The sequence below is a fragment of the Mucilaginibacter lappiensis genome, assembly GCF_900155965.1.
GTDB lineage: Bacteria > Bacteroidota > Bacteroidia > Sphingobacteriales > Sphingobacteriaceae > Mucilaginibacter > Mucilaginibacter lappiensis.
Genome location: NZ_FTMG01000011.1, coordinates 115,343 through 228,870, shown reverse-complemented (window position 1 = coordinate 228,870; position 113,528 = coordinate 115,343). Strand labels below are relative to the sequence as shown.

The window sequence follows — 113,528 nt, the reverse complement described above, 5'->3', positions numbered from 1 at the left end:
CTCCCAAAAATAATTCTTCTAAACCAATAAATCCTTAAATCCAGCTGTCATTGCAACCTACAGAGGCCCCGGATTTTAATTCTCAGAATGACAAACGCTATATTTAATTACTTTCTGCAAAAATGATAAGTTTGAAATTAGTAGTTTTTCAACCTCTTGATTCTTGACTCTCACCTCTTGCTTCTCTTCCCCACCTATCCTGCTTTAGGGAACGTTACACCGGCGGCGCCCAGGTCTTTAATGATCTTTTCCTGCAGGGCCCATTTAGCCGTTAAAAAGTTGGCCGGTTGTACCCATACGTTTACCATGTACCTGATGGAGTCGATCTCCAGGCTATTGATGCCCACTTTGGAGGCTGGTGTCTTCAATAAGCCGGGGCTTGTACTTATTGCATTCTCAATAATTCCTCTTACTTTTTCAACATCATTGGCATAGCCTACCTTTACTTCAAAATCAAGGCGGCGTGTGCCTTCGCGGGTTACGTTAATAATAACCTCGTTAAACAGCTTACCGTTGGGTATAATAACCGTTTTATTATCGGCAGTGAGTAAAACAGTGTAAAACATTTGTATAGAAGTTACCTTGCCATCCTGCCCCTGAGCCAATATGCTGTCATTAAGGTCGAATGGTTTTAGCAGCAATATCAATACGCCACCGGCAAAGTTTTGAAATGTACCAGACAACGCCAAACCGGCGGCCACACTGAAGGCACCGATAATGGTGGTGAAGATGGTCATCTCCCAGCCAATAATATTCATTACCCCAATTACCAGCAACACATAAAGCGCGGTAATAGTAAGGCTCAGAAAAAAAGGTTGTAATGACGAATGAATACCTCTCCTGATCATCCGGTTGCGCATCCGTGTGCGGATAAACTTGATGACCCAAAGGCCGATAAAAAATATGATGATCCCGCCTACGTAAATTGGCCCGCGGCTAATTAGCCAGACATGAAATTGGTGATAAAATTCTTCTACTTTCATATTGAAAGCAAAGGTAAAAATTTATTATTTACCATAAATAGTAACAAACAACTCAGGGCCTTTGATCAGTACCCAATCAACTATGGTACTGCGCACTAATTTTGATGTTTGAACTATTTTTTTCATGATACTCTGCAATACACAAATCCTATGCCCCGAAGTACAAGTTTCAGATTTGTTACGCAAAAATACACAACGGTAATACAGAAGATACACAAAATTAATCAAATGATTAACTCGTGACCATCCCTTTACCTTTTCATGACCATAATCGGTACAAAAAACAAAACGCCTGTATGCAAAAGCATACAGGCGTTTTGTTTAAGTCTGAAGTCCTTAGTCTTAAGTTCTAAGTCAAAGCCACAATATTTATGACTTATCACTCAGAGCTTAAGACTTAGGGCTTATATTACATCATGCCGCCCATGCCGCCACCACCCATTGGTGGACCAGCTGGAGCATCTTCAGGATCATCAGCCAATACAACCTCTGTTGTTAACAACATAGCCGCGATGGAAGCTGCGTTCTCCAAAGCTACACGACCAACCTTAGTTGGGTCGATAACACCTGCAGCAATCAGGTTTTCATATTTGTCGGTACGTGCGTTGTAACCAAAATCGCCGGTGCCTTCTTTAACTTTTTGCACTACGATTGATCCTTCGATACCAGCGTTTTCGCAGATCTGACGTAAAGGCTCTTCGATAGCACGACGGATGATCTGGATACCAGTGTTCTCATCTTCGTTCTCACCTTTCAAATCAGCTAAAGCAGCTACCGCACGAATGAAGGCAACGCCACCACCTGCAACAATACCTTCTTCAACAGCCGCACGGGTTGCGTGTAAAGCATCGTCAACACGGTCTTTTTTCTCTTTCATTTCTACTTCTGTAGCCGCACCTACGTACAATACAGCAACACCACCAGATAATTTGGCTAAACGTTCCTGTAATTTTTCGCGGTCATAATCAGATGTAGTTGACTCGATCTGAGATTTGATCTGGCTTACACGACCTTTGATCTCATCGGCAGAACCAGCACCGTTGATGATCGTAGTATTATCTTTATCGATAACGATTTTCTCAGCAGTACCTAAGTAAGTAAGATCAGCGTTTTCTAATTTGTAACCTCTTTCTTCAGAAATCAAAGTACCACCAGTCAGGATAGCGATATCCTCTAACATAGCTTTACGACGATCGCCAAAGCCCGGAGCTTTAACAGCAGCCACTTTCAGTGAGCCACGGATTTTGTTAACTACTAAAGTAGCTAAAGCTTCGCCATCAAGATCTTCGGCGATGATCAACAATGGTTTGCCGGTTTGTACTTGTTTTTCCAAAATTGGAAGTAATTCTTTCATCGAAGAGATCTTTTTATCATAGATCAGGATGTAAGGATTTTCCAATTCAACTTCCATTTTGTCAGCATTGGTAACAAAGTAAGGAGACAGGTAACCACGGTCAAACTGCATACCTTCTACAGTTCTAACTTCGGTTTCAGTACCTTTTGCTTCTTCAACAGTAATTACACCATCTTTACCAACTTTAGCCATAGCTTCAGCGATCAATGAACCGATAACCTCGTCATTGTTAGCAGAAATAGAAGCTACTTGTTTGATTTTGTTATTGTCTTCGCCAACAGTTTGTGATTGAGCTTTTAAGTTCTCTACAACAACTATTACAGCTTTGTCGATACCACGTTTCAGATCCATTGGGTTAGCGCCGGCTGCAACGTTTTTAATACCTGCAGTAACGATAGCCTGAGCTAAAACGGTAGCAGTAGTAGTACCATCACCAGCGATGTCAGCAGTTTTTGAAGCTACCTCTTTCACCATCTGGGCACCCATGTTCTCTAAAGCATCTTTCAGTTCGATTTCTTTAGCTACAGTTACACCATCTTTAGTGATAGCTGGTGAACCGAATTTTTTATCAATAATTACGTTACGACCTTTAGGACCTAATGTTACTTTAACCGCATTGGCTAAAATATCAACACCGCGTTTCAGGGCGTCGCGTGCTTCAACATTGTATTTAACTTGTTTTGCCATTTTTGTTTTAAGATTTGAGATCTGAGATTTGAGATGTGAGATAACTCCATTTCAAATTTCAAATCGTTTTAATTTTTTAAGTTTGTGATATAAGCACTTGAGCATAATCTGTCTCAATTCTCATATCTAATATCTCACTTCTATTATAGAACAGCGTAAATATCAGATTCGCGCATGATCAGATATTCTTTACCTTCATAGGTAATTTCGGTACCTGCGTATTTTCCATATAAAACCTGGTCACCAACTTTTACGGTTAAAGGCTCATCTACTTTACCATCGCCAACTGCAACGATAGTTCCACGCTGAGGTTTTTCTTTAGCGGTATCCGGGATAATGATTCCCGAAGCGGTCTTCTCTTCGGCAGCTGCAGCTTCCACCACAACTCTGTCGCCGATTGGTTTAATGTTTAATGACATAGTTATCTCTGTTTATTTTATTTAAGTTTTCGAGTCCAATTCCTCATCAATTATGCCAAGCAAATACAATGGTCAATATTGACAGGTTAAACTGTTGTAATGTCAGCTAAAGGTTATTTTATTTGGGGCACTTAACAATCTTTTAATATCCCAGTGCCATCGTGTCAGTTACCTGTTTTTTTAAAGCGGCGGTATTTTTACAATCTTCTCTGATAGTTGTTTAAACACCTTTCAGGCCGCTCGCAGTGGTACATCTATAAACTGCTACTTAACTTTAATTGATTTCCTCTGTTTATTAATGTTATGCCATAAGCCGAGGTAGCAAACGCGCTCCAGGCACCTACAATACCAGTAACTTCATAAGCAGGAAATCCTTTACTTGTCAGTATAATTCCTAAAATAGCGCCCAAAGATATGAAGCCGCCCATAAAATAATAAGCCTTCCGTTCCATGATTTTCCCTAACGGAAAAAAATGCAGCCCTACAATAAGCGCGAAACAGGAAATAAAATAGTTACCATTCCCGGTATTATTCAGCACGTTTACCACCACAAATATTGCCACGCCCTCCACTATAAAAATAATGTTGAACCATTTGCTTTTTGCCTTGTCTTCAATAGAAGCCGGAACCGCTTCTACTTTGATCTTTTTAGACGTTGTATAAAATTTTATGTAGGAGACCAGCAAAAATCCGATCACGATGGCAAACAGAACACCTATACCCCAATAATCCCGCCCATGCAGCGCAACCTCACCAATTACTGCCCAAACTAATGTAAATGCTATCATCAGGAATAGCCCGCCGAGGACATCTTCAAATTCCTTTTTCAGGTTAGGTACAGTACTCATCATTATTATGCTGTCAAAAATTATTAGGGAAACTAAATTAATAATATCTTTTACTACCCGCAATAAAGCACCTTTTTTTTCTTGAGAACAACTTTGAGTTATCTGCACAAAAAAAGGCTTTGGACGTATCCAAAGCCTTTTTTATTCTTTTAACTTTTATGCTTATTTAGCCGGTTTTGTTTCTGGTTTAGCCGGAGCAGGTGTTGAAGGTAAGCTCAACGGTGCGCTTGCAGGTGCTGTTGGTTTTGAAGCTTTTTCAATTTGCTCTTTCAATGCCGGGTTGCTGCTACCAGCTGATGCGCCACCTTTAACAGCCACGTTAATAGCTAATGATAAAACCATTACACTAATGGCCAGCACCCAGGTACCTTTTTCTAAGAAATCGCCTGTTTTTTGTACACCCATCAATTGTGATGAGCTCGAGAAATTTGATGATAAACCACCACCTTTAGGGTTTTGGATCAGCACGATAAGGCCTAAAAGGATGCAAATGATAATGGTAATGATAATTAAAACTAAATACATTTCTTTATATTAATTGGTTTTCTTTTCTAACTGTTCAATTTGGGTGGCAAAGTAACGGCTTTTTTCCGGGAATTTCAACATCAATTTTTTATAAGTAGCTATTGCTTTGTGGTAAAGCATCTGGTCGGCATATATATGGGCAAGCGTTTCGCTCACCAGGTCGTTCCGGTCCTCCGAGCTCTTTTTGGCTTTGTTCTCATTGTCTAGTTTATCCATGGCTGGCGGCCGTATCTGCGGCTCTTCCTGTATAAAGCGTTCAATGATCACGTCTTCCTTCCGTTTTACTTCGGGCCCATCCGGCTGAGGTGTTTTTTCCAGCTCCTCTAATGACCGTACATGGAAAATATTTTCTACATACTGCTGCTGCAGTGCATCTGTGGCAGGTTCTTTTACGCTATTGGCCTGCTGTATCCGAGCTGGCTGTGCCGGGCTTGGCTCAGGGCTGGAGTAAGGCTGATAAGTTGCTGCGTACTCTTTACGGGTTTTATCCAACCACCACATAAAGGTATAAGGCATCTTTTCGTCATCGTATTTGGATACATTCTGGCTTTCATTATCCGCCGGGATGCTGCCATTTGTATGAGTTGCCGCTACAGATACCTGTGGTGCTGACTCCTCTTTTTTTACTTCTTCATGATGTCTTTGATCAGCGACAGATCTATCAAACATAAAGTAATCGCTGCCTGCTATGCTCCCTATTACCCAATCTTCCGACATCGGTTCTGGCTCGCTTGCCTTTGGTTTTTCATCGGCAACAACTGGCTCATGTGCCTTTTCATGCTCGTGACCGGCAATATGGATATGCTCAATACCTAATATTTCGTCATAAACATCATCTTCAATACCATCATGCGGGTGACTGGTGGCTTTAGCCGGTTCGTCAATACCTCTTATTTCGTCATATACCTCATCCTCAATTTCTCCATGAGAATGTGAAACGGAAGCTACTGATTCATGTGATATGGAAGCTACCGGTTCGGTTGTTGCCGGCTGCGCGTGCACCTGATCTTCATCGGTTTCGGCCGGAATTCTGTTTTTATTTACAAACTGGTCTTCGGCGTGAAGTTCTGCAGCAACGGGTTCATTTGTTACCGTATTTTCAGATACCTGTCCACTGTTAAAATAATTCTCACCAACATGAGTAAAGCTTTCCCTGCTTTGTTGACTGCCGCCATCTGCAGGGTGACCAACAATTTGTGATGGCGACACCACCGCCAGGCTGTCGGCCTCGTGTGTAAGTTTGTATAAAAGCTGTGGATTAAAATAAGCCGCAGCTTGCTTGATGTCGTTAGCATTGCCGGCACGGGCAAACATAGCGCGCAGTAAGCCGCTCTGCGGAAATTCATTAACCAGTTGCTGCAAATTATAGCTATGCTGCTGCCCCGTATTAGCCGGACTAGCCAACAATTCCAATAATATTCCGTTCTGCCTGTTATTCAAGTCTTGCTCCACGTGGTTGAAAGTACGAATTGCCTACCAATTAGAAAAGGCTTTGTTAAAAATATCTTCTGTTATTTTATCGGTTATCGTTTTTATCAGGTTTTGCTCTTGCGCCCCTATATCTCCTTTATAATCCTGATAATTGGTAAATGTTTGATCAAAGTTAAGCTTTTTATCGGCAGGAGTCTTGGCACTATTAAAAACAAATTTAACTCTTACAGTAATTGTTAACCTGTTTGCATCGGCAATAGGCGCTACGTTATTGGCTACCGCCTGGATAGAAACCGGAGCAATGGTATAGCCTATAATACTGCCCGACATGGTAGCGTCCGCTTCAGCATTGCGGGAAATACTTAGCCGGCTTTGGTTACGTATCCTGGTCTTTAATCCTTCTGTAAAGTTTTGGCTCAGGTTGGCCACCACAAGGGGCGAATTATTTTCAAAAAACTGTACATCAAGCGTTTTCATATCCGCTGGGATAGATGCATTCCGGAGTGTGTAGCAAGATGACAACAGTAAGCTTAACGAACAAATAATAACCCCAAAAATTCTTTTCATTTAGCCTTATAAGTTTAATTCTTTTATTTTCCTGTACAGGGTACGTTCTGATATACCCAGTTCATTAGCTGCAAGCTTACGTTTGCCCTTGTGTTTCTTTAACGCTTTACGTATCAGGTCCGATTCTTTTTCAATCAGCGATAACGATTCTTCCACCTCTTCGGCATCGTGCGTTATATTATAGGCATCAACGTTATTATTGTTGCTGTTGTTATTTACCGTATTAACGGGTTGTTGCAAAGTAAATTGCGCTTCGGGGTTTCCGGGTAGTTCAATATCGCGATATAGTTGGTTTATAGTTTGCGAATGATTGCTGTAGTTGGCCGCTACTCCCCCATGCTCAATAATATCCGCCACCAGTTTTTTCAATTCCACCATGTCGCGTTTCATATCAAACAGCACTTTATACAGGATATCCCTTTCAGAAAAATCCTCTTTGGGCTGATTATCCAAACGCATAGGCAAATTGCGGTTGCTGGTTTCATGCGGAATATAAGTAAGCAGCGTTTGCGCGGTGATAATCCGATCGCGCTCCAGTACGGCCAGTTGTTCGGCCATGTTTTTAAGCTGCCTTACGTTACCCGGCCACGAATAGTTAACCAATACCTGCTGTGCCTCATCATCCAGCTGAATGGGCGGCGTACGATATTTATCGGTAAAGTCTGACGTAAATTTCCTGAAAAGCAGGTAAATATCTTCCTTCCGGTCGCGCAGTGGTGGTATGCGCAGCGGAACGGTATTTAACCTGTAATAAAGATCTTCCCTGAACTTGCCATTCTTTACCGCCTCATATACATCAACATTGGTGGCAGCGATAACGCGCACATTCGTTTTTTCTACTTTTGACGAACCCACCTTAATATATTGTCCCGATTCCAGCACACGCAGCAAGCGGGCTTGTGTACCCAAGGGCATTTCGGCAATCTCATCCAAAAATATGGTACCGGTGTTCACGGTTTCAAAATACCCTTTACGCTCACCAACAGCGCCGGTATAAGCGCCTTTTTCGTGACCGAATAATTCCGAATCAATAGTACCTTCTGGTATAGCACCGCAGTTCACCGCAATAAACGGCCCATGCTTACGCGGACTCATCTGGTGTATGATGTGCGAAAACACTTCCTTACCACTCCCGCTTTCGCCGGTAATGAGTACCGAAATATCTGTAGGCGATACCTGGTTAGCAATATTTATAGCCCGGTTAAGCAATGGCGAATTGCCAATGATACCAAAGCGTTGTTTTATTTCTTGTACTTCCATAAAGAGATTCAAGAATCAGGATATCAAGAACCAAGACAAAAGTTCCAGCATTGAATCCTAATTCGGTTTTTAATCATTACTTTTCAAAATATATTCTCTGAAATTGAATATCATCTTTTGAATTTCAATAACTAATTCTAAGCATTCTTTTAATTTATCCTCAGAGCCGTAAGCTCTGCGTTCACATATCAATAATTGTGTTTCTACTTCAAACGCAGATGAAAGCGATGTAGTTAAAAACTCAGCAAAGTGAACCTTTGTTCTCTTTCCAGACCCTTCAGCTATATTTGAAGGGATCGAACATGAACATCTGTTAAGTTGATCAATCAGGTTGAAGCGTTCATCGATTGGTAATCCCTTACAAAATTCATAGGTTAAATCGGTTAGGTCCATTGACCTTTGCCAAATTTTCAAACTTTTAAAATTGTGCTTCACCAATCTTTAAGCTTCCTTTCTTGTCTCCTGATTCTTGACTTCCTGCCTCTATTCCACTACTTTTCCTATCAACGTAGCCGATGTTGTTTTTTCAATCAATACATTCACATATTCGCCGGGTTTGTAGTTTTCACCAACTGGGAAAATCACCATGGCGTTTTGATCACTGCGACCACAATAGTCTTTGTCTGATTTTTTGGAATAACCTTCTATCAGCACTTTTTCTACCTTGCCAATACGTGCCTGCATCCTGTAAAACGAGTATTCCTGTTGCTTGGCTACAATTTGAGCCAGGCGTTTTTGTTTTATTTCTTCCGGGATGTCATCTGCATAACGCTTCGCGGCCAAAGTGCCGGGACGTTCGCTGTATTTGAACATGTAGGCAAAATCATACTTTACGTAATCCATCATGGTTACGGTATCGTGATGCTCCTCGTCAGTTTCCGAACAAAAACCGGTAATCACATCGGTTGATACCGCGCAATCTGGTATAATACGACGGATTGCATCTATACGGTTGATATACCATTCCCTGTCGTAAGTGCGGTTCATCATGTCCAGTATGCGGCTATTGCCCGATTGTACCGGCAGGTGTATATAGTTGCAAATGTTTTCGTATTGATTGATAGTATGTAACACATCATCAGTGATGTCCTTAGGATGCGAGGTTGAAAAACGAACCCGCAGATCAGGGTTGATCAGGGCTACCAATTCCAAGAGATTGGCAAAATTAACCACAGCCCCCTCTAAATCTCCCCCGGCAGGGGAGACTTTGTTTGTATCCGGCTCATCAAAAGCCCTCCCTTCCGGGGAGGGTTGGGAGGGGCTGCTTGAGCTACTCCATTTATAAGAATCCACATTCTGCCCCAACAAAGTAACCTCGCGGTAGCCTTTGTTAAACAGGTCGGTACACTCGGCTATGATCGATTTTGGATCGCGGCTACGTTCGCGGCCACGGGTAAATGGAACTACGCAAAACGAGCACATATTATCGCATCCCCGCATGATAGATACAAAGGCGTTGATGCCGTTACTATTTAAACGCACCGGACTGATATCGGCATAAGTTTCCTCGCGCGACAGCAGTACGTTCACCGCTTTCTGGCCACTATCTACCTGGTCAATCAATTCGGGCAGGTTGCGGTACGCATCCGGACCAACCACTACGTCAACCAGTTTTTCTTCTTCTAAAAATTTCGATTTCAGGCGTTCGGCCATACAGCCCAGTACACCTACTACCAGGCCGGGGTTACGTACTTTGGCAACCGTAAACTCTTTTAGGCGGTTACGCACCCTTTGCTCTGCGTTTTCACGAATAGAACAGGTATTTATAAAAATAACATCGGCAAGGTTATGATCTGTTGTGGTTTCAAAACCCTGCTCGGCTAAAATTGATGCAACTATCTCACTGTCCGAAAAATTCATGGCACAGCCGTAGCTTTCAATATAAAGCTTACGACCATTGTTTTTACCGGCAACAGGTTCTAAAACCAAGGCTTCGCCCTGCCTGCTTTCGTCATGTGTTTTATCCGGAATTTCCAAATCCATCATGTATTGTAAAAATTAGTCTGCAAAAATACATAAAATTTAAATACCCAAATGACATATTGGCAGTATTTATAGGAAAATTGACTTTTTCTTGTTGTGTGCTTAATTTGAATGCGAACACCAGCTCACCCAACCATCGCTAAGCTTCCCCTTTTTCTGCTTTGCAAAAAAAGGGAGGATAAAAATCATGTCATTGCAGCGTGGCAATCTCGTCGCTATTCTTGCCGATGACAACGGGAGGAGATTGCCACGCTGCGCTCCTTGACATAGCTTTGCATGTTATGTAAAAAGAATGAAGATCGAACGAAGCGACGACCGGGCGAGTCGATTCATAGCCACCTCCTATAATAAGCCGAAAATAATAGCGTTTTTAGGCGGGGACAATCAACCTGCCGTTCGATCCTGAAAGCTTCATTTTTAACAATTTTTATATCCGGACCCCGCAATTGCGTTAAGCCGAAAGCCGATTTTATAAAAAAACACAATTAAACGTTAAAGCTGTTGCAAATTGGATAACTTATCAGATAAGTTTAATAAATTTAAGGCTGACTGTATGTGCAGAAGTTATTGATTAAAGCGGAAGTGAAACCAAAAGCAGTTCAACTAAAATAGTATACCCTAAGAGAAAGTAAAACCGGTAAATGGATTTTAAGTTTTTAAAGCACAAGTGGCAAAAAATAGTATTTAAATTTGTGCTGATACCGGTAATTATCATTTTTCTCCTGGCATTGGTGGTTAACCGGTATTGGTCGCCTATTTTGGCCAGTAAGGTTCATGACGTGGTACTAAGCAGCAGCGACAGCCTGTATAAAATTGATTTTACCGATGCCGAACTGCATGTATTGCAAGGTAAAATAACGCTTTACAATATCACCCTAAAACCCGACACCGCTGTTTACAATCAAAAAAAGAAACAGCACCTAGCCCCAAATAACCTGGTTGAGCTGCATGTAAAGCGCCTCATCCTGCTGCATGTGCACCCGCTTAGCCTGTATTTCAGACATAAGCTCAATATAGGCCAAATAATATTAAACGAGCCCGAAGTAAACATCAGCTACCAGCTTAACCATACCAAGGATACGGTTTTAAAAGATCACCGGACGGCCTGGCAAAAGATCTCTAAAAGTTTAAAGTCCATCCACATTGGGCAAATACTGCTCAATGATGTAAAATTTAAATACCACGACTACTCTGGCAATAAAGTAGCTATTTCCGAACTGAAAGAAATGAACCTGACAGCTAACGATCTGCTTATTGATTCGGCCACCCAAACAGATCGCTCACGCCTGCTTTATTGCAAGGATGTAATAACCGAGCTAAACAATTATACCGGCAAAACAGCCAGTGGCTTATATACCTATAAAATTAAATACCTTAAGCTTTCTACGCTCAAATCGCAGTTAAATGTAGAAGGGATGCAGCTTTCACCAGCCAAAACAGATGTATTTTTTAACAAAAGCAATAATGATCGTTTCGGTGTAAATATCGATAGCCTGCAACTCAACAATTTTGATTTTTTAAGCTATCACAAATACCGGCGGGTAACGGCATCAAACCTCGTGTTGAACCGGGGTAGTATCCGGGTGTTCAACAATCCTAATAAAACAAAAACCACCACAACGATTGATAAAGTAAGCACATTCCCCAATGTGATGATACACCAGATAGGTATCGATCTGAATATTGACACCGTGCGTATACATCACATTAATGTGGAGTACTCCGAGTTCAATCATAAATCAAATAAAACAGGTACGGTTACCTTTAATAATACCAGCGGTCATTTTTATAACATCACCAACAACAAGACCACGCCGGCCAAAAACAATATTACCTCTGTAGATCTTACAACCTATTTCATGAACCGTGGTAAACTGGATGTGCAATTTGCTTTCAATCTAACCGATAAAGACGCCGCCTTTACCTATAAAGGAACTCTCGGCCCCATGAATTTGCAGGCGCTAAACCCGGCGGTAATGCCGCTGGCTATGGTGAAGGCCACCGGGGGCACAATTAAAGAATTAAGTTTTGATATACAGGCCAATGCTAATGTATTTAAGGGTCATGTAGGTTTTTTATACAACAATTTGAAGGTAAATATATTCCAGGCAGACACGGCTAATGACCGGTTAAAAAAACGCTCGGTAATGTCGATGTTTGCCAATCTGTTCGTGATCAAACATGACAATCCGGACAAAGCAGGCGAAACACCCCGATCAGCCAATGTTATTTACCTGCGCCCCAAGGATTCGCCCTTTTTTAAAACCATCTGGAAAGCTCTACTCGAGGGTATAAAACCCTGCGTGGGAGTTGATGCCAAAAAGCAACAGGAAACAAAAGCCCGGATAGAGGAACATCAAAAGAACAAACGTGATCACAAGGCCAGAAAAGAAGCCCGAAAAAAGCGCAAAGCCGAAAAAAAGCGTCAGAAGGAATTGAATAAATAGGACGAGACAAGCATGTCATACTGAGCACCGTCGAAGTATGGTGGGCAGGCCTATACGCACAACTCTTCGACGGGCTCAGAGTGACAGACCTGATTTTTTACGCATTCTCTACGATTTTCCGTATCTTTATATAAAACACAGCCCGGTTATCTTTTTCCAGATAACCGGGCTGTTTGGTTAAGAGATAAAACGGCACAAAAATCGACCACTTTACATTCAAATATTTGATTATCAATAATTTAATACTTTTTAAAGTTTTCAAAACACATCAAAACCGTGTTAAAATTTGTTAAAAAGTGTTAAAATCGATGGTTATGAATCAATTTTAAAGCTTTTTCACCCCGTTTTTGAGCAGAAAAGTGTTAAAATTTAAGGTTTAAAAAGTTTTGGGGAAATTAGCCTGATCTATTGCAGCAACAATTTAAGGTTGATGCCAAAATTAGTATACGCAGTATTAAATGTTTGCGAGGTATATGGCTTGGTAATGTTTGAATCATAAAACAGGTTCAAATTAAACCGCTGGTTAATCACATAATCAATAGATGGCCGTACGGTAATATTTTGCGCACCTGATGATATTTCAGCTTCCTGCACATCGGCCCGGTATATCAGGGTTTTATTATCGCGCAGGGAGAAATCGAGCTTAAAGTTAACATCGTTATCCTTGCCAGGTCCGCTGAACCAGCCAAACGGGAAATGGAAATTTTTGGTATGATAACCAAAGCCAAATACAATGATACGCTCGTTTTGCTGAGCCAGCTGGCTATTAAGCAAGCTTAGGCTTAATGACCGGCTTTGCCTGTACTCTACATTGGTGGTCATGTTGTTCTTAAAGCGCATACTGGCGCCCAGTAAAGGCACAAACTGTTCAAAAATAGTTACCTGCGAAAACTGGTACTGGGGCAAAAAGTCGTTGTTAAGATCGCGTGAATTAACCGCACCGTTTGCTTCCTGGTATTGCAATAAGGAGGTAAAGCCGTTCACGTTGTAAGACGACCGGTAGCCATGGCTCAGATCAAACGAATCAAAAATATCCTGTAAAAACGGAATCTTACTCAAGCCATTATAAGTGATCTGCCAGTTAGGTATCGGGATAGACGGAAACTGTGAAAGATTGCTTTTAGCAGGATTTTTACCCGTATAGGCTGCCAGGAAAGCCGGCACCAATACATTCTGTGAATTTGGCCCGTAACCGTCGGCATAGCCATCGGTACTACCCGCGGAATTTGGATTTGTCGCCCCTAATTTTTTAGAGATAACGGCGCGGCTATCCAATAGCTTTTGATAAATAGGTGATGTATTATCAACCCCCGTTGTTTTTTTGAATGCGGTGGCAATAGTTAAAAACGATATACTGTAATTACCCGTAGTTACCGGGCTTAATGATTCAATACTGTTGGTTGTAGGGAGGTATTTAAAGTTGGCCTGGTAATTATGATCCTGTGTCTTAAAGGCTATAAGCTCAATGCGCAAATCCTTAATTGGTTCAATAATACCCCTGAAGTGCATATCCTCATTCATGGTGGTTACGTACAACTGGTTTTGCAAGGTATCCTTCGTGATCCAGCCATTGGCCACGGCTTTGGCCCGGATATCGGCCTGGCTACCCAGTAAAAATCCTAAACCAGGGGCCCCGGCATCTGAACCAAAAAAGCCCGACTGCGGCAAGTAGCCCGGTAAAAATATACCCTGCGTACGGGTATAAGTAGCGCTAAGGTTTTTAACGCTGGTCAACAACCCTATCAGGAAGCCATCAATACCCGTTTTGGTATTGTTAGGATTATTAGCCTTACGTATGAACGGGAATTTATTGTACAGGGCCACCATATTTAATGTTGGATTTAGCTGTATAGCCCTGGAGTTTTGTATACTGTTACCCACATCGTAAGTAGGATCATTAATAGCGAACAGGGGCTGAGTTTGCCAGTTAAAATGCGCGCTGTATCGGGCTACCGTAGTTATCCAGTCCATACCCGGTATTTTGGCGAACGGCACATTATAGTTAAAGTTGATGGTGTGATTATAGTTAGTGGTACGCCCCAGTTTTTTCAGATTGTCCCACAGGGTATCCCGTTTTAAACCATTGATACGTCCAGCAGGCTCATCAACCACCGACAAGTTAGTCGCATCGATATCCATTTGTAATGACTTGGAAAGATTCCAGCCGATACCGTAAACCCGGGTAATGTTAAAATATTTATTGAACGTGGTTGTTGGTACAGGGATAAAGTTATTAGGGTCATTATCCCGCAGGGTATTTTCAGAATAAAAACGGTCAAAATTGATACTCAGGTTTAATCTCGAAGGGAGAATGCTGAAATTGATATCGCGGAAAAGTGCCAGCAGGTTACTCTTAATGATCTTAGCAAACGGACTATAGTATTTGGGTTGATTGGTATAATTATAAGCCAGCGTCAAATTGTATGTTTTTTCCAGGTCATTTTGAGTTACAAAATCATGATGCGTGTACTCTGTATAGGCATAGGAGGCATTCAGATTTTCTACATCCCATAAATGGTTGGGAGCGTTCGGGTCTGTTCTTGCTTTGTGTACGTTGGTGAAGTTGATACTTCTTCGTAGAGTATAATCAACAGCGGCATTACGTATAGAATCGCGTTCCTGACTCGAGGTTGCTGCAGCTAATGATGCCTTGAGTTCCACATCGGGCGCGCCGGGGTCATACTGCGGCATACTCGTTTGCTTTGACACATTGACATAAGTTGGTATATGGATACCGCTTTTAGCTGGGAAGAATTTTCCCAACTCCATATTGGCGGATACATCATAAGTTTGGTCGTCGCTGCGGCTCCTGTCATTTAAGCGGGAATCAAGGGTACCAAAACCAACGGTAGTTTTGGTACCTGCTATAGTAATATCGGCAAAATCGGCAAGCTTAGCATCAAACCGTGCCGTTGCAGCCCAGCCACCACGCTGGTCAAAGTCGGTTAACCTTAGCTCGTCAAACCAAACAATACCTGTTTTATCCAGCCCATCGTCAATGTTTGACGGTTGCGCGCCTTTATAAGGGTTACGTACACCCAGCATAACCGTACGTAACTTGCTCAGATCTGGCTGACCTTTGATATAAACTGTTTGATTTCCTTCCACGTATTTAAACACCTGGTTGTAGGGTACATTGGAGTGATTCCGTTTAAGCTTGGCACGGGTTAACAGATCCAGCTCCAGATCTATCGAGTTAGCGGCAGGCCATATGGCATCCGGATCGCGGGTACCGGGTAACGTAACCTTTAAAGGTACCTGATATTCATAGTAGTTATCCTGGTAATCAACCCCTAAACGGATAAAGGCATTCAAATCATTATCCTTCAGCTGATCGCCTTCGGCGTGTACAAACATTTGCAGGCGCTTATAGGAGCGCAAATCATTAAAAAAGGTTTTGAAGGCAGCCCTTGAATAACCATCGCGCAGGTTTTTTATGTCTAACGAAAGCGATTGCTCGTTTAGTTTTGTATCTGTTTGCAGGTTATTATAGTTACGCTGACGATTAATGCCCGGTGGCACCACATAAGGTATAGGTGTGCGGTTACCGTTTTGCTCAATACTCACCGCCTGTACGTCAAGCGTAGAGTTGTCAATCGGTGGATTTGGAATAGCCGGGTCGGCAATTACATTCAGTGGGTTTCTTTCGACATTAAAAGTACGCCACTCGCCGCGAACCAGTTGCAGGGTAGCGAAACGTAGTATGGCGGTATCGGCAAAGTTGGTCATGAACATCCGCATAAAACGGATGGCTTTAAAATCCTGAATGTTACCTACCTGGGCCTGATAATCGGTTATGGGTATCCTGAACTGGTACCAGTTAACCATTTGCGTACTGCCGTTGGCCAGTTTTACAGAAGCGGTAACCTTATCACTGATATTATTTTGGCCAACTACCATATCCCCGGGACGTATGGATACTTTGTACTGGAAGTAAGAATCTTCCTGGCTCATGTTATTATCACGGTTGATATCTTCGCCGTCGGGCAGCGAGGTGGCTGCGGAGTTTTGTATTCCAAGTTCGGCTTGTGATTGTTCGGCTGTTTTGGAGTTGCCGTCGGTGCCGTTGTATTTACTATAACGATCTAAGATACCGGCCCTGGCCTGATCCAGATCACGCCCCTGATAATACTGATAATCATCAGAAGAAGGGTCGGCCGAGAAATTGTTGGCCGCCTGCGTGTTTAACCGGCTGGTTACCTGTTGTACGATAGGGGCAAATTTCGTTTTTTCGTCGGCGTCATTTAAGCCATCTAAACCCACATCTTGCAACCTGCGCGAATCCGGGTTATTATCAAAGGCATTTATTACCGGTTGCAATTTGGATACACGCCCCCAGTTGGTTTCGTCAACCTGCGACAGATCGCCATTAACGGGTAAGGCGTTCTCTAAACTTTTACGTCCGTCTTTTAGTATATCTTCGGATATGCTACCCAGGTTAAAATACAAATCGCCACCGGCGGAGTTTGGTTTGTAGATAAAAGGATCCATCACCCAAAACTCAATGTATGACACGTTTAATGATTCAAAATCATTGGTATCCATTTTCCTGAACATACCTCCCCAGCGTGTTTTTGGGTTTTGCAGTGTACCATCGTTATTGATACCATTGGTGGTATAGTTATAAGGCCCGCGCACCGTTGGATAAAAGGCCAGGTTAAGTGTGGCAATGCTTAATTGCTGCCCGGTAGCAGGCTGTTTGAAAGGAAATACTTCCTGCTCGATGATCTGTCTTACATAATGGTTCGAAAGCTCAGCCTTTGATATAGGGATACTGCCGGTATTGGTATAAAATATAGGGTCGATATTATAAAATGCAAGCCTGGCCCTATTGTAGCCATAGCTCAAATCATTAAATAATGCGGACTCGGGAAAGAGCTGTGGTGTACCTGATATTTGCCAGGTATTGGCACTTTTTACGTCAATTACCGACTGGCTGTTTTCAAAATCATCCAGATAGGAAGTACCATTTTTTGAGCCGGCAAAGTTCAGAGCGCTTGGGCTGCCGGGCAGCAATTGCGCAAACTCACCCGAGAAATTTATAGACGACGGAACTTTGGTATGAATAAACGGGATCTTATCAACCAGCCGCGTGAGCAATCGTGATTCTGAGCTATAATTAGCGTCAAAACCCCATATGGTATTGGATATGGACTCCTGCCCGGCAACTTCATTCTGGTTTAGAGGCTGTTCTGTAAGGTGCATAATGGTACCTCCCAGGGCTAGTTTATCATTTACGTGGTAATCAAGCCTCGATCCATATAATGATTTTTGCTGTACACCAAACAACTCGTTATTTTCCAGTTTAACCGTAATGGGTTGTCCTGATGATAACAGGGCCTGATTCAATATCCGGATACGGCCAGAGTTGTAATCAACGGTGTAATCATTACCTTCCTGCAGCTTTAAAGAGCCTGCAGTTACATTAACAGATCCCTGCGGAATGTTCACCGCGTTAAGCTGGTACTCCGACCCTCCCGTTGAGGTATAGGTACCCTTGATCACATAACGGTTTAAATTGGGAAAGTACTGTTGTGCAATGGTTTTGGTTGAATCATACAGGGGCTGGTATACATACCGTTTAGCAAGATCAGACTCACCAGGTAAAAACTTTTTATTCAGATCGGAACCAAAAGGCTCCAGAACCGGGAACATGATCCGGCCATTTTGTGAATCGATAGTGATCCCCTCTAAAAAGTCAAAATAGCCGTCGGGCTGGAGGTTATTCTGCTGGTTGAGATTATCGAGGTCTGTTATCTGTAGCCAGAGCTTTCCTTTGGTGTTTTGTCCCTCCTCCATCACCGTTTTCTCGATGCCCGATTTGTCATCAAGTCTGGTAACGGTAAGTTTAAAATCGGTAGGGCTCACCTGGAAAGCTCCCAATGAATAAATATTCTTCATCATCAGTTTCCAGGTTGGTAAATTGGTTTTCAGCAATTCACCTTTTAGTAATTTTACATATAACACTTTGGGTGTATTGGGATCAACCGCTACATCACTGCTAAACTCACCCACCTGGTATTGTTGTCCGTTAACCGTGTACTGGTAAGCTACCGCCAGTACCTCATCATTATTCAAAGGGTAATTGAGCGATATATATCCTAACTGCGGATGCAGGGTATATTCCTTATCAGTAAGCTTACGGGCATAAGTAAGCTTTGAGTAGTTATCGGTACCGGAGGTACTTCCGCTTTGAAAATAGTTGGCTATCGCGTTTGAATTGGTCTGGCGCGCATCTGCCGGTATAATGTTTAATAAATTATTTGACTGTTGTGCAAATCCAGGTCCTTTAAAACCTGCCGGATAAACGCTGCCACCGCCAGTTACCTTTGTATTAAACGGCTTATTTTCTCCAAGGTCGAGGAAAGCCAATATATCCCTTGAATCGGTAGTAACGTTGGTACGGTTGGTTGTCCAAACTTCAATTTTGGTAATATTGACATTGGAGCTGATAATAGGGATCTTCGATAGTGCCTTATCATAATTATCACGAAAATACTGCGATAAAAAGAAGTGTTTATTGGCTTCATAATCAGCCGGTGTTACCCGGAATTCTCCTTGCTGCGAACCATTGGTTATAGTAATGGTTTTGGATTGCGATCGCTGTTGCGATAAAATACTGGTTACATCCAGGCGGCCAAACTTTAGTTTAGTTTTAAGGCCAAACAAAGCCTGGCTGCCCGTGATAAGCGTGGTATTCAAGGGCATACTTACCGTACCAGCCTCTACCTTTTGAATGATCTCATCCGGCGATCCGGTGTAATCCAATTTTATCTGGTTATCAAACTGAAACTGCGCGTCGGTATTATAATTAGTGGTTATTTTTAACTTATCGCCTATGTTTCCGGTTACGTTTAACTGTATCTTTTGATCGAAATTAAAATTAAACTGGTTACGCTGCCTGGTATTAAACAGTGGGTTCTGGTTTTGATTGAGTTGACCGGCCAGTATCATTTCTGCCGATCCCTGTGGTCTTATATCAATAGTTTGGCCACCAAAAATCTGTTCAAAAGTGCGGCTGCGTACTTTGATAGATGGTATAAAACCCGGTTGCTGAGAAGCATAAGCATAATTATCGGCCAGTTGCTGATAATATATACGTTGATTTGATTTGCTTTTTAATTTTAAATATTGTGCAAATGTTAAATATTGCGGTGGGCGATATAATAAGTTACCAACTCTTTCATACAATATATACCTGTTTGTTGTAGGGTCGTATTCAACTGTCCGGATGAGATTGGGAGGATCAGGATCAAAAATACCTTCCCTGACCCTGAGGCTTTTAGGTTCAGTTAAGTTAACGGGAGTACCCACAGGTGTTGTATCTCTTTTAGCACCTGTAACGCGTTGTTGTGCATACACACTCCCCAGCCCACTAAATGCCAAAATAAACAACACACTTATAATAATATTATAAGTAAATATTTTTATCAAAGGTCAAGTTAGAATTTGTACGTAATTATAGAGTTTTTAACGCAAACTTTATAAGCTGTTCTACGGTTAAATCTCCATTATTTTTATTGATCTCCTGATCCAATACCTTCTCTGCAGCATTACGTGCAAAGCCAAGCATAACAAGTGCGGAGAGCGCCTCGTCCTTAACTGTTTTGCTTACAGGCACAACGGTTAAGGTATCAGGACCTTCTTTACGTAACTTATCTTGCAGCTCCAATATAATACGTTGTGCCGATTTTGGACCTATGCCTTTAATACGTTGTATTAAAGCAACATTGCCGCTAACAATAGCTGCTTGTATTTCGGCTGGGGTAATTGATGATAACATCATTCGCCCCGTATTAGGTCCTATGCCGGATATGGATACCAGGTGTAAGAACAAGCGACGCTCACCGTCATCTGCAAAACCATATAAAGTGAGCGCATCCTCTTTTACGTACTGCCAGATAAATAGTTTACAATTTTCTACTTCACCTAACCTTGAATATGTATTTAACGATATATTAATGTGATAGCCAATGCCCCCTGCGTCTATTACAACATGCGAAGGACTTTTGAATACCAGTTTGCCACTAATATAATCGTACATAATATTATTATTTTTTCAGATTTGTGGTTCGGGGCTCGAGGTTCGGGAAAAACTCGAACCTGAAACCAGGAACCGCGAACCTGAATTTATTTTCCTTTAAGTTTATCAAAAATACCTTTTGGCTTGCTGGCTTCGGCTTTTTCCTGGGCATCAACAACCGCTATAGTGATCATATTTACAATTTCGCGAACCGAGCTGCCCAGTTGCAATACGTGTACTGGCTTTTTCATGCCCAGCAATATAGGCCCTACAGCTTCGGCTCCGCCAATTTCCTGCAATAGCTTATACGCAATATTGCCCGATTCCAGGTTAGGAAATATCAGGGTATTAGCCGGTTTTCCGTTTAAAGTTGAAAATGGAAAATTATCAGCCAGCAAATCGGAATTCAGAGCAAAGTTGGCCTGCATATCACCGTCGACAACCATATCCGGGCATTGCTTATGTAGCAATTTCACCGTTTCCCTTGTTTTTTCGGGAATAGGGCCATCATTTGAACCAAAGTTAGAGTACGATAATACGGCTACCCGAGGGTTAATATTGAACTGTTTTACAGAGCGTTCTATCAGCACGGTGATGTCTACCAATTCCTGTACAGTTGGGTTTTCGTTCACGGTAGTATCGCCAAAAAATACGGGGCCTTTCTGGGTGATCATCATATACATACCAGCTACCCGGTTCACGCCATCTTCGGTACCAATAATTTGCAAAGCTGGTTTAATGGTAGGAACATAGTTTTTGGTTAGGCCCGATATCAAAGCATCGGCTCTGCCAAACTGTACCATGCAGGCTCCATAGTAGTTACGGTCGCTTAGCATTTTGCGGGCCTCAAATAAGGTCACCCCTCTGCGCTGACGTTTTTGATACAGGAATTCCGCATACTCCTCCATGTTTTCACATTTCACACGCGGGTCAATAATCTGCACATCGCCGAGGTCAAGATCATTCTCGCGCATGATACGCCTGATCTTGTCTTCGTTACCCAGTAATATCGGCGTAGCTATCCCCTCTTCTTTTACAATTTGGGCCGATCTTAATATTTTGTAATTATCAGCTTCGGCAAAAACCACACGTTTAGGGTTTTGCTTGGCTTTATTGGTGAGATTACGCAGCAATTTATCATTGGTGCCCAATCTTGATCGTAGTTCTTCATAATAAGCCTCCCAATCGGTTATCGCTTTACGGGCAACGCCCGACTCCATAGCCGCCTTAGCAACCGCGGACGATACCTCAACGATGAGCCTTTGATCCATCGGTTTTGGAATAATGTAATCCCTTCCGAATTTAAGGTTGGTGGTATTATAAGCCAGATTCACCGCTTCCGGAACCGGCTTTTTAGCCATTTCGGCAATAGCATGGGTAGCTGCTATTTTCATGGCTTCGTTAATGGCAGTTGCCCTTACATCAAGCGCTCCTCTGAAAATATAGGGGAAACCCAATACGTTATTCACCTGGTTAGGAAAATCAGAACGACCAGTAGCCATAATGATATCATCGCGGGTTTGAACCGCCAGGTCATAATCAACCTCAGGAACCGGGTTGGCCATCGCAAATACAATAGGCTTTTTAGCCATCGACTTTAACATATCGGCATCAACTACATTTGCTGCAGAAAGACCAACAAACACGTCGGCATTTTTCATCGCATCTGCCAGTGTTTTGATATCGGTACGGGTGGTAGCAAATTCCAGCCTGATATCGTCTAGGTCGGTACGCTCCGGTGTCAACAAACCGTTGATATCAAACATCACCAGGTTCTCTTTTTTTACACCTAGTGAAAGGTACATTTTGGTGCAGGATACAGCAGCAGCGCCGGCACCGTTAACCACCATCTTTATCTTATCCAACTTTTTACCTTGTATCTCGCAGGCATTCATTAAAGCTGCACCAGATATAATGGCTGTACCATGCTGATCATCGTGCATCACCGGAATGTTCATTTCGGCTTTAAGCCTGCGCTCAATCTCGAAACAGGTTGGGGCAGATATATCTTCCAGGTTAACGCCGCCAAAGGTTGGTTCAAGCGCTTTTACTATAGTTACAAACTCATCTACACTTTTAGCATTTACCTCCAGGTCAAACACATCAATATCAGCATAAATCTTGAACAACAGTCCTTTCCCTTCCATTACCGGCTTGCTGGCTTCAGGGCCTATATTACCCAAGCCCAATACCGCGGTACCGTTACTGATAACGGCCACCAGGTTCCCCTTAGCGGTATATTTATATACATCTTCTACATTTTCTGCTATACGAAGACAAGGCTCGGCAACACCCGGCGAATACGCCATAGTGAGGTCGCGTTGCGAATTGGTTGGTTTGGTAGGTACTACCTGTATTTTTCCCGGACGCCCCTGTGAGTGGTAGTTTAAGGCGTCCTGTTTACGGTTGTTCTTGTTCATTTTCTCAAAATTCAAGCGCTCAAAATTACAATTCTTTTTATGGTAACCCGAATAAAAAAGCCCGGCTTTGAAATGCATCAAAACCGGGCCCCTCATATTCAGGCATTTAATCTTTTTTCACTATCAATTTCATTTATCAGGACAGGCTAATACGCCTAAAGCTCCTGCACTTCAATTATAAAACCTTTTTGGCATGCGTGCTAACTGCCGCGCTTGTTGAAGTATCATCGCCATTATTTACTTTAATACTTACTCCAACCGGAGCCCGGTTACTTTTCAAATGGTTCCAAACTTTCAGGTCCTGTACTTCAACCCCATACTTATCGGCAATGGAAGTCAGCGTCTCCCCTTTTCTAACCCGGTGACGGCTAGGCATCTTGCCTTCAGGTTTATTATCAGCGTAGGAAGCGTAAGTTACTTTTGGTTCTGGGGCAACAGCATCACCACCATTTAGCACATTATATAAAACGGCATAATTCTCCTTGGGAACCTGCGGCAGGATCAACCTGCGCGGCAACGCCGGTGAACCGTTAACTATTAACCTTCTGTAAGCCGGATTGAGAATAGCCAACTCACTAATATTTACTTTAAGCGCCTGTGATATACTACTTAAGGCAACATATTTTTTCACCATAACTGTATCTGTTTTCAGTGAAAAATTACAAGCCTGCGGAACAATGTTATGCTTATTAAAATAATGCATTACATAATTCATGGCTATAAAAGCGGGTACATAACCACGGGTTTCAGAAGGCAGGTACTGACGGGCGCTCCAAAAATCATTCGCACCTGCCTTTTCAACAGCGCGTTCTACATTGCTTTTACCGCAATTGTACGATGCTATGGCTAAAAGCCAATCGCCAAATTCCTGGTAGGCATCTTTTAGATAAGCTGCAGCGGCGTAAGTGGCTTGTATAGGATCGCGGCGTTCGTCAACATAGCTATCCATATTTAAGCCATACAATTTAGCGGTTGTAAACATAAACTGCCACGGACCAGTTGCACCTACCCTTGATACCGCATTAGGATCAAGTTTTGACTCCACTATCGAAAGGAATTTTATCTCTTCGGGTATACCGGCATCGCGGAAAGCCTTTTCGTAAATAGGGAAATAATATTTAGAAAGACCTATCACCTGTCCCATCTCGTCGCGGTTTTGCATGTACAGGTCTATATAGCTTTGTACATACTCATTATACTCCAAGGGGATATCTTTGCTGATAGAATCTAACCGGCGCTCATAAATGCCTCTTAACGGCGCGGGGCCTACAGGCTGGACAACAGCTTTCCTCAGGATGGTATCCTGTGCAATATTGGGCCATTGAAATTTTGATTTAGAAGAAGCGTTTGCGTAAACAATTTGCAGTAATAAAAAGCAGATGGTAAGCGTAAATAGTTTCTTCATTCTTTAGGGATTTAAATTAACCAAAGCCTATAACCAACACCGGTTATTTTACTAAATTATTAATTTTTTTAAAGTTCAAGGAAATATTTTGAAAAATTCAACAGTTCCTGTTCGTTAAAATGCTTAGCAAGCAATTGTAAACCTAACGGCAAACCCTTGCTATTATTGCCAACAGGCAACGAAATAGCTGGCACACCCGCTAAGGATGCTTGTACAGTAAAAATATCAGAAAGATACGTTACTACCGGGTCTTTTTCTTCTTTACCTATAGCAAACGCGGGTTCCGGAGCTGTGGGTACCAGTATAAAATCGTATTCATTTAGTATCTGGTCGGTTTTTTCCCTGATCAACCGGCGCACCTTCTGAGCTTTGGCATAATAGGCATCATAATAACCGGCACTCAGTACAAATGTGCCCAACATGATACGGCGTTTTACTTCTTTGCCAAAACCTTCGGACCGGGAACGCTTATAGGTTGATTGCAGATCATCTGCCGAAGGGCTGCGGTAACCATAATGCACTCCATCATACCGGGCCAGGTTTGATGAAGCCTCGGCCATAGCCAAAATATAATAAGCAGGCACCAGGTAGTCTAATTGCTCAAAAGCGATTGGGGTTACTGTATGACCATCAGCACGGAGTTTATCAATATACTTTACCAGTACATCTTTTACCTCAGCATCAACACCGGGGCTGGAAATGGCTTCCTGTAAATAGGCTATCTTCTTTTTACCTGTTTTTTCGATATGAGCAGAAAATGCAGGTACTTCTTGTTGAGCCAGGGTACTGTCATAATCATCGGGACCTGCCATTACTTCCAGCAGCAAAGCAGCATCCTCTACCGACCTGGTGATAGGGCCAACCTGGTCAAATGACGAGGCGAAAGCGATAATACCATGCCTGGAAACACGACCATAGGTAGGTTTTAAACCGATAACCCCACAAAACGAAGCAGGTTGCCTTACCGACCCTCCGGTATCCGTACCGATAGCCGCATGGCACATGTTGGCCTGCACAGCAACCGCAGAGCCACCTGATGAGCCGCCTGAAACCTTAGTTTCATCGGCCATGTTTTTTACCGGGCCGAAATAGGATGTTTCGTTAGCACCGCCCATGGCAAACTCATCACAATTACAACGGCCTATAATAATTGCATCTTCGGCCAATAAGCGCTCAACAATAGTTGATGAATAAATGGAGGTGAAATCTTTTAATATTTTTGAGGAGGCACTTACCTGGTGCCCTTTATAGCAGATGTTATCTTTTATAGCGATAACCATTCCGGCCAGTTTGCCGGCTGTACCGTTTTTTATACGGTCGTCAACGTTTTTTGCGTTGATCAGTGATTCTTGCTCAAACACCTCGTTAAAGGCATTTAAATGAGCATTCTTTTTTATTTGATCCAGATAATTTTTTACCAGTCCTTCAACGGTAATTTCCGCACGTTGCAGCCCACTCCTTATTTCACTTAAAGAGGAATAAAATTTAGCCATGGGGCTAAAATAAAAAACTTATCTGTTGAAATAAGAAATAATTCAACAGATAAGTTTATATCCTAGTAAAAGCAGCAAAAAGAGCTAAACCAATTAATACCAAATAGTATTAAACTTTAGGTTTCTCTTCAGTTGAAGTTGTATTATTTTCGCCGTTTTGCGCGTCTTTAAATTCTTTAACGCCTTTTCCTAAACCCCTCATTAGTTCAGGTATTTTTTTACCGCCAAACAATAAAAGTATTGCAATGATGATCAGAATGATTTCTGGTGCGCCTAATCCACCCATGATTTTTAAGTTTTATGTTATGTAAATATTATTATGACTTGTGTTATTCGTGTTCTGTTTTAACAGGATCTGCGGTTGTTTTCTTAGTCAGATCAATGTGTGTTTCCGCTACCGGCTCACTTTCATGGGTACTTACGTAAGTATCCGAGATAGGGATTGTATTGGGCACCGTATTTTCTATACCATGAATAGGGTGCTTCACTTCATTATCCTCCGCAGTAGTGGTGGTTGCGTGTTCTGCAGTATTTTCTTCAGCAAGCGGGGTATCTTTTACCGTTGTTTCGGTTTTCTTTTCCTCGTAGTTGTTGATCTGGTTGTTGATTTCACGTTTTACATCCTCAGATGCATCTTTAAAATCACGGATGCCTTTGCCTAAACCGCGTGCCAGCTCAGGTAGTTTATCACCTCCAAAAAGCATTAATGCTGCAAAAAGTATCAGTACCATCTCGCTCGTACCAATATTTAAAAATAAAAAAACTGAACTTAGCATAGCATTTAAATTAAGGTTACAAATATATACAATTAAAATTTCATAAAGTTCATAACTAATTAGTTAGGTGCCAGCCACGTTTTAGGATTGGTTGGATCTTTCACTTTATAAATTTCAAAGTGAACTTCCGTTTCCCCGGTCGACGAATCTGTCGCCACCGTTCCTAATGTTTGCTTAGTACTAACTTTTTGGCCCCTGGCCACACTAACCGACCGTAAATTGGCATACACCGTAAAATACTCCCCGTGAACTATCATCACCAGGTAAGTTCCACTTACGTCAACCACCCGCACAACCGTGCCATCAAATACAGCTCTTACCGAACTTCCCGGATTAGTTTTTATATCTATACCGGTACTTTCACTTTTTATTCCCTCGGGCGTGGTATACATACCAAAACCCTGGGTTATTACTCCATTGGAAACCGGCCATGGCAAACGACCGCGGTTACCCAAAAAGTCATTTGACAACTTAGCCGCTTCAGGTGTCGCGTTCAACACACTCGACTCACTCCGTACCACTGGTTTGGCCGGAGCTACCGGAGCGGGCCTGTTTTCGGCCTTTGCTTTAGCTGCCGCTATCCTGGCGGCCTCTCTTGCTTCTGCCTCGGCCTTGCGCCGGGCTTCCTCAATTTCCCTGCGGATAGTTGAGGCAATTTCCCTGTTGGTTTTGGCAATTTTTGCCTGAACCTCCCGTTGCTGCTGTTTAAGCTGCCCTTCGTGCTGCGACAGGTCGCTTACTACTTTTACCTGGTTGTTTTTTTCTTTACCAAGCGTTTCTTTTTCCTTTTGCTGATCGGCCAGCAGGTTACTTTTTTCCTGCTTGTTTTTATCCAGCTCGTTTATTTTTACGTGCAGTTCTTTTTGGGTTCCCTGTATATAACCCGCCTGCCGCTCGCGATAGGTACCAAACTGCTGTAAATATTTTAATCGTTTATAGGCCTGGTTAAAATCTCTCGAAGCAAAAATGAACATCAGCTTATTGTAAGCACTTTGATTGCGATAAGCAAAAAGTATCATGGCTGCGTATTCCTTTTTTAGCTGGTCAAGCTGATTTTGTAAACTATGTACGGTATTATTGCTCTCTGAGATTTGGTTATCTAAATTTCTTACCTCCGAGTTGATGATATTTATTTTCTCTTCCCTCAGGTTTATCTGCGCTTTTAACAAACTCAGCTGTTTTAAAGTAGCTCTTTTATTTTGCGAGGTTTCCTGGTAATCTTTATTCAGTTGTTCCAGTTCTTCTGATAATTTATCACGTCTGCGTTTTAACTCCTGGCTGCTTTGAGCATGCACATCAACCGCTATAAATACCGCTATTATAAAAAATACTGCTTTTAAAAACTTCATCAAACAAACATAATTAATTATTTGGCCGGCTCGTAATTAGCAGGGATATTGAATGGATATTCCTGCTGCACGTCAAAGTCGGCCTTTGTATAATGCAAATTAACCTGTATTTTTTTATCTTTTACTACTGATGCGATATCTATTTGTGATGGCATAACGCGATTAGTGGCCTGGATAAAGCTATTGTTGGTCACCTGCAGCGATTGCCCTTCACTTTGATTGGACAAATTTGTTTGTGTAACTTTCAAATCGGCACCTAAAACCAGTTTATACAGCAAATCCTGTAGACTACCGCTCAGGGTGGTGTTACCATCGGCGTTAGTTAGCTCGGCCTTTTCATTCACTAATTCAGGTACGGCATTACCAATCAGCAATGACTCCAGCGTTTTATAGTTAACCTGGGTGCTGGCATATTTATATACATAGCTAAAAGGCTTACGTAGATACACACCCTGCAAACGGTTGATGAGCAAGATGCTGTCAGGTGTGATCAGTGCACGGGCGGCCTCAACCCCCAAAATGGCAGTAATGGAAACCCATATCCTCTTATCGCGCTCAATACGGATGTTGAGGGTAACATCATTACTGTTACCATTAATATTGAGCTTGGTTTTTGCTTTACCCGAAAAGGTGTTAAAGTTCACCTGCTTTGCCCTGATAGCATTTAGCTTACTGCTCATTTTATTATCAACAGGCTTTGCCGATGAATCGGCTTTACGGGCTACCAAAACCTGTTTACGGGCTTTACAGCTCACCATAACCAACAGGCAGCACACTATTAATAACTTACTCGCTATATTTTTTCTCATTTATTTTACGGTCTAATACCGGCGATTGACCGCCGTTACTTTTAGCTTTTTTCCAGTTTTCTACGGCCTCATCTATACTACCAAGGTAAAACAAAATATCACCATAGTGCTCATATTGAGCAGCGCTATTCGTTTTATCATGCGCCAGTGCCTTCAACATCCACACCTTTGCATCAGCATATTTCTTTTGCTTAAAAAGCACCCAGGCATACGTATCTTCAAACGACGCGGTGTTGGGCTGAAGCTCATTGGAACGAGCTGACATTTGCGCGGCTTTATCCAGTTGCTCACTTCTTAACGATAAATAATAGGCATAATTGTTTAATGTAAACGCATTATCCGGATTATAGCTTAACGCCTTATCATAAGCCTCGTCGGAACTTTTGTTATCTTTAACACTATGATAACAATCGCCCAATAACGAAAAGCTCAGCGAAAGTAAATCCTTATCCTGAATTTCTAATGAAGTTGCATTTGTAGCGTAATTAAGCGCTTTTTTATACTCTTTTTTCTGCGCCCAGGCTACCCCTACCATATAGTTCATCCAACCCTGGTTGGGGAATAACGAAAGCGCGTTTTCGCCATCCTTTATGGTAGCGTCTATATCATTTTCGCTCAGTTCAACCCGTACCAGTTGCTCGTGTACAATGTATACCTGTTCATTCAACTGAATTGATTTCTTGTAAGCAGCTTTGGCCTCTTTTAATTTGGTGTTTTGCAACAGCATATCGCCATAAATAGCATAAGCTTTGGCGTCGGCAGGGTGTGCTACCGTTAAAAGCCGGCTTAGTTCAAGTGCACTGGCTTTAGCATTAGGCTCAGGAAATTTGGGGAAGTACCCGCTAATGATATTTACTTTTTGGTCGATACTCACATCGGGGTTTGCAAACGCCAGCATCAATTCATTAAAGCAGGCATCGTTATTTTTTTTGTCGCGGTAAACATCGGCCAGGGCCAAATGTACCATACCGTTATTATTATCTTGTTTTTCGGCCTGTAGTAAAACTTTTAAGGCCTTATCATTCAATCCATTTGAATTATAAATTTCGGCCAGCAAGAGGTAATAACGCATCTGGCCCGGATTATCCACAATAGCCTTCTCCAGTTCAGCTGCTGCCTTGTCGATCTTGCCTTGTTTTAAATAGATCTTTTGCCGGCTTGCCAAAATATCATCGCTGGGCCCATTAATTTTTTCCAGCTGATCATACACTTTAAGGGCATCATCATATCTTTTTAAAATGAGATAGGCATTGGCTTTATCAAAATAATAATCAGGCTTATCCGGATTGATCCTGATGAGTTGATTAAATACATTTTCGAGCTTGTCAATGGCATTGGTTTTTTCATAATCATCTGCCAAAGCCACCCAATACCATTCATTATCCGGACTAAGAGCAACTGCTTTCTCCAATAAAGGCCGCGCCCCGGCATAATCATTCTGCTGCCGTTTCAGGTTAGCCAACTCAAACATCGAAGCGTCGTTTGTAGGATCGGCCTGCAATATACGCTCAAACATTTCACCTGCCCGTTTGGAGTTTTCGATGGTTTTTTCGCGTATGGCTGAGAAAAAAAGCTGCTTCACCATCATACTGTCGGCCTGACTCATCGGCTTGGCCGAGGTTACCTTTTGCGCGCTTGCTTTGAGAGGCAGGAAACAAGAGCCAAGAAACAAGATAGTCACTACATAATTGATGCCTGCCTTGATCATGTTTTTGTTATACCTTAATTCCAACTCATTCATGCTTTGTTGTTTTCTTGTCTTTATATCTTGATTCTAACTTCTTGCTTCTATTTCACTGCCGTATGGCCAAAACCGCCTTCGCCCCTGGTGGTTTCGTTTAATACTTCCACCTCATTCCAGCTTACTGTTTCATGCCGGGCAACTACCATTTGGGCAATACGATCGCCATTGTTGATCTCAAATACCTCTGTCGAAAAATTAATCAGCAGTACTTTGATCTCTCCGCGGTAATCGGCGTCAATAGTACCCGGCGAATTAACAATACCTATACCGTGCTTAAACGCTAACCCGCTGCGAGACCTTATCTGCGCCTCAAAACCTTCCGGTAGTTCTATAAACAAACCGGTAGGAATGAGTTTACGCTCCATGGGTTTTAACTGTACCTGCTCTTCAATATCCGCCCGTAAATCCATACCCGCGGCATGAGCGGTTTCATATGCCGGCAAACTATTTTTCGACTTATTAATTATTCTGATGGTCATCGTTTAAAGATCGTTTTTAATTGATTGCGTTCAAAATAAAAAGCTGTGGATGCAAATAAAACCAGGAGTACATTGCCAATTATTACATTACGCTTAAATACCGTAAATGATATAAATGCCAATATAGCTGATACACCAATATATGCTAGTCCTTTTTTAAGATTATAAGGTATCGGATAATTTTTCTGCCCCCAAATATATGACAGTACCATCATAACGGCGTAGGCCGCAAATGAGATCCATGCGGATGCCATGTAGCTGTACTTGGGAATAAAAAACCAATTTAAAGCAATGGTTAGTATTGCACCTATACCAGATATATACAATCCGTACTTGGTTTGGTCAGATAATTTATACCATACAGATAAATTCATGTAAATACCCAAACTTAGATAACCAAATAATAAAGGCGGTATAACTCCAAGCCCCGACCAGTATATATTAGGTACCAAATGCCCTGCATGCATGCGCATTTGCTTACCAACAATGATATAGGCCAATATATCTACGTTGGCAATGAGGCCTACGCATATAACAGAAACCGTAATTACAAAATAAGTCATGATACGGGCATAGGTATCGCCAGAGTTTTTATTTTTTGCATGACTAAAGAAGAAAGGCTCAGCCCCCAACCTAAACGCTTGTACAAAGATGCTCAGAAACAGGGCTATTTTGGCACATTGACCATAAATACCTACTTGCTGATCACTGATAGCTTGCGGCAGCATATGTTTCAACATCACTTTATCTAATGATTCATTAATGATGAAAGAAATATTAGCTACTAATACCGGCCAACTATACACAAACATATCTTTAAGCATAGTGCCATCAAACCTTAACCTTAGCTTTAGTATCTCAGGTAACAATAAAAGTATGGTAAATACACTTGCTATGGCGTTAGCCAAAAACACATAACCAACCCAATGTTCCCTATACCAACCAGCCATCCAAATCCCTCCGGGTAAATGATGTTTAATGATAAACGGCACACCAAAAAGAAAGAACAGATTAAGCGACATGACAAACAAAATATTGGCGCATTTAATTACGGCATATTTAATCGGCCGCCCATCCGCTCTGATTTTGGCGAATGGTATTACACAAAAAGCATCCAGCACTAAAATTACCAGAAAACTTTTTACATAAAAGGCATAATCGGCGTGGTCTTTAGCTACGCCGGCTTGCATATAGTTGATAATATTATCCAGGAAAAGCAAACAGAATGCTAAAAATACGACAGAGATGGCTATTACTACGCCAAAGGCATTGTTGTACACCTGTTGTTTATTATCACTTCTTTTTTGCAGGTACCTGAAATACGTTGTTTCCATGCCAAAAGCCAGTATGGCATTGATAATAGAAGCGTTGCCATACATTGCGGTAAAAATACCGTTAGCACCAACCGGTAGAGTACGCGTATAAATTGGAGTAAGAACAAAATATATCATACGGGATATAATGGTACTTAACCCGTATATAGCCGTTTGCCCGGCAAATTTTTTAGCGGTTGACAATGTTGATGTTTGGGATGGTAGTTAACAAATAAAACCCGGCAAACTACAGGGCTCTTTTTACAACCTCAAAATTACGATAGTTTTTTAATTCGCCCTCATGGCTTTCTACAGAAGTTACTTCGGCATCTTGGGGCCCTTCATTACACCATTCCATAAACATTTCGAGCATAGTATCGTCGGCTTCGGCAGCTATAAAAACATCACCATTGGGTTCATTTTTAACAAAGCCCCTTACCCCTAACTGATCGGCCACAGCCTTGGTTGCTTTGCGGTAAAAAACGCCCTGAACTTTTCCTTTAACAGTGATATCGAGATGCTTTGTCATTGATTTTAAGAGTTGATTGAGTTGGATTATGTTGATCAAGTTTTATATGATAATCTAGTGTCGTATCATTTTTGAATTGACGTTTAGCCAATAATACTTATACAAAAACATGGTTTACACTTTTTTCTGGAATAAATACACAAGTAATTGATTATAAATGATTTAAATACGCATTAACCATAAAAAGTGTAAACCATGTAAACCCATCTTTTTGTCAATTGAGTCAACCCAAGGCTATACATTAATTTGTGGTTACCCTACCATTAGGTACAAATTTAATCCATTCTAACCTGATCAACTTATTAAACTAATTTCCTGACCTTGCTTTCGGGAGTGATCTTTAAGCCGTCTAAACCGGTTATCAGGTTTAGTCCGGGTGTTTTGCCTGGCTCAAGCGTTCCCTTTTCATCATCGATACCTAAAAACGAAGCTCCGTTTATAGTAGCCCACTCCAGTAATTTAGCCGTGCTGATAGCCGGAAACTTTTTTTGGATGGTACGCATTTCGCTCAGTATACACAAACTATCGTTTGATGCCAGGCTATCGGTACCTAATGTAATGTTAAAACCCTGATCGATAAAGAGAGGTATTTTCGGAAGGCGATTTTCAATGTACAAATTGGCATTAGGGCAAAAACACCAATTTATTTTACGGTCAAAACGTTTTATAAAGTAGATGTCCTTTAAATTGGTACAGGTGTTATGAACCAGTAAAACCTGTTGTTTATTGGTTAATAAAGGAATAATAGATTGCAACGAGTTACGAGCCTGTGGTTTAAAATGACTGATATCGATACCAAAATGCTCATAAAGCTCAATAAAGCCACCCAGTTTATAACGATAGAATTTATTTTCGTCTTCGCACTCCTGGTTGTGGATGCTAATGAGGTTTGGTTCGGCATCACTATGCTTCCGGATTAGTTTAAAAAGCTCTTTGGATACCGAATATGGTGCATGAGGTGTAATAGAACACGACTGCGGCTTAAATTCCTGCATAAGCTCCATGGCTTTATCAAAAATAGCCTGGGCATTTTGCGGCAAAAAGCCAAAGGTTTCAATAAAAGTATGGTAGTACAGCTTGCTGGCAGTTTTAACAGGAATGCTGGCATTGCTATTGGAGACATCGCCTACCGCTACAATACCGTTGGTGTACATTTCCTCATCGGCTTTTTGAATGGCATCTGATATTTCTTTATCATCAGCTTTACGGGTTGCCTGTATATCTTTTATAAACTTCACCAATCCGCCTTTAGGAGTTATTTTATCTTTCAGATGCGAAAGCTCAACATGGCAGTGGGTATTTACAAACCCCGGGCAAATAATACCGCTTAGTTTTTCAACGGGGCCATCGGGAGGGGTATTGTGGTCTGTAACTGAAATGATTTTACCCTGATCATCAACAGTAACTATTCCATTCTTAATAGGATCGGCAAAAATTGGAAAAACGTAATCGGCTCTAAAACTTTTCATTAATTATATCACTTAGTATCTATCTCAAAACGTTTTTCTTTTAAAACAACCCTACAAAATTAATTACAATTAACTTTTAGTTATGTTTTTTTATCATTTAAAAGAATGACTTTAAAATAAGACAGATTTTTTTAAATTTAAGTACTTTTGCATTGTGAATAATGTAAAAGATAAAATAGACATCCGTAGCCTCGGTTTGGAAGCCTTGCAGGAGCATTTTATCCGTATGGGGGAAAAAAGTTTCAGGGCTAAACAAATTTATGAATGGCTTTGGAAAAAATCGTGCTTCTCTTTCAACGAAATGAGCAATATTTCAAAAGAACTGCGCTCCAAACTTGACGAAAATTTTGTTATTAACAACGTTAAAATAAATTCATCACAGGTTAGTGCTGATAAAACTATAAAAAATTCTTTTATTTTACATGATACTCATCTAATTGAGGGAGTTTTAATTCCAACTCCGGGCCGGATGACGGCCTGTGTATCATCGCAAGTGGGCTGCAGCCTTACCTGTAAGTTCTGCGCCACAGGGTACATGGAGCGCAAAAGAAACCTTAATCCTGATGAAATTTACGACCAGGTTGTTCTGATAGACAAGCAGGCACGTGAAAACTATGGCGTTCCATTATCCAACATCGTATACATGGGTATGGGCGAGCCTTTGCTTAATTATGCCAATATGATGAAATCTGTTGAACGCATTACTGCCGAGGACGGATTGAACATGTCGGCAAAAAGGATCACCGTTTCCACAGCAGGCATTGCCAAAATGATCAAAAAACTGGGCGACGACCAGGTAAAATTTAACCTTGCCTTGTCGTTACACGCCGCGAATGACGAAAAACGTAATGCCATAATGCCTATTAACGAGCAAAACTCATTAAAGGCATTGGCCGAGGCATTAAAATATTACTACGCCAAAACCAAGAACCCGGTAACATACGAATACATTATTTTTGATGGTGTTAATGACGGGATACAGGATGCTGTGGAGCTGGCTAAATTTTGCAAACACCTGCCCTGTAAGGTAAATATCATTGAATATAACCCTATTGCTTTTGCCAGCTATATCAATGCTGGTGAAGATAAGGTAGAAGCTTTTGCCGCTTATCTGCAAAAGCAAGGTATCAATACACACCTTCGCCGCAGCCGGGGTAAGGATATTGACGCCGCTTGTGGACAATTAGCCATTAAAGAAAAAGCAAAAGTTACCGAAGTTTAAAATTTCCGTCTTAAATTAACGGCATGAAATTGCTGCGTGGCTACCTGTCCGATTTTGTTTCACTGCTTTTTCCCGAACTATGTCCGGCCTGCCAAGTCAGCCTTGTAGCCAACGAGTATATTATTTGCTCTGATTGCCGGTATAATTTGCCCTATACCAACTTTCATTTACAGGCCGACAATATTGTTGCCCAACAATTTTATGGCAAACTAAAAGTTGAAGCGGCTTACGCCCTATATTATTTCACCAAAGGCGGCAAGATTCAAAACCTGATGCATCATTTTAAATATAAAGGCATGCAACGGATAGGTAACTTATTAGGCAACATGGCGGGAATTCAATTAGCTGAAAACCCCATTTTTAATACTGTAGATCTGATCATCCCTGTCCCACTGCACAAAAAACGGATGCGGGAACGTGGATACAATCAAAGTACCCGCTTTGCCGAAGGTCTTGCTGAAAAACTACCTGCTATTGTAGAAGATGATAATTTACAGCGTTCGGTAGCCACGGCAACACAAACCCATAAGTCGCGCTTTGCCCGTTTTGAGAATATGCAGGACGTATTTATGATCAAACATCCCGAAAGATTAATCGACAAACACATTCTGCTGGTTGATGATATTGTAACTACAGGATCGACTCTGGAAGCCTGTGGCATCGAACTGTTAAAAATACCCGGACTTAAGTTAAGCATTGCCACCATTGCCTATGCTCAATAAAACAAATTAAATCCAATATCTTTTTTATCAATACTTTTGTCGATTACAATTATCACAGTTACTTGCAATGACAAAAAGGTTTCTTTATTTAACCGGCTATCAATGGGTTTGGGTGTTATATCTAGCAGTTGCGGTTTACTGCTGGCAATTTAAATACTTCAGGCATATTGATAATAACTACCTCATATTCCGCCAGGCTTATTACCATGCCAGGGCAGGCTTAAACTTATATTTATTGTATCCGGCAGAATATTCTGATGTATTTTTGTACGGGCCTACGTTTACCATATTGGTAGCTCCATTCGCCATCCCATCAGAAGCGGTGGGTTTTTTGCTATGGCAAATACTTAACGCGCTTGCTTTTCTGCTGGCCGTACATCTGCTGCCATTTAACAAGCGGATAAAAACAGCCATCCTTTTGTTATGTGTTATTGAGTTTTCCAATACCTCGCATTACATGCAGATCAATGCCTTTATAGCGGCCATTATTATTATAAGCTTTATGCTGGTAAAAAAGAGCAAGGATGAATGGGCTACTCTATTAATTGTAGCAGGTACTTTAATAAAGTTTTACCCGGTAGTTGGTCTGGCGTTTTTTCTTTTCTCCCGTAATAAATTAAAGTTTATCGTTAGTACAGCGGTATGGGCTGGTGTTATGTTTGCCCTACCCATGCTCATCTCCAGTCCTCATTATATTATCCAATCCTATCAGGACTGGTTTCATGAGTTAAACCTTAAAAACTCCATGAACGTAAGTTTAACCGGCAGTATAGATTGGTGTATTATGGGTGTAGCGCGTCGTTTAACTCAAAATGCAGCCCTGCCTAATACCCCTTTCCTGATAGCCGGGGCCATTATTTTTGCTATCCCGCTGCTCCGGTTTAAACAATTTAGCTCTCTGAAATTTCAATTACAGGTATTATGTTCTGCCCTGTTGATGGTTGTTCTGTTTAGTACCGGGTCCGAACACCCTACTTACATTATAGCTACAGCAGGTGCCGTAATTTATACAATGATGCAGGATAAGCCTTTTACCACTTTCAATATGGTGATGTTGGTGTTGCTATTGGTTATTACCGGTTTAGGTCCCAGTGATGCTTTCCCAGGACCAGCCAGGGAATGGATGAGCAGCCTCGCTATGAAGGCATGGCCATGTATTATTATATGGATAAAAATCGCCTATGAATTGATCTTTAAGAATTTCCCTGCTGACGAGGAGTTTATGTTGAATAAGCAAGCGGTTTAAGTATCTTTTACTGATGCTGATACCGGCTCAGCTTATCATAAAGGGATTTAGGATCAAATGGTTTTAATACATAATCGTTCATCCCGGCGTTGTCTATCTCACCCATTTGGTTACTCAGCATAGATGCGGTTAAGGCAATGATGGGTAACTGCTGAAAATATGGATCGGGCATAGCCCGTATGATCTGGGTAGCCTCAAGGCCTCCCATCTGTGGCATGTGGATATCCATTAATACCACATTATAATTACGGTTGTTTTCTATTTTGTGGATAGCTTCAACACCATTTTCAGCAAAATCAGCATTAGCGCCCCATTTTTTCAGGATCTTGTTAATCAACAACCGGTTTATCTGGTTATCATCAACTACTAAAACATTTATTTTAAGCCCTGCTTCCAAATTGTTGTTGTTATTGTTCAAATGGATACTTGTTTTCTTCTTAAACGTTATAGTAAACCAAAAAGTAGAGCCCTTGTTTGGTATGCTATCAACGTTTATTCTTGAATCATGAAGTTCGATCAGTCTTTTGCTAATAGCTAAACCCAGGCCGGTGCCACCATATTTGCGTGTAGTATCAGGTTCGGCTTGTTTAAACTGTTCAAATATGGTATGCAGTTTATCAGTTGCAATACCTATGCCTGTATCTGATACGGAGAACCGTATCCGAACATCCTTATCACTTTCCTGAATCACTTTCAGGTCGATATTAATTCCGCCCTTGTCTGTAAACTTAACCGCATTACTCACCAGGTTCAACAGTATCTGGCACAAACGGATTCTGTCGCCTATCACAACCGCGGGTACAGCATCATCAATGCTTTGGCTAAGATAAATATTTTTTTCGTCAGCACGGTAACGCATGGAAGTGTTGATGCTCTGAATAAGCTCCCGCATATCTACATTTACTTTCTCCAGCTCAACATTACCAGTTTCTATTTTGGTAAAATCCAATACATCATTGATAAGTACCATTAAATTTTCGGCCGAAAATTTGAGGATGCTCAGGTTTTCTTTTTGCGACTCCATCGGGCTATCTTCGAGCAGCAGATGCGACATGCCGATCACTGCATTAAGCGGCGTTCGTATTTCATGGCTCATCACCGATATAAACATGTCCTTGGCCCTGCTTAATTGTAAGGCTTCTTCCTTGGCCATGATCAGTTCTATCTCTGCCTTCTTTTTAGCCGTTATATCGATAATTACTTCGATATATTTATCAACGTTACCATTATTTCCAATAATTACCGAGTTGATAACCGATATCCATAAAGGTTGCCCGTCTTTACGATAAATAAGCAGGTCAACCTCAAATGATTGCTTATTCCGGGATAGTTCGCGTGTTTTTTGAATAATTGATACATCTGTTAGCTCCCCTTTCAAAACATCACCTAAATGATTCCCGCTTACTTCATTGATAGTATACCCGGTAATATTTTCAAATGCCTTATTTACCCATTCAACCTTCCCATCGCTATTATTTATAACCACCCCACTTGTAGTATTACTGGCCACTAAAGAAAGCTTAGTAAGCTCCTCCTCACTCTTTTTACGTTCGGTAATATCAACCATTACACCAATCTGACGATCGACCTTGCCTGCTTCATTAAATAACGGACTATTGGATAAAAATACCCAGCGTGGAGTATGATCCTTTTTGTATACTTTAATCTCGATCTCGTAAGGTCTGTTTTCTTTTACGGCTATTACCGCGCTTTCAAATACAGCCAGGTCTGTATCTTCACCAACCAGAGTATTGCCCATGATCTTTCCTTCCAGTTCGGCAAACGAATAACCAATAATATTTTCAAGGGCTTCATTCATCCAGAGCATTTTGCCTTCGGCATCGCGTATAAAAATACCACTGGGCGATTTTCTGGCTGCAAAGGATAGAATCTCTAATTCCTGCTCAATTTTTTTCCGGGCAGTAATATCAATAATGATCCGGATGGATTTATCAATCTCTCCTTTTTGATTATGAATAACAGAATTGACAACCGTGATCCATATCGGGGTTCCATCTTTCCGGTCAATCAGGAGATCTACTTCGTATGATTCTTTCTTTTTTATTGATGCCTCTAATTTTTCAATAGCAGCGTTATCAACCGGCTTACCATTTAAAGTGGTGCCTAGGTATTTATTTTCAACATCAGCCAAATTATAACCGGTAATATGTTCAAACGCTTCATTCACCCACACTACTTCATCAGCAACATTACTGATCACTACACCGTTACCCACTTTACTGGCCACCAGCGATAATAATTTGAGTTCTTTTACAACCTGTTTCTGATAGCTTACATCCCTGCCACTGGCAAACCATTTATCATCTTTAAAAGTAGCGGCCCAGCTTAGCCATTTAACCGCATGATCGGGAGTAAAAATGGGCGTTTCAAATTCAAACCTATCCTGGCCATTTAATCCCTCCTGCAATTTATTCAGAAACAAATCCCTTTCCTTCTCTCTGAAGAAATCCCATATCGGCTTTCCCGTTACCTCATCTGCGTCATACCCTAAAACCGATTTGACAGATTGGTTGATCCGCTTAATTTTAAAATCGCGATCCAAAATACAATGAATATCGGGCGAGCTGTCAAAAAGGTCGTGAAACTCTTTATGTACTGCAAGGCTTTCTTGGAGATCCCGATTCCGTTTGCGCAATAGAAAGTGCGACATCACCTTATCCGCCAGTATCCGCAAAGCATCGCGCTGTTCGGCAGTGAGCTTGTGGGGTACAGTATCAACAACGCAAAGGGTCCCTAAATGATGTCCACTCGGGTCAATCAGTGGTGCACCGGCATAAAATCGAACATGCTGATTTATCACCTCAGCATTATTCTTAAAGGTTTCATCAAGCAGGGTATCGCTTACCTCCAATATCTCCTCCGTAAGGATGGTATAATTGCAAAAAGCGCCGGCACTGATGATTTCATCAGTACCGGCGCTAAATTTAGACTTAACCCATTGCCTGTCGGCATCAATCAGGGTGATAAGAACAACAGGGACATTACATACATAAGATGTAAGGCGGGTAATTGCATCATACTCCTTCTCAGGAGGCGTATCTAAAATATGGTACGACCGCAGGGCCTCTAAACGCTCTTTTTCTGCTGTTAAATTTCCCTGCTGCCTTTTGGTCATTAATTATTCCGCGCTGCTTTCTCTGTACAACGGATAGTCGTGCATCAGCTTATGAACCTTTTTACGTATTTTCTTTAAAGAAGGTTCATTTTCCGGGTCGGCAATTACGGCATCTATCAGTTCTACAATGAGTTCCATTTGTTTCTCCTTCATACCACGGGTGGTAATAGCTGAGGTACCCACGCGTATACCAGAAGTAACAAACGGTGACTTATCATCATAAGGCACCATGTTTTTATTCACCGTAATATCCGCAGTTACCAAAGCGTTTTCGGCCGCTTTACCGGTAATGTTTTTATTACGCAAATCAATCAGCATCAAATGGTTATCTGTTCCGCCTGATATGATCTCATAACCCCGTTTAACAAAGGCTTCGGCCATAGCCTCGGCATTCTTTTTAACCTGCAGGATGTACTTCATATAGCCTTCGCTTAGGGCTTCGCCAAAGGCAATTGCTTTAGCAGCTATAATATGCTCTAACGGGCCACCCTGTGTACCTGGGAAAACAGCCATATCCAGTAATGACGACATCATCCTTACTTCGCCTTTTGGTGTTTTGATACCGAATGGGTTTTCAAAATCCTTACCTAACAAGATCAAACCACCACGCGGGCCACGTAATGTTTTGTGTGTAGTAGTAGTAACAATATGGCAATGCGGCAGCGGATCGTTTAATAATCCCCTGGCAATAAGTCCGGCAGGGTGCGATATATCGGCCAGCACTAAAGCGCCTATCTTATCGGCCACTTTACGTATAAATTCATAATCCCAATCACGCGAGTAAGCCGAAGCACCGCAGATGATCAGTTTTGGCTTTTCTTTAAGGGCAACTTTTTCCAATTGCTTATAATCAACCAAGCCGGTTTCTCTAACCACACCGTAAAAGTGCGGCTCATATAATTTACCTGAAAAGTTAACCGGTGAGCCATGAGTTAAGTGGCCACCATGTGACAGATCAAATCCTAATATTTTGTCGCCTGGTTGAAGCACGGCCAGCATCACGGCGGCATTGGCCTGAGCGCCAGAATGCGGCTGAACGTTCGCCCATTCAGCATTGAACAGTTGCTTGGCTCTTTCAATAGCAATGGTTTCAATTTCATCAACTACCTGGCAGCCGCCATAATAACGTTTGCCTGGTAAACCTTCGGCATATTTATTAGTAGCAACAGAACCTGCAGCTTCCATAACCTGACGGCTCACAAAATTCTCAGATGCTATCAGCTCAATACCTTCTTCCTGGCGTTGCTGCTCTTCATCCAATAACTTAAAAATTAATTTGTCTCTTTTCATTATATATAATTAAAACGGCACTGTGTTTATAACGGGCGCTAAGTTAGCAAAAATTAGATTTGAGATGTTAGATATGAGATTTGAGATTAAAAAAATAGCTTTTGTAATTAATTATAAATGAACAACAAGCTCTATGCTTTTCTTGTCTCACATCTCATATCTAACATCTCAAATCTCCCTGGCTGATATCCAAAAATTATTATATCCTAAACCAATCTGTATATCAATCAGCTCCTGCTGCAGCATTTCTAAAACAGCCAGAAAATTGTAAACAAAATGCACCTTATTTTCCGAATGGTTGGCAATAGCTTTAAAATCAAGCATTTTATTGATCTTGAGTAGATCGCTTACTGCTTTCTTCTGCTTTTCGATAGTGTACGGATATTGAACAACGGTATGTTTTACCTCTTCACTACGATTAAGGTAATTTCGCATTAGCCGCTCATGTACCATCATCAGTTTGTATAAGCTTAGTTCCGATAATTCTTCGCCGGGATGGGTAACCTTTTCAACCTGTTCCAGATCATGTTTAATGTTACCCCGCTTTTCCTGTTTAAAACGCTCTTCTTCATAAGGGCGCAATTCGTCGCACAGTTCTTTAAACTTTTTATACTCTATCAGTTTCCTGATCAGGTTTTCTTTGGTATCGGCTTCGTCACCGGCATCATCAGCATCGTAACGGGGTAACAACATTTTTGCCTTAATACGCATCAGGGTGGCTGCCACAAAAATAAACTCACTGGCCAGCTCCATGTTAAGGCTGGTCATTTGGTGTATATAGTTTAAAAAATCGTCGGCTATACGGGCTATGGGTATATCATGTATATCCAGCTCATCCCTTTCGATAAAAAAAAGCAGCAGATCAAACGGACCTTCAAACTGGGGTAATTTTATAGCAAAGCTGTCGTCGGTCATATATCTATTGCAAAAATAAGACTTTTTCATAGAACCAAAGAGATAAGAATCAAGACACAAGAGATTGGAATCACAAAAAAATGAGTCTTGTTTCTTGATTCTTATTTCTTGGCTCTCTATTCCAGAAACAATAAATACATTTAGATAACCAGTTTTTATAAATATTTAACTTACTTTGTAAGTTAAATATTCTTACAAATGTCAATGCAGGTACCAGCCGGGGATTTATTAAAAACGATAAATTATCCATCTGATTTAAAGCGACTTAACGAAACCGAGCTTGAACAGGTTTGCCAGGAACTGCGCCAGTATATTATTGATGTGGTATCGGTAAATGGTGGCCATTTTGCTGCCAGTTTAGGTGTTGTAGAGTTAACCGTGGCTCTTCAATACGTACTGAACACGCCCTACGATCAATTAGTTTGGGATGTAGGCCATCAGGCTTACGGCCATAAAATACTGACCGGCCGCCGTGACGAGTTTCATACCAACCGTGTATATAAAGGACTAAGTGGCTTCCCTAAACGCTCTGAAAGCGAATACGATACTTTTGGTGTAGGACACTCCTCTACCTCTATTTCTGTAGCGTTAGGCATGGCAGTAGCTTCGCACTATAAAGGTGAAACCGACAGGCAGCACGTAGCCGTTATTGGCGATGGCGCCATGACCGCGGGTATGGCTTTTGAAGCGCTTAACCATGCCGGCATCGAAAATTCGAATTTACTGGTGATCCTGAACGACAATAATATGTCGATAGACCCCAATGTGGGCGCGTTAAAGGAATACCTTACAGATATCACCACTTCCAAGCCATATAATCGCTTCAGGGACGATATAGCTCATGTACTGGCCAAGTTATCGGCTATTGGCCCTGATGCCTTTAAAATAGCGCAGAAGATAGAAAAAAGCATCAAGGGTACGCTGTTAAAACGCAGCAACTTTTTTGAGGCCCTTAAGTTCAGATATTTTGGCCCTATTGATGGTCATGATGTAAACCACCTCGTAAAAGTGCTGAAAGATCTGCGTGATATACCCGGTCCGAAGTTATTACATTGCATTACCACCAAAGGTAAAGGCTATGCCCTGGCCGAAAAAGACCAAACCAAGTGGCATGCTCCCGGCTTGTTTGACAAGATAACCGGCGAGATCAAGAAAACCAAATACGACAAACCACAGCCTCCCAAATACCAGGATGTTTTTGGGCACAGTATTATTGAACTGGCCGAGCAAAATCCTAAAATCATGGGCATTACTCCGGCCATGCCTTCGGGATGCTCGCTTAACCTCATGATGAAAGCCATGCCAACGCGTGCTTTTGACGTAGGTATTGCCGAACAACATGCAGTAACCTTTTCGGCAGGATTGGCTACCCAGGGTTTGGTACCCTTTTGTAATATATATTCCAGTTTTATGCAAAGGGCATATGACCAGGTAATACATGACGTGGCCATTCAAAATCTCAATGTGATATTTTGCCTGGACAGAGCCGGCCTTGTAGGTGCCGATGGGCCAACACATCATGGCGCGTATGACCTGGCTTTTATGCGCTGTATACCCAACATGACGGTATCTGCCCCTATGAACGAAGAAGAGTTGCGTAACCTCATGTTTACCGCTCAACAGGAAAACATGGGGCCATTTGTGATCCGGTATCCTCGTGGTAACGGTGTTATGGTGGATTGGCGGCGCCCTTTCAAGGCTATACCTGTTGGTAAAGGCCGCAAAGTTTGTGATGGTGAAGAAGTAGCTATCTTATCGATAGGTGCCATTGGTAACGAAGTGGTAAAAGCCACTGCCGAACTAAATACTGAAGGCTATTATCCTGCGCATTATGACCTGCGCTTTGTAAAACCGCTTGACGAAGCTTTACTTCACGAAGTATTTAAAAAATTCAGCAAAGTAATTACGGTTGAGGACGGTTGTCTTGAAGGAGGAATGGGAAGCGCGATACTGGAATTTATGGCTGATAACGGCTATCAAAATACACAGGTAAAACGTCTTGGTATACCAGATAAGATCGTAGAGCACGGTGAACAACCCGAACTTTGGGCCGAATGTGGATATGATGCCCAACACATTATAGCACAGGTTAGAAGTTTAGGTGCCAAGCATAATGCACATACTATAGCTTCATAAAACGGTTGCTAAGTTGATTAAGTGATTGGGTTGATTAAGTTTTCAAACCATTCACTTAATCAACCCAATCAACTACTCCCCTCCTTTAGTGCGTTTTATAACTTGCTATATCATTGTAAATAGCGCGGAACGAGCTGCGTAAGCCTAAGGTGATCATGCCTGTTTTGTCATGAAACTGGCTGTTCTTTTCAGAACGATAAAGCCCACCCAATTCAAAACGCAGGTTATATTTAGGGTTTAGCAAATAAGCTACCTTACCCTCCAAGTAAACCATATTGGTTGTTAAGCCCTGGCCCGTATAGTTGCCAAATGCCCTTGCCGGGTCAACATATTGTTGGAAGATATCCTTACCAAAATTAAGATTATTCATATCCAAGCCATAGTGTCCATAATCAAGCTCACCGGAAAAATCAAATCTTTTATAGGAGTAATTCAACAAACCAACCACTTCACGAAAGTTTGCACCCCATGGATGCGCTAAAGGCTCGCCATTTTCAGAATAGTTAACTATGGAGCTACGTTCTGAGTAGGTATATGGCTTTACGTTATTGGTTTCCAGCAAATAATTTAATCCACTGACATTAAACAGGTTTGCACCTCTAAGTCCAAGCTGCCATCCATATTTATTACGGGAACTACCATTGCTGGAGAAAAAATTCTTTGACTCAAACTCGTCAAGCGCAAACTGACCATATACTGTAACGCCGTCGGTAAGTTTATATTTACCCGTTAACCCGATCAAAGCATTATCTGGCGAGCCGTTTGTTGCCTCAACAGGCCGTAAGAATATAACAGGATTGATGTAAGTAAAATCAAAACCACGTTCATGACCAAGGTCGTCCTTAGCAGGCCAGATAACCGCATCAAAAAAGCCAAATGAAAGCCGGTTACTTACATTCCAATCCAGGTAATGAAATACACCATACTTTTTACGATCGCCGCCATCCACTTTAACCGATAGCGGATCATTAAAATAGGCCCACATCGCCATATACCTTACGTTACCAAGAGTGGCGGTTAGCTTAATGAACGGATACGGTGAAGCATAATCAGATAACAGTTCAGAGCGGTAACCATCACCAATAAAAGTTTTATCGCGCCCTGCGGTTATATTCAAATATTTATTGGGTGTATATGATACCAATGCAGTAATGTACGACCAACGATATTCATTGCCATAGATACCGGCATAGGCCTGCCCGGGAGCTATACCTACCTGGTTGGTATAAGTAGCCAGGTAATCAGGCAGTACGGCCCTATTTTCATAAGCGCTAACGTTATAAGACAATTTGCTACCAACGGTACCCCCAACCTGCAACCCAAGCGAACCCGAGTTGGTATTCTTTTTATTGGAGAAATCCCTGCTCAGATTAAAATCGGGCAAAAGATCGGTATAAAAAGTATAGCCCTTCCCCTTCACATCAATCTGATGCTGGGTAAAAAACTTTCCTTTAAGCTCGTTCAAATTCATTAAGGAATCGTAATGATGCTTTACAAGTGAATCATCAACAAAAAATGGCTTTAACGAGCTATGCACCCGCGTTTGTGTAGAATAAACGTCAGCATCCAGTTTCTGATAAAACTGATATGAGTATGGTTGGTATACTGATTGCGCTTTTACAACCCCGCTTATTAAAAATAATAGTATAACACAGGTAAATATTTTCTTCATGCAGAATTGATAAGTTTTATTCAAAATAATTAAGCGTTTTAAAACCGCCTTTTTTCAGATAATCATCCTTTTTAACCAGGTGCAGATCTGATAATATCATATCGGTAACCAGGGCCTGAAGGTCATATTTAGGTTTCCACCCTAATTTTTCAAAAGCCTTTGTAGCATCTCCAATTAACAGTTCAACCTCTGTTGGTCTAAAATATTTAGCATCCACTTTTACTACGGTTTGCCCAAACTTAAGGGCATCTATATTTAAGCCAAGCTCTTTCGCCTTTTGTTCATCGATATCAATAATCACGCCACGCTCGTGCTCATCCTTACCGCTAAACTCCACCTCGATGCCTAATTCATTGAAAGTCATCTTTATAAAATCACGAACGGTGGTAGTAACACCGGTAGCTATTACAAAATCCTCGGCCTTTTCTTGCTGCAGCATTAGCCACATGGCTTCAATATAGTCTTTAGCATGGCCCCAGTCGCGTTGGGCCGAAAGATTACCAACATACAGGCAATCTTGCAAACCTAAGGCTATTTTTGCCGCGGCACGGGTAATTTTACGGGTAACAAAAGTTTCGCCGCGGATTGGGCTTTCATGATTAAACAAAATACCGTTACAGGCATACATATTATATGCTTCGCGATAATTTACAATGATCCAGTAGCCATATAGCTTAGCTACCGCATACGGTGACCGTGGATAAAATGGCGTAGTTTCACTTTGAGGAACAGCCTGTACCAAGCCATAAAGCTCGGATGTGGAGGCCTGGTATATCCGTGTTTTTTGGGTAAGACCTAACAACCGTACAGCTTCCAGGACGCGCAGGGTACCAATACCATCGGCGTTGGCTGTATATTCAGGTGTATCAAAGCTCACTTTTACGTGGCTTTGCGCGGCCAGGTTATATATTTCATCGGGCTGAACTTCCTGCACCAGCCTGATGAGGTTGGTAGAATCGGTTAAATCGCCGTAATGCAGCTTAAACTTTACATTGGGTTCATGCGGGTCATGATATAGGTGGTCAATTCGATCGGTATTAAATAATGACGAACGTCGTTTTACACCATGAACAGCATAGCCCTTTTTCAGTAAGAATTCGGCGAGATACGCCCCATCCTGACCTGTTATACCCGTTATTAAAGCTGTTTTCATAAGTGTTTATTGGATATGACTTATAAGTTACAATATTATCCAAAAACAATGAGAATTAAGATTTTTAAAGTAAGGATTTTTGGAGTATGGTATTTTTAGAACAAGGATCTGGGGAAAAAGGAACAATTATAGGACAAATATTTTTGGAATAAGGACAGTAGCCATCTGTTATCCTTATTCCAAAAATCCTTGTTCCTTGCTCCAAAAATCTTTGCTCTCTTATATACCTGATACTTCGTTCTCCAACTCCTGATACCAATCCTTTCCATATTTGCGTATCAGGGGATCTTTTAAAAATTCATGTACACGCACTTTAAGCTCGTTACCAAATGAACATGCAGGGCTGCAAATGCTCCAGCGATCGTAATTCAGTACATCAAACTCGGGATAGGTGGTTATGCGTATAGGGTATAAATGACAGGAGATCGGTTTTTTCCAACTGATAGCACCCTGCTCATAAGCTTTCTCGATACCACATTTAGTGATACCGTTTTCCCATATTACATAGGCGCATTCTTTATTTACATCAACACAAGGCGTAGTATAGTCGCCTTCAAAATCTTTTACATAAGTGCCCACCTTTTCAATGGTTCTGATCCCTTTTTCGGTAAGGTAGGGTTTCACTTTTGGATATATATCTTTTAAAATATCAAGCTCATCAGCATTTAAAGGCGCGCCCGAATCACCCTCTAAACAACAGGCACCTTTGCATTTGTTAAGGTTACAAACAAAATTCTCTTTCACCACATCCTCGTGCACCAATACATGACCAACCTCAATCATATTCTTTATTTAATTTTTTACAGGGTTCAATGGATACTTCAGGCCGCTTGCCGCCTGCAAATCCATGGTAACACTGCCTAATATAACTTCCACATGTGCTTTTACAGGTATCCTGTTGCCATCATTGGTTATCCAAAGGTACAACTTACTATCCTTTCTGAAAATACGACCAGGGATGATTGTTGGATTAAATTTAAGACAATTGAATTTCCCCATCGAACAACTAACCACTTCGGTACCTACATAGGTAATACCCATGGAGTGGAAACCATCTTCCAGGAAGTACTGCAGCTCAAACTTCTCCCCCACTTTCATTTTAGAAACATCAATAGTACGCGCAAAATAATAGGCCGATACAAAGTCAAATGTTTGTCCCTTGAACGCGAATACCCCTTTATCGGCCTTTACTTTACCATCTTTGTGATCAAAGGTCACATTATCGGTATGTTTCCATTTCCCTTCGCGCCTGTTTTCTGTATAAAAATAAGGCATCAGGGTATTTTGATCAACGTACGATTCATACTTATTACGCACCTTGTAAAAAAGATCAAAAGAGCCTGCTGTTTTACCCTCTGCTATTAAATGAAAAGCAGGGCCGTCGAGTTTTTTATCACTGGCCTCAACCCGGATATCGGCTTCGGCAGCAGTAAATACACCGTACTTCATTTTATAGCTTAGCTTTTCGCCTACTTTAAAAACAGGTTCGCTGATTTTTGTTAGTTCCTGCGAAAAAACTTTGCTACCCCATAAAATGAATAGCATGGTATAAAAAAGGGATTTTCTCATTAACAGCAATTGCTTCTTATATCATTACACCCATCGACAAATAACGGGCCGAAGATATGACAAAGCTTTACTATAAATGATTTAATCGCGCTTTTATTGTGCTAGGAGGAAGTATCAAGTAACTAGTATCAAGTATCAAGACTTAAAAAAAGGTATTTACAACCCGCAATAAATCTTGATACTAGCTACTTGATACTAAAAAAATTAATCTTTTCGCTTATAAATAGGCACGGTTGAGCAAGGCTCTCCGAACATCAAGCTTTTTACTATAGGGGTGAGTTTTTTAGTTAATTCCACATAGGCCGAAACAGGTACTTCCGTATCGCCGCAGCCTTTTAATACAATACGCTGATCGCGATATTGCTCAAAATCGGCCTTGGCTATTTCCTTTTCAAACAATACGGTTTCTAAAACAGCTTCGTCGCCAAAAACAATTTCCCGGGCGTAAGGAGCCATGCGGTTAGCCAAAAGCATATAGGCCCATGCAGGTACAATGGCATCGGCAGTGCAGGTGATACCTACATTTTTGTCGGTATACCGAGTCCAGTCATGTTCTTTGATAAACTCCCTGAAATCTTTTTCCCGCAGCATCAAACTGTGGAACAGGTTATCCTTGATATCATAAATAACACGCTCGCCGGCGGGATAAAAAGCAGCAGGATCCAAGGTGACAAGGCCACTTTGAGCTACTTTATTCACTATATTTTCCTGTATATCCATCGCATTAGTTTATAGGTTCATTAGTTTTAGCAAATGGTCTGCAAGATTACCAATCTTGTACCAATGAACCAGTGAGCAACTCAACAAAAATAAAAAATCCGGGAACAGTACTCAGACTGATCCCGGATACAAAATTACTTTAAAATTTTCTTATAACAGTTTAGCCCTGTTATCTTTTACAATTGCATTATCTTTCAAGGCATCCAGTACCTGGCCTGCTGCGCGTTGCATTAATGCCTGGGCTATTTGTTGTTTCTCTCTTACGTTATTTGAAAGTGCAGGAGGGTTGGTGAAACCATCTACAACATATACATAAACACCTTGCTGACCATTAACCGGTTTGGAAAGCTTATTAGGCTGTGAACCAAAAACAGAACCAATCACTTTGTATTCTAATGATGCACCCGGAATGATCGGGTTGGCAAATACTATGTTTTGAACCGGAATAACTTTAACACCTGCTTTTTGAGCAACCTGGTCAATTGACGATCCACCGCTTAATTTCTCATCCAGTTGTTTAGCTTTTACTTCATTGCGCACTGCCGGCTCTATTTGTTTCTTAACCGCATCTAAAGATAGTATGCCTTTAGGTTTAATTTCGGTTAGGCGGGTTACAATGTACTGATCACCTACGGTGAATACTTTATCGGTAATATCACCTTTTTCGGCTTTGTACGCCCATCTTACTATGTCGCGTGCATTATCCAGGCCTGGTAAGCTGGCGGCAACACCTGTAAAGTCTTCAGCTACGCTCTTTTTTAAGCCTTCTTTTTTTACCTCTGCCTCAAAGTTATCTTTGGTAAGGTTACCCAGGAACTGTTGTGCATGGCTGTATGCTACCGTTTGGGTTTTGCTGCTTGCGGCTATTGGCTTATCAACAACAGCAACCTTTACCACTTTTACAGATCCTTTTTGATCTTCAATCTGGATCAGGTGTACACCAAATTGTGAAGTAACCACAATCAGATCGCCTTTGCCTGCTTTGAAAGCAGCATTGGTATATTCTGGAGTAATTTGTCCCTGACCGCCACCCATGGCGCCATTAACATCAAATGCAGGTATCTCACCGCCTTTAGAGCCACTTCCCTTATCAACAGAGAAAGTTGCAGCCAGATCGGCAAATGATTTACCACCCTGAATCAGCTTTTTGATAGAATCTGCTTTAGCAATCGCTTTTTCCACACCACCTTCGGTAGCCGGGTTAATTAATATATGACGGGTTCTTACCGAATCAAAAGTTGTTTTTTCGTCGGTTAATTTAGCCAGTTTATAGCTGCCGTTTGATATGTAAGGACCATATACAAAACCTTTGGCCGCGTTAAACATCACGGTATCCAGTTTTGGCTCTAATCCACCTTTTTTCTGGAAGCTGATAGGCGTTTTTGTTTCAGAATTGATCTGTACAAAAAGCGAATCGTTTGTACTGGTTTTAAAGGCCTCAGCCAGTTTATCAATCTGCGCCTTTATTGCAACGCTATCTTCTTTCGAGGGTGCAGCGTTAAAGCTTACATACTCAAATGAACGTACATCCTGCGGGTTTTTAAATTCGCCTTTGTGCGCGTTATAGTAAGTGCTGTAGTCTTCATCGCTTAAAGTAACTTTAGCATCAGGGATAGAAGCATAATCCAATGTGGCATATTTGAAATTCACCAGTTTGTTTTTAGCTTCATAATCATCTTTTGCATCCAGCGAGTTTACATACAGCCCGTTGGTAACCAAAGCCATGTATTTTGTTGCTTTTTTTGCTTCAATCAATTGGGTCAGAAAATCGGTCCAGGCTTGTTTTTGATTCGGATCGGCCTTAGCTGATTGCAGGTAACTCAAAAACTGGTTTAACTTGTTACGGTCAAACTGGCCGGTCTGCGGATCAGAGAACTGACGTGCAATCTGCGGATCAGGGCTATTGCCATTAACCATTGATGTGCTTTCGTCGGAACCCACTACAATACCTAATTTTTCAATCTCCTTGTTCATCAGCAACTGGCTTACTACCTGGTTCCAGGTAGTTTCCTGTATGTAACTGGTGATTTGCGGAGAAATAGCCTGCCCCGACTGTTTAAACTGAGCACTATTTTGATCCAATTTTTTCTGAAACTCATCGTAAGGCACTTTTTCGCCGTTTACCACGGCCAATTCGTTATTATCGTCCCTCAAAAAAGAGCCGCCTGACTTTACAACCTCGCCTACAATAAAAGCAAGGAGCGCTAAACCAATAAGGATGGCAACAATTTTCCCCATCCGGTCGCGCAAATAACCCATTATACCCATATACTTTTTATAATTATTTTCTTATAATAATCTTCCCTTTAAAGGCCATGAAGCTATCACGTGCTAATCTATTCTTTTAAAGGACAGCTTACGATGGTTTCTATTGCTCAAAAGAGGGCGCAAGATACAATTTTTAGTAAAATTCTATAACACAAAATAATTCAAAATTCAAAAGTCAAAAAACCTAGCCCAAACACAGCTTTTCGGTTTTGAATTTTGAATTTTGAATTTTGACTTACTCCGTTACTGAGCCCCGTTTTCGTCCACATGAAACACTCCTGTACTTTTTCTAAGAGAGGGGTGCAAAAAGGTATCATCACTCTCAAAATCATCTCCATTCATCACATTCCCGCTTTTCATAAAAACTTCCACATTTTTATGAGAGTATACTTTTTTAGTTGCCGAATTCCAAAACAACTCGTCCGATTTATAAACATCGCCCTGGGCATTGGTAGCTACTACGTTTTTGCGGAACTCATACAGCTTTTCGCCCGCGTGCAGTATGCCGGTATCGGCAATAATGGTACCATCCTGCTTTTGGGTCAACTTGTCGTAATGAATTATTTTAATACCCTTAGGCGCTACTTTGTAGGTAGTTTTGGGATTCTGGGGGTTGTACTGTAATATTAAGGGTGCAGTCAAGTGTATCGTCACCCTGGCCGAGTCGCTCATAATGAGATCAACACCCGTGGTAGGTTCTACGATGGTACCTACCTCGTTTGATGCAATCTCTTTAACTTTATTCAGATCGTTTACACAGGATGATATAAAAAGCATCAGCACGGGCAACAACAGGCATAAGCCTTTCCAATGTTTCACCCGGTTATACATGCTGTTTTATTAATCAAATTTATATTTCTGGAACCACTTATCGTTCAGCGTAAAGCCTAAATGGATATTCACGTAGTTTTCACGCACCAAGCCATTTACCAAAGAGCCTCTTCTACCTACTTCGGCAGAGATATTGATCTTGTAAAAGCTACCGTTGTTAGGTCTTAAAGGCATACCTACACCAGCGGTAACGGCATAACGCTTAATCCTGGTATTATTAACCACCATATAAGTTTCATCATATAGAGCCCCTAAACGGTAATCAACAGAAGCCAGATAGTTACGTAAGGTAGCGATGTTTGGGGTATACTGACCACCAATGTTAAACGTACGGCTATCCTGCAATCCCTGATTTTCACCACCAATGGATAGTTGCGACCATTTACTCATGGTATAATCAGCGCCTACCAGGAACTTGCCATCATTTTGAAACGATATACCAAACCGGTTGGTTAGCGGAAGTTTTATTTTTGTTTTAGCGCTCTGTCTATTGACCACGCTATCCAGCGGAATATCTTCATTACCACTGTTATCGTTAAAATACTGGCTTACAATAAAACTGCTGGTGGAATTGAGTTTGGAATTTAACGAACCTGAATACCCAAAAGTAAGGTGTTTGGTATCAGAAAAATCGACAGAATATTGTACACCGTAATCGTAATTCAACCCTGCTATAGAATTGCTCGATTCAATTTTTGAGTTGGTTGTACCCGGTAACGGATATATTACCCCGTTAATATTAGTATTTATTTCTGTGGTACTAATATCTTTTAAGGTACCAAAAATGTAAGATACGTTAGCACCAATTAACAGGTGTTTACCTATACCAAAACCATAACCAAAATATGCTTTTGATAAACCACCATCGCCGCTGTAAGTATAATTGGTAAGGTTAGTATCGGCAGGTATAGCGCCGTTTCCTTTAACGGTGTTTTTATAGTTATAACCACGCTCGCTATAAGGTACCAAACCAAAGCTCAATGCCGAACGTTTGGTTACCGGTATAGCAAAAGCCACATGGCTCAGCCTGAAGTTACTGTTTTTTTGGCTGGCAGCACCCGCCTGGCTCAAGGTTAAAAAATTGCTGTAAATACCTATATCAATAGTAGTAAGGTTGATGGCACCATACGAAGCCGGGTTTACTATATTGATATTGTTAAACAAACTTATTCTGTTAGTGGCCACACCAATACCACCCATAGCTATATTTTGGGGCATTAACTGCGGATCAATATCGCCTATACCATATCTGGAATATGGAGAGCTGGTGGTTGCCGTTGATTGTGCAAATGCTGCAAATGAGCTAACAGCTAATAAAAGTGTTATAAGAAACCTGGTATATTTAATCATTATGCTTTTGTATAGCTGCGTTTAATCCTTTTAAAACCAAATAAGGTTCAATTTTAATATAGGGGGCAAAGATGCTATTTTTCAATAGAGTATCAAAAAAAATACTGTCGCCCCCACTTAACACAATATTTAATTGGGAATTGTTGGCTTTATAGCTTTCAATAAACCCCATGAGTTCATATTTTATTCCGTTTTGCACCCCCGAGCGTATAGCTGTTTCGGTGCTGCCGCCATATGTTGCATTAAAGGTGGCGTCTGTACTAATCAATGGCAGGCCGGCGGTATAATAATTTAAAGCCTTATAACGCATATTTAGTCCCGGTGATATACTGCCGCCAAAATAATTTCCGGCTGCATCTATGTAATCATATGTTATGGCGGTTCCGCCGGTAATTACCAGACTGTTTAAGGCTGGATAGGTATGGCTTGCTCCTATAACAGCTGCTAAACGATCGGTACCAAGTGTTCCAGGGGTTAAATAATGGTTATGTATACCGCTGTTTATTAACGCGTTGAAATAGGTTACCGACATTTTTGCTTCTAAACCGGTTTGCCATGGTTCCACATTTTTTTTTACAGATGATACTATTGCCCTGTCAATCTGATAATTATTCAAAAAATTATCAAGCGTGTCTGGGTCAACCGTTTCAAACTGCATTACTGCTAACAGTTCATTCAGTTTAAAAACCGCAATTTTTGTATATGTATTACCAATATCGATAACCAAATTGGTCATCAGGCCTTAATTAGTGATAATATAGATTCAAAAATAGCCAGTCCATCTTCATTGGCCAGCAAACTGTCGGCAGCGCGTTCAGGGTGAGGCATTAATCCAAACACGTTCCTGCTGATGTTGCAGATACCGGCAATATTTTCCAATGATCCGTTAGGATTGGCATCGGCAACAATGTTACCGGCCTCATCGCAATACCTGAACAATACCTGGTCATTATCATTCAGCGCCTTCACTACATCGGCACTGGCAAAATAGTTACCCTCGCCATGAGCGATAGGTATTTTATAAGCCTGATCCTGTACCAGCTGGGCAGTAAGCAATGATTGAGTGGTTTGCGGCTTTAAATAAATGTTGCGGCAAATAAACTTGCGGTTTTCATTGTGTAACAAAGCACCATCAAGCAGGCCGGCTTCGGTCAATATCTGGAACCCGTTGCAAATACCCATTACATAGCCACCTTTTGCTGCAAATTGTATAACCTCCTGCATGATGGGTGAAAAACGGGATATCGCGCCAGAGCGAAGATAATCGCCAAAAGAAAAACCGCCTGGTAAAACAACAAAGTCAACACCTTGCAAATCATGGTCTTTATGCCATAATCTAACTACCTGCTGACCCATTATTTTTTCTAATACATATATGATGTCTTCATCACAATTAGACCCGGGAAATATAACTACTCCAAACTTCATGCTACAAAACTAATATAACCGCTGAAATTTGAACGAATGTAAAAGTTAAAATTTGTTAAACTGAAAGCAGATAATGCTGATTAGCAGCAATAAGAACAGGCTTTCATAAAACCATTTCCGGGTTGAATACAAAAAATAGTAAGCAAAAAACACGGCAACCGGGGCTAAACACAATAAAAAGTGATTCAAATGGAAAGCCGCGTTTACATAAAATGAAAAAGCAGTGATCAGAAAAATGAGGAATAATAACTGGAACGACTTACGGGTTTGCACGTAACTTTTAAAGAAGTTTTGCTGCAATTTAAAAAAACAAAGCACCAGGATCATGATCACCGGGATAAGCAGCAGGTAATTATAGGAGTTGATACTGATATGATCAGGAAATTTGGTTCCCAACGGAAGCCAGATATTGCCAAAGTTTTTAATACGATCATTCAGATAATAGAAAACCGCCAGGAAGAAAAATACAGTGGCATAGCCTAATATTCCTGCCACCCACTCGCGCCAGTTAAATGGTTTAAAAAGCACCAGGGCTATCCAGATAGATAAAAACAAATAAATAAACGGGAAATAGATGAGCGACCCCAGGGCTACGATCATCCCCAGATCATACACGGTCGACTTGGCATCCTCTCCTTTGTACAGGCTAAATAGTTTAAACAGCATCCATATCAGCAGAAAATTGCAGATGAGCGGGGCGCTCAATATTAGGAACGGGGCAAATAAACCCGATAAGGTAACATACATTAATGCAGGCAAAAACGTAGGCTTGCCCAGCAAATTATGAAAATTGATGAGGTAATTTAATAACAGCGCCTGTATAAAAACCAGTACCGCCGCCAAAAAGATATTTAAAACCGGCGAAAGCGCGTATTCATAAGCTACCGGTACCAGCAAGCGGGCAAAGGGCTCCACAAAAATAAATTCCAGCTTATCCGGAACATGAAACAAATAACCCACCCGCGACAAAAACAATATGATAACCAGCCATAAAGCGTTGAATGGATTAAAAGTTCTGAAAAGATTGATCATATGAGCGCTGTTTGCGGCGTAAAATTAGCAGAAAAACTGATGTTTTGGACTATGCTACTTAGGGACTATGGGATTTTGGGGACCAAGGGGTAAGGATTTCTTATCCCTTCAAATATCTTTATTCCGTATTTCAAAAATCCTTACGCCTTTCTCCCAGTCTCATAGTCCAAAAACCCTACTTCCTCGCGTACCGCTTTACCAAATCGTCGACAATTTGGGCGGTTTCGTTGGGGAAATTGACGATCACTTTTTTATCGTCCTGTATCCAGTTATTCAGATGACCCGCAAACTTATCATTGATCTCGTTTACCACCGGCACACCCAATTTTGATGCCGCCAGGGCGTTGCATTGCTGCTCGTATTGCCCTTTCATGGGTATCATGAGCACCTTCTTTTTTAGGAACAATGCTTCGGCCGGGCCTTCAAAACCTCCGCCGGTAAGCAGACCTTCGCAATTGGCCAGGCTGGTATTAAATGCCTCGTTATTTACCGGGAAGATCTCCACATTACCCGAGCGATAGGGTGTTTTCTGCCGTTTTGAAAATATCTGCCATTGAGCCTCGGTTTGGCTCAAGTGCTTCAGCAGTGTTTTGTCGTCATAGGCTGGCAGATAAACAGTATAGTGCCCAAGGTTGGCGGTTTCCATTTCACGGATCTCGCTCCTGATCACCGGGGTATGTATAAAATCGTCGTATCGCTCAAAGTGGAAACCTACATGATGCGTGGTTGGCGAATAATATTTGAACAGCCATTCGGCATAGTTCCACTTTTTGGGCCGAGGTGTATTGGGCGAAACAAAGGAGCATTGATGACTTAATGATACCGACGGCACCTTTTGCAGGCGGCATGCCCAGGCACTTACCGGCTCAAAATCATTAATGATCAGGTCGTACTGGCTCAACGGCAGGCTGTGCATATCGCGCCAAAGCTGGGGCAGGTTCATAATTTTAAACGTTGCCCAGTTATCAACACCACCTTTTTTGCCAAACACAAAACTAAAGCCGTGAAAACGATATTTGAGGGGCTGCGATAAGGAAACCTCGGCTTCGGTGCCGCTTATTAACAGGTCAACCTCGCCATATTGCTGTAGTAAAGGCACAATTTCACGGGCCCTGCTTATATGCCCGTTACCGGTTCCCTGTATGCCAAAAAGTATTTTCATTTGTAGTAAGCGTGTTTTTACTTTAACTGAGATGGTAAATGCTCCATTTCTGTTACAGTTTCAAACATTATATTTTTATAACGGGGGGTAAGTTAGTAAAGAAAATGGATTTTAGGACTATGAGATTTTTAGACTATGGGACTTTTGGAATAGGGAATAATAACACTTACACTGCCCTCTTTGTTCACTTCTCTAAAAATCCTCGTTCTCCCAGTCTCATAGTCCCCAAAATCCTATAATCCCAAAGTCTATCCTCAGTGCGGTTCCTGTTTAAAGCGTTCGAGTAAGCTTTTTACATCCAGCTTGGCATCCAGGTCTTCGGCATCGGTTTTATCATCGTCGTCGGTATCGGTTTTAAAGTCGTCTGGATTATATTTAAATATATTCCATTCACCTTTATAATACTCCAGTGAGGTAAGGCTCTCCACCCAGTCGCCCGAGTTTAAGTATAATACCGAGCCGGTTTTTTCGGTATTCTCAATAGTCCTGATCTCGGCATGATGAATATGCCCGCAAATAACGTATTGGTAGTTTTTGTCGACAGCCAGGTCGGCCGCCGTTTGTTCAAACTGGTTAATAAATTTTACAGCCTCTTTAAAACTAGCTTTTACCTTTTGTGAAAAGCTCATTTTTTGACGACCCAAGGCCGTTAAAAACCAGTTCACAAAACTATTGATCAAAATAAGACTGTCGTACCCCACTGCGCCCAATTTGGCCAGCCATTTAGAGTGCTGCATGGTTACGTCGAATATATCGCCATGAAATATCCAGGCTTTTTTACCATCGATATTAAGTACAATTTTATTCAGCAACTGGAACGATCCCAGGTTAAAATCGGTGAATTTACGGAGCATTTCGTCGTGGTTACCGGTGAGGTAATGTACGGGGATGCCATCAGTAACAAATTTGAGTATGCGGCGAACCACTTTCATGTGGGCCTCGGGCCAGTACGATTTGCTAAACTGCCAGATATCAATAATATCACCGTTCAGGATAAGCATTTTAGGTTTAATACTTTTTAAATACTTTAGTAATTCTTTGGCATGACAACCGTAAGTACCCAGATGCACGTCAGATATTACTACGATATCAACTTCGCGTTTTGACATTAAAATAGAGGGGTTAATTTCTCATCCGGCAGGCGCTGCCGGTTAATATATCTAGTTGAAATGCTTAACAAACGATTACTCGTCGTCTTCGTCTTCATTAACATTCAATTCATAAGGGCTGATATAAAAGGCCCCAACCAGGAGCAGCAAACTTATAACAACCAAATACGCATACTCAAAATTCATCGTAAAATGATTTTAACAAATGTCGGTAAACTAAATTATCTTACTGTTAAGACTCTGTTAAATATAAAAGGTTTCACGCGGCGTGAAATTTATTTTTGATCTGTTCTAATTGTTTTAAATGGTGCAGTAAATGTATACGGGTAAACTTAAACCATTGTTTGGCATTAAGCATACCTAAACGCGGGTGCCCGTAACGCACACTTGGCGAGGCCTTTACAATAAGCGGTGCAATATCTTCTATCCGTTTGCGGCATTTGATAATCAGGTTGCGGGCATCCTCCTTACTGATCTTCTCTACATTCATAATATCCAGCATTTTGATCTTTACAGGCGGGAAACGACTAAAAAGCAACGTAAAGTACCCTTGTAAACTCGGGCCCTTTTTGGTAGGGGGGCAGTTACTATGGGCACAACGTTCAATAGCTATGGACGAGCGAAGGGTTGCCTGCATTACATGGCTGTAAACCTCGGCCGACGACCACCCGCCACCTGCTGGTGTTTCGGCAAACAGATCATCGGGGATGGTATCCAGCAGTTCGCGGTAACTATCCAGTGCGGTTTCAATGGCACTAAGCTCTTTTCCAATGCTCATAATAATAAAGTTAGCTCTTTTAAATGAGTAATTTGTACAGGCACATCATTGGGTTTGAGTGCGTTGAACGGATTAAAGAAGATTGCATCCATCCCATAATGAAGCGCTCCGTAAATATCCGCTTCTAAACTATCACCTATCATCACGCTTTCGGCTTTGGTAGTACCCGCCAGGTTAACAGCATATTCAAATATGGCCTTATCGGGCTTATTGACGCCCACATCTTCAGATACGATAATATGCTGAAAATACCGCCCAAGGTTGGTACCCGAGATCTTTAACTGCTGCGATTCTTTAAATCCATTGGAAATGAGGTGCAGGGTGTATTTACCTTGCAGGTACTGCAGCGTTTCGTGCGCGTGCGGAAACAGGTTGGTTTTGGTGGGGCAAAGCCGTACATACGCGTCTTCAAAATCGGCCGGAATCAGGTCGGGATGCAAGCCAAGCTGGGTAAACGTTTTTTTAAAACGGGCATTACGCAACTCCTCCTTCGTGATAACCCCTGTATGATATTGAGCCCAAAGCTCGTGGTTATTACGGGTATAAGTTTCGATGAACAGATCGGCCGATGGTAAGCCAATCTCCTGTAAACGGTGCAGTATAAAAAGCTCGTGCAGGGTTTCCTCCGCGTTTTTATCAAAATCCCAGATGGTATGGTCGAGATCAAAGAAGATGTGCTTGTATTTTATTTCGGATTTCGGATGTTCGATTTCGGATTTCATGGATTGACAGAATATTTTACCATCACGTCATTGCGAGTTACGAAGCAATGACGCGTGCTTCATTAATATTAGGGGCAAAATTAAACTATTCGCTTCCCAAATCCGAAACCGAACATCTCAAATCCGAAATTAGTTACCTTCCAACTCCTTCGGGAACCATGGCTTGTAAATTGAAACTTGTTTTTTCGCGGTTTCGGAAACCGGAATTTTCCATACATCAAAAAAACGGCCCAGATTGCTATTTGTTGCCTTGCTGATGGTGGTAAACCACAGATCGCGTTTATCCTGATCGTTTTTGGGGTATTGGTCACTGGGCAGATTCCGGTAGACTGTATTGGCGGATTTAATGGCGTCCCAGCCAAATTGGTTAATAAGCTCAATATACATGCTTAAAGCCAGGAAAGGATCATTACACCATTTTTCATAACTGGGGTTATTAGCCAGGTACACTTTTATATTTTTTATTACCTCGGGCTGGCTGGAAATATTTTCATGATTATAAATGCCTTTATGCAATACTTTATCATAGGTATACATAGAAAATAAGTTCTCGGTAACTTCTATTGTCCCCGGAAAATCCAATTTCCAAAACTGGTGCCGGTGGCCAAGTTCATGAAAAGCACCCCATGAGCCATGCGAGCGGATAAATGCCTCATTGAGCATCCATTCGCAGCTTTGATCGTCGGGCACCACTATTTTTTCGTAGGTGGTAAACATATACCCATAGGCCGCATCAATATCTACAATAATGCGTTCCTGGTGCGCACGCTTTGGCGAAATCGCCGCCAGATCGGCATCTGCATTCATCACCTCATCCCAAAATTGCATTAACTTAACCGGGTTATTTAGGTTACGGATACGGTACGATGGTACGGTGAGCACAATATTATCTGTAGCCAGTTCGGCCCAGGGCGCTGGGTTGTTGCGGATGGTGGTATTCCACTCCTGCTCGCTGGTTTTGCCCAGTTTAAAGTATGGCGCTTTTACGGCACCGCTAACATTTATCTTAATGGTTTTTAATTTGCTGGTATCTGCAATATTAATTAGCAGCAAACCACCATAAGGAGAATATATATCAATTTGTTTTTGATCGAGGCTAAATTTCGCCGTTAAATCAACGGGGGTACGTTTAAATTGATCCATATGGGTCAGGTCGTCATCATGCACACCTATCTGCGCTTTTAAATGCTGCTTTATATCATCGGTGCTGATGGTAATAGTAACCTTTTCGCCCGCAGGTACATACAAACCTGTACTGTGTGGCCGGTAATAAACAGGCTCAGGATCATTAAGTCCCTGCGTACCCACTTTTACCGGAATAACAACTGTTTGGTTTACACGTAGGGCGTTTGCGGGCACATCACCAGGAAATATTTGATAACCAGCAGCTTTTGCTTCGGGATGATGAATAAAATCCTGCTGTTTGGCATAAAACCAATACCCTGCTTTAGTGGCCACTTTAAGTGCGGGCGTACTGTTTAATACCGGAGCAGATGGCGATGGCACCGGCAACACGGCCGGGATATCAAAAGCCTGTTTCATTTCGTAAATAACAGGGGCACCAGGATCATTATATTTAAGTACCTGTTCGATGGTTAGCTTGGTAAAAAAATCAACACTTTCACTTAACGTTTTTTTACTTTGTATCAACGGCAATAGAGTTTTTAGCTGCACATAATCGGGCACGCTATCGATAACCAATGCTGTGTATTTTGGCGATTGCACGATCAACGCATTTGGATTAACCAAACCGGCTTTAGCTAATAGTTTGTTAATACCCAGATCAAGATATTGCAGATTTTTTATGGTGTCTTTACTGTTATACAGATCCGAATATGGCGATGCAAATAATAGGGTACCGCCGGCAGTAATAAAATCCTCTATCAGCTGCAATTCCTTAACATCGGTTATATCTTTATTTAAAACCAGCAGGCTGGTATTCTTTTTAAGCTTGAAATTTGGAGTGATGTAAACAGTGGCGTTTTGTTGCTGCAAAAAATCAGTGAAACCTTTTTCCATGCCCCCGGTTACCGCAATCCGGCGCGTTCTGTTGCCTGGGCTAGCCCAGTTTAAAGCATTTTTTAATAATTGTGATACATCCTTATTAGTCAGCATTTCGGCTTTTAAATATGCCGACGGACCAAACAATAATACCTTGCCCTTACCAAGGGTAGATGAAACAATGGCGTTTGCCTTAAAAGGCTGATCCTGAAAATCGGACATGGCCATAGCGATAATCTCCGGCTGCCTATTTATAGTAATAAAGAAGGAAGTCCCCTCCGGCAGCGGCGGCATAGGGAGGCTATCAATATGTTTAAGCAATAAAGTCTTTATATCCTGGGCTTGTAAAGTAAACACGTTAACAAGTAGTAAAGAAAAGCAAAGTAACAGGCGATAGGGTTTGCAGAACATGAGGTAAATGATTGGTTTACATAAAGGAACATATAAAACCTTAAAACAAATAATATTACCGCAAGCATTAACTTTTTTTAACAAAAACCACAAACAAAAGGTTTTAACACCACGTCATTGCAATGACGCGTTCTTTATGAATATTAGAGGCAAAATTAAACTATTCCCCTTCTAAATCCGAAATCCAAACTCAGGACTTGTCTCCGAAAGCCAGGTCACCGGCATCACCCAGGCCGGGCACTATATAAGCTTTGCTGGTCATTTCATCATCAACAGCACACAACCATAACTTGGCCTTGGGCAGGTTGGCCCTTACATGTGCCACGCCTTCGGTACTGGCTATTACGGCAGCTATATGCAGCTCTTTTATTTTATACTGGGCCATGAGTTCCTTACATACCACTACGATGCTTTGCCCGGTGGCCAGCATGGTATCGCACAGGATAAATATTTTACCATCGAGATTTGGGGTGGAGATATGATCAACCTGGATCACAAAATCGCCGGTACGCTTTACTTTACGATAGGCAGTAATAAAAGCCGAAGCCGATTGATCAAAATACTGCATAAAACCCTGGTGAAAAGGCAGGCCGGCACGCAAAATAGTCCCCAACACCGGTTGATCAACAGGTACGCTTACACTGGCTGTGCCTAATGAGGTCTGCACTTCCTTATCCTCATACTGAAGTGTTTTACTGAGCTCATAAGCCAGTATCTGTCCCAGTTTTTCCTGGTTAAGCCTAAAACGCGCTTTATCCTGCTGTATGTCGGTGTCTCGCAGTTCGGCCAAAAACTGGTTGGCAATGGTATTGGTTTTATTGAGAATAAAGATCATGCTTGTAGATTTAGAGTCAAGAATCAAGAGCCAGGAATCAGGAAAACAGCTAAATGTATGCCACAATTTAAGGAATATTTAAGTGTCACAGCAGTAAAAGGATATTTTTTCCATCTTTTTCTTGATTCCTGGCTCTTGATTCCTGATTCTAACAAGTTTTTTTACAATTCAATTATGAATATATGTAGTTAACTACGTAGTTTTGAATATAAATTTATAACCATGAACATACTTTCTGCTATTACCCCCTTAAATAATGATTACTGCGAACAGATCATTGACATTGTTTTGCCCATACAGCAAATTGAGTTTAACGTTCCCATTACGATCCAGGATCAACCCGACCTGTTAGATATCGAGAAAAACTATCATCAAACCGGAGGCAACTTCTGGGGAGCCAAACACAACGAACTCCTGGTGGGCACTATAGGCTTAATTGCTTTCGATAAGCATGCCGGCGCTATCCGTAAAATGTTTGTTCGGAAAGATTACCGTGGCAAAGAGTGGGGCACCGGTCAATTGCTGCTTGATACACTGATTGATTATTGCCGCCAAAACCAGATCGCCGATATTTATTTAGGAACGGTTGACGTACTCAAAGCGGCTCATCGTTTTTATGAACGCAATGGCTTCACCAGGCTGGCCAAAAATGAATTGCCGCAATCATTTCCGTTGATGAGCGCAGATACTATTTTTTATCACCTACATTTGACAAATTAAGCACGGGTTTATACATGAATGTGATAGATGAATCGGGCATTTTAGCCATTGCAACCAGATTGCAACGCCTTAGCGACCAGTTCCGTAAGGATGGCGTTCTGATATATAAGGCCAACGGTGTTGATTTTGAACCCAAATGGTTCCCGGTGATCTACACCCTGCACTTAAGATCGGTTTTGAGCGTGGTGGAAATTGCCAATGAAATTGGCTACACCCACCCGTCCACCATCAGTTTGCTGAAAGAGCTGGAAAAAGTAAAGCTGATCCGCTCCAAAAAGGATAAGGCTGATGAAAGAAAACGCCTGATCCAGCTAACCGCCAAAGGCCAGGAACTGATTGAGCAAATGAAACCAGTTTGGGAGGTGATGGTAGCAGCTTTAACGGAGCTCACCACCACACAAAATAATCTCCTGCAAGCCATAAGCGAGGTGGAAGAACAAATGAAACGCCTCAGTCTTTTTGAACGGGCTAAGCGGATTAGTTTAACGGGCTAGTTGGATTACGCAGACGACTCACCCCGTCTGCGCTTCGCCCGGGGCGGAAAGAGGGTGGGAATTTGTCATGCTGAACGACAGTGAAGCATCTATTGTGCGCCAGGCATGCCGAAGAAGATCCTTCGCTATCGCTCAGGATGACAAAAAACTAAGAGTAGTTCCGGTTCATCCCCTTGCACATCCCAACTATTTTTTGTATCTTTAAGTATACCACAGGCCAGCCCTGCTTACTTTGAAAATTGTAAGCAGGGCTGTTTGGTTAAAGGAACAAAACAAGCCAAAAACCAACCGTTTTGTATATAGTTATTTAACAATCAATTATTTAATACTTTTTAACTTTTTCAAAACCCATCAAAAATTTGTTAAAAAGTGTTAAAATGGCGTTAAAATTTAGTTAAACCGGGTAATAAGCACACCTTTTTATATCGTTTTTGAGCAGAAAAGTGTTAAAATAAAGGTTTAAAAAGTACCCCGAAGAGGATGCCCGGTTTGAATTTTGTAAGTTTCGTTTTTGTGGGGTAAAAAGTTGGTGAAAAATTAATCCGGATGAGTGTGAAGATTTTTCGACACACTCAAATCCTGCTGACATAAGGTTGTCATTATCCTGCACTTATTTTGAATTGCAAAACCTATTGCAGGAATATTTGTATTTTTACATAACAACATGGATTTTAATTTAACCTCCCAATACTTCCCCACCGGCGATCAGCCCGAAGCTATCCGTCAACTGGTGGAAGGTGTAAATAATGGCGATCCTTTTCAAACCTTGCTAGGTGTTACCGGATCGGGTAAAACATTTTCTATTGCCAATGTGATACAGCAAACGCAAAAGCCTACGCTGATACTGAGCCACAATAAAACACTGGCAGCACAGCTGTACGGCGAGTTTAAGCAGTTTTTCCCGGAAAACGCGGTAAACTACTTTGTGTCGTACTATGATTATTATCAGCCCGAAGCGTTTATACCCACCACCAACACCTATATTGAAAAAGACCTGCAAATAAACGAGGAGATAGAGAAATTACGTTTGCGCACTACTTCGGCCCTAATGTCGGGTCGCAGGGATGTTATCGTGGTATCATCTATATCCTGCATCTATGGTATGGGTAACCCGGATGACTTTGCCGACTCTGTTTTCAAGTTCGCAGTAGGTACGCGTATTAGTCGCAATGCTTTTTTACACCGCCTGGTAGAGATACTTTATGCCCGCACTACTGCCGATTTTAAGCGCGGTACTTTCCGGGTAAAGGGTGATACGGTTGATATTTTCCCGGCCTACCTGGATTATGCTTACCGCATATCCTTTTTCGGGGATGACATTGAAGAGCTCAGCACTTTTGATGTCACTACGGGAAAGACCGTTGAAAAAATGACCCATATGGTCGTGTATCCGGCAAACCTGTACGTTGCGCCACGGGAGCGTTTTACCCAATCTATCTGGGCTATACAGGAAGAGCTGGAAACCCGTAAAAAGCAGTTTATTGATGATGGCCGTTTCCTGGAGGCCAAGCGCCTGGAAGAGCGGGTTAACTATGATCTGGAAATGATACGCGAACTGGGCTATTGCTCGGGCATCGAGAACTATTCGCGCTTTTTTGACGGACGGCAGCCTGGGGCGCGCCCCTTCTGCCTGCTAGATTATTTCCCGGATGATTATCTGATGGTGATTGACGAAAGTCACGTAACCGTTCCGCAGATCAGGGCCATGTATGGTGGAGACCGGTCACGTAAAATATCATTGGTCGATTATGGTTTCCGGCTGCCGGCTGCTATGGATAACCGTCCGCTAAATTTTCAGGAGTTTGAGAAACTGGCTCCGCAAACCATTTATGTAAGTGCTACCCCCGGCGATTTTGAACTGGAGAAATCTGAAGGCGTGGTAGTGCAGCAGGTGATACGCCCTACCGGCTTACTTGACCCCGTTATTGAAGTTCGCCCGGTGATCAACCAGGTTGACGATCTGCTGGATGAGGTAGATAAGACCATCAAAATGGGTGACCGTATTCTCGTAACCACCCTCACCAAACGTATGGCCGAGGAATTGGCTAAGTATATGGACCGCCTGGGTATCAAATGCCGTTACATCCATTCCGAAGTAAAAACCCTGCAAAGGGTAGAGATATTAAGAGGCTTACGACTGGGTGAGTTTGATGTATTGATCGGTATCAACTTATTGCGCGAAGGGCTTGATCTGCCGGAAGTATCCCTGGTAGCCATTCTGGATGCCGATAAGGAAGGGTTCCTGCGTTCTGAGCGCTCGCTGATACAAACTATTGGTCGTGCCGCCCGTAACGATCGCGGCCGGGTGATCATGTATGCCGACAAGATCACCGATTCTATGCAGATTACAATGGATGAGACCAATCGCCGCCGCGATATACAGATAGCCTACAATACAACACACGGCATAACGCCAACCACGGTTGGTAAAACGCGCGAAGAGATCATGGAGCAAACCTCTGTGGTCGACTTTCAGGGTGGTGTACAAAAAGCTTATGTGGAAGCTGATTCCATATCACTGGCTGCCGATCCGATAGTGCAGTACATGACCAAGGCCGATCTGAAAAAATCAATTGACAATACTAAAAAAGACATGCTCGCAGCGGCCAAGGATATGGACTTTTTACAGGCCGCCAAACTGCGCGATGAGATGTTTGCCTTAGAAAAAATGATGGAAGAGAAGTTTTAGATGTGCAGATTACAGATAGCAAATGAGTATCATACAAAAGTAGATTTTTCATCCGCACATCCGTAATCCGCACATCTGTACATCTATCTTCAATCATATTAAAACAATTTTTACGTTATATAACTTATATTTGTAAGCTAAAAATTAATGTGATGCTTTTAATTCGTTTTCTACTCATATCAATTTGTATACTATATATCATACGCAGTTTAGTACGATATCTGCTACCTTTCCTTTTTGAAAGCGTGGTGAATAAGGCCCAGCAACAAGCTCAGCAGCAGCAACGTCAATCCACCAGACGTCCAGATGGTGCTATCAAGGTTGATTATATCCCACAGGGGAAAAGGGGTACCGTGCCTGATTCTGAAGGCGAGTTTGTTGATTATGAAGAAGTGAAATAAACCCTATGCTGCCAGAAGAAGTATACAAAAGACGCCCAAACCATAACAATACCTCCGAGTCTGTTATACTCATTGTGGCCAATTACATTGTATTTACAGTTGCGCTGCAGCTATTTGCTACCTGCGCCAAGATAGGCACATTCTTTTGGGTGGTTTTAGGTGCCCTTGCCTTATATAACTTTTTCAGCATACGCAAATACAGGGAAGATTATGGCAAACCCCAGGTGATAGCCTATGTCGTGAGCCTTGCAGGTATGATATTGTTGTTTATCCTGCTACGTAGTCGCGAGCTTACCTGCTAATTTTTAATTTCGGAATTCGGATGTTCGATTTCGGATTTAGTTTGAAGCTGTACCAAATCCTACTTTTTTAATTTTCAAAATCAGCAAATTTTCCCAAATCCGAAATCGAACATCCGAAATCCGAATTATGTAACTCAATTGTCATTCAAATTTCTATTTTTGAGGAATATATATTATCCATTTCAAAAAACTTAAATGAACAACTGGTTTAAACGTAATGGTACTCATCTGGCCGTTATTGCAATTTTTGTAGCTATATGCTTTTTTTTCCTTACACCCGCCTTCCAGGGTAAAACATTAGGCCAAAGCGATGTTCTTGGAGCCCAATCCACTCAAAAAGAAATAATGGATTACCGGGCAAAGGATACAACTATACTTTGGACAAACCAGATATTTGGTGGTATGCCTGCATTTCAAATATGGGCACCATATCCTGACAACATTACTACACATATTGTAACAGCACTAAAAGTCACATTTCCTAATCCTGTTGATACTGTATTATTGCTTTTATTAGGTACCTACTTTTTGTTTATTGTACTTAAATTAAACCCGTGGCTTGCTGCTGCTGGTGCAGTTGCATTTACATTTTCATCATACAATATCATCCTACTCGTTGCAGGGCACTCAAACCAGGCCTTTGCTATTGCATTTTTTGCCCCCATATTAGGTGGTATTATCCTAACACTAAGAGGAAAACACATATTAGGTGGTGCGCTAACGGCATTTTTCCTGGCTATGGAGATCAGAGCTAACCACGTACAAATGACTTATTATTTGTTGCTATCGCTGATCATATTAGTGGGAATTGAATTGTATCATGCAATTAAAACAAAAAACACGCAGCCCTTCTTAAAGTCATTGGCTTACATAGGGGGTGCAACCTTGCTTGCATTGGCTGTGAACGCATCCAGTTTATGGAGTACTTACGACTTTGGTAAAGAAACCATACGCGGAAAATCAAACCTTACCCAAACCTCCAAAGAGCCCAGCAATGGCCTTGCAAAAGATTATGCTTATCAATGGAGCCAGGGGGTGGGTGAATCTTTTACTTTCCTGATCCCGAATATATATGGCGGTGCCTCTCCAAGTACGGAGCCATTAGATCAAAACTCAGAAACTGCTAAAGTGTTGATGACAAATGGTATTCCCCAGGAGCAAGCAGTTAATTATACACAACAGATTACCTCATCGGTACCGGGCATGACAACCTATTGGGGTAACAAACCGGGTACGGCCGGCCCATATTATTTTGGTGCCGTAGTTTGCTTTTTATTCTTATTTGGCCTACTGACAGTTAAAAACCGTTTAAAATGGTGGTTGTTAGCTACTGTGGTATTAACCATGTTATTGTCCTTTGGTCGCAACATGCCATTTCTATCTGATATCTTTTTCAACTATTTCCCCTTATACAATAAGTTCCGTGCGGTGGAATCTATATTGGCTGTGGCCAGTATATGTTTCCCGATACTGGCATTCTTGGCAGTTCAGGAAATTATTGATACCAAAGACAGAAACCCTATACTTAAAAAATTGATGCTCTCTCTTTACATAGTTGGTGGGCTTACCCTGTTATTTGCTGTGTTACCCGATCTTATTCTAAGCTTTAGAGCCGAAGATCAAGCTGCTGGAATAAACTATCTTACGCAAGCGTTCAAGAGTAATGCTGCATTAGCTAATGATGTGGCTAATGCCATTATTAAAGACAGGGTATCTTTGGCACGTGCAGATGCTATACGCTCATTAATATTTGTGTTATTAACATTTGGTATTGTATGGGCATTTATCAAACAGAAAATAAATATAGTTACGCTTTCGGTTGCCTTACTTGCCTTAACATTGGTTGATATGTGGCAGGTAGACCGGCGTTATTTGAAGAATGAGAATTTTCAGGATAAAATTGAGGCCGATCAGGCGGTTAAACCTCGTGAGGTTGACCAATTTATAATGAAAGATAAAGATCCTGACTATCGCGTATTTGACGTAAGCGCCAGTATTAAATATGATTTATTTAATCCGTTTTTTCATAAATCAATAAGCGGATATTCTGCAGCTCGATTAAAAAGATTCGATGAGCTTATAGATAATCAATTCTCCAAAAGCATTAACCAGGATGTTTTGGATATGCTAAATACCAAATACATTATTACACAAGACCAAAAAACGCAAAACTTAGGTATGCAGGTAAATCCAACAGCTTGCGGACATGCCTGGTTTATAAAAAGCATCAAATACGCTGAAAATGCCGACCAGGAAATGCAGGCAATCAGCAGTTTTTCCCCTAAAGACGAAGCCATCGTTGATAAGCAGTACAAAAGCGATATTGACGAAAAAACATTAGGGACCGATCCTGCCGGCAAAATAGACCTGGTGAGTTACAATCCTGATCATATGATATACCAAAGTGGTTCAACCGCCTCACAAATCGCTGTTTTCTCTGAAGTGTATTATAATAAAGGATGGAAAATGCTGATCGACGGGGTTGAAAAACCATACTTCCGTGCTGATTACCTTTTACGTGCTGCGCAGATACCGGTTGGTAACCACAAGATCGAATTCATATTCCACCCAACATCCTATTATGCCGGTGAAAATATCTCTTTAGCTGGATCTATCCTGTTGGTGCTGGCCCTTGGTGGTGCAATTTACACCGAAACCAAAAAGAAACCTGCAGTTAAGCCTGCCGCCAAAAAAGCATAAGGCTCAACTATATTAATGAAGAGCGATGGGTTCAGATCCATCGCTTTTTTTATATCTCAAAAGGCCGCTAGTCGTTAGTACGTTTATTTTTGAGCCAATACCAGCCCAGGTTAAAGGCTATTACAAAATGATAGAATACAGTCGGGATCAATCCGTAGTATCGTTTCATAATATTAAAACGCTCCTGCAGGCTTTGGCGGTGCCTTTTTTTCGACATTCCTCCTACCAGGTATCTGGCTACGTACCTGTTCACATTCACTATTTTTTTAGTCTTTTTGGCGGCTCGGATGATCCAGTCGATATCGGCGCTGAGCTGATACATGTTATCGTAAGGTTCTGTTAAACTTCGCCTGATATATATAGCCTGGTGACTAATGCTCATACCATATTTAAAACTACGCCAGGTAAATGTAGCTGGAGCCCGATGGCGGCGTTGCCCCAAACTTTGGCTGTTATCATCTATCATCTCTGTTTCGCCATAATAGATGTCGGCCTCATCAGCCGAGGCAAAAACTGCTGCTACGGTATCTTTGTCATAAAATTCGTCGCCAGAGTTCATAAAGATCACATAATCACCTGTAGCTACAGCCAAACCTTTGTTCATGGCGTCATAGATGCCCTTATCCTTTTCGCTGATCAATTTACTGATGCGATCCTGGTATGTATTAATCACCTCCAGCGTACCATCAGTTGATAAGCCATCGACTATAATATATTCGATAGGAGAATACGTTTGCCCTAAAACCGAAAGCATAGTACGCTCAATATCACGTACATTATTATAGACAATGGTGATCACGCTTAACTTAGGCTCAAACATCAGCACCCTCCTTTTTTAGCAGGCTTTCATAAAGGCTGATATGCTTTTGAGCAATAACTTTTTCTGAAAAAGTATCCATGATCGTTTGCCTAGCCTGTTGTTGTATCAGCTCCTGATCAGGATGCTTAATGATCCATTCCATACCATCTGTAAAGCTCTCTGCCGACTTATAAGCGGCCAGGTAGCCGTTGTGTTCATGCCGTACCATATCTGGTATGCCACCTGTTGTAAAGGCTATTACAGGCGTTCCGCAGGACAGGCTCTCCATTACCGTATAAGGCAGATTATCCTCCAGTGATGGAATCAGGAAAGCATCGGCAGCAGCATAGTATTGGGCCAGTTGTTCATCATTATTGATAGTACCTAAAAAACTGGTTTTGAAAGGGAAATCGGGCACACCTTCTGTTCCGCGGTTTCCAAATATCACCAGCTCTACTTTGTTTGCATCTGCGCCTAAACGCTGTTTTAGCAGTTCCAGGCTATCCAGTAAGTATTGGGTTCCCTTATGCAAGTCTTTTCGGGACGGCATAAATCCACTCAGGAAAATAAACTTATCCGCAGGTAGTCCGGCTTTTTGTTTGGCCTGTTTTTTATCAGCGGGTTTAAAAATATCGGTTTCCAGAGTATTGGGGATATGGTTTACCGCCTTACCCTGCATCAAACTGCTGTTTTTTATCGATGCCTTCATCCAGGTACTTGGAGCGGCAATGGTAAAGTTGAGCATATCATATGCCTTATGCTTTTGCTGCCATATTTGGTGTGATATATCGTTATCCCCGGTATGAATCAGCAGCGGACAATTACCGCATTCCCGCATATAATGGTCACAAGCATAGCGTACATGGCAGCCGCCGGTAAAGGCATTACTGTCATGAAAGGTCCATATCACGGGTTTGTTCAGTTTGGCTATCTCGGCTATATGTTTCGGATCCAGGAAACCGTGATTTACCCAATGCAGGTGTATAATATCGGCATTTTTCACCTCGGGATGGCGGATAACCGACCGTCCGAACCAGGTAAATGAAAAAGGGGTGCGCGATAAAGGTGTCAGGTACCTTTTGGCCAGTATTCGTTCCAGAACAATGGTAGCGGCAGTATAGGCTTTCTGTAAAGGATTGGTGTTAAAAGTGCCTATCTGCGGGTTTTTCCCAAACTTATAGTGAACGATGACCTTTGAATCGACATTTTGACTGAGCAATGCCCGGTTAAGGCGCATACAGGCCCGACCCGCGCCGCCATTGCCATCATAGGTGTTCAAATGCACTACTTTTAACATGCTCCAAAAATACATTTATTCGGCCGAACCTAAATACCGGTCAGTCCTAAAAACCCGTTTTGTTTTTGCTGAATATTCGGCGACCCGCTTTTTAACAATTCAATTTCAATCAGTCTCGTAAAAACTTTTTAAACCTTAAATTTTAACACTTTTCTGTTCAAAAGCAGGGTAAAAACAGTCAAAAATTGATTCAAAATACCCCATTTTAACACTTTTTAACAAATTTTAACGCGGTTTTAGCGTGTTTTAAAAACTTTAAAAAGTATTAATTTATTGATTGTCAAATAAAACATACCAAACGGTTGGTTTTTGTTCCCTTTTTTCCTTTAATAAAACAGCCCGGTTATCCTTTTTGATCGGATAACCGGGCCGTGGTATATACAAATATACGGATTTTTTTGACGGGAAAAAAATTGGGGAGAGGCAATTCCTTTATGTCATTTCGAACGAGGTACGAGGAGAAATCTTATACGTGGTATAAGCCAATTGTAAAAGATCTCTCCTCGTACCTCGTTCGAGATGACAAATTTGCGGGGGCTTACCCTACCCTTTGCTTCACAAACCTAACCATCCGTTTAAACAGATTACCCTTGCGATGCGCCAGGAAATGTTTGATGGCCTGGTAGGCTTTTTCATTTTCTTCAATCACATTAGGGAATTTTTTGACAGGCTGCTGCGAGATATGCACATCGTACATGTTTTCGCGGTTGGAGTGTACGCCGGTACCGTCGTGCCCGATGTTGTTGATGAGTGAACGCGAAGGGTTAAGCGTAAGACCTCCTTTTAAAAAGATGGAGGCATACCAGCGGATGGCCCAGGAGTTGTTTTTCCCGGCTTTAAATTCCTGTATCTGACGCCAAAAATTCATCTTCCCTTCTATCGAAAAACGGATAATGCTGAGCGTATCAAACTGGGCTATCAGCTTGTCAATGTCCGGTTCAAAATGGTTCCAGGCACGTGCCCAGGTTGCCCAGCCCCAGCTGCTGGCCGCGCGGTAAAAGAAGGATTCGGGCAGGTCCTTATCCTTCAGGTTATACATGTAGGCGCCTATATGCATCACCTTTTCCTGGTTGGCATAATAGGTTAGCGCTTCGTTAAAATATTCAAGTGTATAGGGCGACGACAGCAGATCATCCTCAAAAACAATCACCTTGCCATACTCATATACCAGTTGGGTTACCCCGCTGATGATGGATTCGGCAAGGCCCAGGTTATGGTCGCGCTCAATAACTTTTACCGATTTAAAACCGGTAGTTTCACGGGCTATCTGCCTTACCTGCTCCACTTTGTCGCGGTCGGCATCGGTTTTGGCGGCATCACAAAAAATATATAACCTGGATTCATCTGCCAATACATTTTTTTGCAAATGGATCAATGTACGGCGCGTATGATCGGGCCGGTTATAAACAAATAAGGCTATAGGAGCAAGTTGCTGCATAGTTATTTTTTTGTTGGGTATTGATGGGCGGTATCAAGTAGCTAGTATCAAGACTTTTTAAAACTAAGAGCTCCGTCTTCTGTAGCTGTCGTGATACTTGATACTAACTACTTGATACTATTAGAATAGTTCGGGCTGCTGGTTGGTTTTCTTACACAAAACGGTATAAGCGTTGGCAAATTGTTCTGTTACTTTTTTTCCGAAAATTTTTCCCAGGCTTTGCTTCACAGTAAACTCCGCAGCTATCTTCAGATCCTTTACAAAGCTTTTGTTTTTTTTCTGATTTATATAAGCGTTAAAGCGGGTTACTTCGGGCTCAATCATGGATGTAAGGTCGTTTTCGATCTCAAAACCTTCGGTACGCAGCAGGTAGCGCAGCGATGTTGGCGTATAGACGTTGATGTGGCCGTAAGCCAAAAAATGTTTGATGCGGACATCCACCCCGGTTTTATAATCACGGGGTACTTCAATAACGCATTGTTTGCCTACACGCCTTAATTCGCGCAGCAGTAGTCGTTCATGCTCCACATGTTCCAGCACGTGCGACAGGATGATCAGATCGAAGCTGTTATCCTCAAAAGGCAACTTATAGCCATCAAACACCTGCGCCGATTTCAGATCTTTAATCCCGCGCGACTGAATATACTCCACCCCGCTGCCTGATATTTCCACGGCATGATATTCAGCCGCGAAGTTATTATCCGACAGTATTTTGAGGATACTGCCATCACCCGCACCTACTTCCAGCACTTTGGTAAAGGTTAATCCACGGCAAACCTCTATGATATGCTGCGCCTTGTATTTGGCGCTGAGCATACGCCAGGCTTCGTCGTGCTTTTGATAAAACTGATCGTACGCGGTTTTATAGTTTCCGCCAATAATTGATTCCTGCATGAGTTTACGAATGTAAAACTATCACTTTAATGTTTATGTTTTTAAGCAGGTAAAATTTTTGAGTTAATTAAAAATTTAGCCATGTTTTTATGCAATCGCTAAATCAGTATAAAAACACTGGCCCAGTGCGATTCCCTCCCCACGGGAGGTGCAGGGAGGGGTTTATTCGTAATATATGTCGCAGAAACCCCTCCCTGCCACAACACTAACCATCGCGCCCCTCCCGTGGTGAGAGAACTTGATCTGCCAAATAACTTATTTCTTACCCATTATATATTATCACCATTTTCCAGGCTGTGCCTTACCCATTTTACCTTTAAGTCCATCCTTCACGGCTGTTAAAAACTTACGATACTCTTTCCGTTTGGAACTCAATATGCTGATGACCCACAAATAGACCAAGTATAAGTTTTTGTTGATCCCGAAGATCAATCTGGAACTCATCGCGTTGCGGGAATAAAAATACATCCGGTTCCTGACGGCGTAATAGGTACGGAAGCTCCACTGATCGAGCAAATGCGAATGAAAGGCTTTGGGCTGATAAGTTAAGCCTTGTGATTGATCAATATCCACCACCTTGCATGCCGGTATCAGCCATATGGTGCCACCGTTTTTGGTGATGCGGTAAGTATATTCCGAATCATCTACATATAAATAAAACTTTTCGTCAGGGAACCCAATCAGTTCGATCATGGCCCGGTGCATGAGCAAGCCGCCGTAAGGCACATAAGGCATAGTTGCCCTAGCCAGATATGCCGAAGAACCCGAAAATTGATCACGTGCTTTGGATAAACGATTTTTAAAAATGTTGAATATGCTGAAACCCATAAAATTATTGGGCACCAGGTAATATCTGCCGGGATCCTGTCCCCGGGCTATTTTTACATGGGGAGGCCTGTCTTCGCGCAGGCAGTACAATGCTTTTTGATCATTGGCCCCTTCGATTTTCTCCCAGTTGTGCAGCAGGATATCCAGTGCGTTTACATCGGGCAAATTATCATCATCCAACAGCCAAACCATATCGGCATTCGTTTGCTGATAAGCATATTCGAGGGCCTGTTTATAGCCACCGGCCGAACCCAGGTTTTCGGTATTGTTTAAAACCTTTACACGGCTATCGTTCAATTGGCCGGCATATTCTTCTACATTATAAAGCGCGGCATTATTCACCACCACTACCTGTGTAACAGGGGCAAAAGAGAGCACGCGTTTTAACACCTGCTCCAGAAATTGCCACCTATTTGCATAAGTAAGCGTTAACACACACACTTTATATTTTATATTTGCCATGGAATGCTCCAAAATTATCATTTTACTTCATACAATACAGCGCTAAAAACTGAATGGGCATAATAAAGCAACAAACCATTAAAGGTTCCATTTATTCGTACCTGGGCGTTTTAATTGGTTTTTTAACAGTAAGTGTCCTTCAGCCCTATGCATTGAGAGATACTGCACAAATAGGTCTTATTACATTACTTGCATCTCTATCGGCCTTATTTGCACAGTTTGCTATACTTGGATTCAACGGTACGGCAAGATATTTCCCCTACTTCCGCAGTGAAGAAAAACAACATCACGGTTATTTATTTTTAGCGTGCATGGTAGCCTTGTTGGGTACTGTATTGCTTTTACTGTTCATGTATGTATTTAAAGATGTAATTGTAGGCAAGAATGCCAAAACTGTTTTATTTAAACAATATTATTGGTATTTGCTACCACTTACCTTTTTCACGTTGTTCTTCAACGTATTTGATCTGTATGCCCGCATGCTTTATAACATCACTACGGGCCTGATACTGCGGGAATTTACCAAGAGGATTTTTATACTGGTCCCCATTTTACTGGCGTATTTTAAACTGATCAATTTTGATCTCTTCATGATACTTTGGCTGGTGGCCAACGTGATAGGTACCTTCCAGATCATGGCCAGGCTTATCAAAGACAAGCAGTTTTCGCTTAAGCCCAATTTTGAATTCCTGGATAAAGACATGATCAATAAGCTGGTTGGCATTTGTTTTTTTACCATTTTAACCGGTTCATCGCCTTTAATTATTCAGAATATTGACACCTTGCTCATCTCCAAAAAGCTGGACCTTGCCCACACGGGTGTGTACGCACTGGCATTTAGCTTTGGCACCATCATTTCGTTGCCCTCGCGTTCATTGTATAGCATTTCTTACACCATCGTATCTGAATCATGGAAAACAAACGACCTGAAAAACATCAGCACAGTTTATAAGAAAAGCTGCGTAAACCAGATCATCAGCGCACTATTCCTTTTTGTGCTGATATGGGCCAGTATTGACAATGTGTTTGCGTTTTTACCACCTGATTTTAAAGCTGGTAAGTACGCCGTATTTTTTGTTGGTCTGGGTTATTTTATCGACTCCGCCACAGGCATTAACCTGGTGATATTGGCTACATCAAAATATTTCAGATACGAGGCACTATTTAATCTGTTGCTGGTGCCCGTTATTGTTATTTTAAATTTAGTCCTGATCCCCATTTATGGCATAACCGGATCGGCTATCGCATCGGCAGTAACCTATTTTATATTTAACCTGTTCAGGTTTATATTTATATGGATAAAATTTAAAATGCAACCATTTGACCTTAAATGCCTTCTGGCATTAGTTACAGGTGTGCTGGTTTATTATCTGTCGTTATGGATACTGCCGCACATCGGTAATTATTACGTTGATACCATTGTACGTACCGCCTTTATCACCGCGCTTTATTTACCGGCCGTTTACTTTTTGAAACTATCGGAGGATATCAACAGCATTATTGATGGTGTTATTGTGAAATTGAAGGGCAAATAAAAACACCCCGACCCTCTGTTAGTGCATGTACGCCAGCAACAAATTCGCGTTATAAACGCTCACCCATATTAAGCACTCGTTACAAACAAGCGCAAGTTATGGTAAAAAGTGGGTTTACATGGTTTACACATTTTATGGTTAACATGATTATATATAATTGATAATCAATAATTTAAATTAATTTTTAGTAGTAAATCATATAAAACATGTTAACCCACTTTTTGGCATTTTAGGCTTCCTCATATTAGTGGTTACAAACCAGCGCAAAATGAGGACACAAAAAAAGGCGGCACTGTAAAAGCGCCGCCCCCATAATTGATCAGTTAATTTATTCCTTATTGAGGCATGTTGAACCAGTTAACCCAGCCACCGGCCGAGGTCCAATAGATTTGCATCAGACTGGTATTGTTTAATGCGAATACGTTAATATCATTAGCATCTCTTGCATTAGCAGCCGGTGCAGAGGTGATACTGCCACCCAGGTCGATCCATGACGACCAGCCAGCACTTGCTGTCCAGTAAATTTGTTTCAGGGTGTTTGATGTGCCTTTGGCATAAACATTAAGGTCATTAACCGAGCGGGTTATCGCGGTAGGTGCCGATGAAATGGTACCGCCCAGATCTACCCATGATGACCAGCTTCCCGAAACTGAATAAATTTGTAATAAGTTGTTATTGCTGCCTTTAGCATAAACATTGATAGTTGATGAGCTTCTGGATACAGCAGCAGGAGCTGAAGTAATGGTACCTCCCAAACTTACCCATGAGCCCCATCCTGGTCCGGCATTCCAGGTAAGCACAACCAGGTCGTTATTTGCACCTTTTGCAAAAACAGAAAGGTCATTAGCTGTTTGAGACGTAGATGATGGCGCGGATGTGATATTACCACCCAGATCGATCCATGGCGACCAGCCCTGGCCATCTACATAATATATCTGCATCAGGTGGCCGGTTGGCCCTTGTGCAAATACATTGATAGCATTTGATTGTCTTGAAGAAGCAGTTGGAGCAGAAACGATGTTACCGCCCAGGTCTTCCCAGGCAGTCCATCCGCCGGCGCTTGTCCAAGTTTTGTGTAACAGGGTGTTGGTAGTGCTTCTGCCGAACAGATCAATGGTACCGCTGCCTTTTTTAGTAACAGCGCCAACTTCTACAGCGATAGAGGTGCCGGTAATACCATTTACACTTTTGTTTGAAGCCGATACTTTTTTTGAGGCCGGGTCAACAATTTTGTCGTTCCCTTTTTGGCATGAGGCGAGCGCGCCTGTTAACAGCACGCCTATTACAGCATGTGTAAGATTTTTTGTGAAGGTTGTCATTGTGTTGTTATAGGTTTTTATGAATGGCAATCTACAACTATTATGTTTAATTCATATATTTTTAATATTAAATATGTATTTATTTCATTCATGCATATTCTATCCAAAAACCACATTAAGCAAAAGGACCACCTTTTGGTGATCCTCACAATATTTACTTATATTATAATACGCATCAATACGTTAATTTAAACAAATTATTGATCTGCCCTGGAGATATTACACGATTATATATCCTGATATCATCAAGCTTACCTTTTATAAAGTATTCCGGGGTGCTGCCGCTAGGATCAGCATAGCTATTTTTGCCAATAAACAGATCAACAGCAGTGGCTGGATTTGGAGTAGGTATATTACTTATCACTGCATCCGCAACACCATTTATGTAAAAGGCTAATGCCTTAAACTGATTACTATATTGTACGGTGATCATTGTCCATTGACCAATGGAGATAACACTATGACCGACAGCAAAGGGATCGCCGCCACCAGACACATTATAAAACGCGAATCCTGGTCCTCCGCCCTCACCTCCTACAGAACCGTACCCAGTGATAGAGGTGTTCCATCCATTTTGATAAGGGCCGTTAGCCTTGGCCAGCACCGCGCTGCCCGAGTAAACTATATAATCGTCAAGATTAACCCAGTAATTGATCGTAAAATCGGTGCTGCTTAACCGTAATGCCGGGTTATCTTTTATCCTGATATAGCTGGAAGTTCCATTGAAATAATAAGCAGTATTAGCTTTGCCAAAACGGTTTGATGCCGATGTAATATTGTTAACGGCACCATCATTACCCTTTCCGGATGAATCAATAGCATTGTTATTAAAAGGATAATAAGCCAGCAAGCCTACTTTAAGACTATCAACCATTGGTTTAGGATTATTTTTTTTGCTACAGGAAGTAAAAGAAATGCTCATGGCACTCAAGCATAAGGCCACAATTAATAAAGTTATATATCTGTTCATGTAATAAAGTTTATATTCAAATATAATAAAAAAAGCCTCCAGGAAATCCTGAAGGCTTTTGTATAGATTAAAGGTTTATCAATTATTGATTAGTAAACCTTTTAGCGTTAATTCTTCTTTCGTTTTCGTTCAGGAATATTTTACGTAAACGGATGCTTTGTGGGGTTACCTCAATATATTCGTCGGCCTGGATATACTCCATTGATTCTTCTAACGAGAATTTGATAGCAGGGGCTATACGCACGTTGGTATCGCTACCAGATGCACGCATGTTGGTTAACTGCTTGCCTTTGGTTAAGTTAATTACCAAATCGTTATCGCGGATGTGCTCGCCTAAAACTTGTCCTTCGTAAACATCAACTCCCGGATCAATGTGGAAACGACCACGATCCTGCAATTTATCAATAGCGAAAGCAGTGGTTTTACCAGTATCCATAGATACCAATACACCATTTAAACGGCCCGGGATAGTACCTTTCCATGGTTCGTATGCTTTAAAGCGGTGAGCCATGATAGCCTCGCCACCGGTAGCGGTCAGTACGTTGTTACGTAAACCGATAATACCACGTGCAGGGATATCAAACTCCAAGTGTTGTAAGTCGCCTTTAGGCTCCATGATCAACAGGTCGCCTTTGCGTTGTGTTACCAACTCAATAACTTTACCTGCAACATCACCCGGTACATCAACAATTAATGTTTCAACCGGCTCACATTTAACACCGTCAATTTCTTTAATAATTACCTGCGGCTGACCTACCTGTAATTCGTAACCTTCGCGACGCATGGTTTCGATCAATACAGATAAATGGAGAATACCACGACCATACACCAGGTATGAATCAGGCGATTCGGTTTCAACAACCTTAAGCGCCAGGTTTTTTTCCATTTCTTTATATAAACGGTCACGTAAGTGACGGGAAGTAACGAATTTACCTTCTTTACCAAAGAAAGGTGAAGTATTGATGGTGAACAACATGTTCATAGTAGGCTCATCAATATGTATAACAGCCAGTTGTTCTGGTTTTTCAAAATCGGCAATGGTATCGCCAATATCAAAACCTTCAATACCAACTACAGCACAGATATCGCCAGAAGCTACTTCTGTAGCACGTACTTTACCCAAACCCTCAAAGGTATACAGTTCTTTTATTCTTGATTTTTGGATAGTACCATCACGTTTTACCAAAGATACCGGCATGTTTTCTTTGATAGTACCACGGGCAACACGACCAATAGCGATACGACCTACGAAAGATGAATAATCTAACGAGGTGATCTGCATTTGTAATGTACCTTCGGCAATAGGAGCCGGTGGAATGTTTTCCAGGATAGCATCCATTAACGGGAAAATATTATCGGTAGGTACTTTCCAGTCGGTGCTCATCCAACCTTGTTTTGATGAACCATAGATAACCGGGAAATCCAGTTGATCTTCAGTTGCCTCAAGGTTAAAGAATAATTCAAAGATTTGCTCGTAAACTTCTTCCGGGCGACAGTTTTCTTTATCAACCTTGTTTACAACCACAATTGGTTTTAAGCCTAAAGCCAAAGCCTTTTGGGTTACAAAGCGGGTTTGAGGCATAGCGCCTTCAAACGCATCACAAAGTAATAATACACCATCGGCCATTTTCAATACGCGTTCCACCTCGCCGCCAAAGTCGGCGTGACCAGGAGTATCAATAATATTGATCTTAACGTCTTTATACATTACCGAAACGTTTTTTGATACGATGGTAATACCACGTTCACGTTCCAGGTCGTTATTATCCAATATCAATTCACCAGTTTCTTGGCCTTCGCGAAAAATGGCGCAACTGTGTAAAATTTTGTCAACCAAAGTGGTTTTACCGTGGTCAACGTGTGCGATGATCGCAATGTTTCTTATTTTTTGCATGAAATATGCCCTATAAATTTGGCGCAAAGGTACGGTTAATATATGAGATTTTAAAGCTTTATCGGCTAAAGGAGAAAGATTTATACAATTTGATTACCATATTGGTGTTATGCAGATACAATTTAAAGTATTGATTAACTAAAATTTACATAACTTTAAATCAGCATCATGAAAAAACTCCTATCACTACTATTTACTACTGCATTTGTAGTAAATATAGCTTATGCCCAAAATGGCTGGGTAACACACAAGGCCGATAACCGCATTTCGGTTAGATTTCCAAGCGAACCCAGAGAAGTGGTCAGGGGTTCTTATATTTCGACCAATAAAGACACCTCCATAGCCTGTGTACTTACCGTAGTTGATTTTAAGGAAGTTGCCAATCTTGATTCGGCAACCCTGGCGCTGGTTAAAGATACACCTGAATTTGCAGCCAAACTTAAAGAGGGTATAAAGATTAGCCTTCCCACTGTAACCCTTGAAGATTTTAAAAGTGCTACATGGAAAGGTTTAACAAGTTATAGCAGCGCAGGCAGCGATCCTAAAAAGATAAAGTATTATATGTTTATGTTTATTGCCGGCAGTAAATTGTACAGCATGTCGACCATACTAAAAAATAGTGTTGACACAAAGACCAAAGACTATTTTTTTTCATCAATTATTGTAAGCAATTAAAGCCTGAACCTTCATAAAACTGTAGATTAAAGTATAACTCTTTAATTATATTTTCACTATATACCATGCCCAACCACACGCAGTTGCTTTATGATATGGAAATTCATTCCGTTGCCGGTATACGCCGCTATTTTGACGAAGGCGGTACCCCGAATGACGTTTATAATGAGGTTCCGGTTTTTATAACTCTGCTGGAAATGTATACCCGTACACCACGGCTTAAAGATTGCGTGCAGGCTTTTATTGACGCAGGCCTTGATTTTGAAGATAATGCCCTGTTGGCGGTTTTAGCTGATGACGTTGAAAAGTTAAAACGCAGCCTGGAAAATGACCCGGTATTAGTGGTCAACAAAACTTATAGCTTGGTCAATAATGCCTATACCCAGCTAACCGAGTCTACATTGTTGCATTTTTGTGCCGAATACAACAGTGTAGCGTGCGCCAGACTACTGGTTCAATATGGTGCAGATGTAAACGCAAAGGCTGGTCTGGATAAACATGGTTTTGGCGGGCACACCCCTATTTTTCATACTGTTAATCAAAACGGGAATAACTCGATAGAAATGCTGCATTTTTTATTGGGAAATAAGGCAGATTTAAGCCATACCGTGAAAGGCCTCATATGGGGTAAGGGATATGAATGGGAAACCTTTATCTCCGCGGTAAACCCCATCAGTTACGCCATGATGGGCCTGTTGCCACAAATGCACCGGAAAGAAAAAGTTGTTGCTGAGATAGTTTCGCTGTTGATGAAACAAGCGTATGGGATTGATTATATCCCTCCTAATGTTCCCTGTAAATATTTAACTCAGTAAATTACCGCCCAAAAGCCCAAGTCAAGAACTTAGGCAAAGCTTTGGCCCAGGTAGTTGTGTCATGGGTACCACCAACCATTTCTACATATTGAATATCAGTTGGGCGGGTATAGCCTTTGTTTTCTAGTTCTTTGATCAAATCAATGGTATCATCAATAGCATCGATAATTCCATTCTTATTACGATCGGTTGTTTCATCTTTGGTGCCGGTTTGTAGCCAGAACTCTAGATCGGGTTTGTCGGCACTGTTCCTGATAACGGAGTGTATGATACGATCAGCATCGGTATAGCCCTTAGCCAGATCCTTACTCCGCCACCAGAACGATCCGGAAAACACGCCCGTTTTATCAAATACATCGCTGTTGTTCCAGGCAATATCAAAAGCCGATAGCCCACCTAAGGAAAAGCCCGCAAAGGCCGTGGTTTCAAAATCACTAATGCCGGTTTGTTCTTTAAGCTGCGGCAGCAATTCGGTTTTTATAAATGCTGTATAAATATCGGCCTTCGAGCCCCGCTTTTTAAAATCGGGTTTGCCGGCTACACCATATTCCAGTATACGATCTTCGCCTGCATATATAGCTACTACCAGTACCGGTTTTATACGGTTGGTGTTATATAATTGCTCCAGGGTTGCCAGTAACTGCAGGTTTTCGAACTCCTGCCCGTCGTTCAACAATAATAAATTCAGCGGTTCGGTAATCTCCTGCTCATCGGGCATAACCAATGTGCAGGTAACCTCTCGGTTAAGCAATGCAGAATTTATAGTGATATTTTTTTTAGTGATCGTCATTTCCGTTTCAGCCCAGCCCCAATACATCTTTATCTAAATTTTAAGGGTGCAAAAGTAAAAATACTTTTCGTTTTTTGGGCTAACCTTTAATTTATCAGACTGTTGCCTTTTTCAATCAAACCACTTAACTTACCGTCTGAAACCAAAAATCTATTATTTTGACCGAAAAATATCACCGCTGGCATTCGCCAAATTTAAGTGCCGACCTGGAAATGCTGGTGTTTGGCGATCGCGGTTACCCCGTGATCCTGTTCCCCACAACCAAAGGTCGTTATTATCAGAATAAAGATTTTGGGCTGATAGAAAGTGTAAGATGGTTTATTGACCAGGGCCTCGTAAAAATATATTGTCCCGACACTATTGACGACCGCAGCTGGTACGACAAAGGCATCTCCCCTGCCGATCGTGCCCGTAACTATACCTGGTACGATAAAATGCTTATTGATGAGCTGGTGCCCTGGGCCATGCACGAAACCGGCGTGGGTAAAGTAGCCATGGCTGGCTGTAGTTTTGGCGGCTACCATGCCGCCAATTTCGCGTTTAAGCACCCCGAAAAAGTAAGCAACCTGTTTACCATGGGGGGCGCATTTGATATTAAAATGTTTACTGACGGCTTTTATGATGATGATATATTTTACAACAACCCTGTTGATTTTTTACCGGACGATAATGCCCCGGACCTATGGAACATGAACATCATTCTAGGAACATCCGAGTATGACATCTGTAAAGAATATAACCTGCAGTTATCAAGCATTTTAAAACAAAAAAACATTAAACATTGGCTGGATATTCGCCCCTTTGCCAAACACGACTGGCCCATCTGGCGCGAAATGTTCCCGCATTATTTGTCAACGATTAAATAGACTATGGGACTTGGAGACGTTGGGACTACAGGACAAATAATATTGCTCTTTTTGGATTAGAATTTAATCTCTTTTAGTATTTAGAGCTTAGAACTTAGGATTTAAAACATCAACTACCATGAAAAAAATAGGCATCTTATTCGGACAGGAAAATTCATTTCCACAGGCATTTGTTGATCGCATCAATCAAAAGGCCGAAAAAAATATCTCGGCAGAATTTGTGCGCATAGATAAGGTTTTACAGGCCGAACCATTGGATTACGCGGTGATTGTAGACCGGATATCACAGGATGTGCCCTTTTATCGGGCCGCTCTCAAAAACGCTGCTATCTGCGGCACCGCGGTGATCAACAATCCATTTTGGTGGAGTGCCGACGAAAAGTTTTTTAATAATGCCCTGGCCGTAAAGCTGGGCGTACCCGTACCGAAAACGGTGATTCTACCTTCCAAGGAACTGCCTGATGATACTACCGACAGATCATTCCGCAACCTGGCTTATCCCTTAGATTGGGATGGCATTTTTAACTATGTAGGTTTCCCGGCCTACATGAAACCTTTTGACGGCGGTGGCTGGAAAGAGGTTTACCAATTGCAAAACCGGGATGATTTTTTTAACAAATATGATCAAACCAAACAATACGTAATGATGCTGCAGGAAGAGGTGGTATTCGACGATTATTTCCGTTGTTACTGCATTGGCGGCAAATATGTACGCATTATGCAGTACGAGCCCCGCAACCCGCATCACCTGCGTTATGAACATGGCAAGGCCCCGGCGTCCAAAAAATTACTGGACACGGTTAAAGACTATGTCATCAAACTAAACCAATATTTGGGTTACGATTTTAATACCGTTGAATTTGCTGTTCGCGATGGTATCCCTTACGCTATTGATTTTTGCAACCCCGCTCCCGATGCAGAAGTAACCAGCGTGGGTCAGGAAAATTTTGACTGGGTGGTGGAAACCGCTGCTGATTATGCCATTGATCGCGCCAAAAAACAAAAAGCTGGTCTGGATAATCTCACCTGGGGCGAATATGTAAAAACATCGGCAGCCAAAACACCGCTGGTAAGCCCTAAACCTGTAAAAAAGGAAATTTATATTGGTAAGGTAATTCCCCCTGTTGAAACGGAGAGCAAAGTAAAAAAAGTGGTGAAAGTGGTGAAAGCTGCTGCTCCGGTTAAAGAAGTGGCTCAGCCAGTTAAGCCTAAGGCTGAAGCAAAACCGAAAAAGGAAAAAGAGGTAAAGAAAGCAGCCAAAAAACCTGCTGCTAAGAAATAAAAAGTGGAGGGTAAGTGCGATTCCCCTACAACCTTGCGCTCGTTTGCAACCACAGGTGTTGGGAAGACATAAACTTGCTGTCATTTCGAACGAGGAACGAGGAGAAATCTTATACAATTTGCAATTATAGCTTTGCGTCGCGTATAAGATTTCTCTTTCGCACAACGCTTATTCCCACCCAAGCTCTATCGAAATGACAACTTTTATAAAAAGTCGGTCTTCCCAACACCTGTGGTTTGCAACGAGTGCTTATTATGGTGCGGCGATTGCATCGCCATAGCGTTTTAAACGCAAACCCATGTTAAGCAGTCGTTGCAAACGAGCGCAGGTAGAAGAATGACAGTTGCTTGAATGAGTAATGATAACCTAACCAATTATGAACGAGTTTACCTTAGGTGTTGAAGAAGAATTTATGGTGATTGATCCCGTGACCAGGGAGCTAAAATCGCACGAGCAGCGAATTGTGGATAGTGCCCAAAAGATCCACGAGGATCAGGTAAAGGCCGAAATGCACCAGGCTGTGGTGGAGGTGGGCACGCATATTTGCCACAATACCCAGGAGGCCCGTCAGGAGGTAAGCAAACTGCGTACTACGGTGGCTCAACTAGCCGGCGACATTGGTTTACGTATCGGCGCCGCGGGTACGCACCCGTTTTCGCACTGGCAGCACCAGCTAATTACCGATCATCCGAGATATTTTGAGATCGTGGACGAAATGCAGGAAGCCGCACGTTCCAACCTTATTTTTGGTTTACATGTGCACGTGGGCATTCAATCGCGCGATATGGCTATTCATATAGCCAACCAGGTGCGGTACTTTCTGCCGCATGTTTTCGCCTTATCAACCAACTCTCCTTTTTGGGAAGGGCGCAACACCGGATTCAGATCCTTCCGCACAAAAGTGTTTGATAAGTTTCCGCGTACAGGTATACCAGATACTTTCAGCAGTATTGAGGAGTATGATAGCTATATCAAGCTACTAGTAAAAACCAATTGTATTGATAATGCCAAAAAGATCTGGTGGGATATCCGCGTACACCCTTTCTTCGAGACCATTGAATTCCGGATTTGTGATTGCCCCATGCTGGTTGATGAAACCATTGCCTTTACAGCCTTGTTCCAGGCGCTGTGCGCCAAACTGTATAAGCTAAGGCAGCAGAATATGACGTTCATCACCTATTCGCGTGCCCTTATCAATGAAAATAAATGGCGGGCGGCCCGCTATGGCATCGACGGTAAAATGATCGATTTTGGTAAGGAGATGGAAGTAAATACCCGTTCGCTGGTATTGGAACTATTGGATTTTGTGGATGATGTGGTAGACGAATTAGGTTCGCGCGATGATCTGCAATACGTACACAAAATACTGGAACATGGCACCGGCGCCGACAGGCAGTTAGCCGTTTACCAACAAAACAGTAGCTTTGTAGACGTGGTTGACTATATTACCTCGCAAACTTTAAAGGGATTGTAGGCACACAGCCCCACCCAAACCCTCCCCGGAAGGGAGGGCTTTAAATAAAAAAGTTCCCCTACCGGGGAGTTAGAGGGGCTTTAAGTGAGGACTTAAATAAATTATTAAACTAAAACAAAAAGTCTCCCCTACCGGGGGAGATTTAGAGGGGGCTTATGACAACAAAACCGGAAATCAGGGTAGCGATACTCGACTTATATGATGGGATAGCTAATGAGGGAATGCGTGGTTTCCAGGAAATTTTGAACCGGTATAAGGCACAGCATGAGCTGAATTTAAGTTATCAGATATTTGATGTGCGCCGGCGCTGTGAAATGCCGGGTACCAATTTCGACATTTATATTTCCAGCGGTGGCCCCGGCGATCCGCTGATATCGGAAGGTACCGAATGGGAGAAAAAATATTTCAGATTGATAGAAAAACTGGAAGATCACAACCTTTCCAACACCACCGATAAAAAACATACGCTGTTTGTTTGCCACTCTTTTCAACTGATGTGCCGCCATTATAAACTGGGCGATATCAATATGCGCCGCTCGCCATCATTTGGTGTGCTGCCGGTTAATCAAACCCCGGCGGGTGCCCATGAACCTGTTTTTGAAGGCTTGGGCGATCCATTCTATGCCGTCGACTCGCGCAGCTGGCAGGTGATCAATCCCGACGAAAAACGTTTCCGGGAATTAGGCATGCAATTGGTAGCTATTGAAAAAGAACGCCCGCATGTAGAGTTTCCACGAGCCATGATGGCGATTCGTTATAACGATTATTTTTTTGCTACCCAGTTTCACCCCGAAGCGGATGCCGCCGGCATGAAGGACATGCTGTTACGGGAAGAGAAAAAAGAAGAAGTGATCAATGAGCACGGCGAAGTAAAGTACCGCGAAATGCTCGACCGCCTGGGCGATCCGGACAAAATAACCCATACCCAGCACACGCTGATCCCCAATTTCCTTGACCAGGCAGTGATGAGTTTGCAGGGGGTGATGGAATAAATAATACGTCTCCCTACTTTATTCCTGCTTCAATTCCCATTATGTCATTGCGAGCGCAGCGTGGCAATCTCCTCATTTGCATATTAAACGCTAGGAGATTGCTTCGTCGTTCCTCCCCGCAATGACATTTTTCTTTTATTCTCTTCGTACAAACCCCCATCCTGTCATACCAATGTCATAATATTTTAAACATCTGATGTTTTAATTAAAACATCACACCTTTGCATATCAAATCATCAACGATATGGATAAGAAAGAAACTCTCGGCAGCCGCGTCATCAGCCAAATCAGGAATGATATAGCGCAGGGCAAATTCAAGCTCAACGAAAAAATACCTGCCGAGCCCGAATTGATGCAGCTATACGGTGTTGGCCGTTCCACCATTCGGGAAGCCATTAAAACCCTGGCCACGGCCGGCATACTTAAAGTGCAGCAGGGCTCCGGAACATTTGTAAACTCGTTTATAAGCGAGCAAACCATCGAACAGCGTTTAAAAAATGCGGATTTCGATCAGATCAATGCAGTAAGGATATTACTGGAAGGTGAAATAGTAAGACTGGCAGCACAAAATCGTTCCGAAGCACATATAACTCAAATTGAGGAATGCCTGGAAAAAAGAAAGCAAGCTATCCAATCCGAGCAGCGGCAAGCCTGTGTTGATGCCGACGTAGCCTTTCACATGGCCATAGCTCATGCCTCCCTCAACAACGTACTGGCCGATCTTTATGAAAGTTTCACCCTCATCATCCGCGATTTCTTTTCCAAACGCGAGTCTCAAGGCATCAGTCATTTTGCCATGAGTCATCACTTACATGAGCAGCTGTTTAAGGCCATCAAAGCCCAAAAAGTTAAACAGGCAGAACAACTAATACAGCAAATTTTAAATAACAACTATTAATATCCTATACCATGACCATCATAACATTCACCCTCATTTTATTGGCAGGGGCCTACCTGGCCGGCCTGGTTGGTTCACTCACCGGCTTAGGCGGCGGCGTAGTGGTTATCCCGTTGCTCACACTCGTATTTCATGTAGATATACGCTACGCCATCGGCGCGGCTTTGCTGGCATCTATCGCCAATTCATCAGGCGCGGCAAGCGCCTATATCAAAGAGGGCATCACCAATATCCGTTTAGGAATGTTCCTGGAGATAGCCACTACAGTGGGAGCTGTTTGCGGCGCTATCATCGCGGTGTATACACCAACCAATACCATCGCAATTCTTTTCGGTGTCATCCTGTTATTTTCGGCTGCTATGACTCTCCGTAAAAAGAACATGGCAGCCTTAACCGAAGGCAGCAAGCTCTCCTATAAATTAAAACTCAATAGCAGCTACCCCACCAAAGATGGCGAGGTGGAATACAAATTAAAAAACGTAGGTGCAGGCTTTTCTATCATGACCCTGGCCGGCGTTTTATCAGGGCTGTTAGGTATTGGCTCCGGGGCTTTAAAAGTTTTGGCTATGGATTCGGCTATGCACATACCCTTTAAGGTGAGTACCACCACCAGCAATTTCATGATTGGCGTTACTGCCGCTGCCAGCGCGGTGGTATACCTGCAAAGAGGTTACATGGATCCGGGCATTGCTTTCCCGGTGATGTTGGGCGTACTGGGCGGCGCGTTTACCGGCTCCAAACTGCTTACCCGCATGGATCCCAAAGTGTTAAAATATATCTTCTGCGTAGCTATCACCTTTGTTGCTGTCGAAATGATATTTAATGGTTATAACCACAAATTCTAAAAAAACAAGATCATGAAAAAGATATTTTCAAGTTTTACCGCTGACCAGGATATAGAAAAACTGATTGGTTATTTATTAAGATACGGGGTGATCACCGCAAGCCTTATTGTTTTTATCGGCGGTATTATTTATCTGCACCAATATCAACATAGCAGCATACCTGCGTATCACACCTTTGTGGGTGAGCAGGCAGGCTTTACCACCATCAGCCAGATCTTCAGTGGCGTTGGTACATTTAACGCTAAAGGCATTATACAACTGGGCGTACTGGTATTAATTGCCACACCTATTTTACGCATCTTTTTTTCATTGATAGGTTTTATACTGGAAAAAGACAGGCTTTATATCCTGATCACTTTTGTGGTTTTGAGTGTGATGATGTTCAGCATTTTCGGAGGGTTAAAAGTTTAAACCACATCAATAGTAAACAAAAAGGGCTGCTCCAAAAATTTGAAGCAGCCCTTTTTTATGATTTTATTCCCGATTGGGATTACTTGTTATCTGTATTAAATAGTTTTGATTTATCCACTTTTTGAACCATCATACCGTCTGCTAATGTTTTTGATATGGCGGAATATGGGGCAGATACTACTTCTTCGCCGCCTTTTAAGCCGGATAGGATCTGAATATAAGTATCATTCTGGATACCGGTAGTTACCTGCACCTGCTTTAATTTGCCCGGAGCCGAGTAAACAAACACATACTCTTTAGCCGGAGCGCTAATCTGTGACTTCTTATCATCCTTTGAAGCCGCCGCTGCACCTGTATCTTTCTTCTCATCACGGGTAGTTACCGATTGAATAGGAACCGACAATGATTTTACATGGTTAGTGTTAATATCAACTGTAGCGGTTAAACCCGGACGGAAAGGCGACGGATTATCGACGGTCTTTTTCAGCAGCGCAGTATAGGAATCTGCATCAATACGTACTTTAACCGTAAAGTTGGTTACCTGATCGGCAGTGGTACCCAATACATTTGCCGAGCTTCCTATCTCAATTACCGAACCTGTAAATTTTTTACCGGAAAACGCGTCGATCTCAATATTTGCAGGGTCATTTATGGTTATGCGGTTAATATCATTTTCGTTTACGTCAACATTCACATCCATTTTACTCAAATCAGATATGGTCATGATCTCGGTACCCGCAAACTGCTGGGTACCCAAAACACGCTCGCCTTTTTGAATCACCAGTTTGGAGATCACCCCATCAACCGGCGAATAAAGGCTGGTTTTAGCCAGGTTATCCTGTGCTTCCTTAACCGAAGCTGATTGTTGTTGGAGCCCAAACTGTGCACCAACCAGGTTTTGCCTGGCTGCTTCTAAACTGGCTTTAGCACCTTCGTAGCTGGCTTTGGCATTGTCAAATTCAGACACGGTAAGCACTTTATTTTGAAAAAGTGTTTTGGTGCGGTTAAAAGTAGCTTCCTGGTTAGCAAAAGTAGCCTCTGCCTGTTTAAGCAATTGTGCCATATTGCCTATAGTTGCTTTTTGGGTACTGTAACTTGCCACAGCGCGGTCATATCCAGATTTTAATATATCAGGACGTACACGACAAACCAGCTGACCTTTTTTAACCACGTCTCCTTCTTTAACAGGCAGTTCAACAATCTCACCAGATACTTCTGAGGTTATTTTTACTTCCACATGCGGTTTTATTTTACCGCTGGCAGATACCGTTTCATTAATCTCACGCACGTCGGCTTTTTCGGTGGCTATCTGGGTTAAAGACGGCTTACCAATAATGCCGGTCGCCTTTGCTAAAATGAGCAATACAATTATTGCCCCCAGAGCTATCAAAATATATTTAGTAGTTTTTCCCATGACTGTGCGTTTCGATATTTTATTATATGTTTAAAAAATTAAGCTTGTGGTGTTACAGCGTTATTGGATTGCCCAGGTAATAATCAATTACCTTACTCCTGAAAATGAGCTGGTATTGAGCCTCAATCATATCAAACTGTGATTTATTGAGATTGGTTAACGAGGTATTGTAATCCAGTGAGTTTACTAAACCAACCGTGAATCGTTGCTGTGTAATATTAAAGGCATCTTTATTGGCCTTATAAGTTTGTGTAGTTGATAAAAATTTCTTTTCGGCAGCACGCAAATCCCAAACCGCCTGATAAATAACTTTGCTCAGGGTATTACGAGCCAGTTGAGCAGTCACCTCCGCGTTTTGAGCCTGAAGTTTTGCTTTGCGTACAGAGGTACGTGCAGTAAACCTGCCAAAAATTGGTATCTGTAAGTTTAAAGCTACAGCCTGGTTAAAATTATTACTTAGCTGGGTAAAAAATGGGTTGCTTTTATACGTTTGGGTAAAGCCTGGTTGTACAACTACCTGATTAGTACCTTGCACAACACCTATAGGAGTCAATGTACCGGTTGATATTACCTGGTCAATTGTATTTTTTGCATTGGAGTAGTTAGAACCGGCCTGCCCAACCAGTGTAACAGTGGGATAATAATTGCCTTTAGCAACTTTTATGGCTTGTTCATATGATTTTTGCTGAACCTCTGCAAGCAGTACATCCGGATTTACGTTCAATGCCGTTTTTAATATATCCTGTGGGTCATATATTACTTTAATGTCGCTCAATTTACCTATATCCGGTTTTTGCACATCTATTTCGGTAGCCGGGTTCATCTCCATGTATTGCTTTAAGGTAAGCATGGATGATTCCAGCTGATTTTGAGCATTGGTATAGTCAAGTTCTGAGGTCGAAAGCTGGGCCTTTGCCTGTGAAAGATCGGCAAGAGTTTGATTACCGACATTATAATTTTGTTGTGCCCTATCCAGCGTTAGCTTTGATATCTCAATTTGCTGCTTTGACGCTTTAACCAGGTCCTGGTTGGTTAATACCTGCAAAAAGGTGGTAACTACGTTTAATACCAGGTCGTTCTTAACTTTTGATGTGGCGGTTTTATTGGCATCAACCAATATCCGGTTCTGGATGATCTGGTTACGCAACTGCCCACCCTGAAATAAGGTAACCTGTGTAGAGAACTGACCATAAACCTGCAAAATGCGCTGATTAATGAACTGATAGGTTGACTGATCTATATTACGACCAAAGTTGAATCCACCTTGCGGCGCTGCCGTAAGGTTGGGCAATTGATTATATTTCGATTGCTTCAGATCCTCTTCAGATATTGCCTCGGTAAACTGTGATTGTTTAATGGTTAAATTTCGCTCAAGGGTAAGGTCTATCGCTTTTTGTAAAGTAATTACTTCCTGCGCTTTAGCTTGAAAACCAAGTGCCGAAAATACAATAGCACCTATAAGAGTTGTTTTAATGGGTAGTGACAATGTTGGTTTCATAAGTTTTTATATGCAATTGTAAGCAACTGATGCTTACCTTGCATGTTCATTTTTGTTTATTTTTTTAAATAAAACATATAAGGCCCTTTTTGTATAATATGTATCTGATTAAAACACCCTGGCTGCTAAAAAAGCTGTACCCCCAACTCATCTGGAATAAAAGCAAAGCTAATCGTTGCATTTATCTCACTTTTGACGATGGGCCTATACCAATTGTTACAACACATATATTAAATATTTTAAAACAATACAATGCCAAAGCCACCTTTTTCTGTATCGGGGATAATGTAGCAAAACATCCGGACATTTTCAAGCAGGTGATTGACGACGGCCATACTATTGGCAATCATACGTACAATCACCTCAAAGGTTGGAAAACAGATAACAAAACTTACCTGGATAATTTTTTACAGGCTGATAAAATACTAAATACCCCACTTTTTCGGCCGCCTTATGGCAGGATCAAAAGACAACAGATCCATGATCTGCAGGTTGCCCGCCCGGATATCAAAATTATCATGTGGGATGTATTAAGCGGCGATTTCGATATTAATTTAAAACCTGAAGCCTGCCTGCAGCATGTTTTGAAACATACCGAAGCTGGTTCTATCATTGTATTTCACGACAGCCTGAAAGCGTATGAGCGGGTGAAGTACGTGTTACCCAGGGCATTGGAAGTATGGAGTAAGGCGGGGTATGAGTTTCGCCCCCTAACCCCCTAAAGGGGGAATGCAGTGGGCTGTTCACATGAGGCGGGGAACCCGGATCAATTTATCCCATTCAGCTTTTTATACCATGTAACGGCTTTTTGCTGAACCTCTTTTACAAAATCGTTCTTGGCATCTTTATAAGCTATCATATTTTCATATTCAACTTTCGATAATTCTTTTTTCAGCTGGCAATAGGCGTTGCGCTCATGGGGGTGCGCCTCAAGGTAATCCCGGAAAGCGATATGCCTGATCCAATCGTCAGTATCCTTTACAAAAACATGGATATGGGTTAAGGATATTAAGCCCTGTTTAGAAGATGGCACATCATTTACATAAATGAGCGATGGTATAACACCTCCTTTTTCACTTTCATAACGGCAGTAATATCGTCTCGATGGCCAGTCGGGTTCAAACATTTTAACATAGGTATAATCCTGCTGCATCGGTCCGATTGTTCTATCCAGATCATCGGCATCTTTTAATCCTACTTGTATATCAATTACCGGCTTGGCACAAAGCCCGGGTACTGATGTACTGCCTATATGAACAATTGCCGGGTTCAAAAATGCCAGTATCCTGCTGATGTTTTCTTTTTCCCTGGCAAACATATCCGGCCAGTTATCCTGATAATCGGTTATCGTTATTTCCATATTAAGCCTGATCGGTTAATTCCATAGATAGTATAGGATATGGTTTCCCTGAACCATCAATTTCAGAACGGTTCGTTACCACAAACCCCATATGTTCATAAAAACCCACTGCCTGTTGGTTCTGTTCATTAACATCAACTTTTTTTACACCTTTCTCAACAGCAAATTGGAGCAACGCTTTTCCAATGCTCAGGCCTCTTGAGTCCGGATGGATAAAGAGCATCTGCACCATACCATCACTTAAACCCAAAAAGCCGGAAATCATACCGTTTGCTTTTGTGCAGTAAAGATCAACTGCATCTAGGTATTGATCCAATATCAGTGGTTTATAAAACTGAATATCAGCCTCAGTTAAAAAATGATGTGTTGCCCTTACCGATGCTTCCCAAACCTCTATAACCAGTGGATAGTCCGTTTTGTTAACCGGGTAAATATTTTCGCTTTTCATTTGAACCGGCAAATATATAGCATCCAACTGTACCTTCATAGCAGCATAATCTCGCCCCCCGCAAACTGCCTGCTGAAAGTTGTATTCCCTCTTTAGGAGATTAGGGAGCCACCCTATTTAGAATATCTCCAAATAACATTTACACAATTGACTGACAGCTTTTAGTAGTAATTTTTGTAAATTCGCCGCACTGAGTCCAGGTACTGGGTTTGGTATCAATTCGTTTACTTTTCACCTAAAAATCAAATACAAATGGCTTTTGATTTAGATATGATCAAAAAAGTTTACGATCGCTACAGCACCCGTGTGGATGCTGCCCGTAAAGCGACCGGTAAACATCTAACCTTAACCGAGAAAATTTTATATGCCCACCTTTCTGAGGGCGATGCTCAAAAAGCATTTGGCCGCGGAGTGGATTATGTTGATTTTGCACCAGACCGTGTAGCTATGCAGGATGCTACTGCTCAAATGGCCCTTTTGCAGTTTATGCAGGCTGGCCGTCCGCAAGTGGCTGTTCCTTCTACTGTACATTGCGATCACCTGATACAAGCAAAAGTTGGCGCTGTTGCCGATTTAAATACTGCTATTGATGTAAACCGCGAGGTTTATGATTTCCTAGCCTCTGTTTCTGATAAGTATGGTATTGGTTTCTGGAAAGCAGGCGCTGGTATTATTCACCAGGTTGTTTTAGAAAACTACGCTTTCCCGGGTGGTATGATGATCGGTACCGATTCGCACACGCCTAACGCGGGTGGTTTGGGTATGATTGCTATTGGTGTTGGTGGTGCTGATGCTTGCGATGTAATGGCAGGCTTACCATGGGAGCTTAAATTCCCTAAGCTGATTGGTGTTAAATTAACCGGTAAACTTTCTGGCTGGACATCAGCAAAAGACGTAATATTAAAAGTGGCTGGTATTCTTACTGTAAAAGGTGGTACCGGTGCTATTGTTGAATATTTTGGCGAAGGTGCACGTTCACTATCGGCTACAGGTAAAGGCACCATCTGTAACATGGGTGCCGAAATTGGCGCTACCACTTCTATCTTCGGATATGACGAAAAAATTGCTGCTTACCTAACCGGAACCAAACGCGGCGATATTGCCGAGCTTGCCAATACTATAGCCGGACATTTAACCGGTGATGAAGAAGTTTATGCTAACCCTGAGCAATATTTTGACCAGGTGATTGAGATCAACCTATCTGAACTAGAGCCACATGTAAACGGTCCGTTCACTCCGGATCTGGCATGGCCTATTTCTAAATTCGCTACAGCGGTTAAAGAAAACAACTGGCCTACCAAATTAGAGGTTGGTTTGATTGGTTCTTGTACCAACTCATCTTATGAGGATATTACCCGTTCCGCGTCTATCGCGAAACAGGCTATCGATAAAAAATTAAAAACCAAAGCTGAGTTTACTATTACCCCGGGATCTGAACTGGTACGCTACACGGTTGAACGTGATGGCTACCTGGATACTTTTGGTCAAATGGGCGGTGTGGTGTTGGCTAACGCATGCGGTCCGTGTATTGGTCAATGGGCCCGTCATACCGACGATCCTACCCGCAAAAACTCTATCATCACTTCGTTTAACCGTAACTTTGCTAAACGCCAGGATGGTAATCCTAATACCCACGCTTTCGTAGCATCGCCAGAAATTGTGACCGCATTTGCTATCGCAGGCGACCTTACCTTTAACCCATTAACCGACACCTTGACCAACGAAAACGGTGAGCAGGTGAAATTTGATGAACCACAAGGTATTGAAATGCCGGTAAAAGGTTACGCTGTTGAAGACGCAGGTTACCAGGCACCAGCCGAGGATGGCAGCAAAGTATCTGTTATTGTTGATCCAAAATCATCACGCCTGCAATTGCTGGAGCCCTTTAAAGCATGGGAAGGTACCGATTTGAAAGGCTTAAAATTGCTGATCAAAGCTAAAGGTAAATGTACTACCGACCATATCTCTATGGCGGGCCCATGGTTAAAATTCCGTGGTCACCTGGATAACATATCTAACAATATGCTGATTGGTGCTATCAACTATTTTAACAATACTGCTGATAACGTTAAAAATGAACTGACCGGCGAATACGGTCCGGTACCAGCTACCCAGCGCGATTACAAAGCGAATGGCATTGGCACTGTAGTAGTAGGCGACGAAAACTATGGCGAAGGTTCATCACGTGAGCACGCGGCTATGGAGCCACGTCACCTGGGTGTACGTGCCATACTGGTAAAATCATTTGCCCGTATCCACGAAACCAACCTTAAAAAACAAGGCATGTTAGGTATCACTTTTACCGATACCAACGACTATGATAAGATCCAGGAAGATGATGTGATCGATATTGACGGCTTAACTACTTTTGCTCCAGGCAAACAGTTAACCGTTGTATTGCACCACAAAGATGGTTCTGTTGATTCGTTCGCGGTAAACCATACTTATAACGCTCAGCAAATTGAGTGGTTTAAGGCTGGCGGTGCGCTGAACATTATCCGCAAGCAAATGGCATCTTAATTTCGGAAGTCGGATTTTCGATTTCGGATTTTTAATGTTTTTAAAGCCTCCCGTCTTGGGGAGGCTTTTTTGTTGATTACCTTTTGAACAATATCTACTCCAAACCTATAGCATAACAATTACAGTGACCTTTAAAATTATTTGTTTACAGCGTTCAGATGACCTAACTTGACTATCAGATTTCCACTTTATTCATGAAAAAATTAATAGCTGCATTTTGCGTTTGTTTAATGACGACGCTAGCCTTTGCGCAGAACCAAAAAACGCCCCCGGTACTCACTACTGCCTTTACTGATTCTTTAACACGTCAAATACAACGCATTGCGCCACCTGATCTTAGTATATCCAAATTGGTTTATACCAGTACGATATCTGCCGATGGAATACTTATCAAACCATTGATCATACGTCAAATTGGTGGAGGTACCATTGCCGAAAATGATTTTGTAGTCGCGTTAAGATCTTTGATCATAGCTGCGCCAGCCTGGAAGCCGGCGTTAGATACTGACACTGGTAAAGCCGTTGAAGATAAAGTATCATTTACTATTGAACTCGATAAAAAAGAAATTAAGATTAAGCAAAACAAATAAGCTGCATTTTTGAAAAGAACCTGTTATCCTGAGCCTGCTGAGCCTGTCAAAGGATCGCAAGTAGAGGCCTTGCCCACCATGCTTCGACGAAGCTCAGCATGACAGCCCTTTACAGCAACGCAAACATATTCCTAATGATTTCATAGGCATACTTGCTGGAAACATTCTTGATAAAATCAGGAAAATCAATAGATGAATGCTCATTGGATTCATCCGATATAATTCTTAAAACCACGAAGGGAATCTCGTATTCATAACAAACCTGGGCTACGGCGGCACCTTCCATCTCTACACAGCGTATGTCTGGGAGAGCAGCGTGCAATTGTTCCTTATCGGCCTGATCAGCAAAGAATTTATCCCCGCTGGCTATAGTGCCAGTAAACACCCGTGTATTACGCAATAAAAAGCGTTCAATTTCATGCTCCTCAATAAACGAATAGATATGATCGCCAATGATAGCATCAATGGTTTTTTTCGCTATGGTGATGTAATCAGGATCTCCTTCGAAATAAGTTATCCCAAGTAACGGAATTTCATGCTGGGGCATTAATGGCCGCGCATCCATATCATGCTGTACCAGTCGGTCGGCAATAACTACATCCCCTATTTTCAATTCGGTATTGATAGCTCCCGCGACACCAATAAAAATCAGGCTGGTAATGTTAAACCTGGTGATCAGACTGGTTACCGTAGTCGCTGCCGCAACTTTACCCCATCTGGAAAAAACGACCACGGTTTTAATAGTGTTGATAGTTCCGGTATAATATGTTCTTCTGCCGAAGGAAATTTCTTCAATACCTGTCATGAGATGAAGGATGCTGTTAATTTCTTCGTGCATGGCACCCATAATGCCAATTATTCTTTCACCCATATATGTAGATGTTAATAGTTAAAAAAACTGGACCTATCGGCAAAGTCTGTTAAATAATTCGCTAAAACGAGGATATGCGGTGGTCAGATTCTTTTTTACAGCCATTTCAAACTCACTGAAATCAAATCCCGGGGCTACGGCACAACTTACCAGGCTAAAGCCTTCTTTCGACGGAATTTCTGATGCGAACCAGGCTCCGCCCGGTATGATGACAGAGAGACTCCCTGTATCTGATGCCGAAAGTTCCTGTAGAAAATAATTTCCGGAAGCATCAATCATATGGATATAAAGTGGTGAGCCAGCGTGGAAATACCATAGCTCGTCTGATACCAGGCGATGAAAGCCTGAGAAATCTTCACCTTCCAGCAAATAATAAATGGATGTACAAGCTTGTTTAATAGCTGTTTCACCGGTCCGGTTTATTTGTTGTTCTGACCGGAACACCTCTTTATAATATCCGCCTTCGGGATGTGACTGCAACGTTAATCGTTGAATCCAATAAGCTGCATTTTGTGTATTCATATAGTAGATGATCAAATGTTATACAATTACCCCTTCAAAAGATCAGGGGGCTTTTTTCACTCGTTTAAGTACTAATAAATTTTGCCCGTTCAGGCTATAACCACTGATATTATTCTGATACAAATTCACCAGTTTATCATAATATAACACCACCACCGGCGATTGCTCCATCACCAAACCATCCATTTGCTGATACAGGGCATAGCGGGCTTCATCGTTTTTTTCATGATAGGTTTGCTCAAACAGGGCATCGAATTTCTTATTGTTAAAACCGGTATAATTAGGCCCGAAAGGGATCTTGTTTTTTGAATAAAATACCGACAAATAATTTTCACCATCAGGGTAATCAGCTATCCATTGACCGTAAAAGAAGTTGATGCCATTTTTTGATACCAGCTCGCGCAGGCTGGCACCCTGGGTGATCTCTACGTTAGTTTTGATACCTATTCTATCCAATTGTCCCTGCACGTATTCTATCAAACTACGGTAGCCTACCGTGGTGGCCAATGAAATTTCGGGCAAGTTTTTACCATCGGGAAAACCGGCTTCAGCCAATAGTTGCCGCGCCCTTTCGGGGTCATACGTATATCCTTTTACATTTTTGCTGAAACCAGGCATACCTTCCGGAATGAAACCTTCGTAACCGGGCGTGCCCATGCTGTTGCGTAAGTATTTCATCATCTTCTGCCTATCGATGGCATAATTAATGGCCTGCCTTACTTTTAATATCTTAAGCGGCGACTTTTTAACAATAGCCAGATTGGTATCTACCAGTATACCCAGGTACATGGTATTAAGATATGGGGCTGTATTTAAAACAAATTTGCCTTTATACTTTTGTGTTACCTTACCCGATTTGGTGAGGATATCATCGCGGTAACTGCCGTCGATATCATTTAAAAAATCAAGCTCTTTTTTAATAAACTCCAGGAACGAGGTCTGTTTATCGGCAATAAAGCTGGCTTTAACAGCATCGAGGTAAGGTAAGCGGTTGCCTTTATCATCTTTCTCCCAATATTTTTCATTTTTAAGCAGCACCAGCACCTCCCCTTCTTTCCAGTATTTGAACTTAAAAGGCCCCGTACCTATAGGATGGCTCCTGAAATCTTTGCCATAAAACTCCACCACCTCTTTGGGTACCACTGAGCAATACTGTGCCGTAAGCATGCTTAAAAAAGGTGCAAAGGGGTGCTTAAGCCTGATGTTGAAGGTACTATCATTAGGCGCAGTAAATGAATTCTTGCTCTCTACTTTATCACTAAAGATCCAGGAGCCGGATGAAGCTACTTTAGGGTCTATTAATCTTCCAAAACTGTAAACAAAGTCGGCGGCTAAGGCCTTGCGACCAACACCACCAGTAAAATGCGGATCATCATGAAAATACACATTATTGCGTAAATGAAAAGTATACAAAAGGCCGTCGGCTGATATGTCCCAGCTTTTGGCAATACAGGGAATCACTTTAAGGCTATCATTGATCTGTACCAGGCCATTAAAAACCTGGTTATCCATCCAAATGGTGTAGTGGTTACGGCAAAAAGCCGGATCAAGCGAGGTAAGCCCTTCCTCCAGGTTAATATTAAAAACGATTTTACCAGAATCTGGGGCCGTGTTATGACAGGCACAAAACTGAATAATCAGTACAGAAAATAGTAATAAGCCCCATTTATTCATGTAGAGCTAAATATATTAATTACGTTTAATTAATGAATTAGTGATTTGTTGAATTAGTGATTTATTACTTATGGATGAAGATAAATAATCTTCTTGCCGATAGGTACTTTGATAAGTTTGTCATCCTGAGCGCAGCGAAGGATCTATTCATCAATTTATATGTTGTATAATAGATGCTTCACTCCGTTCAGCATGACAAGAGGGTTTTGGTATAAACAAAAAAGCCTCCCCCAAATGGAGAGGCTTCCCAATGTCACAAATCCGAAATCGAAATTCCAAAATCCGAAATTCGTCTATTCTTCCACCAAGCTTTCGCCGGTAACGGTTTCTTTAATTTTGGTTTCCAGTTCTTCCTGTAGTTCTGGATTATCCAGTATCAATTGTTTAACGGCATCGCGGCCCTGGCCCAGGCGTGTTTCGCCGTAGCTGAACCATGAACCTGCTTTTTTAATGATGTTGTATTCAACACCCAGGTCAATGATCTCGCCGGCTTTTGAAATACCTTCGCCAAACATAATATCAAACTCTGCTATGCGGAACGGAGGAGCCACTTTATTTTTTACGATCTTCACTTTAACACGGTTACCTGAAACCTCGTCGGTATCTTTAATTTGTGATATACGGCGTACATCCAAACGAACTGAAGCGTAAAATTTCAAGGCATTACCACCAGTAGTGGTTTCCGGGTTACCAAACATTACACCGATTTTATCGCGCAATTGGTTGATAAATATACAGCAGCATCCGGTTTTACTAATAGTACCGGTTAATTTACGCAATGCTTGCGACATTAAACGCGCGTGCAAACCCATTTTTGAGTCGCCCATTTCACCTTCAATTTCCGCTTTAGGTACTAATGCAGCAACAGAGTCAATTACTAAAATATCTATCGCGCCCGAGCGGATCAGGTTGTCGGCAATTTCCAATGCCTGCTCACCATTGTCTGGTTGAGAGATCAATAGGTTCTCTACGTCAACCCCTAATTTTTTAGCATAGAAACGATCAAAGGCATGTTCCGCGTCAATAAATGCGGCAATACCACCTTTTTTCTGCGACTCTGCAATGGCATGTATAGCCAATGTGGTTTTACCAGACGATTCAGGTCCGTATATTTCAATAACTCTTCCTTTAGGTAAGCCTCCAACCCCTAAAGCTATATCCAGCCCTAAAGAGCCGGTTGATATTACTTCTGTAGGTTCAATAACGGAATCACCCAATTTCATGATGGTACCTTTTCCGTATGATTTTTCCAGCTTATCTAAAGTAAGCTGTAATGCTTTCAACTTATCTGAATTATTTTTATCTGTGCTCATCTTAAAATTTTCTTCAACAAATATAAAATGTTTTATTTTAAAATACTAATTTTTTTAGTAATTTTATTTACTACCCTAACAAAGTTGTCATGCTGAACGCAGTGAAGCATCTATTATGCAACATGCAAGTTGATGAATAGATCCTTCGTTCCTCAGGATGACAAGTCTTAATAATAACAGATAAACTTAATCAACCTCCCAATACCAATCAAATATCTTTATCCACACTTCGTTTCTTAAGCTCCTTACTAATGGTATTCAATGCTTTTTTCTTTTTGGCTTCTTTAGCTTTTTTGATCTTGGCTGCTTCCGCTTTTAGCAGGGCTGTTTCAGTATTGTTATGTTCATAATACTTGCAGAACCAGGTTAGCGGACATATCTCACATTTAGGGCTCCGGGCCAGGCAAATATACCGGCCATGTAGTATGAGCCAATGATGGGCCACACCTATATATTCTTTGGGAATGTGTTTGATCAGTTGTTTTTCAACCGCCAGCGGTGTGGTTGCATTATGAGTAAGACCAATACGATTAGATACCCTAAACACATGTGTATCTACAGCCATAGCCGGTTCTTCGAAAATTACAGATGCAATAACATTGGCGGTTTTGCGCCCTACACCCGGCATTTTTTGCAGATTCTCGATACCTTCCGGTATTTCACTATTAAAAACATCTACCAGCATTTTACCCATGCCTACTAAATGCTTGGCTTTGTTATTGGGATAACTAACACTCCGTATGTAAGTAAAAACCTCTTCGGGAGTTGATGCTGCCAGATCCTCTGGTGTAGGGAAACGTTCAAATAGCTTTGGCGTAACTTGGTTAATGCGCTTATCTGTACATTGTGCCGACAGGATCACTGCTACCAATAATTGAAATGGATTATCGTAATGCAGCTCGGTAACGGGATTGGGTTGGTTCTTTGAAAAATATTCAACAAAATGGCGGTAACGTTCGGCCTTAAGCATTTTTAAAATTAAGAAATTTTTTGGAGGTAAAGATCATACACTTATAGATACATATATTATAATATGTATTAAACTATATTATTAGTTACACAATCCTTCTAAAAATAGAAAGGTTCATAAATCATGCTGGACTTTAGTTTCTGTTCCTTAAAACATCTACCTCAATCAACAATTATGATCTATGAACCAGCAAGTTCGGAATACTTAACGCAGGCTTTTGGAGTAGTCAAGTATCTGGTGTATAGTTTGTACCTTGGGTTTTTTGTTCAAAAGATCCAAATCAGCACGAATTGAATTGTAAAATATCAAATCGTCGGCACCCAGATTGTCTTGTCCGTTCTCGTCCATCAGAGCCTGGTTGGCAATTCCATTTAACGTTGTTGTAAAAGTTTCATCCATAAGCTTATTTTGTTGTAAATTTTATATGATTTATAACGGCGACTTAAAGATAATATTTTACTAAATGAAAATTAAATGAAATTTTTTTTATGGGTTAATTTTTATCACCTAAAGTGAATAAATTAAGCTATTGATCGTAAAAAACATAGGGTTATTGATAAACTTTGCTATTTACTTAGCCAGTTGCCCAGGCAATAACTCCATGTTTTTTGATTAATTTTTTAAACTTAACTCTTTACTCTGCATCATTTTGCGGAGATTATTGAGGGCATAACGCATCCGGCCCAATGCCGTATTGATGCTAACTTCGGTAATATCGGCAATTTCTTTAAAGCTCATATCGCCAAAGTGGCGCATGATTAATACTTCTTTTTGCTCAGAAGGCAATAGCTGTATCAGCGTTTTAAGATCCTTATGCGTTTGTTCACGCACCATACGGTCTTCGGTACTTTCATCATAGTTACCCAATACTTCAAAAATATCAAAATCGTCGCCATTGCTAATCATAGGCGCACGCTTTTCACGACGGAAGTGATCAATAACCAAGTTGTGGGCAATACGGGTTACCCAGGGTAAAAATTTACCCTCTTCGTTATACTTTCCAGCTTTCAGTGTATTGATAACTTTTATAAAGGTATCCTGAAAAATATCCTCGGCCAGATACTCGTCTTTTACAAGCAGGTAAATAGAGGTATATATTTTGGTCTGATATCGTCTGATCAATTCCACTAGCCCAGCTTCATCACCGGCAATGTATAGATGGATTAGATCCTGATCACTTTTCAATTGAAAATCCATAGAAAGTACTACTTAAACTTAATTTTTAGTTAAAAACCTTTAAAGTAAAGTATATTCTATAGCGTGCTCCTTAGGGGTTAAGAAATTGTTACTTCAAATAAAACAAATTCCCAGCTAAAAAACAAATTATATTTTTTTCCTTACTTCTGTTAATCAGGTTCATTGGGTATATGATGGGCTTCGCCATTCATAATTCTGATACCTATCCGTTGTTTTGACAAGGGTAATCGGCAATGGTTTAATCGCTGCCTTAAAAATTTGCAGACATCTCTTTTCCGTGCCATTAAGTATTTAAAAGTCAGCAAACTGTAAACTCAGAAATTTATTTGAAGTAAACCCCAAAACAAAGCAAAACCGATTTGGATTCTGCTAAATATTTTAGGATTTTTGCATTCCGGAAAAAGGTTTATTAGTTCATGGATCATAGTTGATGGTTCATAGTTCCTTTTCCATATACTATGAACTATCAACCATGAACTAATTCAACCTATGAACTAATTCAAAGAATGACTAAAGAAGCAGAAAAAGATCCGCAGAAACATATCATTATTAAAGGGGCCCGTGTGCACAATCTTAAAAATATGGATGTGGCCATCCCCAAAAACAAGCTGGTTGTAGTTACGGGCATGTCAGGTTCTGGCAAATCGTCACTTGCTTTTGATACTTTGTATGCCGAAGGTCAGCGCCGTTATGTAGAAAGTCTTTCTTCCTACGCACGGCAGTTCCTGGGGCGTATGAACAAGCCCGATGTTGATTATATTAAAGGCATTGCACCTGCTATAGCTATTGAGCAAAAGGTAATTACCTCAAACCCACGGTCAACAGTAGGTACCTCAACCGAAATATATGATTATTTAAAATTGCTGTTCTCACGCATTGGCAAAACTATTTCCCCGGTATCGGGTCAAATCGTAAAAAAAGACTCTGTTACCGATGTCGTGAACTTTATACTATCGCTGCCCAACGAAAGCCAGGTAACTGTTTTAGCGCCATTATATCCACATAACAACCGCAGTCTCAAAGAAGAGCTGGCTGTTTTAATGCAAAAAGGCTTTGTACGGGTTGAGTATCTGAACAAACTATCAAAAATTGAAGCTTTATTGGAAGATGAATCTATTGATAATACCTCATTAATAGCCGAGGTTCATGGAGAGAAGAAAGCTAAAGGCAAAAAAACAAAAGCCGAAAGCGACGAACCGGTAATTACTGAGCAGGAAACGCCAACACATTACCCTGGCGTTCGTATCGTGATTGATCGTATATCAAAAAGCGAAGAGGATGAAACCATAAGCCGCCTGGGCGACTCGGTACAGACCGCTTTCTTTGAAGGTAAAGGCGACTGCTATGTACGTTACCAGGAACCTGATGCCGATGGTGAACAGGAGCGTTTTTTTTGCGACCGGTTTGAACTTGACGGCATTAAATTCGAAGAACCCACTCCCAATTTCTTCAGCTTTAACAATCCCTACGGCGCCTGCAAAAAATGCGAGGGCTATGGTAAAGTGATCGGTATTGATGAGGATCTGGTGATCCCTGATAAAAGCAAAAGTATTTATGAGGGCGCTATAGCCCCGTGGCGCGGCGAAAAAATGCGCGAGTGGAATGATATGCTAATCAAACACGCTTTGCAGTTTGATTTCCCGATACACCGCCAGTATAATCAGCTAACCGAAAAGCAACAACGCCTGTTATGGACTGGCAATAAATATTTTCGTGGCCTGGATGAGTTTTTCCAGGAAATGGAGGCGCAGACCTATAAAATTCAATACCGGGTGATGCTGTCGCGCTATCGCGGCAAAACTACCTGTCCGGAGTGTAAAGGTAGTCGCCTGCGTCGTGATGCATCATACGTAAAGATCGGCGAGCGCTCGATTACAGATGTGGTATTGATGCCCCTGGATAAAGCACTGGAGTTTTTCAAAGGCTTACAGTTAAACGAAACCGATGCCAAGATAGGTAAGCGCCTGCTGATGGAAATTACTAATCGCTTGTCGTTTCTAAATGATGTGGGCTTGAGCTATTTAACGCTTAACCGCTTGTCAAATACCTTATCAGGTGGTGAATCACAACGTATCAACCTGGCTACTTCACTGGGAAGCAGCCTGGTGGGCTCGGTATATGTTCTGGATGAACCCAGCATCGGATTACACCCACGTGATACCCAGCGCCTCATCAGTGTGCTTAAATCACTGCGCGATGTAGGTAATACCGTATTAGTAGTAGAGCACGAAGAAGAGATCATGAAAGCGGCCGATCATATTATCGATATTGGTCCCGAAGCAGGAACCCACGGCGGCGAACTGATCTTTACCGGTACATATGACCAAATTATCAAGGATGATAACAGCTTAACAGGACGTTACCTGAGCGGCAAGGAAGAGATCGCTATTCCGAAAAGCCGTCGTAAATGGAACGACTATATTGAGATAAAAGGCGCGAGAGAGAACAATCTGCAGCATGTTACGGCTAAATTTCCTTTAGGTGTGCTTACTGTAGTAACGGGTGTATCCGGTTCAGGTAAAACCAGTTTAGTAAAACGTATCCTGGCGCCTGCTCTACAAAAAGCATTGGGCAATTACTCGGGCGAGCAAACCGGCTCATACGACAGCATTGATGGTGACTACGCCAAAATAGAACAAGTTGAACTGGTTGATCAAAATCCTATTGGCCGCTCGTCACGCTCCAACCCGGTTACGTATGTAAAAGCCTGGGACGAGATCCGCAACCTGTATGCTTCACAGCCGGCAGCCAAAGCAGCTGGTTTAAAACCGTCGGCATTCTCCTTTAACGTAGAAGGTGGCCGCTGCGATGTTTGCCAGGGCGAAGGTGAAGTGAAGATAGAAATGCAGTTTATGGCCGACATTTTCCTGACCTGCGAAACCTGTGGTGGCAACCGCTTTAAACAACATATACTCGATATTACCTACAATGAAAAAAATGTGGCCGAAGTGTTGCACATGACCATTGATGAGGCACTGGTATTTTTTGCTAAGGAGCCTAAGATCATTGCCAAAATAAAACCTTTGGTTGATGTAGGTCTGGGTTATGTACAGCTTGGGCAATCGTCAAATACCCTATCTGGCGGTGAGGCGCAGCGTATTAAACTGGCATCATTCCTGGTAAAGGGTAATAATACCCATAAAACACTCTTTATTTTTGATGAGCCCACTACCGGTCTGCATTTTGCCGATATTAAAAAATTGCTCAAATCATTTGATGCCCTGCTGGAGCACGGCAACACCATTATTGTGATAGAACACAATATGGATGTAATTAAATGTGCCGACTGGATCATCGACATCGGCCCTGAAGGTGGTGATCGTGGTGGAAAAGTAGTATTTGAAGGTATACCCGAAGATCTGATCAAAGAGAAAAAATCGCATACTGGTCATTACTTGAAGGAGAGATTCGGTAAGTAATTGGTTTAAAATCTGTTTAAACTAAGAGAGCTATCTTGCAAGATAGCTCTCTTAGTTTAAGACTATTAACGACCGTAGACTAATTGCCACATTCCTCGAATTTTTCTAAGGAAATCTTCAACCCTTCTATCTCATACCTTCTATTCACCATGAGGTCATTTACCTGAATCCATAACTCAGGGTGCTGTTTCCAAAAGAATGATGGTATACGCAAAACATTGGCCAATAGGTCACCTTCGTACATATCACCCTCCGCAATATATCATCAGTAAGTTTTTCAATAGCGAGAGGTATCAAATAAGGCAAACCCAGTTCCTGCCCTATCATGAGTCACAAGTCCTCAATAGAGTACTCATTGAGCGGAATTTTTATCAGTTCGGCACAGCGGAACACGAGCATAGTCGACGCTTCATCAGGATGATCCGAATGCGTTTTCTCCAGAGTGAAAAGAGATTTGTACTTCCAATTATTTTCGGTCTTCATGGCAATCCAACCTCTTAATCCTAAAAGTCCAGGAACCCCAAAATCAACGGTTTACTGCCCACCCGTTTTCAAATACATATAAACGATGCCGCCAACCACAGTAATGGCCAATACAATAAGTCCGGTTACACCTTTCTTTTTGTCCTGGCGCATCAGCCATATTAAAAAAGCAACCAACGGCAGTACAAAAACCGCCCAGAAAATCAGTGAAGGAATATTCATATTAATTAGTTTTTGGATCATAGTTCATAGTTCATGGTCAGGCAGAAATTCACTTGCTACATCCCATGAATCATCAACTATGAACTACATTATCATCCTTGCCAGCGGAGCAATCTCTTGGCCGGCAAATTCGCCTTTTAAATATTTATAGTACCCGGCAATAGCTATCATAGCTGCGTTATCTGTACAGTACTCCATTTTGGGTATAAAACTCTCCCACCCGTTTTTAGCACACAGCTCTTTTAGTCCTTCACGCAATCCTGTATTGGCCGATACTCCGCCAGCCAGAGCAATCTGTTTTATACCATGTATCTGTGCTGCTTTTTGTAATTTATTAAGTAATATAGTAGCTATCCGCCTTTCAACCGACGCGCAAATATCAGGCAGGTTATGACTAATGAAATCAGGATTCTTAGCTACATTATCTCTAATGAAATATAAAATGGCTGTTTTCAATCCGCTAAAGCTAAAATCCAGACCGGGGATTTGTGGTTCCGGAAACTTGTAAGCATCCGGATTACCCTGGCGTGCGTATTTATCAATCAGTGGGCCTCCAGGATAAGGCAAACCTAATATCTTGCTGGTTTTATCCATTGCTTCGCCGGCGGCATCATCAAGCGTTTGGCCTATTACCTGCATCTCAAAATAATCGTTAACCAAAACTATCTGCGTATGACCTCCCGAAACGGTAAGACACAAAAAAGGAAATACAGGTTTATGATCGCCAATAAAATGGGCCAATATATGCGCCTGCATATGATTTATATCAATAAGTGGCAGGCTTTTGGCCAGCGCAAATGCCTTAGCAAATGACACACCTACTAAAAGTGAGCCTAAAAGTCCAGGTCCGCGCGTAAAAGCTACTGCATCAATATCATTTTTGCTTACTTTTGCGTTCAATAATGCTTGTTGTACAGCAGGAACAATATTTTGCTGATGAACCCTGGAGGCAAGCTCGGGGACAACGCCTCCGTATGCTTCGTGAATGGTTTGGTTAGCAATTACATTGCTCAATATCTCTCCATCAACACAAACAGATGCAGAGGTTTCATCACATGAAGATTCAATTCCTAAAATTACAGGCACAATATTAAGTCAAAAGTCAAAAGTTTAAAGTCAAAAAAATGACCTTATCCTTTGACATGTTAAATACATTTAGAAAAGTAAAACATTTCAATCGGTTTTGAATTTTTACTTTTGAATTTTTAATTAATTACAAAGTTATTAAAAAAGTACTCAATATAGCGTTAGGAATAGTGTTGTTCATTTTATTGACACTGAGCATACTTTTACTGGCGTTTCAATATAAACCTGTACAAACCTGGGCCGCTAAAAAAGCTGCGGGTTACCTTTCGGATGAACTGCACACCACAGTTAGCATCAAAAGTCTGTACATCAGACCTTTTACTTCGGTAGTACTGGAGGGCTTATGTATACTTGATAAAAAACGGGATACTTTACTGAATACTCCAAAGCTGGCTGTTGATATTGCGGGATTTTCTCTTCTCTATAGCATCAAACAGCGCACCATCAATTTTGAATCCATTGAATTGGATAATGGTTCTTTTTACCTCAAAAAACAAAAAGATAGCACTACCAACCTCAAATTTATTCTTGACTACTTTAGCTCTAGCGACACTACCAAAAAAACTGCCAGCAAACCCTGGACACTTAATTTTGATAAAATAGCCATCAATAACTTTCATTTCCGGTACAAGAACCAGTTGGTTGATACCGTGGAGAACAGGGTTAATTTTGATGATATTGATGTAAGCCATTTTAGTACCGTAGTAACCGGTATGGATATCAAAGACCACTTGTTCAAAGGCAATATCCAGCATCTTACCTTACAGGAGAAAAGTGGCTTCTACGTAAAGAATTTTACTGCCCATACTACTATTGATACCAACCAGATCATACTGCAACATCTTACCCTGCAAACCAAGCACTCTGATCTGAAAGATTATTTCCGGATGAGATTTAAATCATTTGATGATTTTGATAATTTCGAGAACCGGGTGAACATGGATGCTGATTTTAAATCGTCACGCATATCGTCAACAGATATTGCCTACTTTACCAGTGGCATGGGTAAAACCACTTTTGACCTGGGTATTGAAGGCCGTGTTAAAGGCCTCGTAAATAACCTGAAGGCCAAAAACGTTACCATTAGCGGGGGGCAAGCCACGTTTATCAAAGGCGATTTTAACCTACGCGGTTTACCCGACTGGGATAATACCTTCCTCGACCTGAAGTTTGAGCAGATTGCTTCCAATAAAAAAGATCTGGATTACCTGCTTAGCCATTTTTCAGGGAATGCCACGATGCAAGCGCCCGCTATTCTGGGTAAATTTGGCAATATCAACTTCACCGGCAGGTTCAATGGCTTACAAAATGATTTTGTTGCTTATGGTATTTTTAAAACCGGACTGGGCAGGTTTGATACTGACATTAACCTTAAAATTGATAAGAAAAATATACCCAGCTATAGCGGTAAACTGAATGCTCTCAACTTTGACCTGGGTTCCCTGCTTGAGGAGAAATCGCTTGGCCGTACTACTTTTAATGCCGATATACAGGGCAGCGGCGACGAACTGAAAAATTTGACCGAAAAAATTGATGCCCGCATTAACAACATCAGCTATAACAATTACACCTATAATAACCTTACCGTAAACGGTTCGTTCGTTAAAAAGCTAGCCAATGGACATATTACCATCAACGATAAAAATGTTAAGCTCGACTTAAAGGGGAGTGTAAACTTAAACCCTGCCTTACCGGCGTATGATTTGGTGGCAAATATTAAAGATGCCAACCTCAACAAGCTTAAACTCATCACAGATACCATCACTGTAAGTACCCAGTTAAAAACCAAATTTTCGGGTAATAGCCTGGCCAACATTGAGGGTAATATTTTATTTTCACCGGCCCGGGTTGTTGGTCCCCGCAATAATTATGTGGTCGATTCTTTATACCTATCCTCTGTTGGTAAAGGAAACAACCGGGAGATAGATTTACGGTCTGATTTTGCTGATGGCAGCATCAAGGGTACTTTTGACCTGGCAACCTTACCTTCGTATTTTAAAACCATTGCCAAAAAGTATATCCCTTCCTTAAAAACCACTATTGTTACGCCCAAACCCGAGCAGTTTGCGTTTAACCTTACGCTTAAGAATACAGATCCACTCACCGCTATATTTGTACCTGACCTGAAAA

The 113,528-nt window shown here is 41.7% G+C and carries 93 protein-coding genes (1 of these 93 cut by a window edge); 26 read left to right on the top strand and 67 right to left on the bottom strand.

From position 1 onward, the window contains the following. Nucleotides 1-194: 194 nt before the first annotated feature. The 10 genes from BW976_RS19925 to BW976_RS19880 all read right to left on the bottom strand — a co-directional run bounded on the left by BW976_RS19925 (nt 195) and on the right by BW976_RS19880 (nt 10,060). A complete protein-coding gene (locus BW976_RS19925; RefSeq protein WP_076375717.1) occupies nt 195-983 on the bottom strand; it encodes a mechanosensitive ion channel family protein in 789 nt (262 codons plus the stop codon). Between the two features lie 409 nt (nt 984-1,392). Then, nucleotides 1,393-3,024, bottom strand: coding sequence for a chaperonin GroEL (groL, locus tag BW976_RS19920; protein ID WP_076375715.1), 1,632 nt, complete (start codon nt 3,022-3,024; stop codon nt 1,393-1,395). 143 nt (nt 3,025-3,167) lie between these two features. Continuing rightward, complete coding sequence (groES, locus tag BW976_RS19915; protein WP_076375713.1) at nt 3,168-3,443, bottom strand: co-chaperone GroES; 276 nt, start codon at nt 3,441-3,443, stop codon at nt 3,168-3,170. 254 nt (nt 3,444-3,697) lie between these two features. Next, on the bottom strand, nt 3,698-4,294 hold the full coding sequence (locus tag BW976_RS19910; RefSeq protein ID WP_139332360.1) for a DUF7010 family protein: 597 nt from the start codon (nt 4,292-4,294) through the stop codon (nt 3,698-3,700). A gap of 159 nt (nt 4,295-4,453) precedes the next feature. Continuing rightward, a complete protein-coding gene (gene secG, locus BW976_RS19905) occupies nt 4,454-4,816 on the bottom strand; it encodes a preprotein translocase subunit SecG (protein ID WP_076375709.1) in 363 nt (120 codons plus the stop codon). 9 nt (nt 4,817-4,825) lie between these two features. Further along, the gene (locus BW976_RS19900; protein WP_175614145.1) at nt 4,826-6,256 is read right to left on the bottom strand and encodes a hypothetical protein; all 1,431 of its coding nucleotides are present in this window, start codon (nt 6,254-6,256) and stop codon (nt 4,826-4,828) included. A 33-nt stretch (nt 6,257-6,289) separates the two neighbouring features. Beyond that, a complete protein-coding gene (locus tag BW976_RS19895; RefSeq protein WP_076375705.1) occupies nt 6,290-6,814 on the bottom strand; it encodes an LptE family protein in 525 nt (174 codons plus the stop codon). Between the two features lie 6 nt (nt 6,815-6,820). Beyond that, complete coding sequence (locus BW976_RS19890; RefSeq protein ID WP_076375703.1) at nt 6,821-8,074, bottom strand: sigma-54 interaction domain-containing protein; 1,254 nt, start codon at nt 8,072-8,074, stop codon at nt 6,821-6,823. A 69-nt stretch (nt 8,075-8,143) separates the two neighbouring features. Further along, nucleotides 8,144-8,509: a four helix bundle protein gene (locus BW976_RS19885; RefSeq protein ID WP_262494189.1), complete on the bottom strand. Its 366-nt coding sequence runs from the start codon at nt 8,507-8,509 to the stop codon at nt 8,144-8,146. A gap of 48 nt (nt 8,510-8,557) precedes the next feature. After that, nucleotides 8,558-10,060: a MiaB/RimO family radical SAM methylthiotransferase gene (locus tag BW976_RS19880; RefSeq protein ID WP_076375699.1), complete on the bottom strand. Its 1,503-nt coding sequence runs from the start codon at nt 10,058-10,060 to the stop codon at nt 8,558-8,560. Between the two features lie 638 nt (nt 10,061-10,698). Here BW976_RS19880 and BW976_RS19875 point away from each other — a divergent pair. Further along, nucleotides 10,699-12,504 carry an AsmA family protein gene (locus tag BW976_RS19875; RefSeq protein ID WP_076375697.1) on the top strand — a complete coding sequence of 602 codons (1,806 nt, stop codon included), beginning with the start codon at nt 10,699-10,701 and terminating at the stop codon, nt 12,502-12,504. Nucleotides 12,505-12,909: 405 nt separating this feature from the next. On the opposite strand, the gene sov is transcribed toward BW976_RS19875, so the two are convergent. From sov to BW976_RS19805, 14 genes are all read right to left on the bottom strand, one after another. Continuing rightward, complete coding sequence (gene sov, locus BW976_RS19870) at nt 12,910-19,938, bottom strand: T9SS outer membrane translocon Sov/SprA (protein ID WP_139332358.1); 7,029 nt, start codon at nt 19,936-19,938, stop codon at nt 12,910-12,912. Nucleotides 19,939-19,963: 25 nt separating this feature from the next. After that, nucleotides 19,964-20,548, bottom strand: a complete 585-nt coding sequence (ruvA, locus tag BW976_RS19865; RefSeq protein ID WP_076375695.1) for a Holliday junction branch migration protein RuvA — start codon at nt 20,546-20,548, stop codon at nt 19,964-19,966. A gap of 86 nt (nt 20,549-20,634) precedes the next feature. Beyond that, complete coding sequence (locus tag BW976_RS19860; RefSeq protein ID WP_076375748.1) at nt 20,635-22,947, bottom strand: NADP-dependent malic enzyme; 2,313 nt, start codon at nt 22,945-22,947, stop codon at nt 20,635-20,637. A gap of 175 nt (nt 22,948-23,122) precedes the next feature. Continuing rightward, nucleotides 23,123-24,352 carry a lytic transglycosylase domain-containing protein gene (locus BW976_RS19855; protein WP_076375693.1) on the bottom strand — a complete coding sequence of 410 codons (1,230 nt, stop codon included), beginning with the start codon at nt 24,350-24,352 and terminating at the stop codon, nt 23,123-23,125. Between the two features lie 68 nt (nt 24,353-24,420). Beyond that, entirely contained in the window at nt 24,421-25,845 is a 1,425-nt protein-coding gene (gene gatA / locus BW976_RS19850; protein ID WP_076375691.1) for an Asp-tRNA(Asn)/Glu-tRNA(Gln) amidotransferase subunit GatA, read from the bottom strand. Between the two features lie 109 nt (nt 25,846-25,954). Further along, complete coding sequence (locus tag BW976_RS19845) at nt 25,955-26,131, bottom strand: Sec-independent protein translocase subunit TatA/TatB (protein ID WP_076375689.1); 177 nt, start codon at nt 26,129-26,131, stop codon at nt 25,955-25,957. 43 nt (nt 26,132-26,174) lie between these two features. Next, nucleotides 26,175-26,621, bottom strand: coding sequence for a Sec-independent protein translocase subunit TatA/TatB (locus tag BW976_RS28915; RefSeq protein ID WP_084192279.1), 447 nt, complete (start codon nt 26,619-26,621; stop codon nt 26,175-26,177). Between the two features lie 59 nt (nt 26,622-26,680). Beyond that, nucleotides 26,681-27,970, bottom strand: coding sequence for a murein hydrolase activator EnvC family protein (locus BW976_RS19835; RefSeq protein WP_076375687.1), 1,290 nt, complete (start codon nt 27,968-27,970; stop codon nt 26,681-26,683). A 17-nt stretch (nt 27,971-27,987) separates the two neighbouring features. Further along, entirely contained in the window at nt 27,988-28,779 is a 792-nt protein-coding gene (locus BW976_RS19830; protein WP_076375685.1) for a lipoprotein insertase outer membrane protein LolB1, read from the bottom strand. After that, complete coding sequence (locus tag BW976_RS19825) at nt 28,757-30,520, bottom strand: tetratricopeptide repeat protein (protein ID WP_076375683.1); 1,764 nt, start codon at nt 30,518-30,520, stop codon at nt 28,757-28,759. The genes BW976_RS19830 and BW976_RS19825 overlap by 23 nt, the downstream gene beginning before the upstream one ends. 47 nt (nt 30,521-30,567) lie before the next feature. After that, nucleotides 30,568-31,002: a dUTP diphosphatase gene (dut, locus tag BW976_RS19820; protein WP_076375681.1), complete on the bottom strand. Its 435-nt coding sequence runs from the start codon at nt 31,000-31,002 to the stop codon at nt 30,568-30,570. Then, the gene (locus BW976_RS19815; RefSeq protein WP_076375679.1) at nt 30,999-32,519 is read right to left on the bottom strand and encodes an oligosaccharide flippase family protein; all 1,521 of its coding nucleotides are present in this window, start codon (nt 32,517-32,519) and stop codon (nt 30,999-31,001) included. Before BW976_RS19815 ends, dut begins: the two co-directional genes overlap by 4 nt. Before the next feature lie 43 nt (nt 32,520-32,562). After that, a complete protein-coding gene (locus BW976_RS19810) occupies nt 32,563-32,844 on the bottom strand; it encodes an acylphosphatase (RefSeq protein WP_076375677.1) in 282 nt (93 codons plus the stop codon). A 302-nt stretch (nt 32,845-33,146) separates the two neighbouring features. Then, nucleotides 33,147-34,313 (bottom strand): amidohydrolase family protein, encoded by a 1,167-nt coding sequence (locus BW976_RS19805; protein WP_076375675.1) that lies wholly within the window; start codon nt 34,311-34,313, stop codon nt 33,147-33,149. 154 nt (nt 34,314-34,467) lie between these two features. On the opposite strand from BW976_RS19805, the gene rlmN reads away from it, so the two are divergent. The 3 genes from rlmN (at nt 34,468) to BW976_RS19790 (ending at nt 37,503) form a co-directional block, all read left to right on the top strand. Beyond that, on the top strand, nt 34,468-35,535 hold the full coding sequence (gene rlmN, locus BW976_RS19800; protein ID WP_245834750.1) for a dual-specificity RNA methyltransferase RlmN: 1,068 nt from the start codon (nt 34,468-34,470) through the stop codon (nt 35,533-35,535). Nucleotides 35,536-35,558: 23 nt separating this feature from the next. Beyond that, the gene (locus BW976_RS19795) at nt 35,559-36,257 is read left to right on the top strand and encodes a ComF family protein (protein WP_076375671.1); all 699 of its coding nucleotides are present in this window, start codon (nt 35,559-35,561) and stop codon (nt 36,255-36,257) included. 67 nt (nt 36,258-36,324) lie between these two features. Further along, nucleotides 36,325-37,503, top strand: a complete 1,179-nt coding sequence (locus BW976_RS19790) for a glycosyltransferase family 87 protein (protein WP_076375669.1) — start codon at nt 36,325-36,327, stop codon at nt 37,501-37,503. Between the two features lie 7 nt (nt 37,504-37,510). Here BW976_RS19790 and BW976_RS19785 read toward each other — a convergent pair whose 3' ends face one another. The 3 genes from BW976_RS19785 to BW976_RS19775 all read right to left on the bottom strand — a co-directional run bounded on the left by BW976_RS19785 (nt 37,511) and on the right by BW976_RS19775 (nt 42,874). Continuing rightward, nucleotides 37,511-40,639 (bottom strand): PAS domain S-box protein, encoded by a 3,129-nt coding sequence (locus BW976_RS19785; protein ID WP_076375667.1) that lies wholly within the window; start codon nt 40,637-40,639, stop codon nt 37,511-37,513. A 3-nt stretch (nt 40,640-40,642) separates the two neighbouring features. Then, a complete protein-coding gene (gene glyA, locus BW976_RS19780; RefSeq protein ID WP_076375665.1) occupies nt 40,643-41,929 on the bottom strand; it encodes a serine hydroxymethyltransferase in 1,287 nt (428 codons plus the stop codon). A 168-nt stretch (nt 41,930-42,097) separates the two neighbouring features. Further along, the gene (locus tag BW976_RS19775) at nt 42,098-42,874 is read right to left on the bottom strand and encodes a segregation and condensation protein A (protein WP_245834748.1); all 777 of its coding nucleotides are present in this window, start codon (nt 42,872-42,874) and stop codon (nt 42,098-42,100) included. 174 nt (nt 42,875-43,048) lie between these two features. On the opposite strand from BW976_RS19775, the gene dxs reads away from it, so the two are divergent. After that, nucleotides 43,049-44,980: a 1-deoxy-D-xylulose-5-phosphate synthase gene (gene dxs, locus BW976_RS19770; RefSeq protein ID WP_076375661.1), complete on the top strand. Its 1,932-nt coding sequence runs from the start codon at nt 43,049-43,051 to the stop codon at nt 44,978-44,980. An 85-nt stretch (nt 44,981-45,065) separates the two neighbouring features. On the opposite strand, the gene BW976_RS19765 is transcribed toward dxs, so the two are convergent. The 17 genes from BW976_RS19765 to upp all read right to left on the bottom strand — a co-directional run bounded on the left by BW976_RS19765 (nt 45,066) and on the right by upp (nt 64,021). Further along, on the bottom strand, nt 45,066-46,652 hold the full coding sequence (locus BW976_RS19765) for a gliding motility protein RemB (protein ID WP_076375659.1): 1,587 nt from the start codon (nt 46,650-46,652) through the stop codon (nt 45,066-45,068). A gap of 16 nt (nt 46,653-46,668) precedes the next feature. Then, complete coding sequence (gene gmd, locus BW976_RS19760) at nt 46,669-47,805, bottom strand: GDP-mannose 4,6-dehydratase (protein WP_076375657.1); 1,137 nt, start codon at nt 47,803-47,805, stop codon at nt 46,669-46,671. A gap of 219 nt (nt 47,806-48,024) precedes the next feature. Next, complete coding sequence (locus BW976_RS19755; RefSeq protein ID WP_076375655.1) at nt 48,025-48,588, bottom strand: DUF3109 family protein; 564 nt, start codon at nt 48,586-48,588, stop codon at nt 48,025-48,027. Nucleotides 48,589-48,597: 9 nt separating this feature from the next. Further along, nucleotides 48,598-49,374 (bottom strand): DUF3108 domain-containing protein, encoded by a 777-nt coding sequence (locus BW976_RS19750; RefSeq protein ID WP_076375653.1) that lies wholly within the window; start codon nt 49,372-49,374, stop codon nt 48,598-48,600. Between the two features lie 204 nt (nt 49,375-49,578). Next, a complete protein-coding gene (locus tag BW976_RS19745) occupies nt 49,579-50,094 on the bottom strand; it encodes a DUF2480 family protein (protein WP_076375651.1) in 516 nt (171 codons plus the stop codon). Between the two features lie 150 nt (nt 50,095-50,244). Then, on the bottom strand, nt 50,245-52,362 hold the full coding sequence (locus BW976_RS19740; protein ID WP_076375649.1) for a peptidylprolyl isomerase: 2,118 nt from the start codon (nt 52,360-52,362) through the stop codon (nt 50,245-50,247). A gap of 243 nt (nt 52,363-52,605) precedes the next feature. Beyond that, entirely contained in the window at nt 52,606-53,193 is a 588-nt protein-coding gene (gene lptC, locus BW976_RS19735; protein WP_076375647.1) for an LPS export ABC transporter periplasmic protein LptC, read from the bottom strand. A gap of 9 nt (nt 53,194-53,202) precedes the next feature. Next, the gene (locus BW976_RS19730; protein WP_076375645.1) at nt 53,203-54,543 is read right to left on the bottom strand and encodes a BamG family beta-barrel-assembly machinery protein; all 1,341 of its coding nucleotides are present in this window, start codon (nt 54,541-54,543) and stop codon (nt 53,203-53,205) included. After that, nucleotides 54,536-55,279, bottom strand: coding sequence for a type III pantothenate kinase (locus BW976_RS19725; protein WP_076375643.1), 744 nt, complete (start codon nt 55,277-55,279; stop codon nt 54,536-54,538). Before BW976_RS19725 ends, BW976_RS19730 begins: the two co-directional genes overlap by 8 nt. Beyond that, nucleotides 55,279-55,971, bottom strand: a complete 693-nt coding sequence (purQ, locus tag BW976_RS19720) for a phosphoribosylformylglycinamidine synthase subunit PurQ (RefSeq protein WP_076375641.1) — start codon at nt 55,969-55,971, stop codon at nt 55,279-55,281. The genes BW976_RS19725 and purQ overlap by 1 nt, the downstream gene beginning before the upstream one ends. Before the next feature lie 45 nt (nt 55,972-56,016). Next, nucleotides 56,017-57,003, bottom strand: coding sequence for a DUF6427 family protein (locus tag BW976_RS19715; protein ID WP_076375639.1), 987 nt, complete (start codon nt 57,001-57,003; stop codon nt 56,017-56,019). 175 nt (nt 57,004-57,178) lie between these two features. Beyond that, nucleotides 57,179-58,165 (bottom strand): glycosyltransferase family protein, encoded by a 987-nt coding sequence (locus BW976_RS19710; protein ID WP_076375637.1) that lies wholly within the window; start codon nt 58,163-58,165, stop codon nt 57,179-57,181. Nucleotides 58,166-58,419: 254 nt separating this feature from the next. Next, entirely contained in the window at nt 58,420-59,274 is an 855-nt protein-coding gene (locus BW976_RS19705; protein WP_076375635.1) for a UDP-2,3-diacylglucosamine diphosphatase, read from the bottom strand. Between the two features lie 259 nt (nt 59,275-59,533). Beyond that, nucleotides 59,534-60,052 (bottom strand): DinB family protein, encoded by a 519-nt coding sequence (locus BW976_RS19700; RefSeq protein WP_076375633.1) that lies wholly within the window; start codon nt 60,050-60,052, stop codon nt 59,534-59,536. Further along, on the bottom strand, nt 60,049-60,774 hold the full coding sequence (locus BW976_RS19695) for a YjjG family noncanonical pyrimidine nucleotidase (RefSeq protein ID WP_076375631.1): 726 nt from the start codon (nt 60,772-60,774) through the stop codon (nt 60,049-60,051). Before BW976_RS19695 ends, BW976_RS19700 begins: the two co-directional genes overlap by 4 nt. 129 nt (nt 60,775-60,903) lie before the next feature. Next, a complete protein-coding gene (locus BW976_RS19690) occupies nt 60,904-63,186 on the bottom strand; it encodes a M60 family metallopeptidase (protein WP_084192278.1) in 2,283 nt (760 codons plus the stop codon). Between the two features lie 190 nt (nt 63,187-63,376). After that, complete coding sequence (gene upp, locus BW976_RS19685; protein ID WP_076375626.1) at nt 63,377-64,021, bottom strand: uracil phosphoribosyltransferase; 645 nt, start codon at nt 64,019-64,021, stop codon at nt 63,377-63,379. A gap of 222 nt (nt 64,022-64,243) precedes the next feature. Between upp and BW976_RS19680 the strand changes: the two genes are divergently transcribed. From BW976_RS19680 to BW976_RS19655, 6 genes are all read left to right on the top strand, one after another. Beyond that, a complete protein-coding gene (locus tag BW976_RS19680; RefSeq protein WP_175614144.1) occupies nt 64,244-64,741 on the top strand; it encodes a GNAT family N-acetyltransferase in 498 nt (165 codons plus the stop codon). A gap of 14 nt (nt 64,742-64,755) precedes the next feature. After that, nucleotides 64,756-65,235, top strand: coding sequence for a MarR family winged helix-turn-helix transcriptional regulator (locus tag BW976_RS19675; protein ID WP_076375624.1), 480 nt, complete (start codon nt 64,756-64,758; stop codon nt 65,233-65,235). 664 nt (nt 65,236-65,899) lie between these two features. Further along, nucleotides 65,900-67,924 (top strand): excinuclease ABC subunit UvrB, encoded by a 2,025-nt coding sequence (gene uvrB / locus BW976_RS19670; protein ID WP_076375622.1) that lies wholly within the window; start codon nt 65,900-65,902, stop codon nt 67,922-67,924. Nucleotides 67,925-68,076: 152 nt separating this feature from the next. After that, on the top strand, nt 68,077-68,325 hold the full coding sequence (locus BW976_RS19665; protein ID WP_076375620.1) for a DUF4834 family protein: 249 nt from the start codon (nt 68,077-68,079) through the stop codon (nt 68,323-68,325). Between the two features lie 5 nt (nt 68,326-68,330). Continuing rightward, complete coding sequence (locus tag BW976_RS19660) at nt 68,331-68,627, top strand: hypothetical protein (protein ID WP_076375618.1); 297 nt, start codon at nt 68,331-68,333, stop codon at nt 68,625-68,627. A gap of 195 nt (nt 68,628-68,822) precedes the next feature. Next, entirely contained in the window at nt 68,823-71,327 is a 2,505-nt protein-coding gene (locus BW976_RS19655; protein ID WP_076375616.1) for a hypothetical protein, read from the top strand. Between the two features lie 67 nt (nt 71,328-71,394). Here BW976_RS19655 and BW976_RS19650 read toward each other — a convergent pair whose 3' ends face one another. From BW976_RS19650 to BW976_RS19630, 5 genes are all read right to left on the bottom strand, one after another. Continuing rightward, complete coding sequence (locus tag BW976_RS19650; protein ID WP_076375614.1) at nt 71,395-72,147, bottom strand: glycosyltransferase family 2 protein; 753 nt, start codon at nt 72,145-72,147, stop codon at nt 71,395-71,397. Further along, nucleotides 72,140-73,423 carry a glycosyltransferase gene (locus BW976_RS19645; protein WP_175614143.1) on the bottom strand — a complete coding sequence of 428 codons (1,284 nt, stop codon included), beginning with the start codon at nt 73,421-73,423 and terminating at the stop codon, nt 72,140-72,142. Before BW976_RS19645 ends, BW976_RS19650 begins: the two co-directional genes overlap by 8 nt. Nucleotides 73,424-73,961: 538 nt before the next feature. Next, nucleotides 73,962-74,861, bottom strand: coding sequence for a glycosyltransferase family protein (locus tag BW976_RS19640; protein ID WP_076375610.1), 900 nt, complete (start codon nt 74,859-74,861; stop codon nt 73,962-73,964). A 120-nt stretch (nt 74,862-74,981) separates the two neighbouring features. Beyond that, nucleotides 74,982-75,755, bottom strand: coding sequence for a class I SAM-dependent methyltransferase (locus BW976_RS19635; protein ID WP_076375608.1), 774 nt, complete (start codon nt 75,753-75,755; stop codon nt 74,982-74,984). A 279-nt stretch (nt 75,756-76,034) separates the two neighbouring features. Further along, the gene (locus BW976_RS19630) at nt 76,035-77,045 is read right to left on the bottom strand and encodes a glycosyltransferase (protein WP_076375744.1); all 1,011 of its coding nucleotides are present in this window, start codon (nt 77,043-77,045) and stop codon (nt 76,035-76,037) included. Nucleotides 77,046-77,098: 53 nt separating this feature from the next. On the opposite strand from BW976_RS19630, the gene BW976_RS19625 reads away from it, so the two are divergent. Continuing rightward, on the top strand, nt 77,099-78,580 hold the full coding sequence (locus tag BW976_RS19625; RefSeq protein WP_076375606.1) for a lipopolysaccharide biosynthesis protein: 1,482 nt from the start codon (nt 77,099-77,101) through the stop codon (nt 78,578-78,580). Between the two features lie 335 nt (nt 78,581-78,915). On the opposite strand, the gene BW976_RS19620 is transcribed toward BW976_RS19625, so the two are convergent. From BW976_RS19620 to typA, 3 genes are all read right to left on the bottom strand, one after another. Further along, nucleotides 78,916-79,899 (bottom strand): DUF8189 domain-containing protein, encoded by a 984-nt coding sequence (locus BW976_RS19620; RefSeq protein ID WP_076375604.1) that lies wholly within the window; start codon nt 79,897-79,899, stop codon nt 78,916-78,918. 175 nt (nt 79,900-80,074) lie between these two features. Then, a complete protein-coding gene (locus tag BW976_RS19615) occupies nt 80,075-80,869 on the bottom strand; it encodes a LamG domain-containing protein (RefSeq protein WP_076375602.1) in 795 nt (264 codons plus the stop codon). An 82-nt stretch (nt 80,870-80,951) separates the two neighbouring features. After that, the gene (gene typA, locus BW976_RS19610; protein WP_076375600.1) at nt 80,952-82,763 is read right to left on the bottom strand and encodes a translational GTPase TypA; all 1,812 of its coding nucleotides are present in this window, start codon (nt 82,761-82,763) and stop codon (nt 80,952-80,954) included. 168 nt (nt 82,764-82,931) lie between these two features. Between typA and BW976_RS19605 the strand changes: the two genes are divergently transcribed. Then, entirely contained in the window at nt 82,932-83,438 is a 507-nt protein-coding gene (locus tag BW976_RS19605; RefSeq protein WP_076375598.1) for a hypothetical protein, read from the top strand. Between the two features lie 65 nt (nt 83,439-83,503). Beyond that, complete coding sequence (locus BW976_RS19600) at nt 83,504-84,253, top strand: ankyrin repeat domain-containing protein (RefSeq protein WP_076375596.1); 750 nt, start codon at nt 83,504-83,506, stop codon at nt 84,251-84,253. 1 nt (nt 84,254) lies between these two features. Here BW976_RS19600 and BW976_RS19595 read toward each other — a convergent pair whose 3' ends face one another. Further along, entirely contained in the window at nt 84,255-85,043 is a 789-nt protein-coding gene (locus tag BW976_RS19595) for an alpha/beta hydrolase (RefSeq protein WP_245834746.1), read from the bottom strand. Nucleotides 85,044-85,201: 158 nt separating this feature from the next. On the opposite strand from BW976_RS19595, the gene BW976_RS19590 reads away from it, so the two are divergent. From BW976_RS19590 to BW976_RS19560, 7 genes are all read left to right on the top strand, one after another. Continuing rightward, nucleotides 85,202-85,909 carry an esterase family protein gene (locus tag BW976_RS19590; protein WP_076375592.1) on the top strand — a complete coding sequence of 236 codons (708 nt, stop codon included), beginning with the start codon at nt 85,202-85,204 and terminating at the stop codon, nt 85,907-85,909. A 118-nt stretch (nt 85,910-86,027) separates the two neighbouring features. Further along, nucleotides 86,028-87,191, top strand: coding sequence for an ATP-grasp domain-containing protein (locus BW976_RS19585; RefSeq protein WP_076375590.1), 1,164 nt, complete (start codon nt 86,028-86,030; stop codon nt 87,189-87,191). 376 nt (nt 87,192-87,567) lie between these two features. Continuing rightward, on the top strand, nt 87,568-88,665 hold the full coding sequence (locus tag BW976_RS19580) for a carboxylate-amine ligase (protein ID WP_076375588.1): 1,098 nt from the start codon (nt 87,568-87,570) through the stop codon (nt 88,663-88,665). Nucleotides 88,666-88,820: 155 nt separating this feature from the next. Further along, complete coding sequence (locus BW976_RS19575; protein WP_076375586.1) at nt 88,821-89,657, top strand: type 1 glutamine amidotransferase; 837 nt, start codon at nt 88,821-88,823, stop codon at nt 89,655-89,657. A gap of 244 nt (nt 89,658-89,901) precedes the next feature. Further along, a complete protein-coding gene (locus BW976_RS19570; RefSeq protein ID WP_076375584.1) occupies nt 89,902-90,555 on the top strand; it encodes a FadR/GntR family transcriptional regulator in 654 nt (217 codons plus the stop codon). 11 nt (nt 90,556-90,566) lie between these two features. Beyond that, complete coding sequence (locus tag BW976_RS19565; RefSeq protein ID WP_076375582.1) at nt 90,567-91,400, top strand: sulfite exporter TauE/SafE family protein; 834 nt, start codon at nt 90,567-90,569, stop codon at nt 91,398-91,400. A 12-nt stretch (nt 91,401-91,412) separates the two neighbouring features. Continuing rightward, nucleotides 91,413-91,811 (top strand): DUF1634 domain-containing protein, encoded by a 399-nt coding sequence (locus BW976_RS19560; RefSeq protein ID WP_076375580.1) that lies wholly within the window; start codon nt 91,413-91,415, stop codon nt 91,809-91,811. A 79-nt stretch (nt 91,812-91,890) separates the two neighbouring features. Here the strand turns inward: BW976_RS19560 and BW976_RS19555 are convergent, their stop codons facing one another. Both BW976_RS19555 and BW976_RS19550 read right to left on the bottom strand, forming a co-directional pair. Then, a complete protein-coding gene (locus tag BW976_RS19555; RefSeq protein WP_076375578.1) occupies nt 91,891-93,225 on the bottom strand; it encodes an efflux RND transporter periplasmic adaptor subunit in 1,335 nt (444 codons plus the stop codon). A 52-nt stretch (nt 93,226-93,277) separates the two neighbouring features. Further along, nucleotides 93,278-94,723, bottom strand: coding sequence for a TolC family protein (locus BW976_RS19550; RefSeq protein WP_076375576.1), 1,446 nt, complete (start codon nt 94,721-94,723; stop codon nt 93,278-93,280). Nucleotides 94,724-94,821: 98 nt separating this feature from the next. On the opposite strand from BW976_RS19550, the gene BW976_RS19545 reads away from it, so the two are divergent. Next, complete coding sequence (locus tag BW976_RS19545) at nt 94,822-95,445, top strand: polysaccharide deacetylase family protein (protein WP_076375574.1); 624 nt, start codon at nt 94,822-94,824, stop codon at nt 95,443-95,445. Nucleotides 95,446-95,489: 44 nt separating this feature from the next. On the opposite strand, the gene BW976_RS19540 is transcribed toward BW976_RS19545, so the two are convergent. Next, nucleotides 95,490-96,083: a GrpB family protein gene (locus BW976_RS19540; protein WP_076375572.1), complete on the bottom strand. Its 594-nt coding sequence runs from the start codon at nt 96,081-96,083 to the stop codon at nt 95,490-95,492. Nucleotide 96,084: 1 nt separating this feature from the next. Then, nucleotides 96,085-96,570 (bottom strand): GNAT family N-acetyltransferase, encoded by a 486-nt coding sequence (locus BW976_RS19535; protein ID WP_245834744.1) that lies wholly within the window; start codon nt 96,568-96,570, stop codon nt 96,085-96,087. 213 nt (nt 96,571-96,783) lie between these two features. Between BW976_RS19535 and BW976_RS19530 the strand changes: the two genes are divergently transcribed. Next, a complete protein-coding gene (locus BW976_RS19530; RefSeq protein WP_076375570.1) occupies nt 96,784-99,051 on the top strand; it encodes an aconitate hydratase in 2,268 nt (755 codons plus the stop codon). A 194-nt stretch (nt 99,052-99,245) separates the two neighbouring features. Next, entirely contained in the window at nt 99,246-99,641 is a 396-nt protein-coding gene (locus BW976_RS19525) for a hypothetical protein (RefSeq protein WP_139332357.1), read from the top strand. A gap of 109 nt (nt 99,642-99,750) precedes the next feature. Here BW976_RS19525 and BW976_RS19520 read toward each other — a convergent pair whose 3' ends face one another. From BW976_RS19520 to BW976_RS19490, 7 genes are all read right to left on the bottom strand, one after another. Further along, nucleotides 99,751-100,512 (bottom strand): 5'-methylthioadenosine/adenosylhomocysteine nucleosidase, encoded by a 762-nt coding sequence (locus BW976_RS19520; protein WP_076375566.1) that lies wholly within the window; start codon nt 100,510-100,512, stop codon nt 99,751-99,753. A 33-nt stretch (nt 100,513-100,545) separates the two neighbouring features. Next, complete coding sequence (locus tag BW976_RS19515) at nt 100,546-101,034, bottom strand: cupin domain-containing protein (RefSeq protein WP_076375564.1); 489 nt, start codon at nt 101,032-101,034, stop codon at nt 100,546-100,548. Nucleotides 101,035-101,076: 42 nt separating this feature from the next. Beyond that, nucleotides 101,077-102,708: an ABC transporter substrate-binding protein gene (locus BW976_RS19510; RefSeq protein WP_076375562.1), complete on the bottom strand. Its 1,632-nt coding sequence runs from the start codon at nt 102,706-102,708 to the stop codon at nt 101,077-101,079. 293 nt (nt 102,709-103,001) lie between these two features. Beyond that, on the bottom strand, nt 103,002-104,021 hold the full coding sequence (gene recA, locus BW976_RS19505) for a recombinase RecA (RefSeq protein ID WP_076375560.1): 1,020 nt from the start codon (nt 104,019-104,021) through the stop codon (nt 103,002-103,004). 208 nt (nt 104,022-104,229) lie between these two features. Then, on the bottom strand, nt 104,230-104,991 hold the full coding sequence (gene nth, locus BW976_RS19500) for an endonuclease III (protein ID WP_076375558.1): 762 nt from the start codon (nt 104,989-104,991) through the stop codon (nt 104,230-104,232). 204 nt (nt 104,992-105,195) lie between these two features. Then, nucleotides 105,196-105,390: a hypothetical protein gene (locus BW976_RS19495; protein WP_076375556.1), complete on the bottom strand. Its 195-nt coding sequence runs from the start codon at nt 105,388-105,390 to the stop codon at nt 105,196-105,198. Between the two features lie 213 nt (nt 105,391-105,603). Then, nucleotides 105,604-106,188, bottom strand: a complete 585-nt coding sequence (locus BW976_RS19490; protein WP_076375554.1) for an RNA polymerase sigma factor — start codon at nt 106,186-106,188, stop codon at nt 105,604-105,606. Nucleotides 106,189-106,694: 506 nt separating this feature from the next. Here BW976_RS19490 and uvrA point away from each other — a divergent pair. After that, nucleotides 106,695-109,607, top strand: a complete 2,913-nt coding sequence (uvrA, locus tag BW976_RS19485; protein ID WP_076375552.1) for an excinuclease ABC subunit UvrA — start codon at nt 106,695-106,697, stop codon at nt 109,605-109,607. A gap of 79 nt (nt 109,608-109,686) precedes the next feature. Here uvrA and BW976_RS30090 read toward each other — a convergent pair whose 3' ends face one another. The 3 genes from BW976_RS30090 to tsaD all read right to left on the bottom strand — a co-directional run bounded on the left by BW976_RS30090 (nt 109,687) and on the right by tsaD (nt 111,398). Then, nucleotides 109,687-109,866: a contact-dependent growth inhibition system immunity protein gene (locus tag BW976_RS30090; RefSeq protein WP_394333029.1), complete on the bottom strand. Its 180-nt coding sequence runs from the start codon at nt 109,864-109,866 to the stop codon at nt 109,687-109,689. Between the two features lie 275 nt (nt 109,867-110,141). After that, nucleotides 110,142-110,312 carry a hypothetical protein gene (locus BW976_RS29490; RefSeq protein ID WP_175614141.1) on the bottom strand — a complete coding sequence of 57 codons (171 nt, stop codon included), beginning with the start codon at nt 110,310-110,312 and terminating at the stop codon, nt 110,142-110,144. An 84-nt stretch (nt 110,313-110,396) separates the two neighbouring features. After that, on the bottom strand, nt 110,397-111,398 hold the full coding sequence (tsaD, locus tag BW976_RS19480; protein ID WP_076375550.1) for a tRNA (adenosine(37)-N6)-threonylcarbamoyltransferase complex transferase subunit TsaD: 1,002 nt from the start codon (nt 111,396-111,398) through the stop codon (nt 110,397-110,399). Nucleotides 111,399-111,568: 170 nt separating this feature from the next. Here tsaD and BW976_RS19475 point away from each other — a divergent pair, with 170 nt between their 5' ends. Further along, nucleotides 111,569-113,528 carry the beginning of a translocation/assembly module TamB domain-containing protein gene (locus BW976_RS19475; RefSeq protein WP_084192277.1) on the top strand. Its footprint extends 2,489 nt past the window's final position, so only the first 1,960 of its 4,449 coding nucleotides appear in the window; the start codon lies at nt 111,569-111,571; the stop codon falls past the right edge of the window.

Excerpts from the sequence above, each read along its gene's own strand:
- BW976_RS19645 (WP_175614143.1), bottom strand. The coding sequence starts at position 73,423 with ATGTTAAAAGTAGTGCATTTGAACACCTATGATGGCAATGGCGGCGCG.
- BW976_RS19895 (WP_076375705.1), bottom strand. The coding sequence starts at position 6,814 with ATGAAAAGAATTTTTGGGGTTATTATTTGTTCGTTAAGCTTACTGTTG.
- BW976_RS19640 (WP_076375610.1), bottom strand. The coding sequence starts at position 74,861 with ATGCAGCAACTTGCTCCTATAGCCTTATTTGTTTATAACCGGCCCGAT.
- BW976_RS19635 (WP_076375608.1), bottom strand. The coding sequence starts at position 75,755 with ATGCAGGAATCAATTATTGGCGGAAACTATAAAACCGCGTACGATCAG.
- BW976_RS19620 (WP_076375604.1), bottom strand. The coding sequence starts at position 79,899 with ATGACAACCTTCACAAAAAATCTTACACATGCTGTAATAGGCGTGCTG.
- BW976_RS19855 (WP_076375693.1), bottom strand. The coding sequence starts at position 24,352 with ATGAAGAAACTATTTACGCTTACCATCTGCTTTTTATTACTGCAAATT.
- BW976_RS19880 (WP_076375699.1), bottom strand. The coding sequence starts at position 10,060 with ATGATGGATTTGGAAATTCCGGATAAAACACATGACGAAAGCAGGCAG.
- dxs (WP_076375661.1), top strand. The coding sequence starts at position 43,049 with ATGCAGGTACCAGCCGGGGATTTATTAAAAACGATAAATTATCCATCT.
- BW976_RS19680 (WP_175614144.1), top strand. The coding sequence starts at position 64,244 with ATGAACATACTTTCTGCTATTACCCCCTTAAATAATGATTACTGCGAA.
- BW976_RS19805 (WP_076375675.1), bottom strand. The coding sequence starts at position 34,313 with ATGAAAAGTTTTAGAGCCGATTACGTTTTTCCAATTTTTGCCGATCCT.
- BW976_RS19545 (WP_076375574.1), top strand. The coding sequence starts at position 94,822 with ATGTATCTGATTAAAACACCCTGGCTGCTAAAAAAGCTGTACCCCCAA.
- BW976_RS19830 (WP_076375685.1), bottom strand. The coding sequence starts at position 28,779 with ATGAGAAAAAATATAGCGAGTAAGTTATTAATAGTGTGCTGCCTGTTG.
- BW976_RS29490 (WP_175614141.1), bottom strand. The coding sequence starts at position 110,312 with ATGAATATTCCTTCACTGATTTTCTGGGCGGTTTTTGTACTGCCGTTG.
- BW976_RS19785 (WP_076375667.1), bottom strand. The coding sequence starts at position 40,639 with ATGACCAAAAGGCAGCAGGGAAATTTAACAGCAGAAAAAGAGCGTTTA.
- BW976_RS19810 (WP_076375677.1), bottom strand. The coding sequence starts at position 32,844 with ATGACAAAGCATCTCGATATCACTGTTAAAGGAAAAGTTCAGGGCGTT.
- BW976_RS19495 (WP_076375556.1), bottom strand. The coding sequence starts at position 105,390 with ATGGATGAAACTTTTACAACAACGTTAAATGGAATTGCCAACCAGGCT.
- BW976_RS19835 (WP_076375687.1), bottom strand. The coding sequence starts at position 27,970 with ATGAAGTTTTTAAAAGCAGTATTTTTTATAATAGCGGTATTTATAGCG.
- BW976_RS19765 (WP_076375659.1), bottom strand. The coding sequence starts at position 46,652 with ATGAAGAAAATATTTACCTGTGTTATACTATTATTTTTAATAAGCGGG.
- groES (WP_076375713.1), bottom strand. The coding sequence starts at position 3,443 with ATGTCATTAAACATTAAACCAATCGGCGACAGAGTTGTGGTGGAAGCT.
- BW976_RS19565 (WP_076375582.1), top strand. The coding sequence starts at position 90,567 with ATGACCATCATAACATTCACCCTCATTTTATTGGCAGGGGCCTACCTG.
- BW976_RS19750 (WP_076375653.1), bottom strand. The coding sequence starts at position 49,374 with ATGAGAAAATCCCTTTTTTATACCATGCTATTCATTTTATGGGGTAGC.
- BW976_RS19650 (WP_076375614.1), bottom strand. The coding sequence starts at position 72,147 with ATGTTTGAGCCTAAGTTAAGCGTGATCACCATTGTCTATAATAATGTA.
- BW976_RS19595 (WP_245834746.1), bottom strand. The coding sequence starts at position 85,043 with ATGACGATCACTAAAAAAAATATCACTATAAATTCTGCATTGCTTAAC.
- BW976_RS19715 (WP_076375639.1), bottom strand. The coding sequence starts at position 57,003 with ATGATCAATCTTTTCAGAACTTTTAATCCATTCAACGCTTTATGGCTG.
- BW976_RS19555 (WP_076375578.1), bottom strand. The coding sequence starts at position 93,225 with ATGGGAAAAACTACTAAATATATTTTGATAGCTCTGGGGGCAATAATT.
- BW976_RS19525 (WP_139332357.1), top strand. The coding sequence starts at position 99,246 with ATGAAAAAATTAATAGCTGCATTTTGCGTTTGTTTAATGACGACGCTA.
- BW976_RS19570 (WP_076375584.1), top strand. The coding sequence starts at position 89,902 with ATGGATAAGAAAGAAACTCTCGGCAGCCGCGTCATCAGCCAAATCAGG.
- BW976_RS19910 (WP_139332360.1), bottom strand. The coding sequence starts at position 4,294 with ATGATGAGTACTGTACCTAACCTGAAAAAGGAATTTGAAGATGTCCTC.
- BW976_RS19745 (WP_076375651.1), bottom strand. The coding sequence starts at position 50,094 with ATGGATATACAGGAAAATATAGTGAATAAAGTAGCTCAAAGTGGCCTT.
- BW976_RS19890 (WP_076375703.1), bottom strand. The coding sequence starts at position 8,074 with ATGGAAGTACAAGAAATAAAACAACGCTTTGGTATCATTGGCAATTCG.
- BW976_RS19740 (WP_076375649.1), bottom strand. The coding sequence starts at position 52,362 with ATGGGTATAATGGGTTATTTGCGCGACCGGATGGGGAAAATTGTTGCC.
- BW976_RS19625 (WP_076375606.1), top strand. The coding sequence starts at position 77,099 with ATGGGCATAATAAAGCAACAAACCATTAAAGGTTCCATTTATTCGTAC.
- BW976_RS19700 (WP_076375633.1), bottom strand. The coding sequence starts at position 60,052 with ATGAGCATTGGAAAAGAGCTTAGTGCCATTGAAACCGCACTGGATAGT.
- BW976_RS19725 (WP_076375643.1), bottom strand. The coding sequence starts at position 55,279 with ATGACCAATTTGGTTATCGATATTGGTAATACATATACAAAAATTGCG.
- BW976_RS19705 (WP_076375635.1), bottom strand. The coding sequence starts at position 59,274 with ATGTCAAAACGCGAAGTTGATATCGTAGTAATATCTGACGTGCATCTG.
- BW976_RS19535 (WP_245834744.1), bottom strand. The coding sequence starts at position 96,570 with ATGAAGGTACAGTTGGATGCTATATATTTGCCGGTTCAAATGAAAAGC.
- secG (WP_076375709.1), bottom strand. The coding sequence starts at position 4,816 with ATGTATTTAGTTTTAATTATCATTACCATTATCATTTGCATCCTTTTA.
- BW976_RS19825 (WP_076375683.1), bottom strand. The coding sequence starts at position 30,520 with ATGAATGAGTTGGAATTAAGGTATAACAAAAACATGATCAAGGCAGGC.
- glyA (WP_076375665.1), bottom strand. The coding sequence starts at position 41,929 with ATGAAAAGAGACAAATTAATTTTTAAGTTATTGGATGAAGAGCAGCAA.
- BW976_RS19795 (WP_076375671.1), top strand. The coding sequence starts at position 35,559 with ATGAAATTGCTGCGTGGCTACCTGTCCGATTTTGTTTCACTGCTTTTT.
- BW976_RS19585 (WP_076375590.1), top strand. The coding sequence starts at position 86,028 with ATGAAAAAAATAGGCATCTTATTCGGACAGGAAAATTCATTTCCACAG.
- BW976_RS19605 (WP_076375598.1), top strand. The coding sequence starts at position 82,932 with ATGAAAAAACTCCTATCACTACTATTTACTACTGCATTTGTAGTAAAT.
- BW976_RS19845 (WP_076375689.1), bottom strand. The coding sequence starts at position 26,131 with ATGGGTGGATTAGGCGCACCAGAAATCATTCTGATCATCATTGCAATA.
- BW976_RS19690 (WP_084192278.1), bottom strand. The coding sequence starts at position 63,186 with ATGTTCTGCAAACCCTATCGCCTGTTACTTTGCTTTTCTTTACTACTT.
- BW976_RS19550 (WP_076375576.1), bottom strand. The coding sequence starts at position 94,723 with ATGAAACCAACATTGTCACTACCCATTAAAACAACTCTTATAGGTGCT.
- upp (WP_076375626.1), bottom strand. The coding sequence starts at position 64,021 with ATGATCTTTATTCTCAATAAAACCAATACCATTGCCAACCAGTTTTTG.
- BW976_RS19665 (WP_076375620.1), top strand. The coding sequence starts at position 68,077 with ATGCTTTTAATTCGTTTTCTACTCATATCAATTTGTATACTATATATC.
- gmd (WP_076375657.1), bottom strand. The coding sequence starts at position 47,805 with ATGAAAACAGCTTTAATAACGGGTATAACAGGTCAGGATGGGGCGTAT.
- BW976_RS19695 (WP_076375631.1), bottom strand. The coding sequence starts at position 60,774 with ATGAAATCCGAAATCGAACATCCGAAATCCGAAATAAAATACAAGCAC.
- BW976_RS19775 (WP_245834748.1), bottom strand. The coding sequence starts at position 42,874 with ATGAAAAAGTCTTATTTTTGCAATAGATATATGACCGACGACAGCTTT.
- purQ (WP_076375641.1), bottom strand. The coding sequence starts at position 55,971 with ATGAAGTTTGGAGTAGTTATATTTCCCGGGTCTAATTGTGATGAAGAC.
- BW976_RS19490 (WP_076375554.1), bottom strand. The coding sequence starts at position 106,188 with ATGGATTTTCAATTGAAAAGTGATCAGGATCTAATCCATCTATACATT.
- BW976_RS19575 (WP_076375586.1), top strand. The coding sequence starts at position 88,821 with ATGACAACAAAACCGGAAATCAGGGTAGCGATACTCGACTTATATGAT.
- gatA (WP_076375691.1), bottom strand. The coding sequence starts at position 25,845 with ATGGCTAAATTTTATTCCTCTTTAAGTGAAATAAGGAGTGGGCTGCAA.
- typA (WP_076375600.1), bottom strand. The coding sequence starts at position 82,763 with ATGCAAAAAATAAGAAACATTGCGATCATCGCACACGTTGACCACGGT.
- BW976_RS19580 (WP_076375588.1), top strand. The coding sequence starts at position 87,568 with ATGAACGAGTTTACCTTAGGTGTTGAAGAAGAATTTATGGTGATTGAT.
- groL (WP_076375715.1), bottom strand. The coding sequence starts at position 3,024 with ATGGCAAAACAAGTTAAATACAATGTTGAAGCACGCGACGCCCTGAAA.
- uvrB (WP_076375622.1), top strand. The coding sequence starts at position 65,900 with ATGGATTTTAATTTAACCTCCCAATACTTCCCCACCGGCGATCAGCCC.
- BW976_RS19790 (WP_076375669.1), top strand. The coding sequence starts at position 36,325 with ATGACAAAAAGGTTTCTTTATTTAACCGGCTATCAATGGGTTTGGGTG.
- BW976_RS19530 (WP_076375570.1), top strand. The coding sequence starts at position 96,784 with ATGGCTTTTGATTTAGATATGATCAAAAAAGTTTACGATCGCTACAGC.
- BW976_RS19520 (WP_076375566.1), bottom strand. The coding sequence starts at position 100,512 with ATGGGTGAAAGAATAATTGGCATTATGGGTGCCATGCACGAAGAAATT.
- uvrA (WP_076375552.1), top strand. The coding sequence starts at position 106,695 with ATGACTAAAGAAGCAGAAAAAGATCCGCAGAAACATATCATTATTAAA.
- BW976_RS19730 (WP_076375645.1), bottom strand. The coding sequence starts at position 54,543 with ATGATTAAATATACCAGGTTTCTTATAACACTTTTATTAGCTGTTAGC.
- BW976_RS19860 (WP_076375748.1), bottom strand. The coding sequence starts at position 22,947 with ATGAACAAGAACAACCGTAAACAGGACGCCTTAAACTACCACTCACAG.
- ruvA (WP_076375695.1), bottom strand. The coding sequence starts at position 20,548 with ATGTACGATTATATTAGTGGCAAACTGGTATTCAAAAGTCCTTCGCAT.
- nth (WP_076375558.1), bottom strand. The coding sequence starts at position 104,991 with ATGCTTAAGGCCGAACGTTACCGCCATTTTGTTGAATATTTTTCAAAG.
- BW976_RS19925 (WP_076375717.1), bottom strand. The coding sequence starts at position 983 with ATGAAAGTAGAAGAATTTTATCACCAATTTCATGTCTGGCTAATTAGC.
- BW976_RS19630 (WP_076375744.1), bottom strand. The coding sequence starts at position 77,045 with ATGGCAAATATAAAATATAAAGTGTGTGTGTTAACGCTTACTTATGCA.
- BW976_RS19660 (WP_076375618.1), top strand. The coding sequence starts at position 68,331 with ATGCTGCCAGAAGAAGTATACAAAAGACGCCCAAACCATAACAATACC.
- BW976_RS19675 (WP_076375624.1), top strand. The coding sequence starts at position 64,756 with ATGAATGTGATAGATGAATCGGGCATTTTAGCCATTGCAACCAGATTG.
- recA (WP_076375560.1), bottom strand. The coding sequence starts at position 104,021 with ATGAGCACAGATAAAAATAATTCAGATAAGTTGAAAGCATTACAGCTT.
- BW976_RS19615 (WP_076375602.1), bottom strand. The coding sequence starts at position 80,869 with ATGAACAGATATATAACTTTATTAATTGTGGCCTTATGCTTGAGTGCC.
- BW976_RS19515 (WP_076375564.1), bottom strand. The coding sequence starts at position 101,034 with ATGAATACACAAAATGCAGCTTATTGGATTCAACGATTAACGTTGCAG.
- dut (WP_076375681.1), bottom strand. The coding sequence starts at position 31,002 with ATGACCATCAGAATAATTAATAAGTCGAAAAATAGTTTGCCGGCATAT.
- BW976_RS28915 (WP_084192279.1), bottom strand. The coding sequence starts at position 26,621 with ATGCTAAGTTCAGTTTTTTTATTTTTAAATATTGGTACGAGCGAGATG.
- BW976_RS19755 (WP_076375655.1), bottom strand. The coding sequence starts at position 48,588 with ATGATTGAGGTTGGTCATGTATTGGTGCACGAGGATGTGGTGAAAGAG.
- BW976_RS19875 (WP_076375697.1), top strand. The coding sequence starts at position 10,699 with ATGGATTTTAAGTTTTTAAAGCACAAGTGGCAAAAAATAGTATTTAAA.
- lptC (WP_076375647.1), bottom strand. The coding sequence starts at position 53,193 with ATGTATAACCGGGTGAAACATTGGAAAGGCTTATGCCTGTTGTTGCCC.
- BW976_RS19510 (WP_076375562.1), bottom strand. The coding sequence starts at position 102,708 with ATGAATAAATGGGGCTTATTACTATTTTCTGTACTGATTATTCAGTTT.
- BW976_RS19710 (WP_076375637.1), bottom strand. The coding sequence starts at position 58,165 with ATGAAAATACTTTTTGGCATACAGGGAACCGGTAACGGGCATATAAGC.
- BW976_RS19560 (WP_076375580.1), top strand. The coding sequence starts at position 91,413 with ATGAAAAAGATATTTTCAAGTTTTACCGCTGACCAGGATATAGAAAAA.
- BW976_RS19655 (WP_076375616.1), top strand. The coding sequence starts at position 68,823 with ATGAACAACTGGTTTAAACGTAATGGTACTCATCTGGCCGTTATTGCA.
- BW976_RS19600 (WP_076375596.1), top strand. The coding sequence starts at position 83,504 with ATGCCCAACCACACGCAGTTGCTTTATGATATGGAAATTCATTCCGTT.
- BW976_RS19540 (WP_076375572.1), bottom strand. The coding sequence starts at position 96,083 with ATGGAAATAACGATAACCGATTATCAGGATAACTGGCCGGATATGTTT.